This is a genomic window from Listeria sp. LM90SB2, assembly GCF_028867355.1.
GTDB lineage: Bacteria > Bacillota > Bacilli > Lactobacillales > Listeriaceae > Listeria > Listeria monocytogenes_B.
The window spans coordinates 173,014-288,356 of record NZ_CP046449.1 but is presented as its reverse complement, the minus strand read 5'-3'; the positions used below and the strand labels follow the sequence as shown (position 1 = coordinate 288,356).

92 protein-coding genes, 9 tRNA genes, 6 rRNA genes and 2 other annotated features (2 of these 109 only partly in view) are annotated in these 115,343 nt (G+C 39.6%); of the genes, 6 read left to right on the top strand and 101 right to left on the bottom strand.

Annotation, left to right across the window (positions count from 1 at the left end):
• From GL301_RS01415 to GL301_RS01075, 69 genes are all read right to left on the bottom strand, one after another.
• Window positions 1-1,112: the 5' portion of a glycoside hydrolase family 1 protein gene (locus tag GL301_RS01415; protein WP_003728068.1), read on the bottom strand. 349 nt of this gene lie to the left of the window's left edge; only the first 1,112 of its 1,461 coding nucleotides appear in the window; its start codon is at window positions 1,110-1,112; its stop codon lies beyond the left edge, outside the window.
• Between the two features lie 65 nt (window positions 1,113-1,177).
• Window positions 1,178-1,723, bottom strand: a complete 546-nt coding sequence (locus GL301_RS01410; protein WP_003728069.1) for an HAD family hydrolase — start codon at window positions 1,721-1,723, stop codon at window positions 1,178-1,180.
• Window positions 1,724-1,798: 75 nt separating this feature from the next.
• The gene (rpoC, locus tag GL301_RS01405; protein WP_003728070.1) at window positions 1,799-5,404 is read right to left on the bottom strand and encodes a DNA-directed RNA polymerase subunit beta'; all 3,606 of its coding nucleotides are present in this window, start codon (window positions 5,402-5,404) and stop codon (window positions 1,799-1,801) included.
• 170 nt (window positions 5,405-5,574) lie between these two features.
• Window positions 5,575-9,129, bottom strand: coding sequence for a DNA-directed RNA polymerase subunit beta (gene rpoB / locus GL301_RS01400; protein WP_003723045.1), 3,555 nt, complete (start codon window positions 9,127-9,129; stop codon window positions 5,575-5,577).
• 245 nt (window positions 9,130-9,374) lie between these two features.
• Window positions 9,375-9,620 (bottom strand): hypothetical protein, encoded by a 246-nt coding sequence (locus GL301_RS01395; RefSeq protein WP_003728071.1) that lies wholly within the window; start codon window positions 9,618-9,620, stop codon window positions 9,375-9,377.
• 65 nt (window positions 9,621-9,685) lie between these two features.
• On the bottom strand, window positions 9,686-11,128 hold the full coding sequence (gene gtfA, locus GL301_RS01390) for a sucrose phosphorylase (RefSeq protein ID WP_021496064.1): 1,443 nt from the start codon (window positions 11,126-11,128) through the stop codon (window positions 9,686-9,688).
• A complete protein-coding gene (locus GL301_RS01385) occupies window positions 11,129-12,826 on the bottom strand; it encodes an alpha-glucosidase (RefSeq protein WP_003724189.1) in 1,698 nt (565 codons plus the stop codon). It abuts the gene before it with no gap.
• 14 nt (window positions 12,827-12,840) lie between these two features.
• Complete coding sequence (locus GL301_RS01380; protein WP_003723041.1) at window positions 12,841-13,671, bottom strand: sugar ABC transporter permease; 831 nt, start codon at window positions 13,669-13,671, stop codon at window positions 12,841-12,843.
• Between the two features lies 1 nt (window position 13,672).
• Window positions 13,673-15,010: a carbohydrate ABC transporter permease gene (locus tag GL301_RS01375; RefSeq protein ID WP_003724188.1), complete on the bottom strand. Its 1,338-nt coding sequence runs from the start codon at window positions 15,008-15,010 to the stop codon at window positions 13,673-13,675.
• 17 nt (window positions 15,011-15,027) lie between these two features.
• Complete coding sequence (locus GL301_RS01370; protein WP_003724187.1) at window positions 15,028-16,254, bottom strand: extracellular solute-binding protein; 1,227 nt, start codon at window positions 16,252-16,254, stop codon at window positions 15,028-15,030.
• Between the two features lie 137 nt (window positions 16,255-16,391).
• Window positions 16,392-17,387 carry a LacI family DNA-binding transcriptional regulator gene (locus GL301_RS01365; RefSeq protein ID WP_003731081.1) on the bottom strand — a complete coding sequence of 332 codons (996 nt, stop codon included), beginning with the start codon at window positions 17,385-17,387 and terminating at the stop codon, window positions 16,392-16,394.
• 144 nt (window positions 17,388-17,531) lie between these two features.
• Complete coding sequence (locus tag GL301_RS01360; RefSeq protein WP_003724185.1) at window positions 17,532-18,710, bottom strand: RtcB family protein; 1,179 nt, start codon at window positions 18,708-18,710, stop codon at window positions 17,532-17,534.
• A gap of 346 nt (window positions 18,711-19,056) precedes the next feature.
• Window positions 19,057-19,662 carry a class I SAM-dependent methyltransferase gene (locus GL301_RS01355; RefSeq protein WP_003728076.1) on the bottom strand — a complete coding sequence of 202 codons (606 nt, stop codon included), beginning with the start codon at window positions 19,660-19,662 and terminating at the stop codon, window positions 19,057-19,059.
• A 142-nt stretch (window positions 19,663-19,804) separates the two neighbouring features.
• Complete coding sequence (gene rplL / locus GL301_RS01350; protein WP_003726839.1) at window positions 19,805-20,167, bottom strand: 50S ribosomal protein L7/L12; 363 nt, start codon at window positions 20,165-20,167, stop codon at window positions 19,805-19,807.
• A 78-nt stretch (window positions 20,168-20,245) separates the two neighbouring features.
• Window positions 20,246-20,746, bottom strand: a complete 501-nt coding sequence (rplJ, locus tag GL301_RS01345; protein WP_003723030.1) for a 50S ribosomal protein L10 — start codon at window positions 20,744-20,746, stop codon at window positions 20,246-20,248.
• 55 nt (window positions 20,747-20,801) lie between these two features.
• Window positions 20,802-20,945 (bottom strand) — a sequence feature (ribosomal protein L10 leader region).
• A 48-nt stretch (window positions 20,946-20,993) separates the two neighbouring features.
• Window positions 20,994-21,683 carry a 50S ribosomal protein L1 gene (rplA, locus tag GL301_RS01340; RefSeq protein ID WP_003726838.1) on the bottom strand — a complete coding sequence of 230 codons (690 nt, stop codon included), beginning with the start codon at window positions 21,681-21,683 and terminating at the stop codon, window positions 20,994-20,996.
• Between the two features lie 39 nt (window positions 21,684-21,722).
• The gene (gene rplK, locus GL301_RS01335; RefSeq protein ID WP_003718336.1) at window positions 21,723-22,148 is read right to left on the bottom strand and encodes a 50S ribosomal protein L11; all 426 of its coding nucleotides are present in this window, start codon (window positions 22,146-22,148) and stop codon (window positions 21,723-21,725) included.
• Between the two features lie 126 nt (window positions 22,149-22,274).
• Entirely contained in the window at window positions 22,275-22,745 is a 471-nt protein-coding gene (locus GL301_RS01330; protein ID WP_010958698.1) for an Imm63 family immunity protein, read from the bottom strand.
• Window positions 22,746-22,799: 54 nt separating this feature from the next.
• A complete protein-coding gene (gene nusG / locus GL301_RS01325; protein ID WP_003726896.1) occupies window positions 22,800-23,333 on the bottom strand; it encodes a transcription termination/antitermination protein NusG in 534 nt (177 codons plus the stop codon).
• Between the two features lie 129 nt (window positions 23,334-23,462).
• On the bottom strand, window positions 23,463-23,642 hold the full coding sequence (gene secE / locus GL301_RS01320; protein WP_003726895.1) for a preprotein translocase subunit SecE: 180 nt from the start codon (window positions 23,640-23,642) through the stop codon (window positions 23,463-23,465).
• Window positions 23,643-23,661: 19 nt separating this feature from the next.
• Window positions 23,662-23,811, bottom strand: coding sequence for a 50S ribosomal protein L33 (gene rpmG / locus GL301_RS01315; RefSeq protein ID WP_003728079.1), 150 nt, complete (start codon window positions 23,809-23,811; stop codon window positions 23,662-23,664).
• Window positions 23,812-23,914: 103 nt separating this feature from the next.
• Window positions 23,915-24,520, bottom strand: a complete 606-nt coding sequence (locus GL301_RS01310) for an RNA polymerase factor sigma-70 (protein WP_003728080.1) — start codon at window positions 24,518-24,520, stop codon at window positions 23,915-23,917.
• Window positions 24,521-24,600: 80 nt separating this feature from the next.
• Window positions 24,601-25,113: an NYN domain-containing protein gene (locus GL301_RS01305; protein ID WP_003726877.1), complete on the bottom strand. Its 513-nt coding sequence runs from the start codon at window positions 25,111-25,113 to the stop codon at window positions 24,601-24,603.
• A 2-nt stretch (window positions 25,114-25,115) separates the two neighbouring features.
• On the bottom strand, window positions 25,116-25,871 hold the full coding sequence (gene rlmB, locus GL301_RS01300) for a 23S rRNA (guanosine(2251)-2'-O)-methyltransferase RlmB (protein WP_003724085.1): 756 nt from the start codon (window positions 25,869-25,871) through the stop codon (window positions 25,116-25,118).
• Complete coding sequence (locus tag GL301_RS01295) at window positions 25,871-26,281, bottom strand: Mini-ribonuclease 3 (protein ID WP_003731085.1); 411 nt, start codon at window positions 26,279-26,281, stop codon at window positions 25,871-25,873. Before GL301_RS01295 ends, rlmB begins: the two co-directional genes overlap by 1 nt.
• A gap of 3 nt (window positions 26,282-26,284) precedes the next feature.
• The gene (gene cysS / locus GL301_RS01290) at window positions 26,285-27,700 is read right to left on the bottom strand and encodes a cysteine--tRNA ligase (RefSeq protein WP_003724083.1); all 1,416 of its coding nucleotides are present in this window, start codon (window positions 27,698-27,700) and stop codon (window positions 26,285-26,287) included.
• 6 nt (window positions 27,701-27,706) lie between these two features.
• The gene (epsC, locus tag GL301_RS01285) at window positions 27,707-28,321 is read right to left on the bottom strand and encodes a serine O-acetyltransferase EpsC (protein WP_003726845.1); all 615 of its coding nucleotides are present in this window, start codon (window positions 28,319-28,321) and stop codon (window positions 27,707-27,709) included.
• Window positions 28,322-28,391: 70 nt separating this feature from the next.
• Window positions 28,392-28,617 (bottom strand) — a binding site (T-box leader).
• Between the two features lie 102 nt (window positions 28,618-28,719).
• Entirely contained in the window at window positions 28,720-30,195 is a 1,476-nt protein-coding gene (gene gltX / locus GL301_RS01280; protein WP_003728082.1) for a glutamate--tRNA ligase, read from the bottom strand.
• A gap of 18 nt (window positions 30,196-30,213) precedes the next feature.
• Entirely contained in the window at window positions 30,214-30,687 is a 474-nt protein-coding gene (gene ispF / locus GL301_RS01275) for a 2-C-methyl-D-erythritol 2,4-cyclodiphosphate synthase (protein WP_003728083.1), read from the bottom strand.
• Entirely contained in the window at window positions 30,680-31,378 is a 699-nt protein-coding gene (gene ispD / locus GL301_RS01270) for a 2-C-methyl-D-erythritol 4-phosphate cytidylyltransferase (protein WP_003728084.1), read from the bottom strand. The genes ispF and ispD overlap by 8 nt, the downstream gene beginning before the upstream one ends.
• Window positions 31,379-31,397: 19 nt before the next feature.
• Window positions 31,398-32,471: a PIN/TRAM domain-containing protein gene (locus GL301_RS01265; RefSeq protein WP_003723899.1), complete on the bottom strand. Its 1,074-nt coding sequence runs from the start codon at window positions 32,469-32,471 to the stop codon at window positions 31,398-31,400.
• 132 nt (window positions 32,472-32,603) lie between these two features.
• On the bottom strand, window positions 32,604-33,977 hold the full coding sequence (gene radA, locus GL301_RS01260; protein ID WP_003723898.1) for a DNA repair protein RadA: 1,374 nt from the start codon (window positions 33,975-33,977) through the stop codon (window positions 32,604-32,606).
• A 146-nt stretch (window positions 33,978-34,123) separates the two neighbouring features.
• Window positions 34,124-36,586 (bottom strand): ATP-dependent Clp protease ATP-binding subunit, encoded by a 2,463-nt coding sequence (locus GL301_RS01255; RefSeq protein WP_003726424.1) that lies wholly within the window; start codon window positions 36,584-36,586, stop codon window positions 34,124-34,126.
• A 28-nt stretch (window positions 36,587-36,614) separates the two neighbouring features.
• The gene (locus tag GL301_RS01250) at window positions 36,615-37,637 is read right to left on the bottom strand and encodes a protein arginine kinase (RefSeq protein WP_010958695.1); all 1,023 of its coding nucleotides are present in this window, start codon (window positions 37,635-37,637) and stop codon (window positions 36,615-36,617) included.
• On the bottom strand, window positions 37,634-38,152 hold the full coding sequence (locus GL301_RS01245; protein WP_010958694.1) for a UvrB/UvrC motif-containing protein: 519 nt from the start codon (window positions 38,150-38,152) through the stop codon (window positions 37,634-37,636). Before GL301_RS01245 ends, GL301_RS01250 begins: the two co-directional genes overlap by 4 nt.
• Window positions 38,153-38,164: 12 nt before the next feature.
• Window positions 38,165-38,623 (bottom strand): CtsR family transcriptional regulator, encoded by a 459-nt coding sequence (locus GL301_RS01240; protein WP_003726421.1) that lies wholly within the window; start codon window positions 38,621-38,623, stop codon window positions 38,165-38,167.
• Between the two features lie 144 nt (window positions 38,624-38,767).
• Window positions 38,768-38,883 (bottom strand): 5S ribosomal RNA (gene rrf / locus GL301_RS01235).
• A gap of 77 nt (window positions 38,884-38,960) precedes the next feature.
• A 23S ribosomal RNA gene (locus tag GL301_RS01230) occupies window positions 38,961-41,892 on the bottom strand.
• A 246-nt stretch (window positions 41,893-42,138) separates the two neighbouring features.
• Window positions 42,139-43,688, bottom strand: a 16S ribosomal RNA gene (locus GL301_RS01225).
• A 275-nt stretch (window positions 43,689-43,963) separates the two neighbouring features.
• Window positions 43,964-44,039, bottom strand: a tRNA-Ala gene (locus GL301_RS01220).
• A gap of 18 nt (window positions 44,040-44,057) precedes the next feature.
• Window positions 44,058-44,131, bottom strand: a tRNA-Pro gene (locus GL301_RS01215).
• 10 nt (window positions 44,132-44,141) lie between these two features.
• Window positions 44,142-44,215: transfer RNA gene (locus tag GL301_RS01210), tRNA-Arg, on the bottom strand.
• 12 nt (window positions 44,216-44,227) lie between these two features.
• Window positions 44,228-44,313 (bottom strand) — tRNA-Leu (locus GL301_RS01205).
• A gap of 21 nt (window positions 44,314-44,334) precedes the next feature.
• Window positions 44,335-44,406, bottom strand: a tRNA-Gly gene (locus tag GL301_RS01200).
• Between the two features lie 14 nt (window positions 44,407-44,420).
• Window positions 44,421-44,502: transfer RNA gene (locus GL301_RS01195), tRNA-Leu, on the bottom strand.
• A gap of 5 nt (window positions 44,503-44,507) precedes the next feature.
• A tRNA-Lys gene (locus tag GL301_RS01190) sits at window positions 44,508-44,580 on the bottom strand.
• A 40-nt stretch (window positions 44,581-44,620) separates the two neighbouring features.
• A tRNA-Thr gene (locus GL301_RS01185) sits at window positions 44,621-44,696 on the bottom strand.
• A gap of 8 nt (window positions 44,697-44,704) precedes the next feature.
• Window positions 44,705-44,777, bottom strand: a tRNA-Val gene (locus tag GL301_RS01180).
• 9 nt (window positions 44,778-44,786) lie between these two features.
• A 5S ribosomal RNA gene (gene rrf / locus GL301_RS01175) occupies window positions 44,787-44,902 on the bottom strand.
• Between the two features lie 77 nt (window positions 44,903-44,979).
• Window positions 44,980-47,911, bottom strand: a 23S ribosomal RNA gene (locus tag GL301_RS01170).
• Window positions 47,912-48,157: 246 nt separating this feature from the next.
• Window positions 48,158-49,707 (bottom strand): 16S ribosomal RNA (locus GL301_RS01165).
• The 16S, 23S and 5S rRNA genes sit together here with 9 tRNA genes alongside, the layout of an rRNA operon.
• A 448-nt stretch (window positions 49,708-50,155) precedes the next feature.
• Window positions 50,156-51,652 carry a lysine--tRNA ligase gene (lysS, locus tag GL301_RS01160; RefSeq protein WP_003728446.1) on the bottom strand — a complete coding sequence of 499 codons (1,497 nt, stop codon included), beginning with the start codon at window positions 51,650-51,652 and terminating at the stop codon, window positions 50,156-50,158.
• 114 nt (window positions 51,653-51,766) lie between these two features.
• Window positions 51,767-52,762 carry a tRNA dihydrouridine synthase DusB gene (gene dusB, locus GL301_RS01155; RefSeq protein ID WP_003723750.1) on the bottom strand — a complete coding sequence of 332 codons (996 nt, stop codon included), beginning with the start codon at window positions 52,760-52,762 and terminating at the stop codon, window positions 51,767-51,769.
• Window positions 52,763-52,837: 75 nt separating this feature from the next.
• On the bottom strand, window positions 52,838-53,317 hold the full coding sequence (gene folK, locus GL301_RS01150) for a 2-amino-4-hydroxy-6-hydroxymethyldihydropteridine diphosphokinase (RefSeq protein WP_003725754.1): 480 nt from the start codon (window positions 53,315-53,317) through the stop codon (window positions 52,838-52,840).
• A complete protein-coding gene (gene folB, locus GL301_RS01145; protein WP_003728448.1) occupies window positions 53,310-53,684 on the bottom strand; it encodes a dihydroneopterin aldolase in 375 nt (124 codons plus the stop codon). Before folB ends, folK begins: the two co-directional genes overlap by 8 nt.
• Window positions 53,685-53,697: 13 nt before the next feature.
• Window positions 53,698-54,513 (bottom strand): dihydropteroate synthase, encoded by an 816-nt coding sequence (gene folP / locus GL301_RS01140; RefSeq protein ID WP_003728449.1) that lies wholly within the window; start codon window positions 54,511-54,513, stop codon window positions 53,698-53,700.
• A gap of 902 nt (window positions 54,514-55,415) precedes the next feature.
• Window positions 55,416-56,342, bottom strand: coding sequence for a cysteine synthase A (gene cysK, locus GL301_RS01135; protein WP_003725748.1), 927 nt, complete (start codon window positions 56,340-56,342; stop codon window positions 55,416-55,418).
• Window positions 56,343-56,457: 115 nt separating this feature from the next.
• Complete coding sequence (gene hslO, locus GL301_RS01130; protein WP_003725747.1) at window positions 56,458-57,342, bottom strand: Hsp33 family molecular chaperone HslO; 885 nt, start codon at window positions 57,340-57,342, stop codon at window positions 56,458-56,460.
• Between the two features lie 15 nt (window positions 57,343-57,357).
• Window positions 57,358-58,137 carry a type III pantothenate kinase gene (locus tag GL301_RS01125; RefSeq protein ID WP_003725746.1) on the bottom strand — a complete coding sequence of 260 codons (780 nt, stop codon included), beginning with the start codon at window positions 58,135-58,137 and terminating at the stop codon, window positions 57,358-57,360.
• 115 nt (window positions 58,138-58,252) lie between these two features.
• Window positions 58,253-60,328, bottom strand: coding sequence for an ATP-dependent zinc metalloprotease FtsH (gene ftsH / locus GL301_RS01120; protein WP_003725744.1), 2,076 nt, complete (start codon window positions 60,326-60,328; stop codon window positions 58,253-58,255).
• Window positions 60,329-60,674: 346 nt separating this feature from the next.
• Window positions 60,675-62,621, bottom strand: a complete 1,947-nt coding sequence (locus GL301_RS01115) for a bifunctional tRNA lysidine(34) synthetase TilS/hypoxanthine phosphoribosyltransferase HprT (RefSeq protein ID WP_010958692.1) — start codon at window positions 62,619-62,621, stop codon at window positions 60,675-60,677.
• A gap of 106 nt (window positions 62,622-62,727) precedes the next feature.
• Window positions 62,728-63,156 (bottom strand): S1 domain-containing RNA-binding protein, encoded by a 429-nt coding sequence (locus GL301_RS01110; RefSeq protein ID WP_003718298.1) that lies wholly within the window; start codon window positions 63,154-63,156, stop codon window positions 62,728-62,730.
• A gap of 150 nt (window positions 63,157-63,306) precedes the next feature.
• A complete protein-coding gene (locus GL301_RS01105; protein WP_003722746.1) occupies window positions 63,307-63,693 on the bottom strand; it encodes an FtsB family cell division protein in 387 nt (128 codons plus the stop codon).
• 228 nt (window positions 63,694-63,921) lie between these two features.
• The gene (locus tag GL301_RS01100; protein WP_003740380.1) at window positions 63,922-64,188 is read right to left on the bottom strand and encodes an RNA-binding S4 domain-containing protein; all 267 of its coding nucleotides are present in this window, start codon (window positions 64,186-64,188) and stop codon (window positions 63,922-63,924) included.
• Between the two features lie 35 nt (window positions 64,189-64,223).
• The gene (locus tag GL301_RS01095) at window positions 64,224-65,813 is read right to left on the bottom strand and encodes a putative polysaccharide biosynthesis protein (RefSeq protein ID WP_003740379.1); all 1,590 of its coding nucleotides are present in this window, start codon (window positions 65,811-65,813) and stop codon (window positions 64,224-64,226) included.
• 30 nt (window positions 65,814-65,843) lie between these two features.
• Window positions 65,844-69,383, bottom strand: coding sequence for a transcription-repair coupling factor (gene mfd, locus GL301_RS01090; RefSeq protein ID WP_003728167.1), 3,540 nt, complete (start codon window positions 69,381-69,383; stop codon window positions 65,844-65,846).
• A gap of 113 nt (window positions 69,384-69,496) precedes the next feature.
• Window positions 69,497-70,057: an aminoacyl-tRNA hydrolase gene (pth, locus tag GL301_RS01085; protein WP_003725738.1), complete on the bottom strand. Its 561-nt coding sequence runs from the start codon at window positions 70,055-70,057 to the stop codon at window positions 69,497-69,499.
• A gap of 106 nt (window positions 70,058-70,163) precedes the next feature.
• Window positions 70,164-70,748: a GNAT family N-acetyltransferase gene (locus tag GL301_RS01080; protein WP_003725737.1), complete on the bottom strand. Its 585-nt coding sequence runs from the start codon at window positions 70,746-70,748 to the stop codon at window positions 70,164-70,166.
• A gap of 89 nt (window positions 70,749-70,837) precedes the next feature.
• On the bottom strand, window positions 70,838-71,461 hold the full coding sequence (locus GL301_RS01075) for a 50S ribosomal protein L25/general stress protein Ctc (protein WP_003722740.1): 624 nt from the start codon (window positions 71,459-71,461) through the stop codon (window positions 70,838-70,840).
• 293 nt (window positions 71,462-71,754) lie between these two features.
• On the opposite strand from GL301_RS01075, the gene GL301_RS01070 reads away from it, so the two are divergent.
• The 3 genes from GL301_RS01070 to GL301_RS01060 all read left to right on the top strand — a co-directional run bounded on the left by GL301_RS01070 (window position 71,755) and on the right by GL301_RS01060 (window position 73,847).
• Window positions 71,755-72,696 carry an L-lactate dehydrogenase gene (locus GL301_RS01070; RefSeq protein ID WP_003722739.1) on the top strand — a complete coding sequence of 314 codons (942 nt, stop codon included), beginning with the start codon at window positions 71,755-71,757 and terminating at the stop codon, window positions 72,694-72,696.
• Window positions 72,697-72,728: 32 nt separating this feature from the next.
• Window positions 72,729-73,448 (top strand): DNA alkylation repair protein, encoded by a 720-nt coding sequence (locus GL301_RS01065; protein WP_003740377.1) that lies wholly within the window; start codon window positions 72,729-72,731, stop codon window positions 73,446-73,448.
• Window positions 73,449-73,514: 66 nt separating this feature from the next.
• Window positions 73,515-73,847, top strand: a complete 333-nt coding sequence (locus GL301_RS01060; RefSeq protein WP_003725735.1) for a putative heavy metal-binding protein — start codon at window positions 73,515-73,517, stop codon at window positions 73,845-73,847.
• Between the two features lie 52 nt (window positions 73,848-73,899).
• On the opposite strand, the gene GL301_RS01055 is transcribed toward GL301_RS01060, so the two are convergent.
• The 6 genes from GL301_RS01055 to hly all read right to left on the bottom strand — a co-directional run bounded on the left by GL301_RS01055 (window position 73,900) and on the right by hly (window position 81,260).
• Window positions 73,900-74,361, bottom strand: a complete 462-nt coding sequence (locus GL301_RS01055) for a YehR family lipoprotein (protein ID WP_003725734.1) — start codon at window positions 74,359-74,361, stop codon at window positions 73,900-73,902.
• A gap of 132 nt (window positions 74,362-74,493) precedes the next feature.
• Complete coding sequence (locus GL301_RS01050; protein WP_003725733.1) at window positions 74,494-74,817, bottom strand: DUF5502 family protein; 324 nt, start codon at window positions 74,815-74,817, stop codon at window positions 74,494-74,496.
• 71 nt (window positions 74,818-74,888) lie between these two features.
• Entirely contained in the window at window positions 74,889-75,758 is an 870-nt protein-coding gene (gene plcB / locus GL301_RS01045) for a phosphatidylcholine phospholipase C (RefSeq protein WP_014929158.1), read from the bottom strand.
• Window positions 75,759-75,793: 35 nt separating this feature from the next.
• Window positions 75,794-77,608 (bottom strand): actin assembly-inducing protein ActA, encoded by a 1,815-nt coding sequence (gene actA / locus GL301_RS01040; protein WP_117383235.1) that lies wholly within the window; start codon window positions 77,606-77,608, stop codon window positions 75,794-75,796.
• Between the two features lie 199 nt (window positions 77,609-77,807).
• Window positions 77,808-79,340 carry a zinc metalloproteinase Mpl gene (gene mpl / locus GL301_RS01035; protein WP_010958689.1) on the bottom strand — a complete coding sequence of 511 codons (1,533 nt, stop codon included), beginning with the start codon at window positions 79,338-79,340 and terminating at the stop codon, window positions 77,808-77,810.
• Window positions 79,341-79,670: 330 nt separating this feature from the next.
• Entirely contained in the window at window positions 79,671-81,260 is a 1,590-nt protein-coding gene (gene hly, locus GL301_RS01030) for a cholesterol-dependent cytolysin listeriolysin O (protein WP_003728174.1), read from the bottom strand.
• A gap of 242 nt (window positions 81,261-81,502) precedes the next feature.
• On the opposite strand from hly, the gene plcA reads away from it, so the two are divergent.
• Together plcA and prfA are read left to right on the top strand one after the other, a co-directional pair.
• A complete protein-coding gene (gene plcA, locus GL301_RS01025) occupies window positions 81,503-82,456 on the top strand; it encodes a phosphatidylinositol-specific phospholipase C (protein WP_003726703.1) in 954 nt (317 codons plus the stop codon).
• A 272-nt stretch (window positions 82,457-82,728) separates the two neighbouring features.
• Window positions 82,729-83,442 (top strand): listeriolysin O transcriptional regulator PrfA, encoded by a 714-nt coding sequence (gene prfA / locus GL301_RS01020; protein ID WP_003722729.1) that lies wholly within the window; start codon window positions 82,729-82,731, stop codon window positions 83,440-83,442.
• A gap of 43 nt (window positions 83,443-83,485) precedes the next feature.
• Here the strand turns inward: prfA and GL301_RS01015 are convergent, their stop codons facing one another.
• The 24 genes from GL301_RS01015 to GL301_RS00900 all read right to left on the bottom strand — a co-directional run bounded on the left by GL301_RS01015 (window position 83,486) and on the right by GL301_RS00900 (window position 112,248).
• A complete protein-coding gene (locus GL301_RS01015; protein ID WP_003722728.1) occupies window positions 83,486-84,442 on the bottom strand; it encodes a ribose-phosphate diphosphokinase in 957 nt (318 codons plus the stop codon).
• A 50-nt stretch (window positions 84,443-84,492) separates the two neighbouring features.
• Window positions 84,493-85,866 (bottom strand): bifunctional UDP-N-acetylglucosamine diphosphorylase/glucosamine-1-phosphate N-acetyltransferase GlmU, encoded by a 1,374-nt coding sequence (gene glmU / locus GL301_RS01010; protein WP_003728175.1) that lies wholly within the window; start codon window positions 85,864-85,866, stop codon window positions 84,493-84,495.
• Window positions 85,867-86,252: 386 nt separating this feature from the next.
• Window positions 86,253-86,561, bottom strand: a complete 309-nt coding sequence (gene spoVG / locus GL301_RS01005; protein ID WP_003722726.1) for a septation regulator SpoVG — start codon at window positions 86,559-86,561, stop codon at window positions 86,253-86,255.
• Between the two features lie 118 nt (window positions 86,562-86,679).
• Window positions 86,680-86,988 (bottom strand): septation regulator SpoVG, encoded by a 309-nt coding sequence (gene spoVG / locus GL301_RS01000; RefSeq protein ID WP_003722725.1) that lies wholly within the window; start codon window positions 86,986-86,988, stop codon window positions 86,680-86,682.
• A 683-nt stretch (window positions 86,989-87,671) separates the two neighbouring features.
• Complete coding sequence (locus GL301_RS00995; RefSeq protein ID WP_003725507.1) at window positions 87,672-88,880, bottom strand: ABC transporter permease; 1,209 nt, start codon at window positions 88,878-88,880, stop codon at window positions 87,672-87,674.
• Window positions 88,877-89,569 carry an ABC transporter ATP-binding protein gene (locus tag GL301_RS00990; protein WP_003722723.1) on the bottom strand — a complete coding sequence of 231 codons (693 nt, stop codon included), beginning with the start codon at window positions 89,567-89,569 and terminating at the stop codon, window positions 88,877-88,879. The genes GL301_RS00995 and GL301_RS00990 overlap by 4 nt, the downstream gene beginning before the upstream one ends.
• A 48-nt stretch (window positions 89,570-89,617) precedes the next feature.
• Window positions 89,618-90,295, bottom strand: a complete 678-nt coding sequence (locus GL301_RS00985) for an efflux RND transporter periplasmic adaptor subunit (protein WP_003722722.1) — start codon at window positions 90,293-90,295, stop codon at window positions 89,618-89,620.
• Between the two features lie 175 nt (window positions 90,296-90,470).
• The gene (purR, locus tag GL301_RS00980) at window positions 90,471-91,289 is read right to left on the bottom strand and encodes a pur operon repressor (RefSeq protein ID WP_003722721.1); all 819 of its coding nucleotides are present in this window, start codon (window positions 91,287-91,289) and stop codon (window positions 90,471-90,473) included.
• Between the two features lie 163 nt (window positions 91,290-91,452).
• The gene (chbG, locus tag GL301_RS00975; protein WP_003722720.1) at window positions 91,453-92,190 is read right to left on the bottom strand and encodes a chitin disaccharide deacetylase; all 738 of its coding nucleotides are present in this window, start codon (window positions 92,188-92,190) and stop codon (window positions 91,453-91,455) included.
• A gap of 21 nt (window positions 92,191-92,211) precedes the next feature.
• Window positions 92,212-93,093: a 4-(cytidine 5'-diphospho)-2-C-methyl-D-erythritol kinase gene (ispE, locus tag GL301_RS00970; RefSeq protein ID WP_003725506.1), complete on the bottom strand. Its 882-nt coding sequence runs from the start codon at window positions 93,091-93,093 to the stop codon at window positions 92,212-92,214.
• Window positions 93,094-93,231: 138 nt separating this feature from the next.
• Entirely contained in the window at window positions 93,232-93,489 is a 258-nt protein-coding gene (veg, locus tag GL301_RS00965) for a biofilm formation stimulator Veg (RefSeq protein WP_003718261.1), read from the bottom strand.
• Window positions 93,490-93,608: 119 nt separating this feature from the next.
• Window positions 93,609-94,496: a 16S rRNA (adenine(1518)-N(6)/adenine(1519)-N(6))-dimethyltransferase RsmA gene (gene rsmA / locus GL301_RS00960; protein WP_003731190.1), complete on the bottom strand. Its 888-nt coding sequence runs from the start codon at window positions 94,494-94,496 to the stop codon at window positions 93,609-93,611.
• Entirely contained in the window at window positions 94,489-95,064 is a 576-nt protein-coding gene (gene rnmV / locus GL301_RS00955; protein WP_003725504.1) for a ribonuclease M5, read from the bottom strand. Before rnmV ends, rsmA begins: the two co-directional genes overlap by 8 nt.
• A 101-nt stretch (window positions 95,065-95,165) precedes the next feature.
• Window positions 95,166-96,392: a resuscitation-promoting factor gene (locus tag GL301_RS00950; protein WP_003743473.1), complete on the bottom strand. Its 1,227-nt coding sequence runs from the start codon at window positions 96,390-96,392 to the stop codon at window positions 95,166-95,168.
• Window positions 96,393-96,683: 291 nt separating this feature from the next.
• Entirely contained in the window at window positions 96,684-97,457 is a 774-nt protein-coding gene (locus GL301_RS00945) for a TatD family hydrolase (RefSeq protein WP_014929155.1), read from the bottom strand.
• A 96-nt stretch (window positions 97,458-97,553) separates the two neighbouring features.
• A complete protein-coding gene (locus tag GL301_RS00940; protein ID WP_003725501.1) occupies window positions 97,554-99,215 on the bottom strand; it encodes a glycoside hydrolase family 13 protein in 1,662 nt (553 codons plus the stop codon).
• A gap of 3 nt (window positions 99,216-99,218) precedes the next feature.
• The gene (locus tag GL301_RS00935) at window positions 99,219-101,510 is read right to left on the bottom strand and encodes a glycoside hydrolase family 31 protein (RefSeq protein ID WP_070298331.1); all 2,292 of its coding nucleotides are present in this window, start codon (window positions 101,508-101,510) and stop codon (window positions 99,219-99,221) included.
• Between the two features lie 2 nt (window positions 101,511-101,512).
• A complete protein-coding gene (locus tag GL301_RS00930) occupies window positions 101,513-104,815 on the bottom strand; it encodes a glycoside hydrolase family 31 protein (protein ID WP_010958685.1) in 3,303 nt (1,100 codons plus the stop codon).
• An 82-nt stretch (window positions 104,816-104,897) separates the two neighbouring features.
• The gene (locus tag GL301_RS00925) at window positions 104,898-106,154 is read right to left on the bottom strand and encodes an ABC transporter substrate-binding protein (protein WP_003725498.1); all 1,257 of its coding nucleotides are present in this window, start codon (window positions 106,152-106,154) and stop codon (window positions 104,898-104,900) included.
• A gap of 27 nt (window positions 106,155-106,181) precedes the next feature.
• Window positions 106,182-107,030, bottom strand: a complete 849-nt coding sequence (locus GL301_RS00920) for a carbohydrate ABC transporter permease (RefSeq protein WP_003728178.1) — start codon at window positions 107,028-107,030, stop codon at window positions 106,182-106,184.
• Complete coding sequence (locus GL301_RS00915; protein WP_003722709.1) at window positions 107,030-107,908, bottom strand: carbohydrate ABC transporter permease; 879 nt, start codon at window positions 107,906-107,908, stop codon at window positions 107,030-107,032. The genes GL301_RS00920 and GL301_RS00915 overlap by 1 nt, the downstream gene beginning before the upstream one ends.
• Window positions 107,909-107,943: 35 nt before the next feature.
• Window positions 107,944-109,158: an ROK family transcriptional regulator gene (locus GL301_RS00910; protein WP_003725496.1), complete on the bottom strand. Its 1,215-nt coding sequence runs from the start codon at window positions 109,156-109,158 to the stop codon at window positions 107,944-107,946.
• Window positions 109,159-109,321: 163 nt separating this feature from the next.
• Window positions 109,322-111,322, bottom strand: a complete 2,001-nt coding sequence (metG, locus tag GL301_RS00905; protein ID WP_255306832.1) for a methionine--tRNA ligase — start codon at window positions 111,320-111,322, stop codon at window positions 109,322-109,324.
• A gap of 65 nt (window positions 111,323-111,387) precedes the next feature.
• Complete coding sequence (locus tag GL301_RS00900; RefSeq protein ID WP_010958683.1) at window positions 111,388-112,248, bottom strand: GRP family sugar transporter; 861 nt, start codon at window positions 112,246-112,248, stop codon at window positions 111,388-111,390.
• Window positions 112,249-112,525: 277 nt separating this feature from the next.
• Here GL301_RS00900 and GL301_RS00895 point away from each other — a divergent pair, with 277 nt between their 5' ends.
• Window positions 112,526-113,791, top strand: coding sequence for a MucBP domain-containing protein (locus tag GL301_RS00895; RefSeq protein WP_010958682.1), 1,266 nt, complete (start codon window positions 112,526-112,528; stop codon window positions 113,789-113,791).
• A 147-nt stretch (window positions 113,792-113,938) separates the two neighbouring features.
• Here the strand turns inward: GL301_RS00895 and GL301_RS00890 are convergent, their stop codons facing one another.
• A complete protein-coding gene (locus GL301_RS00890; protein WP_074384928.1) occupies window positions 113,939-115,207 on the bottom strand; it encodes a DUF1214 domain-containing protein in 1,269 nt (422 codons plus the stop codon).
• Window positions 115,208-115,268: 61 nt separating this feature from the next.
• Window positions 115,269-115,343: the end of a GRP family sugar transporter gene (locus GL301_RS00885; RefSeq protein ID WP_010958680.1), read on the bottom strand. Its footprint extends 783 nt past the window's final position; the window shows 75 of its 858 coding nt (coding positions 784-858); the start codon falls outside the window, past its right edge — the gene reads right to left on this strand; its stop codon occupies window positions 115,269-115,271.

Sequence of the window (115,343 nt, the reverse complement as noted above, 5' to 3'; positions counted from 1 at the left end):
TCATTTAGTGTCCAGCGTAAGCCTTTAGGGTCAATTTGCCAACCCCAATCGGACGACTCCAAGTATTCATTTTTCACGCCACCCATTAAGTTCCCGGCAGAGCGGTCGCCTTCTGGGCTAGCTGTTGCGGATAGGGACATGTAATAGCTGAATGAAATGAAATCAACTGTATGTGCTTTCAAGATTTCGTCGTCGCCAACTTCTTTTACGATGTGAATGTCGTTCTCTTGGAAGAAACGATTCATGAAGCTTGGATATTCACCGCGAGCATGAACGTCTGTGAAAAATAGATTTTGTTGGTTTTCGTATTGTGCTTTTAGGATATCATCTGGGTTGTTAGTCGCAGGATAAGTCGCCATGCGCGCTAACATACACCCAACTTGTGATCCAGGAATAATTTCATGCGCCAATTTTGTTGCAAGAGCACTGGCTACGAATTGGTGATGTCCTGCTTGATAAGAAAGTTCAAGTGGATTCTTCGCGTCTTCTAAAAGCACGCCACCACCAGTGTATGCGCTAAGTGAAATAACATTGATTTCGTTAAAAGTTAGCCAATATTTTACTTTGTTTTTATAACGTTTGAAAACTGTTTCCGCATAGTTCGTGAAAAATCCGATAACGCGACGATCAGCCCAGCCGTTATATTTTAAAGTAAGATTTAGTGGTGTTTCATAGTGAGAAAGTGTCACAAGTGGCTCAATGTCATATTTTAATAATTCATCAAACACTTTATCATAAAATTCAAGGCCTTTTTCATTCGGCTCTTTGTCATCACCGTTCGGAAAAATACGCGCCCAGTTTAGTGATAGTCGGAATGTTTTAAAGCCCATTTCGGCAAATAATGCGATGTCTTCTTTATAGTGATGATAAAAATCAACGCCATCACGTTTAGGGAATCTACCTTCTACTTTCCCTGCAATAATTGCTTCGATTTCTGCTTTAGATACATCTAATGCATGATCTTGTGTGCGTTCTTCTTTTGGAATGAATTTGACCATATCTGCTGTGGAAAGGCCTTTACCATCTACATCGTAAGCGCCTTCAACTTGGTTCGCAGCAGTTGCTCCACCCCATAAAAATCCTTTTGGAAATTGTTTTTTCACTTCAGTCATTTCGTTCGCCCCTTCCGGCTAATTTCTTCTACTTTTTTAGTTTACTCTGTGTAATGCATTACAGGTCAAGCAGAAATTTTCTTTAATAGTAAAAGGGCTTCGGGAACATCAGCTAAGTCCCAAACTGGGATAACAAATGGCGGCGCGACAAGAGGTAGGCGCTCATCTTGCAAACAAACTTCTGGGTTTTGCAGCCAAATCGCATGGATTCCTGCACGATTTGCACCAATAATATCACTTTCGAATGTATTTCCGACCATGACTGCTTCCGTTTTATCAATTTGAAGGGCATTTAGTGTGAAATCAAAAATAGTTTTGTCTGGCTTTTCCATTTTCCCTGGTTGTAATTCGGAATTGGAGGCGTAAATGAAGTCAAAATAATCGATGATACCAAAATTAGTTAATACGCGCTTAATTACTTCTGTGTCACTTGTTGCGGTATTGCTGAGGATTGCTTGTTTGAATCCGAGTTGTTTTACTTTTTCAAGCGTTTCTTTGGCATTTTTCCGTAGCACTACTTCTGGATAAGTATCGAGAGGGTGATGGTCGTATCTTGTGTTTGGTACGGTGTTTAATGTTTCGCCCATATCCCAAATAACATGTGTAATCAAATCACTTCACTCCTTTTTCTAGAGTATAACAAAAAAAGCCAAGTGTACGCGAACGGCACACTTGGCTTTGTAAGATTAAATATTTGTGATTTCGTCAGTTACTTCAGCTGTTTCCTTGATAACTTCGGATTTCAGTTTGCGGTAACGACCAATACCTGTACCAGCTGGAACAAGTTTACCTAGGATAACATTTTCTTTAAGTCCTAGAAGCTCGTCACGTTTTCCTTTGATTGCAGCATCTGTCAAGACACGAGTTGTTTCTTGGAATGATGCAGCAGACAAGAAGGAGTCAGTTTCAAGGGAAGCTTTTGTGATCCCTAGAAGAACTGGACGACCTGTTGCTGGTTGGCTACCACTTAAGATAGCGTCGCGGTTGGCTTCTGTAAACGTATGAATATCCATTAATGTACCTGGTAAGATGTTTGTATCACCAGTATCCATTACGCGGATTTTACGTAACATTTGACGAACCATTACTTCAACGTGTTTATCGCCAATTTCTACCCCTTGCATACGGTAAACTTTTTGTACTTCTGCAAGTAGATATTCTTGAACGGATAATACGTCACGAACACGAATCAAGGCTTTAGGATCCACAGAACCTTCAGTTAGAGCTTCCCCACGTTCTACGATAGTTCCTTCTTCTACACGCAGGCGAGCAGTGTAAGGAATGTTGTAAGAACGGCGGTCATCTGTACCTTGGATAGTGATTTCTTGTTGACGATCACGACCTTCTTCGATAGAAACAACTTCACCGCCAACTTCAGTGATGATAGCTTGCCCTTTCGGATTACGTGCTTCAAAAATTTCTTGAATACGTGGAAGACCTTGCGTGATATCGTCTCCGGCAACCCCACCTGTATGGAAAGTACGCATAGTAAGCTGAGTTCCTGGTTCCCCGATAGATTGGGCAGCGATGATACCAACTGCTTCTCCAACTTCGACTTCTGTACCAGTTGCCAAGTTTTTACCATAACATTTTTTACATACGCCGTGTTTTGTATTACATGTGAATGCAGAACGGATAGTTACTTCTTCAATACCAGCGTCAACGATTTGAGTGGCAATTGCTTCTGTAATTAAGTCATTTTCACGTGCAATAACTTCTTTTGTTTCTGGGTGACGAATTGTTTTACGAGAATAACGACCTTCCAGACGTTCTTCAAGTGGTTCGATGATTTCAGTACCTTCACGAATAGCCTTAATTGTAAGACCGCGGTCAGTGCCACAATCGTCTTCACGAATGATAACATCTTGAGCCACGTCAACAAGACGACGAGTAAGGTAACCGGAATCGGCTGTTTTAAGGGCTGTATCGGTAAGACCTTTACGCGCACCATGGGTAGAAATGAAGTACTCTAAGACCGTTAAACCTTCACGGAAGTTAGATGTAATCGGCAATTCTACGATACGTCCGGATGGGTCAGCCATCAGTCCACGCATACCAGCTAGCTGTGTAAAGTTGGAAATGTTACCACGAGCTCCGGAATCTTGCATCATGAAGATTGGGTTTAAGCGGTCCAAACTCAAGATCAGTTTTCCTTGGATTTCGTCTTTGGCAGCATTCCATACACCAATAACGCGTTCGTATCTTTCATCATCTGTAATCAGACCACGACGGAATGATTTAGTGATTTTTTCAACAGTATCATGTGCTTTTTCAAGAATTTCATGTTTTTCTTCAAGTGTTAAGATATCCGCAATACCTACTGTCATACCGGCCTTAGTCGAGATTTTGAAACCAAGATCTTTCATACGGTCAAGCATTTTTGAAGTTTCGGTAATATGGAATTTCTTGAAGACTTCCGCGATAATGTTACCGAGGATTTTCTTCTTGAATGGATCGATTAGTTCTTGTGCAGCAATGTGAGCACGCACATCTGTTGTAGTATCAACGAAATATTTAGCTGGTGTTTCGATTTCTAAGTTGAATTTCGTTGGTTCATTAATATAAGGGAACGATTTTGGTAAGATTGTGTTGAAAATCAATTTACCAACAGTCGTAATTAATAATTGGTTGCGTTGTTCATCAGTGAAACGTTCATTTGGAATCGAGCCAGCAAATACAGCAATACGTGAATGTAAGTGTACATAGCCGTTTTGATACGCAAGTTGCGCTTCATTAATATCTTTGAAGATAGTACCTTCGCCGACAGCATTTTCACGTTCTAAAGTAAGGTAGTAGTTACCTAGCACCATATCTTGGGAAGGTGTTACAACTGGTTTACCATCTTTAGGGTTCAAAATGTTTTGCGCTGCAAGCATTAAAATACGTGCTTCTGCTTGTGCTTCTGCGGATAAAGGAACGTGAACCGCCATTTGGTCACCATCAAAGTCAGCGTTGTAAGCTGTACATACAAGAGGGTGAAGACGGATTGCGCGACCTTCAACTAGAGTTGGTTCAAATGCTTGGATACCAAGTCTGTGAAGCGTAGGCGCCCGGTTAAGTAATACCGGATGTTCACGGATAACTTCTTCTAATACGTCCCAGATTTCTGGAGCCATACGTTCGATTTTACGTTTAGCGCTCTTAATGTTATGTGCTAAACCGCGTCCAACTAATTCTTTCATAACAAATGGTTTGAATAATTCAAGTGCCATTTCTTTTGGAAGACCACATTGGTACATTTTTAAGTTAGGTCCAACGACGATAACGGAACGACCAGAATAATCGACACGTTTACCTAGTAAGTTTTGACGGAAACGACCTTGTTTCCCTTTAAGCATATGAGAAAGGGATTTAAGCGGACGGTTACCTGGACCTGTTACTGGACGACCACGACGACCGTTGTCAATTAGAGCATCGACAGCTTCTTGTAGCATCCGTTTTTCATTTTGCACGATAATGTTTGGTGCACCTAGATCAAGTAGGCGTTTCAAACGGTTGTTCCGGTTGATTACCCGACGATATAAGTCATTCAAATCACTTGTTGCAAAACGGCCACCTTCAAGTTGTACCATTGGACGAATTTCTGGTGGGATAACTGGTAGCACGTCAAGTACCATCCAGCTTGGGTTGTTGCCGGAATTACGGAAAGCTTCCATAACTTCCAAACGACGAATTGCACGAGTACGACGTTGACCTTGTGCAGATTTTAGTTCTTCTTTTAAATCATTTGTTTCTTTTTCTAAGTCGATATCGGCTAAGATTTTTTTGATTGCTTCTGCGCCCATACCAGCTGAGAAACCTTTACCATATTTTTCGCGGTAAACGCGGTATTCACGTTCAGATAAAAGTTGTTTCTTTTCAAGTGGAGTATCGCCTGGTTCTGTAACCACGTAAGATGCAAAGTAGATAATTTCTTCTAATGCACGTGGGGACATATCCATAACAAGACCCATACGGCTTGGAATTCCTTTGAAGTACCAGATGTGAGAAACAGGAGCTGCGAGTTCAATATGGCCCATACGTTCACGACGGACTTTTGATTTCGTTACTTCTACTCCACAACGGTCACAAACTACGCCTTTATAGCGAACACGTTTGTATTTACCACAAGAACATTCCCAGTCTTTCATTGGTCCAAAAATTCTTTCACAGAATAAGCCATCACGTTCAGGTTTAAGCGTTCTGTAGTTGATGGTTTCAGGTTTTTTTACTTCACCATGAGACCATGAACGAATTTTATCTGGAGATGCCAGACCGATTTTCATATACTCAAAATTATTAACATCTAACAAGTGCCCAACCTCCTAAATTAGTTTGGAGCATTCGCTTTAGGAAGCGCTTGGGGATTCCCGCACACTTCCCAGACTTTTCAGGTAAAGCCTTAGCGATCGCTTAATTTTATATTTTGCAAAAAACAAATCATTGTTTCTTATTGTTTTGGAGTCTCAATTATCGAACCGAATTACTCAGTCTTTTCAGCGGCTGCATTTTCCGGTTGTACGATATTGAAGGCATCATTTTGATTAGTAAAGTCGTCATCATCCATGTCACGCATCTCGATTTCTTCTTCGTCTGCGGAAAGCATTTTAACATCCATTCCAAGACTTTGAAGCTCTTTGATGAGTACTTTGAAGGATTCTGGCACACCAGGTTCTGGAACGCTTTCGCCTTTAACAATCGCTTCGTAAGTTTTCACACGACCAACCACGTCATCGGATTTAATCGTTAGGATTTCTTGAAGTGTATAAGCAGCACCATAAGCTTCCAGTGCCCATACTTCCATCTCACCAAAACGTTGTCCACCAAATTGTGCTTTACCACCAAGCGGTTGTTGCGTTACTAGAGAGTAAGGTCCAGTTGAACGCGCATGAAGTTTATCATCAACCATGTGGGCAAGTTTGATCATGTACATTACACCTACAGAGATACGGTTATCAAATGCTTCACCAGAACGTCCGTCATAAAGAATTGTTTTCGCATCGCGGGCCATACCAGCTTCTTCCACTGTGCTCCAAACATCTTCTTCATTCGCACCATCAAATACTGGTGTTGCAACGTGAATTCCTAAAGCACGAGCAGCCATACCTAAGTGTAGCTCTAGTACTTGTCCGATATTCATACGAGATGGTACCCCTAGTGGGTTAAGCATGATGTCAACAGGTGTTCCGTCTGGCATAAATGGCATATCTTCTTCAGGTAAAATACGGGAGATAACCCCTTTGTTACCGTGACGTCCGGCCATTTTATCGCCTTCGTGGATTTTACGTTTTTGTACAATATAAACACGTACTAATTGGTTTACACCCGGTGGTAGTTCGTCGCCTGCTTCACGTGTAAAGATCTTCACGTCAAGCACGATTCCGCCGCCGCCATGAGGTACACGTAATGAAGTATCGCGAACTTCACGTGCTTTTTCACCAAAGATAGCGTGTAATAAACGTTCTTCTGCAGTTAATTCGGTAACTCCTTTTGGTGTTACTTTACCAACTAGAAGGTCGTTGTCTTTTACTTCAGCACCAACACGGATAATTCCACGTTCGTCAAGGTCGCGTAAAGCGTCTTCCCCAACATTTGGAATATCACGAGTCATTTCTTCAGGTCCGAGTTTTGTATCACGAGCTTCTGATTCGAATTCTTCAATATGAATCGAAGTATAAACGTCATCTTTTACAAGACGTTCACTCATGATGATCGCATCCTCGTAGTTATAACCATCCCAAGTCATGAATGCAACTAGTACGTTACGACCAAGAGCTAGTTCACCGGAATCCATTGATGGACCGTTACCAAGGATTTCTCCTTTAACAACGCGGTCACCTTCCGCTACGTTTGGACGTTGGTTATAACAAGTACCTTGGTTAGAACGAACAAATTTACGTAAAGTATATTTATCAATTCCGCCAGTTACTTCTTTGCCATCCACTAGAGATACACGACGAACCCAGATTTCGCGAGCTTCAACGTGTTCTACAATACCGTCATGTTTGGCAGTTACAGCAGCACCAGAGTCTTTTGCAGATACGTGTTCCATACCTGTTCCAACAAATGGAGCTTCAGGGTGCATAAGAGGAACTGCTTGACGTTGCATGTTCGCCCCCATTAGCGCACGGTTACTATCATCGTTTTCAAGGAACGGAATACATGCTGTCGCAACAGATACAACCTGTTTAGGCGATACATCCATGTAGTCAATACGTTCTTTTTCTACCGCTAAGTTTTCTGAACGGAAACGAGCCATAACTTCTTCTTCTGTGAAAGTACCTTGTTCGTCTAATTTCGAGTTAGCTTGCGCTACTACGTAATTATCCTCTTCATCCGCAGTTAGATAATCAATCTTATCAGTAACACGGTTTGTTTCAGGATCTACGCGGCGGTAAGGCGTTTCGATAAAGCCGAATTTATTTACCTTCGCAAAGGAAGAAAGGGAGTTGATCAAACCAATGTTTGGTCCCTCTGGCGTTTCAATCGGACACATACGACCATAGTGAGAGTAATGCACGTCACGTACTTCATAACCAGCACGTTCACGCGTCAAACCACCAGGTCCAAGCGCTGAAAGACGACGTTTATGCGTAAGTTCGCCAAGTGGATTTGTTTGATCCATGAACTGAGATAACTGCGAGCTACCAAAGAATTCTTTGATAGAAGCAACTACTGGGCGAATATTAATCAATTGTTGCGGTGTAATTGTAGTCATATCTTGAATAGACATACGCTCACGAACTACACGTTCCATACGGGATAAACCGATACGGAATTGGTTTTGTAAAAGTTCACCAACAGAACGAAGACGACGATTACCTAGGTGATCGATGTCATCTGTATCGCCAACACCATGTAGCAAGTTAAAGAAGTAGCTAATGGATGAAATAATATCAGAAGGCGTGATGTGTTTTACGTTTTCTTCAATATACGCATTACCAATGATGTTGATTTCTTTTTCTTCATCATTTGGTGCGTAGATTTTAATAGATTGAACGAGTACGCTATCTTCCATAACTCCATCAGTTGGACGAAGTGTACGGAAACCTACACCGTTTTCTAAATTAGGAATAATTTGATCTAAATTACGACGATCCAAAATGTCACCTTTAGAAGCGATAATTTCACCAGTTTCTGGATCCACTAAAGTTTCTGCTAATGTTTGGTTGAATAGACGGTTTTTCAGATGTAATTTTTTGTTGATTTTATAACGTCCAACGCTTGCAAGATCGTAGCGTTTTGGATCAAAGAAACGAGAAACTAGTAAGCTTCTAGCGTTATCAACTGTTGGGGGTTCACCCGGACGTAATCTTTCGTAAATTTCTAGAAGTGCTTTTTCAGCATTGTCAGTGTTGTCTTTTTCAAGCGTGTTGCGCAAGTAGTCATTGTCCCCGATTAAATCAATAATTTCTTGATCGGAACCAAAGCCTAGTGCACGAAGTAAAACAGTTACTGGTAATTTACGTGTACGGTCAATACGAACGTGTACAACGTCTTTAGCATCTGTTTCGTACTCAAGCCAAGCCCCACGGTTAGGGATGACAGTAGAACCAAAGCCTTTTTTACCATTTTTGTCTAGTTTTCCATTGAAGTAAACACCTGGAGAACGAACTAATTGGGAAACGATAACACGTTCTGCCCCATTAATAATGAACGTACCCATTTCAGTCATTAGCGGGAAATCACCCATAAATACTTCTTGGTCTTTCACTTCGCCGGTTTCTTTGTTGATTAGGCGCAACTTCACGCGTAGTGGAGCCGCATAGTTTGCATCACGGTTCTTAGATTCTTCTACCGAGTATTTCGGTTCTCCAAGATCGTAATCAATGAATTCTAAAGATAAATTACCCGCAAAATCCTCAATTGGCGAAATATCGCGGAACATCTCACGTAGCCCTTCATCTAAGAACCATTGGTAAGAAGCTGTTTGAATCTCAATTAAGTTTGGTAATTCAAGTACTTCACTGATTCGCGCAAAACTTCTACGCGTACGATGCCGTCCATATTTTACATCATGTCCTGAATGTCCTGACAAACTATTCACCCCTCAAATTAATTAAAAAATTTATAAGCACACTTGTTAATTATGGTTGCGAAAACAATGGAACCTTCCGTATCCGAGGTTTAAGACGCTAGCAGTTTTTTGCTACGTGCAAAATATACTGGCTTAAACACCGTGCATCAAAATTTTCCTTTTTGTTTCTAATCTTGGCTTGCAAACACGCATCCAAGAAGCATTTCCAGAGTTAACATAAGTGGAACTTTCGTACAAAAAATATTCTATTTAGACAAAAAGAAAGCGGATTTCATATTGCTGAAACTCCCTAGAAAATAATTTTCCTTAAAAGTGTCAGTACAAGACGGAAAAAGTTTATACCGTTTTGTATTTTTGAAAGCCACATCTATGTCTTCTATTTTGCCAAAATCGATTGCAAATGCTTGATTTCCGACAGCATTTTCGCTTAATAATAAACACAAAAAAACAGTTTCGATTCTTTTGGCATTATATAATAATACAATAACCATTAGCCAATGTCAATAGAAAATAGAAATAAACACGAACGAAGAGGCTCATTCGTGTTTATAAAATGTTAAATTAAAATATTTCTTTCATTTTCGCTGATTTGGAATGTTTTAGTACTTAAATTTGCTTTTAATGTCGCTGTAATTTTATTTGTTTTGTTTTTGCGAATAATAACGATTTCATTTGAGCTAGGTGTCTCAATTTCTATACTTCCTTCCAAATCAAACGCTTCAGAAGTATTTCTAAACCTCAGTAAATTGCACAACGCTTTAACAACTGGTCTTTTTACTTCATTTTTAATTTCATCTATTGTGTAGTAATGACGATTAATATTACGCCCTTCTTTTGTTTCCTCTAAAAGGTCAATATCATTTTTGCCAGCAAGTAAACCAACATAATAAATTTGCGGAATCCCCGGCGCAAAACATTGAATTACTCTCGCTAACAAGTAACTTTTATCATCGTCACCCAAAGCACTATAATAGGTACTATTAATTTGATAAATATCCAGGTTATTATATTTTTCAGAGGAATATATCTTTTTAACATTAGCTCCTATTTTGTATAATTCTGCTGAAGTATAATCGAGTTCCTCATCTGTTAATAAATCGCGTGCATCCACAACGCCAATGCCATCATGCGTATCTAGAGTAGTAAATTGCTTCATCGGACTCATTTCTAACCAGTTAGCTAAACGTTCCACTCGGCCACTATATAACGAGTACAGCATCACCATGGGTAACGCAAAATCATAGATATAATAATCATGGTTCGCGATTTTCATTTGGATGGAATAATGTTCATGAATTTCTGGTAATAATTCCATGTCATATTTGGCCGCTTCTGCTTTCACTTCATCCAGTAAATCCCAAATTTCCGGTTCTACAAAAAAATCATTTGTATCTAATTTTTTAATTGCATAAGCAAAGGCATCAAGACGCAAAATAGAACAACCATGTGCAGCCATATTTTTTATCGTTTGACGAATAAATTCTTTTGTAACTTCGGCTGTCACATCTAAATCAATTTGTTCTTCCCCAAAAGTATTCCAAACTAATTCCGTTCCCCCATCAGCAAATTCAACTTCTTGAAAAGGCGCCTTATCTTTTCTCTTATAAATTAAATCTAAGTCTTTTTCATTTGGTCTACCCGGAGGAAAGAAATCATTGATACGAATAAACATATCTTTATACTTTGAGTTTAAATGCTCTTTTTTAAAATCTTGAAAGAAGAGTGATTCGCGAGAAATGTGATTAATCATAAAATCAAACATTAAATAATACTTTTCGCCTAATTTCTCGATTATTTCCCAAGAACCTAGGTCGCTATCTACTGTTGTGTAATCACTTGGCGCAAACCCTCGATCTCCAGTGGATGGAAAGAACGGCAATAAGTGAATCCCGCCAACAGCATCTTCAAAATAAGTTTCCATCACCTTGGATAATTCTTCCATATTTTTCCCTAAACTATCAGAATAAGTAATTAACATAGCTTTATTTTTAATTTGCAATCAGTCTACCTCCAAAACCCTTGAGAAGACGGCACCTGTATATGCAGGTATTTCAAGGACATTTTCTACCATTTCTGGCAACGCTACATTAGCAAGTACCTGTTCATAAGTACCTTCAATGCATAATTGATTTTCAGAATCAGAAAAATTCACGATGATTAAGAGCTCAGCGTCATCTGTTTTACGTTTGTAAGCAATAACTTCATCACTTGATTCTACTGGCAGTAATTCTCCATAAACAGCCACTTCTTTATATTTACTAGAATCACTTCTTAAATGGATTAATTTCTTATAAAAATTCAATACGGAATTATCATCGATTTGTTCCTGCTCTACGTTAATATCAAGGTAATTAGGGTTTGCTTTCAACCAAATTTCATCTGAGTCGGAAAAACCAGCGTTCTTTTGATTATTCCATTGCATCGGTGTTCTTGAATTATCCCTACTACGCCGATACATTCCTTCAAGCGCTTCTTCCGGACTCATTCCAGAGAGAATTGCGCGATGGTATTGATCGTGCGTCGCGATATCGTTATAATCATCTATACTTTCCATCCGAGTATTACTCATGCCAATCTCTTGTCCTTGATAAATGAACGGCGTACCGTGCAACATCATAAATAACGTGCCTAGCATTTTTTTGCTACGATCATCTTGGTATTCTTGAGGTAAATACTTATTTATCGAACGCGGTTGATCATGATTTTCTAAGTATTTTGCCCCCCAACCATTTCGCTGTGTCACCAGTTCATTGGTAATTATTTTCTCTTTTAATTCTTTTACTGTCCATTCTGAATTCTTGAACCATTCGCCTGTTTCAGGAGTATCAATATCTGTATAGCTAAAATCAAACACCATACGGAAATGACCATTTTCACCTATAAATTCAGAAAGTCTTTCTTCAGGCACATCCGCCTCAGCCACAGTAAATGCATTATGTTTTTTAAATGTCCGTTCGTCAATCTCCTTGAGCCACTCTTCAATTCCCGGCTGATTTAAAATCCAATGACCGATGAAAACCAAGCCATCTTCCCCGTCCGCTGGGAAAGTACCGTACTCAATTCTTTTCTTCAAATTTAAAATGGCATCAATTCTAAAGCCACCTAAACCTTTTTCAAGCCACCAGTTAATCATTTGGATACATTCATTACGCACTACAATGTTTTCCCAGTTTAAATCTGGCTGTTTTTTAGAAAAAGCATGTAGGTAAAACATGTTTTCCTCACCTGGTACGGCTTCCCACGCAGATCCTCCAAAATAAGAACGCCAATTATTAGGCGGGTTTCCATTTACACCCTCTCGGAAAATATAATAATCTCGATATTTACTTTTTGGGTCAGCTATTGCTTTTTCAAACCATTCATGTTCATCAGATGTATGGTTTACCACCAAATCCATCAATATTTTTATTCCTAATTTTTCTGCCTTCTCAATTAATTCATCCATATCACTCATCGTTCCAAACATTGGATCAATCTCATAGTAATCAGAAATGTCATAACCACCATCATCCATAGGTGATTTATAGACAGGACAAAGCCAAATCACATTAATACCTAAATCTTTCAAATAAGGAAGTCGTTCTATAATTCCTCTAATATCTCCAATGCCATCCCCATTTGAATCTTGAAAACTACGCGGATAGATTTGGTACACTACCGATTCTTTCCACCATTCTTTCGTTTCTGTTATTTCCACTATTAATCTATCTCCTATCCTTTAACAGCACCACTCGTAATGCCTTCAACATAATATTTTTGCAAATAAATAAACAGTATTGTAATTGGTACCGCAATCAATATACAGCCAGCCGCAAACGTTGTATACATTGTATTTGCCGTTGTTTGATTCAACATGGAATATAAACCTATCGACACTGTATATTTAGGCACATTGTCTCCCATAATCACTTTAGCAAAAATAAAATCCATCCAAGGCAACATAAATGCCATTAAAGCTGTGTATACAATAATAGGCTTAGACATTGGTAAAGTTATTTTTGTAAAGATACTTAATTTCGTCGCCCCGTCCATCATTGCCGATTCGTCCAAAGATTTTGGTATTGTATCAAAAAATCCTTTTGCAATATAAAAAGTTAATGCAGCTGTAGATGAATAAATTAACACAAGCGCCGTTAGAGATTGCGTTAATCCAAATGCTTTTAAAATATAGTAAACTGCTATCATACTCATAAAAGCAGGAAACATATTTAAAACTAGCGCTGTTTTTAACATCGTCTTTTTAAATCTAAAGCGAAGTCTAGATAACACATAAGCCATCGAAACGGTTATAAAAGTGCTCAATAAACAGGAACACACCGCAACAATCATTGTATTTTTAACCCATAACATAAAAGGAAAATTTTCATGATTTTCAAATAGGTACGCAAAATGATCTAGCGTATATTCTTTCGGAAAGATATACGAAACAAATTGTCCACTTTCCGCTCTAAAAGCTGTCAAAACAATCCAGATAATCGGGAATATCCAGATACACCCGAGCACTATCAACAATAGGTTAGGCCATACTGTAGCTCTTTTCATTTCAGTTGCTCCCTTCTTTATAAGAATTTGTACGTGTGTAGGCAAATAAAGAGAATGCAGCGCTAAGAATGAATGTTACAATCCCAATAACCGAAGCTAAATTATAATCCGCAGCTTCTACTGTTAATTTATAAAGCCATGTCACGAGCAAATCCGTATCCCCAGCACCATAGAAGTTACTATTCGAAGGTCCTCCACCAGTCAAGAGATAGATCACATTAAAGTTATTTATATTTCCAATAAATTGTTGAATCAGACTTGGCAACATCACCGTTAAGATTTGAGGGAAAGTTATGTATCTAAATAAATGAAAACTGTTACCTCCATCCATTCGCGCCGCTTCCAATTGATCTTTCGGTAGATTCATTAAAATCCCCGTGGCGATTAACATAGTTACCGGAATCCCAATCCACATATTGACAAATATGACGGATACCTTTGCTAGCAAAGCATCTGTCAAAAATGGTATCGGCTCAGCTATAATTCCCCAATTAAGTAACATCGTATTAAGCGGTCCTGCTGCATGCAACAAGTTCTGCATTACGAGAAGTGACACAAACGGAGGTACCGCCATAGTTATAACAAAGATAGTGCGCCAAAACTTTTTGAATTTAACACCCTTATGATTAATAAGAAGTGCAAGCAATACGCCAAAAAAGAAACAAGTAGCAGTAGCTAAAAGCGCCCAAATAAGTGTCCATCCAAGCACCGGAAAGAACGTACTGGAAATATCACCATTTAGCACATTTTTAAAGTTAACAAATCCTACCCATCCAAATAAATTCCTTGGCGGTAAATGTTCATGATCATAATTGGTAAAAGCCAAAGAAATCATATAAACAAGTGGCATTATCGTAAACACCACAACCCCAATCATCGGGATCGTCAGTAAAGTTACATGAAATTTATTGTCTAGCAAACTCTTTAAGTCTTCCTTAAATGTTGGGATTTTTTTATTTTCCCGCTGGAAGCCCTCCACCTGGCAAGCGCTTCTAATATTAGCAAGGTACAAGAAGAGAAATAGTACACAAATAACAACTGTCATAATCCCATATATTAGCATCAGCATGGAATTATCGCCCGGTGTTCGAACCATAATACCTAAACTCTTATCAAAATTCCACGATTGGTTAACTGTCCCTAATGTCGCCATACCTTGAATTAAGGTAATGCCATAAAACACAAGGAAAAACAAGAAAGCAAGTTCACTAAAAAGAAATAGAAGTCCCTTCGCAATTTGCTTATGGGCCAAATTACCAGCCCCCATAATTACATAAGATAATCTCGTAGAAACAGAACCATTCTTAAAAATATTAAAATAATTCTTCTTAACCATCATATACTTAACCTACTTTCCTATTTCGCTGGTGTAATATCTTTGACTAATTTATCGAGCGCCTCTGGATAATCTTCTTTCTTAATCTTGCCTTTATAAGTATCTACTAATAGCGGGTTCATATGTTGCCAAAAAACGTTCATTTCAGGTATTTTCGGCATTAAAACGGAGTGCTTTCCGGATGTCATATCAATAACTGCTTTCGCCACATCGTCCTTTTCTACTGTAGAACTAGTTCGTGCCTCTAAATTGCTCGGAATTTTCCCTAACTCTTTAAAAGCTTTTTCCTGCACATCCGCATTAGTAATATAATCAGCTAGTTCCATCGCATCTAATGGCGATTTAGTAAATGCGTTCACACAGTATATCCCGCTTCCTTGGAAAGCCATCATATCTACCTGACCACTTCCAAAATCGGCCTTCGGATATACTGCCACTCCCATATTTTCACCTAAAACTTCTCGTATCGCATCTTTATTCCAAACCCCACTAAAAACGGCATTTATTTTACCGGATCTAAGCGCACTAATCTCATCTGCATTTACAGCGACAACATTAGGATTATTTTTCAGCTCACCAATCCAGTTCAATACTTGGACGCCTTCTGGAGTGTTAAAGGTTGTCCCATAAGGATCTTCGCCGTTCTCACCGTAAAGATATGTACCATTTGCAATAAACCAAGGTGTTTCACGATAATCCGCGCCAGCTTCCGCAAGATTTATTCCGAGCTTCCCTTTAGACGTTATTCCAGAAAAAGTTTTAATATCATCCTCTGAAAAAACGCGCTTATCATAATACATAAACATCGCTTCCGCCGTCACAGGGAAACCATACATTTTATCTTGATATGTAGCAGCTTGAATGGAGGTTGGTGTATTATTTTTCTTAATATCATCTGTATACTTTGTCAATTGGTAAACCGCACCAGACTCTACCAGTTGTCCTAGACGGTCATTCGGAGTTATAAATACATCCGCCGCAGCTTCTGGATCTTTCTGAACATATTCTTGTGCTCGCCCAGATTCAGATTCAATAACCGTAATATCATAATTTTTATCAGGATGTTCTTTTTTAAAATCATCTACCACTTTCCTATAAAAATCACCCTGATTTAAATCCACCCAAACTTTTAAAGAAACATTTTTCTCGTTTACTTTTATATCTGGCTTGTATTCCTTTTCTACACCACAACTAGCCAACAAACTTAAACCGACAATAATACTGATGGACAAAAGTAACTTTTTCATACTTGAACATTCTCCTTATCTTCACTTAAAATGACAACCGGTTGTCATTTTAGCTTAAGCGGTTTCATATATCGTAAAAATAATATCAATTATCTTACAAAATGTCAACCGTTTTCATAAAAATAATAAGAGAGAATTTACTTGGTAGTCTCTCTTATTATTAGTTTTGTTTCAAGCTCTGGCGCTACCGGCACACTCGTTCCTTGTAAATTAGCCAATAGAACTTGCGCCGAATATTCACCAAGTTCTTTAATTGGTTGTTCAATAGTTGTCAACGCCGGATTCAGAACTTCCGCTATAGGTTGATTATCAAAACCTATGATTCCTAGCTCCTCTGGCACTGCTATCCCGTATTTTTTTGCAGCATATAATATCCCAGCAGCAACCGTATCACCATTTGAAAAAATTGCGTCCGGCAGAGTAGATTTCTCTTCTAAAATATTAACTAGAAGCTCTTCGCCATCTTTAATGGTTAATAACTTCTCAAAATACAATGATTCATCAAAAGAAAGTCCATTTTCTGTTACAGCTTGCATGAATCCTTTAAAACGGTAATCATTTTTATTTTTAATACCACCAGTACAGTAGGCAAGGCGTTTATAACCGCACTTTATTAAATAATTCGTTGCTTGATAAGCCGCTTTCGTTTCATCAATGTTAATAATCGTCAAATTTTCATTTCCCAGATAACGATTACAAAGAACAATTTTGCCACTTTCAACGAGTGATTTAATTTCTTCTGTATCATTTTCTAAGTTAGCCATAATCAATCCATCTAGCTGTTTCTTTTGTAACATCTCGATAAATTGTAATTCTTTTGCAGGATTTTCTAAAGTTTGCAACATGACAACCTGATACCCTCTGTGAGATAGATAGCGTTCAATCGCATCAACAAGGTACGCAAAAAAAGGATTGGTTATAAAGGAAATCACAACACCAATCATCTTAGTCCCCTGCCCTCGAAATTGTTGAGCAATATTATTAGGATAATAATTCAGTTCTTTCATCGCAGCAAAAATTTTCTTTTTTGTTTTATCTGAAACATTTGGATTACCATTAATTGCTCGAGAAATAGTAGTTATAGAATAGCCCGTTTTCTCTGCTACATCTCCAATTTTCGTCACTTTATTCATATCTATCTCCCTAAAATTTCAAATTCATCTATTTTAATTTATTATATCAGATTACAGAAAAAGTGAGAACTTATTTCCTTATAACGCTACTCTAACAACAAAAAGAAGAAGCAGCAAATAGTAATATATGCTGCTTCTTTTCCATCATGCTTTGAAATTGTATAACGGTTTAATTATTTCTTGAATCTCCATCGTATCTTCTACATCAACAAGCAATTGTTTAGCTGATTTATAGGCTTTTGGAGCTTCATCAATTGTTTTTTTAGAAACAGAAGTAGTCCAAACGTCTTTCATTGCTGCCTGATAGCTTTCTAAACTGATTTGCGCTTTTGCTTTAGAACGACTTAGCATCCTTCCCGCCCCGTGCGGCGCCGAGTAATTCCAATCTGCATTTCCTTTACCCGTTGCAAGAATGCTGCCATCGCGCATATTAAGCGGAACGATAATTTGCTCTCCAAGCTGAGCAGATGTCGCACCTTTTCTAAGCATGTGGTTATCAATATCAATGTAATTATGCACACAATCAAACGCTGAAACAACTATTTTATCCCACTTCATCGCTTTTAAAATAGTTTCTGCCATGACGTAACGATTACGCGCTGCAAATTTTTGTGCAATTTCCATGTCATTTAAATAATTGTTTAAATCAGAGCCCGTCACATAGGATAAGTCATAATCCAATTTCACTTGCTCACGCTCACCGTTCAAGTTGTTGGCCATTTCTAAATTGCCGCGTTTTTTCGCAGCAGTTGCGTCTAATTTCAATTCTTTACGCAATATGTCTAATCTTTTATAAGCTACTTCTTGGTGGTATTCTGCAATTTCTTTACCAAGCACCCGACTTCCACTATGGATTACAAGGTAAATACCATCAGAACCTTGATTCACTTCAATAAAATGGTTCCCGCCACCAAGCGTCCCTATACTTCTAGCTACCCAGCCGCGATGAATTGGCGCAACTATACCTTCCAAATCAAATTCATCTACAGGCTTATCGTGTGTTTTGCTTCCAGATGGCACCCGTTCGCGAATAACTTTATCTAGCTTATCAAAATCCATTTTTAACTTGCCAGGTTTTAGTTTTACTACGTACAGTCCGCAACCGATGTCCACTCCAACCAAATTCGGTACAATTTTATCTTGAATTGTCATTGTCGTTCCAATCACACAGCCTTTACCACCGTGCGTGTCGGGCATGATCCGAATCTTACTACCCTTCGCAAACGGTTGATTACACAGCGTAATAATTTGCCCGATGGTATTGTCGTCCACATTATCTGTAAAAACTTTCGCTTCGTTATATTTTCCTTTTAATGTTAGCATTTCTATTCCTCATTTTCTGTTTAATAGAGAAATGAAAGTCTCCACTTCTCTTCCTAGCTGTTAAAATTCTCCAGTTCTCCTATTGTCATTCGACTCACTTCTTTCAAATTTATTTTTAGGTAAAAAAAAAGTCCCTCAATCAAGAAAGATTGAAGGACGTAACTTTTAACGGACGCTACCTTGAAAAGACACCGGTTGGCTATGCAGGAACGTTAAAGAAATACCTATTATCTTCTGTCTTGATTGGTTGTTTTTTTCTAGTATATTTTTCATTCTAAGCATATCCCTCAGTCCTTTCTTGGTAAAATGTATTTCTATATTAGCACGTTTCCGCACTTGATACAACTTAATTTTTAACGCTTTTGAAAATAAAATAGCCCTTATCTTTTGCCACTGTTTCAACGTTGCCGAAAACTTCTTCCATTTTCTTTTCAGCAGATGGGCCGCCTTGTTTCTTTTGAATAACAATCCAAAGTTCTCCGGTTTCTTGCAAGTGATCGTAAGCACCTTCTAAAATCGCATGAACTATTCTTTTCCCTGCACGAATTGGCGGATTACTAATAATCGCTTGGTAATCGTTCGCAGTTACGCTATCATAAACCGAACTTTCATAGATATGCGTATTCGTAATTTTATTGATTTCCGCATTTTCTTTCGCAAGTTCCAGTGCGCGCAAATTAACGTCCACCATTTCAATTTGGCTATCAGGGAACGCTTTCGCTACCGTTAACCCCATCGGACCATAGCCACAACCAACATCCAAGATTTTTCCTATTTTCGTTTCTAACTCAAAAGACTCAATCAATAATCTCGAACCAAAATCGACCGTATTTTTGGAAAACACGCCATTGTCACTTGTAAAACTCATATTAAAACCTTTTAACATCACTTGCCATGTTTTTCGGTTGTGTTTAATTGTTTCGTCGTTTGTGTAGTAATGATTGTTAGTCAAGAACCGCACCTTCCTTTCGTATCTCTAGCTATTTTAGCATAAAATCTTACTCGGATGTAGCATTTTTGGTAACTCATCTTAAACTTGATTAATTGCAATAAAAAAGACCTTAGATAACAAGTATCTAAGGTCTTTAAGTTAATTACTTAACTTCTACGTTAGCGCCAACTTCTTCAAGTTTAGCTTTGATTTCTTCAGCTTCTTCTTTAGCAACGCCTTCTTTAAGAGCTTTAGGAGCGTTATCAACTAATTCTTTAGCTTCTTTTAAGCCAAGACCAGTGATTTCACGAACCACTTTGATTACTTTGATTTTAGAATCTCCAGCAGAAGCTAGTTCTACAGTGAATTCAGTTTGCTCAGCAGCAGCGCCACCAGCAGCAGCTACAGCTACAGGTGCTGCAGCAGTTACGCCAAATTCTTCTTCGATTGCTTTTACTAAATCGTTAAGTTCTAATACAGATGCTTCTTTTACGGAAGCAATGATTTCTTCAATGTTTAAAGCCATTTTGAAATTCCTCCAATAATATAATTTTTTCGGATTTAACCGAGATTTGTTTGTAGGGTTTCCCCTGGGTAGAACAGATTATGCTTCTTGTCCTTCTTTTTGGTCAGCAACAGCTTTAGTAGCGATAGCAAGACCGCGAACTGGAGCTTGAAGTACGTTGCAAAGCATAGATAGCAATCCTTCGCGTGATGGAAGTGTTGCAAGTGCTTTAATTTCTTCAAGAGAAGCAACTTTACCTTCAATAACACCGGCTTTGATTTCTAGTGCTTCATGATCTTTAGCGAAATCGTTAAGAATTTTCGCAGGCGCAACTACGTCTTCATTACTGAATGCGATTGCGTTAGGACCAGTTAGTGCTCCTTCTAAACCTTCATAACCGTTAGCTTCAACAGCACGGCGAGTTAGTGAGTTTTTGTAAACTTTAAACTCAATACCAGCATCACGCAATTGTTTACGTAATTCAGTGATTTCGCCAACGTTTAAGCCGCGGTAATCAACAATTACTGTAGACGCACTAGCTGATAATTTTGTTTTAATTTCTTCTACTGCACTTTGTTTAGCTTCAAGAACTTTACTCATTTTTCCACCTCCGTCCAACAATTAAATCTAATTAAACAGACACAAGTTCCGTTTGATCAGCAACAAAAAACCTCTGACACCGTAGACATCAGAGGTTTTTGTAAAATGCACGCGGACGCACACTTCAAAAGAAATCCCTCGGGTGGCAAATTTAAGCGATAAACGCGCCAACTGTCTACGGTAAGGATATTTGATTGTTTCAACTAGCCTATCTTATCAAAAGACAAGGGGCTGGTCAAGTTAAATTTTATAAGCTAGCTGGGTCGACTTTGATTCCAGGTCCGAAAGTAGTTGTTACGGAAAGATTTTTCACGTAAGTACCTTTCGCAGCAGCAGGTTTTGCTTTTTGTAGAACGTCATTCACAGTACGGAAGTTTTCTACTAGTTTAGCAGCATCAAAAGATACTTTACCGATTGCAGCGTGGACGTTACCAGCTTTATCAACACGGTATTCTACTTTACCAGCTTTAATTTCGTTAACTGCTTTAGTTACGTCCATAGTTACTGTACCAGTTTTAGGGTTTGGCATTAAACCTTTTGGTCCAAGGACACGGCCTAATTTACCAACTTCACCCATCATGTCAGGTGTAGCAACGATAACGTCAAATTCAAACCAACCTTGGTTGATTTTTTCAACGAATTCAGATTCACCAACGTAATCAGCTCCAGCAGCCTCAGCTTCTTTAGCTTTTTCACCTTTTGCGAATACTAATACGCGTTGAGTTTTACCAGTACCGTTTGGTAATACAACAGCACCGCGGATTTGTTGGTCCGCTTTTTTAGGGTCAACGCCAAGACGGAATGCTACTTCAACAGTTGCATCGAATTTAGCGAAGTCAATTTTTTTAGCAAGTTCAACTGCTTCTTCTGCAGTGTAAACTTTGTTTGCATCAATTTGTTTTAAAGCATCTTGATACTTTTTGCCTTTCTTAGCCATTTCTTTTCCTCCTTAATTGTCAAATTGTGAAACACACGATTAGTCTTGGATAGTGATACCCATAGAACGTGCAGTACCTTCAACCATTAGCATTGCAGATTCAACATTTGCAGCGTTAAGGTCTGGCATTTTTGTTTCAGCAATTTCCTGTACTTGAGCGCGAGTTACAGATGCAACTTTTGTTTTGTTTGGTTCACCGGATCCTTTTTCCACTTTAGCTGCTTTTTTAAGTAATACAGCTGCTGGTGGAGTTTTAGTGATGAACGTAAACGAACGGTCTTCAAATACAGTGATCACAACAGGAATAATAAGACCAGCTTGATCGGCTGTGCGAGCATTAAACTCTTTACAGAATCCCATGATGTTTACGCCAGCTTGACCTAATGCAGGTCCAACTGGAGGTGCAGGATTTGCTTTACCTGCTGGAATTTGAAGTTTAACTTCTTTAATCACTTTTTTTGCCACGAGACATACCTCCTTAAGTCCGTGATGTGGTTGACTGGGGCTGATATTTCCCCTCCCACGTTAAAACATACGTCAAAAACGTACTTATATATGATACCATTTTAAATGTGTAGTTGCAAGATTATTTTATAAATTTACTTTAAATTCCATTGCTTCTTTATCGAAATAAACATTTTTATTTTCACGCCATAAATTCAAATACGCCGTGTAACCTTGTGCTGCTTTATCTATCCATGCCGGATTCACCATTTTTAGTAGTTGTAATGTTTTTTCAAAAGCGATTTTTCTGGTGTCTGTTTCTAAAATATTATCGTCGTGCCGCATGTCTTCTTTCCGGTGGCGCAGTTCAAACTCCATTCCCATGTACCAACAAATATGCAAGAAAACCTCGTATTTAAATTCTTCAAAGTCTGTTGTTTTAAATTCACTATTTCGTTTGCCACGTTCGTAACCATAAAGCATGTAACCATCTTGTTCACTATAATCCATACAAAGCTCGCCAAAACCTGGCCCATCACCTAAGAACAATGGGAAATCGAGTTCTAAAAAATCGGCTTCTCGTTTAAATTCCAGATAAATCTGCTTTGCTTTGTCCATTTTGTCGCCTCCCTAATAAAACAACCTCCACAAATAATGTAGAGGTTGCACATTTTAAAGTTTTTCGATTTGGTTGAAATCCACTTCGACTGGCGTTTCACGTCCGAACATGTTAACCATGACTTTCGCTTTACCTTTGTCGTTGTCCATTTCGTCCACTTTACCGGAAAAGTCAGCGAATGGTCCTTCTTTGACCATAACTGTTTCGCCGATTTCAAAATCAGCTTCCGCACGTTTTTCCACCATGCCCATGCTTTTAAGAATACGATCTGCTTCTTCTGGAAGTAATGGTGTTGGCTTTGATCCAGAACCTGCTGAACCAACGAAGCCTGTAACACCAGGAGTATTACGAACAACATACCAAGAATCATCTGTCATAACGATTTCTACTAATACATAACCAGGGAAAACTTTACGTTTAATTGTTTTTGTTTTACCATTTTTCACTTCTGTTTCTTCTTCTTCCGGTACGATAACGCGGAAGATTTTATCTGACATGCCCATTGATTCTACACGTTTTTCTAAGTTTGCTTTGACTTTATTTTCATAACCGGAGTAAGTATGAACTACATACCAATTTTTTTCCATTATTTAGTTGGCAGCAATCCTATTTTGCCGCCATCCTCCTTTTAGTATAATCCAAAATAAAAAACCCGAAAGTTGTACGGGTTTTGTCTCAAGTAATAGTATATCATTATCTTTGTAAAATTCCTAGCACTACACGATAAGTTTAATAATTTGTTCGATACCGAAATCAATTAACATAAAGAATAAAGCAAATAAAACTACTGTAATAACTACTGTTACTGTGTAGGTTAAAAGTTCTTTTCTAGTTGGCCACGTAACTTTGTGCATTTCGGATGAAACATTCCGAAAGAATCTTGCTATTGCAGACATACCAAAACCTCCATATCGTCTATTTTGTTTCTCGATGTAATGTATGTTTATTGCAGTGTCGGCAGAATTTCTTCACTTCTAAACGCGTTTCTTTCTGCGTCCCGCTAACATTGACTGTATAGTTTCTTGAACCACACTCAGAACAAGCGAGGGATGTTTTCTTCTTCATAAATTATCTCAACTCCGCAATCATTAAATATGCCATGCCAAAAAATAGGCACATTTCATCCATATAAATATAACATCTGGCTCTTAGCTAGTCAATTGTTTTTTCATTCTAGCTGTTTCATCATTTTCTTTTTTACACGTTGTAAGGCATTATCGATTGCTTTCTCTTTTTTGTTGAAGAAAAGCGCCATTTCTTGATAGCTCTTACCTTCTAAATATTGTTTTAATACTTCTTTTTCAAATTCGCTTGTGACTTGTTCTAGTTGACGCGCTACATGCGTTAAATCTTCGTTTTTGATTAAAAAGTCTTCTGGGGTTTCGGCTGCTTTTTCGGAAATCACGTCTAATAAAGTCCAGTCCATATCATCCTCAGCTATTGGTGTATCTAATGAAACAGAATTATTAAGCGGAATATTCTTCTGTCTAGACGCCCGCTTCACCGCCGAAAGAAGCTGTCTGTTAATACACATTTCTGCAAAAGATCGAAAAGAAGCTTCTTTTGTTTTATCGTAATCCCGAATTGCTTTGAAAAGGCCAATCATCGCTTCTTGAATTAAATCGTCCCGCTCCGCACCTTGCAGAAAATATTGGGTTGATTTCCAGTAAATAACAGACTGATACTTACTGAAAAAATATTCTAACGCTTCTGTATCACCGCTTCTCGCTAGTTCAAGCATCGCAAGTTCTTCTTGGTTCACTGAATTATCCACTAGGCTAATCGGCTCCTTTACGACAGGATTTCTTCTATGGTTGCTCCATTATACATAGTCAAAAACATACCGTCAATCCCTTACTCCTCGCCTCTTCTCCACTTTTCGAGCTGTGAAATGACATCAGAATCCAGATTAAGGTTTGATTTCGGCATTTCTTCCTGAATTCGCTTGATTTTCTGTCCGATTTGTTTACTCATTTCTTGAATTTCAAAAAGTAACTCTCGGGATGAAATTCGTAGTGCTCCTTGTCCAAAAATAGCCCACTGTTCTGTATAATCAGATGTTGCTACCATAATTTGCGTCCGCACGTTTTTCCATTCAATCGCTTTTTGTTCGATGTACTCATCTGCCGTTTCATCCTCATGCGTAAAAACGACTTCGACTTGATATTTCTTGCTTTTCCTCTTCACGCCCCGGACAAACTGTGCATCAAAAACGACCACAACCCGATATCCTGTATAACTTTGATATTCCGCCATCCATTCAACAAGCTTATCTCTTGCCGCTTCCAAATCACGATCTTTTAAGAAACTAAGTTCTGGCCATGCCCCAATCACATTATATCCGTCAACAAGCAGAATTTGTTCCATCTTTATTTCTCCAGAGGGAAACGTTTCCGATAAACTTCATAAAGTAACAAACTAGCTGCAACAGATGCATTAAGTGATGTAACTTTTCCACGCATTGGTAAATGAACGAGGAAATCACATTTTTCACGTACTAAGCGGCTCATTCCAAAACCTTCACTACCAATAACAATAGCAAGCGGCATATCCACATCCATCGTCCGGTAATCGCTACTACCTTTCGCATCTGTTCCAAAAATCCAAAGCCCGCGTTTTTGTAGTTCTTCCATTGTCCGTACCATATTCGTCACGCGAACCACTGGTACATATTCCATCGCCCCAGTACTTGCTTTGGCTACAGTTTGCGTCAAACCTACAGAGCGACGTTTCGGAATAATAATCCCATGTGCTCCAACAGAATCTGCTGTACGCATAATTGATCCTAAGTTGTGTGGATCTTCTAATTCATCCAAAATAATGAAAAATGGCATTTCATCTTTCGCTTCAGCAGCAGCGAATAAATCGTCTAACTCCGCATATTGATAAGCCGCCACTTGAGCTGCAACACCCTGATGCGCTCCACTCACTACTTTTTCAATCTTTTGTTTGGGTACAAATTGAACTTGGATTTTCCGTTCTTTCGCTAATGTTAAGACTTGTTTTAATACGCCTTTTTGTGAACCTTCTTGCACGTATATTTTATGGATATCTCTATCAGATCGTAATACTTCAAGAACAGGATTTCTCCCGCCAATCCACTCTTGCTCATTTTCTTGTTCCATTAGTTGGTTTCCACTCCTTTTTCTACTATTTCAAGCGCCTTTTCCATCCATTCTTGTAAACGATCCAACTCACCAGCTAAGTAAAGATAACCTAGCACTGCTTCAAAAGATGTGGACATACTGTAAGTTCCAGGGTCAGTATTTTTAGGCACTGTATACGACTTGGCATTACGCCCACGCTTTGCAATTCTATCTTCTTCTTCCGTCAAAAAGCCTTCCGCAATCATAGCTTTTAGCGCCACAGCTTGCCCTTTTGCAGAAACGAATTTTGTCGCCGTTTTGTGCAACTGATTCGGCTTTGTTTTTCCAGCAGCAAGTAAATATTCGCGAATAAATTTTTCATAAACTGCGTCACCCATGTAAGCAAGCGCGAGGCCATTAAGTTGTTTGTATTCTTTCACTTCTGCCATGATTTACCCCCGTCTAAACCGCGTGCCTTGCGCAGTGTCTTCCAAAATAATATTTTTTTCTTTTAAAATGTCTCGAATTTCATCAGCGCGTGCAAAATTACGTTCGTTTCGCGCTTGCAGACGTTCTTCAATTAACGCTTCTACTTCGCTATCATCCAGCGAATCAGTTTGCGTATTTTCTAATTTCAAGCCTAATACTTCCGCAAACAAACGCATCATGCTTAAGAATTCGCGCAGAACATTGATAGAAACAGTTTCTTTAGCCAAATAAATATTGGCACGCTTTGCAAGTTCGTGAAAAGTAGTAATCGCATTTGCTGTATTGAAATCATCATCCATATCATCTTCAAAAGCTTGTTTTAATTCCGTTAGTTGTTCTAGCCATTCATCCTCATGCGCTTCTTCCACATATTCACCGTCATCCGTTTGAATACGGTGATCAATATTTTGGTATGCAATCATTAACCGTTCCAACCCATTTTTCGCATCTTCTAAAATTGCATCATTCAGTGTAATTGGCTTCCGGTAATGTACAGATAGCATGAAGAAACGAATCACATTTGGATCATTGTCTTTTAGCACATCATGCAGCGTAATAAAATTCCCAAGTGATTTGGACATTTTTTCCCCATCAATATTTAAAAAGGCATTATGCATCCAGTAGTTCGCGAACGTTTTCCCAGTTGCCGCTTCGGATTGAGCAATCTCATCCTCATGGTGAGGGAATACTAAATCTTGCCCACCCGCATGAATATCAATCGTGTCACCAAGATATTTTTTCGCAAGCGCCGAGCATTCAATATGCCAACCCGGGCGCCCATTACCAAACGGACTTTCCCAGAAAATTTCACCCGGTTTAGCCGCTTTCCAAAGGGTGAAATCAAGTTCATCTTGCTTACGCTCATTATATTCAACCCGAGCCCCGTGCTGCAATTCCGATAATTCTTGGCCAGATAGTTTCCCGTAATCTTTGAATTTTTTCGTCCGGAAATACACATCACCAGCCGACTCATACGCATAGCCTTTTTCAATTAGCGTACTGATCAATTGAATAATTTCATCCATATTCTCCGTTACACGTGGATTCACAGTCGCTTTCGCCACATTCAGTTGATCTACATCATCAAAGTAAGCCCCAATAAAACGATCCGCCACTTCGGGAACCGTCAACTTTAGCTCATTTGCCGCACGAATTAATTTATCATCCACATCCGTAAAATTAGACACGAATTTCACATCATAACCACGATACGTAAAATAACGTCGAACTGTATCGAAAACAATAATTGGCCGCGCATTCCCGATATGAATGTAGTTATACACAGTCGGTCCGCAAACGTACATTTTCACTTCGCCATCTTTGAGTGGTTTAAAAGGCTCTTTCTCTCGTTTTAACGTATTAAAAATTTGTATCGACAATCAGATCTACTCCTTTTCCTTCAAAAGTTTTTCTACTATATTTTCTAATTCCGCAATTCGTAATGTCAGTTCATCCATTTTAGGAACCGCATGTCCTACCGTACGACCATTCAAACGAACAACCTTAGCAGGAATCCCAACAACCGTCGCGCCTGGAGGTACATCTTTTAAAACGACAGCTCCTGCTCCAATACGCGCTCCTGCTCCAATTTCCACCGGCCCAAGTACTTTCGCTCCTGCCGAAACAAGCGCCCCGTCACCGACAGTTGGATGGCGTTTCCCGCAATCTTTTCCAGTTCCACCTAGCGTAACTCCGTGGAATATCGTTACATCATCCCCAATTTCTGCTGTTTCACCAATAACAATTCCTGCACCATGATCAATAAAAAGCCTTCTACCAATAGTTGCGCCTGGATGAATCTCTATATTAGTCCAGAAACGAGCGTTCTGCGATAATACTTTTCCAAACAAAACCATTTTATGACGATAAAAAAAGTTCGCCACACGATGCCACCAAAGTGCGTGCAATCCCGGATTCGTTAAAAAAGCATCAAAAAAGCTTTTCGTCGCAGGGTCATTCTTTATAATTGTTGCAATATCTTCTTTTAAGCGAGTTGGCATTTTGTTGCCTCCTTATTCAAGTTCGTACATTTTTTATTGGAACCTACGCCAACAAAAAAAGCCCCTCCGATACAGAGACGCTTTGCGCGGTTCCACTCTGACTTGAGTATTGCCAATTTTAGCAAATACTCCAACTCTAGGGGTGGGGGTAACGACCCACATTTCGTCTGACGATACTAAATTTCCCATCAGAATTCAGGGAGGCATTTCAGGAGTGTTCAGCTAAGTCGCTTCCAGCCATGGCGACTCTCTCTATAAACTTAGAATTCCGTACTTCTTCCCATCAGCACTTTTTCCGTATATTTAGTTCTATTATAACAGCAATAAAATTCCTTGCAACTGAAATATATCAAAATAAAAAAGCACCCCGCAAATAGCCGAGATGCTTTCATTCAAAATTAATTATTTTTCAACCATGTATCCAAACGATTAAGCACTTTTTCACGACCAAGAACTTCGATTGCAAGTGGCAATTCAGGACCATGCATTTCACCCGTTGTCACAATACGAATTGGCATAAATAAACCTTTACCTTTTACGCCCGTTTCTTTTTGAACCCGCTTGATTGCCGCTTTTACTTCCGCAGCTTCTAGAACTTCTAGTGCTTCTAATTCTTTTTTGAATGCTGAAATAACAGTTGGAACTGTCTCTTCCGCAAGCACTGCTGTTTCTTCTTCATCAAACGTAATGGACTCTGCGTCAGCAAAAAACATTTCAGAAAGTGGCACAATTTCCGCACCATAGCTCATTTGCTCATGATAAAGTGACACTAATTTGTGCACCCAATCAAGTTCCGCTTGATCTAACTCAGCAGATACAACACCTGCTTTTTGTAAATGCGGTAGCGATAGTTCTACTACATCGTTTAGTGGTAATTTTTTCACATATTGGTTATTCACCCAAGTCAATTTAACATTATCAAATAATGCTGGTGATTTAGATAAACGCTTCGGATCAAACATTTTAATGAATTCTTCTTTAGAGAAAATTTCTTCTTCCCCTTCTGGAGACCAACCAAGCATAGCAATAAAGTTAAATAATGCTTCTGGTAAATATCCTAAATCGCGATATTGTTCGATAAATTGAATAATCGAACCGTCACGTTTACTTAATTTACGTCTGCTCTCATTCACAATAAGTGTCATATGACCAAAAATTGGCGGCTCCCAGCCAAATGCATTATAAATCAAAATTTGCTTAGGCGTATTCGAAATATGGTCATCCCCACGAAGAACATGAGAGATTTCCATTAAATGGTCATCCACTGCTACAGCAAAGTTATAAGTCGGAATTCCATCTTTTTTCGCAATAACAAAATCGCCTATTCCATTTGATTCAAAAGAAACATCGTCTTTCACCATATCGTTAAAAGTGATTGTTTCATTTGCTGGCACTTTGAAACGAATACTTGGTTTAAAACCTTGCGCTTCTTTCTCCGCTTGTTGTTCTTTTGTTAAATGACGACATTTCCCGCTATAACGAGGCATTTCACCGTTTGCTTTTTGTTTTTCACGTTCAGCATCCAGCTCTTCTTCCGTACAATAACATTTATAAGCCAAACCTTCATCCAGAAGTTGTTGAATTAACGGTTCATAAATGGATTGACGTTCCGATTGACGGTAAGGTCCGTATTTTCCAGGAACATCCACACCTTCATCCCAGTCCATACCTAGCCATTTCAAATTTGTCATCTGACTTTCTTCACCGTCAGCTATGTTACGTTTCGCATCCGTGTCTTCAATTCGAATGATAAAATCTCCATCATTATGTCTTGCAAATAAATAGTTAAATAGGGCAGTACGCGCATTCCCAATATGCAAAAATCCAGTTGGACTTGGTGCATAACGTACACGTACTCGTTTTGTTTCACTCACAATTATTCACTCCTTCAATTATTTTTCAAGTAAGACAACGGCTAGACTTGCGATGCCTTCTTCCCGACCAGTAAACCCTAATTTCTCTGTCGTAGTCGCCTTTACATTAACTTGGGCTGAATCCGCATGTAGCAACTCCGCAATTCGAAGCTTCATTTGCTCCACATATGGCGCCATTTTTGGCTTTTCAGCAATAATAGTAGCATCTAGATTTCCAAGACGAAAACCATCCGCCTCTACCTTCTGCCAAATTTCCTCAAGTAGCTCAGCTGAATCCGCATCTTTAAAAGCCATATCTGTGTCCGGAAAAAAATGACCAATATCACCAGCGCCAATTGCGCCTATGATAGCATCAGTAATAGCATGAAGAAGTACATCCGCATCACTGTGACCTAGTAACCCTTTCTCATAAGGAATTTTAATCCCGCCAACAATCAGTTCTCGGTCATAAGCAAGTTTATGTACATCATAACCTTGGCCAATTCTAATCATTTGCTATCCCTCCAAGTTCCCCTAAAATCGCCTTAGCGAGCGGCATATCTTCAGGAGTTGTCAGCTTAATATTATAATAGCTTCCTTGGACAATAGCAACAGGACAAGGAAGTCGCTCAACCAGACTAGCTTCATCCGTTCCTAAAAACTGTTCTTTTCGAGCAAGCTGATGCGCTTTTCGTAAAATAGGCAGTTCAAAAGCTTGCGGCGTTTGAACTTGCCAAAGATTTTCACGGTCAACAGTTTCTTGAACGACACCTTTCACCACTCGTTTCACCGTATCTTTTACTTTTACTGCACAAATCGCGGCTTTACTTTGCTCTACACCAATTAATAATCGATCAATAATATCTAACGTGATAAACGGTCTTGCGCCATCATGTACTAAGACAACCCGCTCCGTCCCACAACGTTCAAGACCTGCTGCCACACTATATTGGCGTTCACTTCCGCCCTTCACAATCTCAATTCGGCTTTCAGCAACGTTAAGCTGACTCATTAATTCTTTCACATGCTTTCTTTCCTCTTCTTGACTCACAACAATCACTTTGGAACAACGATTATCTGCTAAAAAAGGACGCAAGGCATGAATGAAAATTGGTTCACCAACTAACTCTAGCCACATTTTATTTTTCTGGGCATTCATACGTTTCCCTTGACCTGCCGCTAAAAAAACCAACTCATAATTCATGCTTATTTCCTCCTTCTAATCAGGATGGTTTAGCAAAAATCATTCTTCCTGCTGATGTTTGAAGTACACTCGTTACTTCCACTTGAATTGTTTCATTAATAAATTTACGACCATCTTCTACAACAATCATTGTTCCATCATCTAAATATGCAACGCCTTGATTGTGTTCTTTACCATCTTTCACCATAAGAACAGTCATTTTCTCACCTGGCAAAACAACAGGTTTTACAGCATTCGCTAAATCATTAATATTTAAAACAGGTACATTTTGGAACTCACATACTTTGTTTAAATTATAATCATTTGTAACAACAATACCGCCCATTACTTTAGCAAGTTTCACAAGTTTACTATCCACTTCTGGCGTATCTTCAAAATCACCTTCATACATTTCCACTTGAATAGCATCTTCTTTTTGGATTCGATTTAAAATATCTAATCCCCGGCGCCCTCTTGTACGTTTAAGCGTATCGGATGAATCCGCAATATGCTGAAGTTCGGCTAACACAAATAGTGGAATAACCACCGTTCCATCTAAAAATCCAGTAGTCAAAATGTCTGCAATACGACCATCAATAATTACACTCGTATCCAAAATTTTATATGTTTTCTTAGATTTCTCTTCTGTTTTCTCTTCTTCTGGTGTTCTTTTCTTTGCATTTCTGTTATTGACAAAATTTCCAAATTCGTTGCGACGACTAATTCCGATACGGAACCCTAAATAACCTAGAACTAATGTTAAAATAACTGGTACTACTGAATTTAAAAGCGGAATATTTGTTTGACTTAATGCATTGCTCGCGAAAAACGCAATGACCAAACCTACAAATAAACCAAGTCCCCCATAAACAAGGGTTGCAATAGCAATTTTAGCTAACTTTTCCTCTAACCAATTAAGTGCGGCTTCTACATATTTCACCGCCCAGAAAGTAATAAGATAAAATATAAGTGCACCAATCAGAGCATCAGTATAAGGATTATTAATTAGCAGAATGTGACCTATTCCAAGTTTCACCCATAGAGCAGGTAGTGAAAAGACTCCCGTTGTCCCACCTAGAATTAAAAAACACACTCGAATTACCCATGTAAGCATTTAGTTTCCTCCTTTCCATTTTTAATTTATATGTATAATTGGGCTATTACCAAATATACATATAGCACTATTTTACACTATTAAAAGACTATACCGCAAATAGTACTCACGGAATCAACGAAGTATTTAGTTTTAATCTGGTAAAGCTTTCTTCAAAGCTTCTCCAATCGTTTCCACCCCAACCACTTGCACGTCTTTCGGTATTTTCCAATTACCTTCGTTATTTTTAGGAATAAAAATTCGCTTAAAGCCAAGTTTTGCGGCTTCTTGTACGCGTTGTTCAATTCTTGCAACACGACGAATCTCACCTGTAAGTCCAAGTTCTCCAATAAAGCAATCCGTACTTCTTGTTGGTTTATCACGATAGCTAGATGCAACACTGACTGCAACCGCCAAATCCACTGCAGGTTCATCCAATTTAACCCCACCAGCTGCTTTCAAATAAGCATCTTGGTTTTGCAACATTAAACCTACTCGCTTTTCTAAAACAGCCATAATTAGCGAAACTTTATTATAGTCTATTCCTGTCGCCATTCGCTTAGCATTACCAAACATCGTAGGCGAAACAAGCGCTTGTATTTCCACAAGGACGGGGCGAGTTCCTTCCATAGAAGCTACAACCGTTGAACCTGAAGCGCCTTCAAGACGTTCTTCCAAGAACACTTCGGAAGGATTAGCAACTTCTACAAGTCCAACATCTCGCATTTCAAATATACCCATTTCATTAGTGGAACCAAAACGGTTTTTCACTGCACGCAAAATCCGGTAAGCATGATGACGCTCCCCTTCAAAATAAAGCACAGTATCAACCATATGTTCAAGTAGGCGCGGCCCCGCAATAGCACCTTCCTTTGTTACATGTCCAACAATAAAGATTGCAATGTTTTGCATTTTAGCAATTCGCATCAATGTCGCTGTACATTCCCTAACTTGCGAAACACTCCCCGCTGCACTTGTAACATCGGGATGATAAACAGTCTGAATGGAGTCAATGACTACAAAATCAGGCTTCACAAAATCAATCGTTTCTTGAACTGCTTCTAAATTTGTTTCTGCATACACATATAAATTATCTCCCGAAACTTGCAAGCGTTCCGCCCGCAGCTTCGTTTGTTTGATAGATTCTTCTCCTGATATATACAATACTTTTTTATTTGTGAGCGTCAGTTGAGCTGAAACTTGCAGTAATAAAGTCGACTTCCCGATACCAGGATCCCCACCGACAAGTACCATAGATCCTGGAACCACACCTCCGCCAAGAACTCTATTTAACTCCGGCATATTGGTTTCGACACGTTTTTCTGTTTCACTTGCTATTTGAGTAATTGGAGTCGCTTTCGAAGGTTCTCCCGTATGATTAAAAGCTGAGCGTGATTTTTTTGACGGCTCCAAAGCTTCTACCATCTGATTCCACTCGTTGCAATTCGGACATTTTCCCATCCATTTTGCCGATTCATATCCACATGCCTGACACACAAATTTGGTTGTCCTTTTTGCTTTAGCCATTTCTACATCCCTCCATACATATGCTCCATTTTACCACAGATCATCTGTTCGCGTTAATCCTTTTCATCAAATTCGTTTTTTTGACACGAATCCTGATTTTTCCATAAAAAACCTCCCTTCAAAATTGATTAAGGGAGGCGTGTTTGTTATTTAGTTTTTACCTTTTTTGCAGTTGTTTTCTTTTTTGGTGCGTCTTTTTTTCTAACCTCTAACTTGCCATCTTTTACACCAATTTCCACGTAATCGCCTACTTTAATGTTACCACGAAGTAATTCTTCAGAAAGCATATCTTCCACTTCTTTTTGAATAGCTCGTTTCAAAGGACGGGCTCCGTATTCTGGATCGTATCCGTCTTTAGCAATTTTGGATTTCGCACCTTCAGTTAATTTCACATGAATATCGCGTTCGGCTAATCGTTTTGTTAATTGAGCAGTCAGCAAAGTAACAATTTGTTTCAATTCTTTTTCTTGTAGCGAATGGAATACAATTGTTTCATCAATTCGGTTGATAAACTCTGGCCGGAACGCCTGTTTTAAATCTTGTAAAACACGGTGCTCCATAGCTTTATGGTCTTTAAGCGGATCAATAACATTAAAGCCCATTGATTTATCTTGTTTCATTTCTTGAGCCCCAATATTGGAAGTCATAATGATGACCGTATTTCTAAAATCAACCACCCGTCCTTTAGAATCAGTCAAACGACCATCGTCAAGCACTTGTAGCAACATATTAAATACATCCGGATGCGCTTTTTCAATTTCATCTAAAAGAACTACTGAATAAGGTTTTTGACGAACTTTTTCTGTCAGTTGCCCACCTTCTTCATAGCCTACATAACCTGGAGGAGCCCCAACTAAACGAGCAGTCGAGAATTTCTCCATGTACTCAGACATGTCAATTCGAATCATCGAATCCTCATCGCCAAACATAGACTCAGCAAGCGCGCGAGCAAGTTCTGTTTTCCCAACACCAGTAGGTCCAAGGAAAATAAAGGAACCAATTGGACGCTTAGGATCTTTAAGTCCAGCACGAGCTCTACGTACAGCTAGCGAAACAGCTTTCACCGCAGCATCTTGCCCAATCACGCGTTCATGTAAAAGTTTCTCCATATTTAAAAGTTTATTTGTCTCTGTTTCCGCAAGTTTTGCAACTGGAATCCCAGTCCAACTTGCAACAACTTCAGCAACAATCTCTTCTGTTACTTCACTATGGTCAAGCCCTTGCTTTTCTTGCCAATTCGCTTTTGTTTCTTCTAATGATTTTTTAAGTTTTTGTTCTTTATCGCGTAATGACGCTGCTTTTTCAAATTCTTGCCCTTGAACAGCCGCATCTTTTTCTTTTTTCAAATCGGATAAATTGTTTTCCATTTCTTTTACATTTTTTGGCGTTGTAAAAGATTTCAAACGTACTTTAGAACCAGATTCATCAATAACATCAATCGCTTTATCCGGTAAGAAACGGTCTGAAATGTACCGATCAGATAGACGAACAGCAGCCTCAAGCGCTTCATCAGTAATCGCAACACGGTGATGCGCCTCATAACGATCACGCAACCCATGTAAAATTTGAATGGATTCTTCTACAGTTGGCTCATCTACTTTAATCGGTTGGAAACGTCTCTCAAGTGCAGCATCTTTTTCAATATATTTACGGTACTCATCCAGTGTTGTTGCACCAATACATTGCAACTCACCACGAGCTAGAGGCGGCTTCAAGATATTCGAGGCATCAATCGCACCTTCCGCTCCACCAGCACCAATTAAGGTATGCAATTCATCAATAAATAGAATAACATTGCCGGCTTGACGAATCTCATCCATTACTTTTTTCAAACGGTCTTCAAATTCACCACGATATTTTGTCCCTGCCACAACAGTCCCCATATCCAGTGTCATTACACGTTTTCCACGTAAAGTCTCAGGCACTTCATTACGAACAATTTGTTGCGCTAGTCCTTCTGCAATCGCTGTTTTACCAACACCAGGTTCTCCAATAAGTACTGGGTTATTCTTCGTACGACGACTAAGCACTTCAATCACACGTTGGATTTCTTTAGAACGGCCAATAACCGGATCCAAATTATCTTCCCGAGCAATAACTGTTAAATCACGTGCCAAACTATCTAAAGTCGGTGTAGCCTGTGTATTTGTTTGTCTTCCTGCCCCAGTAGCATCCCCGCCGCCTAAGAGCTGTAAAACTTGCTGACGAGCTTTATTCAAACTAATACCAAGATTACTTAAAACTCGAGCCGCAACTCCTTCGCCTTCACGAATAAGCCCCAGTAAGATATGTTCTGTTCCAACATAAGTATGCCCTAATTTACGAGCCTCATCCATGGACAGTTCAATTACTTTTTTCGCACGAGGTGTATATTGGATCGTCGTCACAGCTTTTTCCCCATGACCAATTAATCCTTCTACCTCTTGCTGCACTTTTTCAGAACTAATTCCCAGTTCATAGAGAGCTTTTGCCGCAATTCCTTCGCCTTCTCTTACAAGCCCTAATAAAATATGTTCTGTTCCTAAATTACTATGATTCAAACGCATCGCCTCTTCTTGTGACAACGCGAGTACTTTCTGAGCTCTTTGCGTAAATCGTCCAAACATCATTGTTGTTTCCTCCTTATCGTAAGCCTCATCATTTATCGCCCAAAATCTCGCGAATCACTTTGGCCCGTATTACTTTCTCTTCTAATTCATCCATATCTCGTCCTGCTTCTCTTCTCAAAAAAGCTGGTTGCGAGAATAGTACCAATTCATTCATTTTTTGGCGAGAAATATGCTCGAAAAATCCTAATTCTACACCAAGCCGTATATCCGATATAGCATCTGAAGCTTCTTTCATAGAAATAATTCGACAATTCATCAATAAACCATATGATCTAAAAACTCTATCCTCAAGTGCAATATGAAATTTTTGCTTTATTGTAGTTCTAGCAACACGCTCTTGCATGATAATTTGTTCCATAACTTGCGTTAAATCTTCCACAATTTCTGTTTCCGTTTTACCGAGAGTTACTTGATTTGAGACCTGGAAAATATTACTTGCAGGCATGCTACCTTCTCCGTATATACCTCTTACCACAAAACCTAGGCTCCTAATCGCTTCAATCACACTTTTAATCCTTTTTGTTGTCACGAGTCCCGGTAAATGCACCATTACTGAAGCGCGCATACCAGTCCCGATATTAGTCACACAACTCGTCAAATATCCAAACTCTTTATCAAAAGCATAACTAAGCTTCTCTTCCACATAACCATCAATTTGCAACGCTGCCTCTAACGCATCAAATAATCTCAAACCCGGCGTCATGCACTGTATCCGCAAATGATCTTCCTCATTCAACATAATACTCACATTTTCTTCCTCATTTAAAAGAACCGCACCATATTCACTTTTATTCATCATATAAGGACTAATTAAATGTTTTTCCACCAAAAGCGCCTTTTGTAACAAAGAAATTTGATTCATTTTAATCAAAGTAAAATTATCATCAAAAACTTCGGCAATATTATCAACAATCTCTTCCTTCTGCTCATAAACTGGAAACTGTTCATCCTTCAAATTCCTAGCAAGCCTAATACGTGAGCTTAAAACAACATCATCGTCATCACCAGCATTTTCTAACCAAGAACTCAGCCGCGGTTCAAATACATTCATTTATCCTCACCTCCAGCTTTCAAAGCCTTGATTTCATCACGGACAACAGCAGCTTCCTCAAACTCCTCATTTTCAACTAGCTGTGCTAGCTTTTCTTGTAAGCGACTAATTTCATTTTGAACACCTTCCGCACGTTCAACTTCTGCAGGAACCTTACCAACATGTTTTTTATATCCATTTTGCACTCGACCAATAATCGGTACTAACTGTGCCTCAAAAGCCGAATAACACTCCGGGCACCCAACTCGATTAGTCTTTAAAAACTCTTCAAAACTAAGCTGGCAATTCTCACAAACAATCTCTTTCTGCGCATTTTCTTCTTTTTGCAAAAGCGTTAAGAAGTCAAGAGCAACCTCACTAAAAGTATCCATCGCTTTAACCAAATCTTTTTCCGAAGAGAGAGCTTCGTCCGTAGCACAATTCTCACATAGGTACAATGACTTCACTTTCCCAAGCTCATTTAATTGTTGCAAGGCAATAACTGCTTTATTTTCTCCACATCTTTGACAAATCATCGTCATCACACCTTAATCATATTTCAAAGCAACTAACATCGCCTCTAAAATCCTACTTCTCAAAATATCTCTATCGGGTAAAGGTAAAATTAAAACTTCCCTGTCCAATGCCGCCACCATTAATCTTGCTTCTTTCTTCGTTATTACTTCTTCTTCAAGCAATCTCAAAATAACATCTTCAGAAAATGATTGAGAGACCTTTTTATCATGAACCATTGAAATGATTGCTTCTAACAATTGAAGTTTATCATTCATTTTCACTTTAATAATCCTAATATAGCCACCACCACCACGTTTACTTTCAACGATATACCCTCGTTCCATTGTAAATCTAGTGTTTATTACATAATTAATTTGTGAAGGTACACATTCAAACTTATCTGCAATTTCACTTCTTTTAATTTCCACTGCTTCACTTGATTCCAATACTTGTTTCAAATAAGCTTCTATAACATCAGAAATGTTTTTCATTATAAGGAATCTCCTTTCTGTTTTTTGCAAATCATTGACTTTGACTATTTTTGACTTTAATTATACTAGATATCCCTACCTATTAGCAATTTATTTATCTTTTACAAACAAAAAAAGCCCTAAATAATTAGGACTTTTCAAATTGCCCGGCAGCGACCTACTCTCGCAGGGGGAAGCCCCCAACTACCATTGGCGCAGAGAAGCTTAACTACCGTGTTCGGGATGGGAACGGGTGTGACCTTCTCGCCATAACTACCAGACAATATAAAGTTGTTGAAAGATTGCTCTCTCAAAACTAGAGAAGAAAGGGTTCAGTTAGGTAACTTCGTTTCATTTTTTGGTTAAGTCCTCGATCGATTAGTATTTGTCCGCTCCATGTATCGCTACACTTCCACTCCAAACCTATCTACCTGATCATCTTTCAGGGATCTTACTTTCCGAAGAAATGGGAAATCTCATCTTGAGGGGGGCTTCACGCTTAGATGCTTTCAGCGTTTATCCCTGCCACACATAGCTACCCAGCGATGCTCCTGGCGGAACAACTGGTACACCAGCGGTGTGTCCATCCCGGTCCTCTCGTACTAAGGACAGCTCCTCTCAAATTTCCTGCGCCCGCGACGGATAGGGACCGAACTGTCTCACGACGTTCTGAACCCAGCTCGCGTGCCGCTTTAATGGGCGAACAGCCCAACCCTTGGGACCGACTACAGCCCCAGGATGCGACGAGCCGACATCGAGGTGCCAAACCTCCCCGTCGATGTGGACTCTTGGGGGAGATAAGCCTGTTATCCCCGGGGTAGCTTTTATCCGTTGAGCGATGGCCCTTCCATGCGGAACCACCGGATCACTAAGCCCGACTTTCGTCCCTGCTCGACTTGTCAGTCTCGCAGTCAAGCTCCCTTGTGCCTTTACACTCTGCGAATGATTTCCATCCATTCTGAGGGAACCTTTGGGCGCCTCCGTTACTCTTTAGGAGGCGACCGCCCCAGTCAAACTGCCCACCTGACACTGTCTCCCCACGCGCTAAGCGTGGCGGGTTAGAATGGTCATACAGCCAGGGTAGTATCCCACCATTGCCTCCTCGTATGCTAGCGCACACGTCTCTTCGGCTCCTACCTATCCTGTACAAGCGGTACAAACATTCCATATCAGGTTGCAGTAAAGCTCCACGGGGTCTTTCCGTCCTGTCGCGGGTAACCTGCATCTTCACAGGTACTATAATTTCACCGAGTCTCTCGTTGAGACAGTGCCCAGATCGTTGCGCCTTTCGTGCGGGTCGGAACTTACCCGACAAGGAATTTCGCTACCTTAGGACCGTTATAGTTACGGCCGCCGTTTACTGGGGCTTCAATTCGTACCTTCGCCGAAGCTAAGCACTCCTCTTAACCTTCCAGCACCGGGCAGGCGTCAGCCCCTATACGTCACCTTACGGTTTTGCAGAGACCTGTGTTTTTGCTAAACAGTCGCCTGGGCCTATTCACTGCGGCTCTCTCGGGCTTGCACCCTAATAGAGCACCCCTTCTCCCGAAGTTACGGGGTCATTTTGCCGAGTTCCTTAACGAGAGTTCTCTCGCTCACCTTAGGATTCTCTCCTCATCTACCTGTGTCGGTTTGCGGTACGGGCAGTACTACTCTTCCTAGAGGCTTTTCTTGACAGCGTGAAATCAGGAACTTCCGTACTTAATTTCCTTCCCCATCACAGCTCATGCTTCGCGAGAAGCGGATTTGCCTACTTCTCACACTCACTGCTTGGACGCACATTTCCATTCGTGCGATTCCCTATCCTTCTGTGTCACCCCATCGGTTAAACAATTAGCACTGGTACAGGAATCTCTACCTGTTGTCCATCGCCTACGCCTATCGGCCTCGGCTTAGGTCCCGACTAACCCTGAGCGGACGAGCCTTCCTCAGGAAACCTTAGATATTCGGTGGAAGGGATTCTCACCCTTCTTTCGCTACTCATACCGGCATTCTCACTTCTAAGCGCTCCACCAGTCCTTCCGGTCTGACTTCACCGCCCTTAGAACGCTCTCCTACCACGAACCTCTAAAGAGGTTCATCCACAGTTTCGGTAATATGTTTAGCCCCGGTACATTTTCGGCGCGGGGTCACTCGACCAGTGAGCTATTACGCACTCTTTCAATGGTGGCTGCTTCTAAGCCAACATCCTGGTTGTCTAAGCAACCCCACATCCTTTTCCACTTAACATATATTTGGGGACCTTAACTGGTGGTCTGGGCTGTTTCCCTTTCGACTACGGATCTTATCACTCGCAGTCTGACTCCCGAGTATAAGTACATGGCATTCGGAGTTTATCTGAATTCGGTAACCCGAGAAGGGCCCCTAGTCCAAACAGTGCTCTACCTCCATGACTCTTTACCTCGAGGCTAGCCCTAAAGCTATTTCGGAGAGAACCAGCTATCTCCAAGTTCGATTGGAATTTCTCCGCTACCCACACCTCATCCCCGCACTTTTCAACGTGCGTGGGTTCGGACCTCCAGTAAGTATTACCTTACCTTCATCCTGGACATGGGTAGATCACCTGGTTTCGGGTCTACGACCTGTTACTTATGCGCCCTATTCAGACTCGCTTTCGCTACGGCTCCGCTTTTTCCGCTTAACCTTGCAACAAATCGTAACTCGCCGGTTCATTCTACAAAAGGCACGCTATCACCCATTAACGGGCTCTAACTACTTGTAGGCACACGGTTTCAGGAACTGTTTCACTCCCCTTCCGGGGTGCTTTTCACCTTTCCCTCACGGTACTGGTTCACTATCGGTCACTAGGGAGTATTTAGCCTTGGGAGATGGTCCTCCCGGATTCCGACGGAATTTCACGTGTTCCGCCGTACTCAGGATCCACTCTGGAGGGAAAGCCATTTCAACTACCGGGCTGTTACCGTCTTTGGCGGGCCTTTCCAGACCGCTTCATTTATAACTTTCTTTTGTAACTCCGTATAGAGTGTCCTACAACCCCAAGAAGCAAGCTTCTTGGTTTGGGCTCTTTCCGTTTCGCTCGCCGCTACTCAGGAAATCGATTTTTCTTTCTCTTCCTCCAGGTACTTAGATGTTTCAGTTCCCTGGGTCTGCCTTCCTCACGCTATGTATTCACGTAAGGATACTATCCGACTAAAGATAGTGGGTTCCCCCATTCGGAAATCTCTGGATCAACGCTTACGTACAGCTCCCCAAAGCATATCGGTGTTAGTCCCGTCCTTCTTCGGCTCCTAGTGCCAAGGCATCCACCGTGCGCCCTTTCTAACTTAACCAATTTACTTCTACGAAGTAAAGGTTGTTTTTCTGATTTTCCGTATCAGCGATGATACTTCCAATCAGATGAAAGATTCACTTTCAGATGATTCTCGGTTACTTGTGTCATAAATAATAAATTATCTATGCTAACTTTACTAACTTTCTTATCTAGTTTTCAAAGAACAAACATACTGAGAAGTACTAACCTCTCAAAACTGAACAAATAGAGAAGAACGAAAACTCACAGGTTTCCTTTTCCTTAGAAAGGAGGTGATCCAGCCGCACCTTCCGATACGGCTACCTTGTTACGACTTCACCCCAATTATCTGTCCCACCTTCGGCGGCTGGCTCCATAAAGGTTACCCTACCGACTTCGGGTGTTACAAACTCTCGTGGTGTGACGGGCGGTGTGTACAAGGCCCGGGAACGTATTCACCGTGGCATGCTGATCCACGATTACTAGCGATTCCGGCTTCATGTAGGCGAGTTGCAGCCTACAATCCGAACTGAGAATAGTTTTATGGGATTAGCTCCACCTCGCGGCTTCGCGACCCTTTGTACTATCCATTGTAGCACGTGTGTAGCCCAGGTCATAAGGGGCATGATGATTTGACGTCATCCCCACCTTCCTCCGGCTTGCACCGGCAGTCACTTTAGAGTGCCCAACTAAATGCTGGCAACTAAAATCAAGGGTTGCGCTCGTTGCGGGACTTAACCCAACATCTCACGACACGAGCTGACGACAACCATGCACCACCTGTCACTTTGTCCCCGAAGGGAAAGCTCTGTCTCCAGAGTGGTCAAAGGATGTCAAGACCTGGTAAGGTTCTTCGCGTTGCTTCGAATTAAACCACATGCTCCACCGCTTGTGCGGGCCCCCGTCAATTCCTTTGAGTTTCAACCTTGCGGTCGTACTCCCCAGGCGGAGTGCTTAATGCGTTAGCTGCAGCACTAAGGGGCGGAAACCCCCTAACACTTAGCACTCATCGTTTACGGCGTGGACTACCAGGGTATCTAATCCTGTTTGCTCCCCACGCTTTCGCGCCTCAGCGTCAGTTACAGACCAGAGAGTCGCCTTCGCCACTGGTGTTCCTCCACATATCTACGCATTTCACCGCTACACGTGGAATTCCACTCTCCTCTTCTGCACTCCAGTCTTCCAGTTTCCAATGACCCTCCCCGGTTAAGCCGGGGGCTTTCACATCAGACTTAAAAGACCGCCTGCGCGCGCTTTACGCCCAATAAATCCGGACAACGCTTGCCACCTACGTATTACCGCGGCTGCTGGCACGTAGTTAGCCGTGGCTTTCTGGTTAGATACCGTCAAGGGACAAGCAGTTACTCTTATCCTTGTTCTTCTCTAACAACAGTACTTTACGATCCGAAAACCTTCTTCATACACGCGGCGTTGCTCCGTCAGACTTTCGTCCATTGCGGAAGATTCCCTACTGCTGCCTCCCGTAGGAGTCTGGGCCGTGTCTCAGTCCCAGTGTGGCCGATCACCCTCTCAGGTCGGCTATGCATCGTTGCCTTGGTAGGCCATTACCCTACCAACTAGCTAATGCACCGCGGGCCCATCTGTAAGCGATAGCCGAAACCATCTTTCAAAAGCGTGGCATGCGCCACACTTTATCATTCGGTATTAGCCCCGGTTTCCCGGAGTTATCCCCAACTTACAGGCAGGTTGCCCACGTGTTACTCACCCGTCCGCCACTAACTTTGGAAGAGCAAGCTCTTCCTCCGTTCGTTCGACTTGCATGTATTAGGCACGCCGCCAGCGTTCGTCCTGAGCCAGGATCAAACTCTCTTTAAAATATAAATTGAATTTGAATGCTTATTCAACACCGTGAATAAGATTCCTTGCGTCAAATTGACTTCGCTAGCAATTAAATTACTAGTTTGTTTTGTTGAAAACAGCTTTCTGTTTTCTGCCCTGCGATTACCAGTAAGACTTTACGTCTCATTGCTTTTCGTCTTCTTCTTTGTTCAGTTTTCAAAGGTCACTTTTTCTTCTTCGTTGCCTTTAGCAGCAACTCTTATATCTTACTCTATTCTCTAAACAATGTCAACACATTTTTAGAAATAATTTGGTGGAGCCTAGCGGGATCGAACCGCTGACCTCCTGCGTGCAAAGCAGGCGCTCTCCCAGCTGAGCTAAGGCCCCATAATAAAAATCAAACAATCGGGAAGACAGGATTCGAACCTGCGACCCCTTGGTCCCAAACCAAGTGCTCTACCAAGCTGAGCTACTTCCCGTTTAATAAAGTGCGCCCAAGAGGAGTCGAACCTCTAACCGCTTGATTCGTAGTCAAGTACTCTATCCAGTTGAGCTATGGGCGCATATAAAAATAATGCCGAGGACCGGAATCGAACCGGTACGGATATCACTATCCGCAGGATTTTAAGTCCTGTGCGTCTGCCAGTTCCGCCACCCCGGCATATTGGAACTTTTGTAAACAAGCGGAAGACGGGGTTCGAACCCGCGACCCCCACCTTGGCAAGGTGATGTTCTACCACTGAACTACTTCCGCATATTTAAAATAAGTGCGGGTGAAGGGACTTGAACCCCCACGCCTCGCGGCGCCAGATCCTAAATCTGGTGCGTCTGCCAATTCCGCCACACCCGCAAAAGTGAGCCGTGCTGGGTTCGAACCAGCGACCCTCTGATTAAAAGTCAGATGCTCTACCAACTGAGCTAACGGCTCTCTACAATAAAAATATGTATTATCATAAAGTTAATATTAATGGTGCCGGCTGCAAGAGTCGAACTCGCGACCTACTGATTACAAATCAGTTGCTCTACCAACTGAGCTAAGCCGGCATAAAAAATGGAGGTTAACGGGATCGAACCGCTGACCCTCTGCTTGTAAGGCAGATGCTCTCCCAGCTGAGCTAAACCTCCAGAAATACTGCCCGGCAGCGACCTACTCTCGCAGGGGGAAGCCCCCAACTACCATTGGCGCAGAGAAGCTTAACTACCGTGTTCGGGATGGGAACGGGTGTGACCTTCTCGCCATAACTACCAGACAATATAAAGTTGTTGAAAGATTGCTCTCTCAAAACTAGAGAAGAAAGGGTTCAGTTAGGTAACTTCGTTTCATTTTTTGGTTAAGTCCTCGATCGATTAGTATTTGTCCGCTCCATGTATCGCTACACTTCCACTCCAAACCTATCTACCTGATCATCTTTCAGGGATCTTACTTTCCGAAGAAATGGGAAATCTCATCTTGAGGGGGGCTTCACGCTTAGATGCTTTCAGCGTTTATCCCTGCCACACATAGCTACCCAGCGATGCTCCTGGCGGAACAACTGGTACACCAGCGGTGTGTCCATCCCGGTCCTCTCGTACTAAGGACAGCTCCTCTCAAATTTCCTGCGCCCGCGACGGATAGGGACCGAACTGTCTCACGACGTTCTGAACCCAGCTCGCGTGCCGCTTTAATGGGCGAACAGCCCAACCCTTGGGACCGACTACAGCCCCAGGATGCGACGAGCCGACATCGAGGTGCCAAACCTCCCCGTCGATGTGGACTCTTGGGGGAGATAAGCCTGTTATCCCCGGGGTAGCTTTTATCCGTTGAGCGATGGCCCTTCCATGCGGAACCACCGGATCACTAAGCCCGACTTTCGTCCCTGCTCGACTTGTCAGTCTCGCAGTCAAGCTCCCTTGTGCCTTTACACTCTGCGAATGATTTCCATCCATTCTGAGGGAACCTTTGGGCGCCTCCGTTACTCTTTAGGAGGCGACCGCCCCAGTCAAACTGCCCACCTGACACTGTCTCCCCACGCGCTAAGCGTGGCGGGTTAGAATGGTCATACAGCCAGGGTAGTATCCCACCATTGCCTCCTCGTATGCTAGCGCACACGTCTCTTCGGCTCCTACCTATCCTGTACAAGCGGTACAAACATTCCATATCAGGTTGCAGTAAAGCTCCACGGGGTCTTTCCGTCCTGTCGCGGGTAACCTGCATCTTCACAGGTACTATAATTTCACCGAGTCTCTCGTTGAGACAGTGCCCAGATCGTTGCGCCTTTCGTGCGGGTCGGAACTTACCCGACAAGGAATTTCGCTACCTTAGGACCGTTATAGTTACGGCCGCCGTTTACTGGGGCTTCAATTCGTACCTTCGCCGAAGCTAAGCACTCCTCTTAACCTTCCAGCACCGGGCAGGCGTCAGCCCCTATACGTCACCTTACGGTTTTGCAGAGACCTGTGTTTTTGCTAAACAGTCGCCTGGGCCTATTCACTGCGGCTCTCTCGGGCTTGCACCCTAATAGAGCACCCCTTCTCCCGAAGTTACGGGGTCATTTTGCCGAGTTCCTTAACGAGAGTTCTCTCGCTCACCTTAGGATTCTCTCCTCATCTACCTGTGTCGGTTTGCGGTACGGGCAGTACTACTCTTCCTAGAGGCTTTTCTTGACAGCGTGAAATCAGGAACTTCCGTACTTAATTTCCTTCCCCATCACAGCTCATGCTTCGCGAGAAGCGGATTTGCCTACTTCTCACACTCACTGCTTGGACGCACATTTCCATTCGTGCGATTCCCTATCCTTCTGTGTCACCCCATCGGTTAAACAATTAGCACTGGTACAGGAATCTCTACCTGTTGTCCATCGCCTACGCCTATCGGCCTCGGCTTAGGTCCCGACTAACCCTGAGCGGACGAGCCTTCCTCAGGAAACCTTAGATATTCGGTGGAAGGGATTCTCACCCTTCTTTCGCTACTCATACCGGCATTCTCACTTCTAAGCGCTCCACCAGTCCTTCCGGTCTGACTTCACCGCCCTTAGAACGCTCTCCTACCACGAACCTCTAAAGAGGTTCATCCACAGTTTCGGTAATATGTTTAGCCCCGGTACATTTTCGGCGCGGGGTCACTCGACCAGTGAGCTATTACGCACTCTTTCAATGGTGGCTGCTTCTAAGCCAACATCCTGGTTGTCTAAGCAACCCCACATCCTTTTCCACTTAACATATATTTGGGGACCTTAACTGGTGGTCTGGGCTGTTTCCCTTTCGACTACGGATCTTATCACTCGCAGTCTGACTCCCGAGTATAAGTACATGGCATTCGGAGTTTATCTGAATTCGGTAACCCGAGAAGGGCCCCTAGTCCAAACAGTGCTCTACCTCCATGACTCTTTACCTCGAGGCTAGCCCTAAAGCTATTTCGGAGAGAACCAGCTATCTCCAAGTTCGATTGGAATTTCTCCGCTACCCACACCTCATCCCCGCACTTTTCAACGTGCGTGGGTTCGGACCTCCAGTAAGTATTACCTTACCTTCATCCTGGACATGGGTAGATCACCTGGTTTCGGGTCTACGACCTGTTACTTATGCGCCCTATTCAGACTCGCTTTCGCTACGGCTCCGCTTTTTCCGCTTAACCTTGCAACAAATCGTAACTCGCCGGTTCATTCTACAAAAGGCACGCTATCACCCATTAACGGGCTCTAACTACTTGTAGGCACACGGTTTCAGGAACTGTTTCACTCCCCTTCCGGGGTGCTTTTCACCTTTCCCTCACGGTACTGGTTCACTATCGGTCACTAGGGAGTATTTAGCCTTGGGAGATGGTCCTCCCGGATTCCGACGGAATTTCACGTGTTCCGCCGTACTCAGGATCCACTCTGGAGGGAAAGCCATTTCAACTACCGGGCTGTTACCGTCTTTGGCGGGCCTTTCCAGACCGCTTCATTTATAACTTTCTTTTGTAACTCCGTATAGAGTGTCCTACAACCCCAAGAAGCAAGCTTCTTGGTTTGGGCTCTTTCCGTTTCGCTCGCCGCTACTCAGGAAATCGATTTTTCTTTCTCTTCCTCCAGGTACTTAGATGTTTCAGTTCCCTGGGTCTGCCTTCCTCACGCTATGTATTCACGTAAGGATACTATCCGACTAAAGATAGTGGGTTCCCCCATTCGGAAATCTCTGGATCAACGCTTACGTACAGCTCCCCAAAGCATATCGGTGTTAGTCCCGTCCTTCTTCGGCTCCTAGTGCCAAGGCATCCACCGTGCGCCCTTTCTAACTTAACCAATTTACTTCTACGAAGTAAAGGTTGTTTTTCTGATTTTCCGTATCAGCGATGATACTTCCAATCAGATGAAAGATTCACTTTCAGATGATTCTCGGTTACTTGTGTCATAAATAATAAATTATCTATGCTAACTTTACTAACTTTCTTATCTAGTTTTCAAAGAACAAACATACTGAGAAGTACTAACCTCTCAAAACTGAACAAATAGAGAAGAACGAAAACTCACAGGTTTCCTTTTCCTTAGAAAGGAGGTGATCCAGCCGCACCTTCCGATACGGCTACCTTGTTACGACTTCACCCCAATTATCTGTCCCACCTTCGGCGGCTGGCTCCATAAAGGTTACCCTACCGACTTCGGGTGTTACAAACTCTCGTGGTGTGACGGGCGGTGTGTACAAGGCCCGGGAACGTATTCACCGTGGCATGCTGATCCACGATTACTAGCGATTCCGGCTTCATGTAGGCGAGTTGCAGCCTACAATCCGAACTGAGAATAGTTTTATGGGATTAGCTCCACCTCGCGGCTTCGCGACCCTTTGTACTATCCATTGTAGCACGTGTGTAGCCCAGGTCATAAGGGGCATGATGATTTGACGTCATCCCCACCTTCCTCCGGCTTGCACCGGCAGTCACTTTAGAGTGCCCAACTAAATGCTGGCAACTAAAATCAAGGGTTGCGCTCGTTGCGGGACTTAACCCAACATCTCACGACACGAGCTGACGACAACCATGCACCACCTGTCACTTTGTCCCCGAAGGGAAAGCTCTGTCTCCAGAGTGGTCAAAGGATGTCAAGACCTGGTAAGGTTCTTCGCGTTGCTTCGAATTAAACCACATGCTCCACCGCTTGTGCGGGCCCCCGTCAATTCCTTTGAGTTTCAACCTTGCGGTCGTACTCCCCAGGCGGAGTGCTTAATGCGTTAGCTGCAGCACTAAGGGGCGGAAACCCCCTAACACTTAGCACTCATCGTTTACGGCGTGGACTACCAGGGTATCTAATCCTGTTTGCTCCCCACGCTTTCGCGCCTCAGCGTCAGTTACAGACCAGAGAGTCGCCTTCGCCACTGGTGTTCCTCCACATATCTACGCATTTCACCGCTACACGTGGAATTCCACTCTCCTCTTCTGCACTCCAGTCTTCCAGTTTCCAATGACCCTCCCCGGTTAAGCCGGGGGCTTTCACATCAGACTTAAAAGACCGCCTGCGCGCGCTTTACGCCCAATAAATCCGGACAACGCTTGCCACCTACGTATTACCGCGGCTGCTGGCACGTAGTTAGCCGTGGCTTTCTGGTTAGATACCGTCAAGGGACAAGCAGTTACTCTTATCCTTGTTCTTCTCTAACAACAGTACTTTACGATCCGAAAACCTTCTTCATACACGCGGCGTTGCTCCGTCAGACTTTCGTCCATTGCGGAAGATTCCCTACTGCTGCCTCCCGTAGGAGTCTGGGCCGTGTCTCAGTCCCAGTGTGGCCGATCACCCTCTCAGGTCGGCTATGCATCGTTGCCTTGGTAGGCCATTACCCTACCAACTAGCTAATGCACCGCGGGCCCATCTGTAAGCGATAGCCGAAACCATCTTTCAAAAGCGTGGCATGCGCCACACTTTATCATTCGGTATTAGCCCCGGTTTCCCGGAGTTATCCCCAACTTACAGGCAGGTTGCCCACGTGTTACTCACCCGTCCGCCACTAACTTTGGAAGAGCAAGCTCTTCCTCCGTTCGTTCGACTTGCATGTATTAGGCACGCCGCCAGCGTTCGTCCTGAGCCAGGATCAAACTCTCTTTAAAATATAAATTGAATTTGAATGCTTATTCAACACCGTGAATAAGATTCCTTGCGTCAAATTGACTTCGCTAGCAATTAAATTACTAGTTTGTTTTGTTGAAAACAGCTTTCTGTTTTCTGCCCTGCGATTACCAGTAAGACTTTACGTCTCATTGCTTTTCGTCTTCTTCTTTGTTCAGTTTTCAAAGGTCACTTTTTCTTCTTCGTTGCCTTTAGCAGCAACTCTTATATCTTACTCTATCTAGTCAACAAAGTCAAGATGTTTTTTCAAAAAAATTTAATTTCTTGATGAGCATTTTGCGTTTGTTTAACTGGAACGTTTATAAATATATCATGTTTTTATAGGGATTGCAAGCATATTTTGAGAAAAAGTTTCTCTTTGGCAAATTTGTTTTTTTCTGAGAAAAAAAACAAAATCCAGAACCGATATAATCAGCTCTGGATTTTTAATTAGTCGCGGTGTTTCATAGTTGGGAATAATAGGATATCACGAATAGACGGGGCATCTGTTAATAGCATTACTAGACGATCGATACCTATTCCAAGTCCACCAGTCGGCGGTAGACCGTATTCTAAAGCTTCAAGGAAATCTGCATCCATTCCGTGCGCTTCATCATTACCTTGCTCACGTTCTTTCATTTGCGCTTCAAAACGCTCTCTTTGATCAATTGGATCGTTTAATTCCGAGAATGCATTTGCATGTTCACGACCAACGATAAATAATTCAAAACGGTCAGTAAAACGGTCATCTTCTTTGTTTTTCTTCGCTAATGGTGAAATTTCCACCGGATGTCCGTAAACAAAGGTTGGTTGAATAAGCTTTTCTTCTACGTATGTTTCAAAAAACTCATTAAGAATGTGCCCGTATGTCATGTGCTCCGTTACTGGCACATTATGTTTTTTAGCTAGTTCGCGTGCTTCTTCATCGGAAGTTACGTTCCAGAAATCCACTCCGACATATTCTTTTACAGCATCTGCCATGTGGATACGGCGCCAGTTTGGAGTTAGATCTACATTGTATTCACCGTATGTTATTTCTGTTGTTCCATTTACTTGTTTGCATACTGTAGATACTAAACCTTCTACCAAATCCATAACATCTTCGTAATCTTCGTATGCTGCATAGGATTCTAACATTGTAAATTCTGGGTTATGACGCGTGGAGGTTCCTTCATTACGGAAAACGCGGCCGATTTCGTATACTTTATCCATCCCACCAACGATTAGGCGTTTTAAGTGTAGTTCTAAAGCAATTCGTAAATATAATTCCATATCAAGTGCATTATGGTGCGTAATAAATGGTTTTGCAGCAGCACCACCAGCAATTGTATGAAGCACTGGAGTTTCTACTTCTAGGAATCCTTGATTATCCATGTAATCACGAGTGTATTTCAAGATTTTACTGCGCATCACAAAACGATTTTGGCTTTCTTCGTTTGTAATTAAGTCTAAATAGCGTTGACGATAGCGTTGTTCTACGTCTTTTAAGCCATGATATTTATCAGGAAGTGGACGTAATGATTTGGAAAGCAAAGTGAATTCCGTTGCTTTAACAGAAAGTTCACCTGTATTAGTACGGAAAATAGTCCCTTTTATACCAATAATGTCACCTAGATCCGCTAATTTGAAGACTGCATAAGCATCTTCGCCAATTGCATCTTTACGGATATAGATTTGTAATTGATGGAAACGGTCTTGAATATGTGTGAAACCTACTTTACCTTTCACACGTTTCGTCATAATACGACCTGCTACAGAAACTTCAATAGCAGCTTCTTCAAGTTCTTCTTTTGATTTATCAGCGAATTTTGTTTCAATTTCTTCCGGGCTGATGGAACGGATGAATTTTTCGCCAAAAGGATCTATGCCTTCTTCGCGTAATGTGTCCACTTTTTCGCGACGGACGATGAGTTGGTCATTTAGTTCTTCATGATTCTCGTTACTCATATAGGTACACTCCTATTCTATTCATTTCTACAGATGTTTCCATTATACGCTTTTTTGGTCTGGTTTTTCTAGTATAAATTTAAAAATTGCCCCGAAATCTCGAGGCAATCCTAATTAGTCTTGTTTCGCTAATGCTTTTTCTTCATATTGAAGAACAAATTCATTTAAAATTGCTTCCATCTCTGATTGTTTTGTCGCTTGGTTAGCAGCCACTTTCGCGCGAGTGCTTCCGCGAGCTCCTTTTAGATAATAAGCTGCGTGTTGTCTAAACTCGCGAACTGCAATGTTTTCTCCTTTTAGCTCGACTAGGCGATTAAGGTGAAGCATGGCAGTTTGCATTTTTTCGCGTGGTTCTGGTTCTGGAAGAAGTTCGCCTGTTTCTAGGAATTTCACCGTGCGATAAATCATCCATGGGTTTCCAAGTGCAGCTCGACCAATCATTACTCCATCTGCTCCAGTATGTTCTAAAATTCGTTTGGCATCTTCTGGTGTTCTCACGTCCCCATTTGCCATGAACGGGATTTTCAGTTCGCGTTTTACGTCTCTAAGCACATCCCAGTTCGCGCTACCTTCGTACATTTGCACACGAGTACGGCCGTGCATTGCAACAGCTGCAGCTCCGGCACGTTCAGCAGCAAGTGCATTTTCGATAGCAAAAACATGTTCTTCGTCCCAACCAATACGCATTTTTACTGTTACCGGTTTATCAACAGCGTCCACTACAGCAGCTACCATGTCATACACTTTATTTGGATCAAGTAGCCATTTCGCTCCAGCTTCACATTTGATAATTTTGTTTACCGGACAGCCCATATTAATATCAATAATATCTGCCGTTGTATTTTCAGCTACGAATTTCGCAGCTTCTACAAGCGTTTCTTTCTCACCACCAAAAATTTGTAAGCTCAATGGTTTTTCTTTTTCATCAATATATAGCATATCAAGCGTTTTAGCATTGCGGTATGCGATTCCTTTGTCGCTAATCATTTCACAGCAAACGAGACCTGCTCCGAATTCTTTGACCGTTAAACGGAATGCGGAATTGGATATACCGGCCATTGGCGCCACAACTACTTGGTTTTTAATTTCTACGTTACCTATTTTAAACATTAATGGTAAACCCCTTCCTCTTAAATTGCGCTAGTGATATGTTATCATAATCAGTTTTTTCTGCAAGTGCCAATTTTACCAGTTGACTTGATTTTTTATTTTCCGAACACCTTGTTCTTCCAAAATGGCTGGATTATCTACAAGATTGCTTTTTTCTGGTGAAATCTCTATTAATGGAATCAGCACAAAAGCGCGTTCTTTCATATAAGGATGTGGGATTTTCAGCTTTTCTGTATCGATTTTAACATCATCATATAATAAAACATCGATATCAATGAGTCGCGGACCCCACTTAAATAATCGAACTCGCCCCAATTCAAGTTCGAGCGCAAGGCAAAAATCTAGTAAATCAACTGGCGGAAAGTCCGTTTCAATTTCTACAGCGATATTTAAAAATGCCGCTTGATCTTCGTAACCTACTGCGTCTGTTTCGTATACACTAGATACGTTGGTAATTTTAATTTTATCTGAAGCAGCTAAACCACTTAGTGCGTCATTTAAATTTTCTAAACGTTCGCCAAGGTTTGTACCAATTGATAGAAACGCCTTAGCCATTCAAATCACTTCTTTTACGTTCAATTTCCACTGCAACAGAATCATAATGTCCCGGAATCGGAGGATTTGGTTTAATAAGTTTTACAGTCACTTCTTCTAATAGAGGATAACCAGTTAAAACTTCCGTTGCAATTTTTTCGGCAAGCGCCTCGATTAATTTGAATGGCGTTCCTTCTACTATTTCTTTTACTGTTTCATAAACCTCTGCATAGCTGACTGTGTCGTCTACACTATCCGATATTCCTGCTTTTTTAGTAGAAAGGCCGAGAATAAGCGATACTCTAAACGTTTGTCCTAGTTTTGTTTCTTCCGCCAAAACTCCATGGTATCCGTAAAACACTAATTCATTTAAATAAATTTTATCCAACTAAAGCACCTCTTTATAATTTTGTAATATCTAATTTGCCAGTAATCGCATCTGTCATTCGTACCATGCGCGCAATGGGAAGTACATCGTGTACACGAGTAATTGTGCAACCTTTCGAAAATCCGTAAACTGTAGTTGCTCCAGTTCCTTCCATTCTATCCTCTGGAGTAGTTCCTAAGACGAGACCAATTGTCGACTTTCTACTCGTACCAAGTAAAACCTCGTAACCAAGCGCCACTATCTCATCAATGCGTCGTAACACTTCTAAATTCTGCGCAGGTGTCTTAACAAAACCGAAACCCGGATCAAGAATAATATGTTCATCTGGCACGGATGCCGCTTTAGCAATTGCAACACTTTCTAATAAGTCTTTCTTCACATCTTCCAGAAAATTATCGTATTGCGTGTTTTCTCGGTTGTGCATCAAACAAATTGGCACGTTATATTTCGCAGCTACTTCCGCAATTTTCGGTTCTTTTTTGGCACCCCATTGATCATTTATCATATTAGCTCCTGCTAAAATAGCTTTTTCAGCCACTTCGGCACGCCAAGTATCAACAGAAATCCATATATCCGGAAGTTTTGTCCTAACAGCTTTAATGACAGGAATAATTCGATTAAGTTCTTCCTCAGGCGTTACCTCTGAAAAACCAGGCCGAGTAGATATTCCACCAACGTCAATAATTGCTGCTCCATCTTCTGCCATTTGTAACGCTCGAGCCACAGCTTCTTCCACTTGCATATATTTCCCGCCATCCGAAAAAGAGTCTGGCGTAACATTCAGTATCCCCATGACCATACCTAAGTGATCCCTTTTCCACTTCTTCAAGCCCAAACACCTCTTTCCGAGATTTATTATAGCAGAATTCAGTGATTTTAGCGCACAAAAAAACCGATGCGGAAAAGGGAGTAAACCGCATCGGTCAAAAAGGGAGTTTGGGATCTTCATTCTAAAAAGGGGGGAGAAGAATGAAAATGTTTTGCTTGTTGTTAGCTTATGACTATATATTAACCAAGTTTTTGGTGGATATGCTGTGATTTTTGTTAAAGTTTCATGAGATTTTTCGGTTTTTCTTTTCATTTTTTGGTATTAAAAAACCAGTGTGGAAAAAGGGAGTAAACCACACTGGTCAAAAAGGGAGTTTGGGATCTTCATTCTAAAAGGGGGGAGAAGAATGAAAATGTTTTGCTTGTTGTTAGCTTATGACTATATATTAACCAAGTTTTTGGTGGATGCGCTGTGATTTTTGTTAAAGTTTCATGAGATTTTTCGGTTTTTTTCTTCATTTTTTTCCATGAAAAAACCAGTGTGGAAAAAGGGAGTAAACCACACTGGTCAAAAAGGGAGTTTGGGATTTTCATTCTAAAAGGGGAAAGAATGAAAATGTTTTGCTTGTTGTTAGCTTATGACTATATATTAACCAAGTTTTTGGTGGATACGCTGTGACTTTTGTTAAAGTTTCATGAGATTTTTCGGTTTTTCTTTTCATTTTTTGGCATGAAAAAAACCAGTGTGGAAAAAGGGAGTAAACCACACTGGTCAAAAAGGGAGTTTGGGATTTTCATTCTAAAAAGGGGAAAGAATGAAAATGTTTTGCTTGTTGTTAGCTTATGACTATATATTAACCAAGAAAAGAAAGTTTCCGCTGTGCGTTTGATTAGAAAATAGTAAGAAATGCATTTATTTCTTTTCATAAAAAAAGAACCTAGAAAATCTAGGCTCTCTGATTATTAATCTTCAAAATTATAAAGAGGTGTGCTTAGGTAGCGTTCGCCGTTACTTGCAACGATTGCTAGTACTTTTTTGCCAGCACCAAGTTCTTTTGCAAGGTCTAGAGCTGCTTTAACAGTTGCTCCGGAAGAAATACCTACTAAGATACCTTCTTTTTTCGCTACTTCACGTGCTGTTTCTAGAGCATCTTCACTTGAAACTTTTAGAATGCCGTCATACACTTTTGTATCTAATGTATCCGGAACGAAGCCTGCACCGATACCTTGGATTTTATGAGGTGATGGAGAACCACCGCTAAGTACTGGGGATTCTTCTGGTTCAAGAGCATAGATTTTAACATCTGGGTAGTTCTTTTTAAGTACGTGTCCTACACCAGTTACTGTTCCACCTGTTCCAACTCCCGCGATGAAAGCATCTAAGCCATCTTTACCGAAAGCTTCAACGATTTCTGGTCCAGTTGTTTCTTCATGGACAGCTGGATTTGCTGGGTTGTGGAATTGTTGTGGAACAAAATAGTTATTTTCTTTTGCAAGCTCTTCCGCTTTAGCAATTGCGCCTTTCATGCCGTCTGGACCTGGTGTTAAAACTAATTTTGCACCGTAAGCTTGAAGTAATTTGCGACGTTCTAAGCTCATTGTTTCTGGCATTACGAAAATCGCTTGGTAGCCTTTTGCTGCTGCTACCATTGCTAGGCCGATACCAGTATTCCCACTAGTTGGCTCAATGATTGTATCGCCTGGTTTTAATGCACCAGATTTTTCAGCGCTTTCGATCATCGCGTTAGCAATACGGTCTTTTACGCTGCCACCTGGATTTTGGAATTCTAATTTTACGTATACATCCGCGCTTCCTGCTTCTGGTAAACGATTAAGTTTCACAATAGGTGTCTTTCCAATTAAATCAGTGATTGAATTTGCAATTGTCATTATTAAAGCACTCCTATCTATTTTAGGTCTTTCATCTAGTTTAATTAATTCCGACCTGTTTTGTCAAGTTTAACCTCTTTTAAAAAGGAGCAACCAATTAGGTGCTCCTTTTTCTTTATTTAGCTTCTTCGTATAGTTTTTCTAATTCTTCTTCTGAAAAATCGTAAGTGTTACGACAAAAATGACATTCTGCTTCTGCGCCGTGATCCTCTTCTATCATGGAACGAATTTCTTCTTTTCCAAGTGAAATTATTGCACTGCCAAAGCGTTCTTTGGAGCAGTTACATTCAAAGGAAACGGGGATTTTTTCTAAGATTTGTAGTTTATCTTCGCCGCCTGCAAGTTTAGCTAAAATCGATTCAGGAGTTTCGCCCGCTTCAATCATTCTAGAAACTGTTGGTAGAGCCGTCAGATTTTTTTCGATTTCATCAATGATTTCATCTGTCGCACCAGGGAGTAATTGCAACATGAAACCGCCAGCTGCTTCGATTGTATCATCTGGGTTAACAAGTACTCCTACACCAACGGAGGAATTGATTTGTTCAGATGTTGCTAGGTAATACGTAAAATCTTCACCAATTTCACCTGAAACAATTGGCGTTTGTCCGGTGAAATTTTCTCCAAAGCCTAAATCTTTTACAACTGAAAGCATTCCGGATGTTCCAACGCCGCGGCGGACGTCAAGTTTTCCAGCTTCATTTAGTTCGCTGAAGTGAACGTGTGGATTTGTTACGTATCCTCTGATTTGACCTTGCGCGTTACTATCAGCTACGATTGGACCGATTGGGCCGTCGCCTTCTATTTTTACAGTTATTTTTTGGTCTTCTTTTTGCATTGCTCCAAGGAAAAGTGTTCCTGTCATCGTTCTACCAAGTGCGGCGGATGAGACGGACCATGTATCATGTCTTCTTTGTGCTTCTTTGATTGTTTCGGTTGTTACTGCTGCATATACACGCGCCATGCCATCGTAGGCTAACGCTTTAACTAAATAATCACTCATTATATAAAACTCCTTTTATTTTTCTGTAGTTGGTTTGTTTCTTCTATATAGAAGTTCTAGACCTTTTAATGTTAAAAATGGATCTAAAATATCTACTGCAGAAGATTTTTCTGTTATCATCCGAGCGAGCCCGCCTGTTGCAACTACTACTGGGCTTGCGTTGGATTGTTTTTTGATTTCTGCGATAATCCCTTCGCATTGGCCGACGAAACCATAAAAGATGCCCGCTTGCATGGATGCCACGGTGGATTTGCCAATGATTTGGTTTGATTCAGCAATATCTACGCGTGGTAGTTTAGCAGCGCGGTTGTATAGAGCTTCGGTCGAAATCATAATCCCTGGAGCGATGGCGCCACCTTGGTATACGCCTGATTCATCGATATAGCAAAATGTGGTCGCAGTGCCAAAATCGACTACGATAACCGGTGTCCCGTATTCTTCTGATGCTGCTACGGCGTTTACGATTCGGTCAGATCCGATTTCGCGAGGATTATCGACTTTGAGGTTTAAGCCGGTTTTTATTCCTGGACCAACGATTAATGGTCGGATATTAAAATAGCGTACGCACATTGTTTCCATTGCGTGCATAATCGGTGGAACGACGGACGAAATAATAATTCCTTGAATATCAGAAGGAGTTAAATTCGCATAAGAAAAAAAGTTCAAGACTGTCATTCCTAATTCATCGGATGTGCGGTGACGATCTGTTGTCATGCGCCAATGTTTCAGAAGTTTTTGTTTTTCATAAACTCCGACAGTACAGTTAGTATTTCCAACGTCTATTACAAGTATCATAAGTTTAAATACCGTCCTTTAGAAGATTTTTCTAACGTATCATAACATGTTTTATAGGAAAATCCGAATAATATAGCTTCAAAAAAGAGACTGGGAAAGCCCAGCCTCTTTGATTTTATTCGTCTTTTTTATCGTTTGGTGTTTGCTCAATGTTTGGAGCATCTTCCGAAGTTACTTCTTTTGGTTCTTCTTTTGGTTCTTCGATTTTTTCTTCTTCTTTTAACTCTTCTTTTTCTTCTTCAAAAGATTTACCTGCTACTTCTTCGTCTTTTTCGGAAGGATATTCTGCTTCTACGTCAATCGTATCGATATCTGGAGGCATTACACCGTCATCAAATAGGGAACGAATTTGGCGAGCATCTAAAGTTTCTACTTTTAGTAATGTTTCCGCGATAAGTTTGTGTTGTTCTTGGTGTTCTGTAATGATTGTTTTAGCGCGGTCATAACAGTAGCGGATTAAGCTCTGAACTTCTGTATCAATTTCGTAGGCGATTTTATCGGAATATCCTTTGTCGCTACCGAAATCGCGGCCCATAAATACTTGACCGTTACCAGAAGTGAATTGAAGTGGTCCAATCTTGTCACTCATACCCCATTCAGTTACCATGCGGCGAGCAAGTTCGGTTGCACGTTCAAAGTCATTACTTGCACCAGTTGTTACTTCACCAAAAGTAACTTCTTCGGCTACGCGTCCACCGAGTAAACCAGTGATACGGTCCATTAACTCAGCTTTCGTCATTAGGAAGCGATCTTCTTTTGGTAACATTACGGCATAACCACCAGCTTGTCCACGAGGAACAATGGTAACTTTATGCACAACTTCCGCTTCATCAAGTACCATTCCGACGATAACGTGACCACCTTCATGATATGCGACTGTGCGGCGTTCTTTTTCAGAGATAACTCGATTTTTCTTAGCTGGTCCGGCAATTACGCGGTCACTAGCTTCATCGAGGTCACTCATATCTATTTCTTTCTTATCGGAACGTGCGGCAACGAGTGCTGCTTCATTCAGTAAGTTTTCTAAATCGGCACCAGAGAATCCCGGTGTACGTTGAGCGATTGCTTTTAAATCAACACTTTTAGCAAGTGGTTTGTTACGAGCATGAACGCGAAGTACTGCTTCACGGCCTTTTACGTCTGGACGATCAACCATGATTTGGCGGTCAAAACGGCCTGGACGAAGAAGTGCTGGGTCAAGTACGTCTGCACGGTTAGTTGCTGCAATAATGATGATACCTTCATTGCCACCGAAACCATCCATTTCAACTAGTAATTGGTTTAGGGTTTGTTCACGTTCATCGTGACCGCCGCCCATTCCTGCTCCACGTTGACGACCTACTGCATCAATTTCATCAATGAAAATGATACATGGTGCATTTTTCTTCGCATTTTCGAATAAATCACGGACACGGCTTGCACCGACACCGACAAACATTTCTACAAAGTCTGAACCTGAGATAGAGAAGAATGGCACGCCTGCTTCACCGGCAACCGCACGAGCTAGCAAGGTTTTACCAGTACCCGGAGGACCTACTAAAAGGACACCTTTTGGAATACGAGCGCCGAGGTCCGCAAATTTACGCGGATCTTTTAGGAATTCTACTACTTCAACAAGTTCTTGTTTTTCCTCGTCTGCTCCAGCTACATCTGTGAAGCGAACTTTCTTCTTGTCGTCGTTGTAAAGTTTGGCTTTACTTTTACCAAAGCTCATTACTTTACCACCGCCGCCACCTTGAGACTGGCTCATTAGGAAGAAGAAGAGGATGAAGATAATTACAAAAGGTACAATAGAAGTTAGGAATGTAACCCAACCGCTGTTTTGTTTGGCAGGTACTATTGTTGTTTTCACGTCTTCTTTATCAAGCGTTTTTTGCAAATCGCCTAGTGAAGTATCGCTGTTTAAAGCGTATGTTGTGAAAGCAGTGCTGCTTGTTTTGCTTTGTCCAAGACCCGTTTTTTTATCGTCGGAACTTTTATCGCTAGATTTAAATTCCCCATTGATTGTATAAACACTACGGTCTGGCTGTATTTCTACGGATTTAACTTTACCATCTTCTAACTTACTCACAAATTCTGAATAGCTAATATCTTTGGCTGCCTCTTTGTTTGAGTTAAATGAAGCAACAATCCCGATAATAACAAGGAATATTATGACATAAAATATCGCATTTCTAAAAAACCTGTTCATTCCTTACCTCCTCCCACGCAAGAGCTTGGATTCTTACTTTTTCTGGACTTTTACCCCTTTAAAAGTTGTTTTTGGCTAATAGCAGATTTAGAAACAATTTTTTCTTCCCCTGATTATTAAAAAACACATCCGTTTCGCTTTTCTCTTACGAAGTTATTCTATTATTAATATAGATTTTTTAATATTTATTGATACTATTTTCACCTTCGAAAACTAAGACTAATGATAGCATACCGAATCTCGATTGCCCACTATTTTGCATGTTTGACATCAATTTTTTGTTTTCGTTTTCTGAAAAGCTATCTATTACATTTTAACAAAATATTGTTCTGTTTGTTAATTAATTTCACTCGCTGTATATTTCTGGTTTTAAAATACCAATATATGGTAAATTGCGGTAACGTTCTGCATAATCCAAACCATATCCAACGACGAATTCATTTGGTACGACAAAGCCTACATAATCCGCTTCAATTTCTACATTTCGTCCAGCTGGTTTATCAAGTAAAGTAACCAACTTAACTGATTTTGCTTTACGGTATTTGATTAGGTCTACTAGATAACTAAGTGTACGTCCGCTATCAATGATATCTTCAATTACAAGTACATCGCGACCTTCTACTGACGCATTAAGGTCTTTAATGATTTTCACTTCACCCGATGATACAGTACCATTTCCATAACTGGATACGTCCATGAAGTCCATTTCTAAGTATGTGTCTACTCTTTTAAGTAAATCAGTCATAAAAGGAGTTGCTCCTTTTAACACCCCAACTACTAATGGGTTTCGTCCTTCATATTCTGTTGTTAACTCACGACCTAGTTCACGAATTTTCTCTTGTAATTCGTCCTCCGATATCAGCACTTTCTGAATATCATTATGCATGCTCTCGTTTCCTCCTATATTTCGAGTGTACCTAATAATGTATTGCTTTTTGCTACGACTAAATTCTCGGTCATATGCAGACTTCTTCACACCGGGAACCCAAAGGATTTTCCCAGTATAGTCTGTTATCACAGGGAGCTTGTCGCGTTCTTGCCTTGGTATTTTGGCATCGATGAAAATATCTTTAAGTTTCTTACTTCCTGCTTGCCCTTTCATCGTCATCCTGTCGCCGTTCACACGGTTTCGAACAATCAAAGGAAGTGTTATCTCTTCAGCATCCAGTAGCATTCCATTTAGCCCATTTGTTTGAACAACGGAACTTTTTAACTTTAAACGGATACTTGCTTTATTATCTAATTCAATGCGGTCATTCAGTTCTAGTTGATGATAAAACTCGGAAGGAGCTTCTCTTTCTCCAAATTGAAAATGAAGTTTATCGTATGCTCTGTTTGCAACGAGTTTATTTGGTAAGTCAATCGAACTAGATGGATTGTCGCTTTGAATCATTTGGATAATCTGATATATGTGATTTACCGTTATAAAACTGGCATCTTCATTGTACAGATATCTCAATAGTAAATGAATTGCGCGGCGTTGTAAAGGATTCGCTTCATTTTTAAAGTTAGTAAGTAAAAGTGTTGTCCGTTTGCCGTTTTTGATGAGGTTTTTCTTCAATAAATCACTCGCAAGTGCCTCCAAAAATTGGAAGTCTTCGCTTGTTTCTTCTGAAAATCTTTCGAAGTGCGAATAGACAGCTGGATTTTCTTGCTTTAAAAACGGTAAAAGTTGCGCTCTGTAACGATTTCTTGTGTATTCTTGACTAGTATTTGATTCATCGATTTCGTATGCCAATTCGTGTTTCTGGGCGTAATCAATAATTTCTGCTTTTGTAATTGGTAAAAAAGGACGGATTGCTTGTCCTCCTTTTAACTCGCGTTTTGGTTGGATGCCTGACCAGCCGATACTAGCACTTCCGCGAACTAGTCGCATTAAGATTGTCTCGATTTGGTCATCTGCATGGTGTGCGAGCGCTAGTTTGTTGATCTTTTTCTCAGCCATTACTTTCTCAAAGAAATCATACCTGACAATGCGCGCTGTTTCCTCGATACCTTTTTGCAAACTCTCAGCTCGACTTTTTACGTCTACTTCTTCTATGTAAAAAGGAATGCCCTGGCTCTCGCAAAAAGTTTCGACGACGTTTTGTTCATTCGCCGCATTTTCCCTTAAGTGGTGATTTAAATGCGCGACGGAAATTGCTTCTTTTGGGACTAAATTTGAATTCCATAAAAAATGCAGTAACGCCAAAGAATCCGGACCGCCAGAAACTGCCACAAGCAATTTATCATCGGATCGGATTAAATCATGTTTCTCGATATACTTATGTACTCGTTTATCGGTGTCATCCATTCAAGAAAACCTTCCTTCGAAATTCGGCTCTCACATTTTTTATTAAAAAGTGCACCGTATTAATGATCCAATACGGTGCATCTACTTTACAATTAATTTTAGCGTATTAGCCGCGTTTTGCTCCTCGGCCGCCACGTTTAGATTCTGTTTGGCGTTTGATAGTAGTGAGTCTTTCATCACTATCTTTCAAGAATTTAGACATTATATCTTCAAAGCTCTCGGCTGGTTTCACATAGTTCCCAGCAGGTTTTTTGCTGTATTTCGGCTTACGATCGTAACTTTTCTCTGGGCGGTCCGGACGATCTACTGCTTTACGAATGGACAGACCAATCTTACCATCATCACCAATATTCATTACTTTAACAGTAACTTCATCCCCTACAGTTAAGATGTCATTAATGTCTTTAACATAGTTATCTGCTACCTCACTAATATGGACTAAACCTGTTTTGCCACCTTCCAGCTCCACAAATGCTCCAAAATTAGTAATCCCAGTAACTTTCCCTTGTAACTTGTTGCCTACTTCGATCGACATAAAAAAATGCGTCCTCCTTAAAATATCACTCTATTGCTTAATTATAGCTATAATAAAAAGAGTGTCAAACAGTCAAACTTACAAACCCCAAAAATACTCAACTATATTTTCCCTTTGATTTACCATGGAGAATGACGGCTCGGCTCTGACTTACTCTTTTTGTTTCGAATTCTCTTCAGGAATATTAAAAATAATTTCTCCGTCTTTGGACAAGTAATATTCACTTCTTGCTAATTTAGCTATGTAATCATCATTGTGAAGTTTCTTGATTTGCTCATTTAGCGAGTCTTGTTCGTCCTTCATTGCAACCATTTTCTTATCCACTTGCACTTGCTTTTCTTTTTTCTCTTTGAGTGTCAACACTTGTTTAGTGTATGTGATGGTTAATAACCCACCCACCACAGCAAAGATAATAGCCATAAAAGCAAGTCTACGGAACAGGGCAATGCGGCGACGACTACGAGTTTTTTTCATTGTTGCAGTATCTTTTATGTAGCGATTTTCTATTCTCGCCACTTTTGATTTGGCTTTTTTCATACATCGTCCCTCCCATGTTCTTATTTGCTAATTGTCTATGATTTTCGGTAGAGAAAAAAACGTTTCTTGCTTAAAATGATATCAATAAATCCGGCATTTGTCTATTGGAATCCGCTAATTTTATGATATTTTTCTTGACTTTTTGACAAAAAATTGTTTACCGATTTTTATGACCAATAAAAAATCGTTTGAAATCGGCTAAACAGTGCCATTTCAAACGATTTTTCTTTATCTACTTTCGTCTGTGCGCTCTTCTTTAATAATCGTATACATTTCAGTTGCTTGTTCTTTTTTCGCATTTTCTTCTAGGCGTTCGATTTTTGCTGTAACGATTTTAGGACCAAAGCGAATAACTAGTTCATCTCCAGATTTCACATTGGTTCCTGGTTTCGCCGTCACTCCGTTTACCGCAATGCGACCTTTTTCTGCGACTTCTTTTGCTACTGTACGTCTTTTAATTAGTCGAGATACTTTTAAATATTTATCTAATCGCATGGTTGTAGCCATTTTATTCACCTACTTTATATTAATTATTTCCGTGCAACCAGCTTACTAAGCGCTAGTAATTTGGAGCCAAACGGAAGGAAAACAAAATCTTTTGGACCGAGTAATTTATATCTTAGTGAAAAAACAAGGAAAATCCCGCCGCCAACTAACGCACTAACAATTGCTTGGAACGCACTACCGAGTCTTGTATTGAGTGGAGCTAACCATTCAAATAGGCACGGGAATACAGCCATTAACGCTAAAGCGGCAATTAGCCGGAACAACATTGTTTTTTCAACGAAAGGCACGCGGATTGTTTGTTTTAGTGATACGTAACAAATGAGTAGAATCACAAGTAAGCCAACACATGTTGAAACGGATGCACCAACTGTTGCCAGTCTCGGAATAAGAATGCCTCCTGTTACCCATTTTACAATAAGTCCAATTCCAACGCCAACTGCAGGTACAGTAATTTTCCCGAAACCTTGTAAAATACTGCTTAACATGATGATTAGTGAGCTTAGGAAAACAGCTGGCATAAATAATTGTAAAACGAATGTGCCGTCTGGTGTTTGGAAAAGCATTTGGTTTAGCGGACGCATAATAACTATGAGTCCAATTGTTTCTGCACCTGCCAAAATTAATGTAATCTTAATCGCTAATAAGACGGAGCGTTTTAGTTCTTTTTGTTGATCTTGAACTCTTGCGGCAGTAATCATTGGGACAAGCGCGAGCGCAAGTCCAGTTGAGATGACTAAACCTAATTGCAAGATTGGCTGTCCGCGGTCGTATACCCCTTTTAGCGACTTAGCGATGAAATCCGGAATCCCTGAGTCACTCATTAAACGATATACTTGGAAAGAATCAACTAATTGGAATAAAATCAGCATGGAGCTAACTACACAAATTGCAACACTTTGTCGCAAGAACGTGCGGCCAATACCTACTTTTTCTTCTTTATTTGTAAATACTGCTGGTTGAATCCCTTCCCCGAGCCTTACCTTTTTATTATAAAAATGACGCAAAATGAAAATCCCGGAAACCCCACCGAAAAAGGCACCACTCATCGCCATTGAACCTGCATCATATAAATCAAAATTAAAATGAAGTGCAAGGCCGGCACCTATCAAAATAATAGCTACTCGAATAATTTGCTCAACTGTTTGCGAGATTGCGGTCGGAATCATGTCACCTTCTCCTTGGAAAAAGCCACGCATAAACGCAAGCTGTGGCATAAGTAAAAACACGAAACTGATGACCCGAATTAATTCAGATAATGCCGGGTCTCCCATCATGATAGCAATCGGGTTGGCAAATAGGAATAAAAAGGCGAAAATCACAATACTTACAATTCGGAGCATCCGTGAGACTGCGCGCATAATTATTTGTTGTCGTCTTACATCTCCTTCTGCCTCCGCTAACATTTTAGAAATAACAACTGGGAATCCACCGAGTGCGAGGGTCATTGCAATTCCGTATATCGGATATACTTGTTGGAAAATATAAAACCCTACATCCCCCACCATATTTTGAAAGGGTACTCGGTAAACTGCGCTAAGTATTTTAGAAATAAGAGAGGCCGCGGTTAGCCAAGCCGCTCCTTTCATTAGTCGCTTCATGGAACGTTCTGGCACTCCGCCACCTCCTTCCTTCTTAATAACTTATCAATTTTCTGCAGATGCTCTTTCTTTCATGGCTCCGCGAAGTTTTTCAGCCAAACTTTTGACTTGGTATAACCATTCTTTTAAAGGTTTATTTTGGACGTTTATCGTGATTTTTAGTTGTGTACCTTCCATACCCACACCGACCATTCGGCCAAATTCGCCAATGATTTGCATGACGATATCTCCGCGAATGCCTGCTGTTCCGCTTTCTGAAAATAGCATGGTAATTTTATTTTGTTCTTGTTTGACGGACTCAATGCCAACTTCGAGTGCATGGACTTTGAGTTCTGTCATTGTGAATAGATATTCTACTTCTTCTGGATATTCACCAAAACGGTCAATCATATCGCTTTGTAAATCTTCGAGTTCGCTTAACGTTTCAATATTGCGGAAGCGTTTGTACATCTCGATTTTCTGGCGGCCGTCTGTAATGTAATATTCCGGAATATAGGCGTCTGCTTGGATATCAATTTCAACAGGGACAATTTGTTTTTGTTCTTCTTTTGGCTTTTTCGCCTCAATTGCTTCCTTAAGCATTTGCGAGTAGAGATCAAACCCGACTGAATCGATAAAGCCATGTTGTTGCGCTCCGAGGATATTACCGGCACCACGAATAGATAAGTCACGCATCGCTATTTTGAAACCTGAACCTAATTCAGTGAATTCTTTAATAGCCGATAAGCGTTTCTCCGCTTCCTCACGCAATATTTTATCTTTTTGATACATGAAGTAAGCGTAGGCGATTCTGTTCCAACGCCCTACTCGTCCGCGCAACTGATAAAGTTGTGAAAGACCCATCCGATCAGCATCTTGAACAAAGAGTGTATTAACGTTTGGAATGTCTACGCCGGTTTCAATGATGGTCGTCGTTACAAGTACATCGAATTCCCCTTCAAGGAAACTTAAAATAACAGACTCTAATTCCGATTCACCCATCTGTCCGTGCGCAGTGGCAACCCTAGCATCAGGAACCATCGCAGAAATTTCATCTGCTTTTTGCGTAATGGATTCCACTCGATTATATAGATAATAAACTTGTCCGTCGCGCGCTAGTTCACGTTCAATTGCTTCCCGAACTAAAACGTTATTCTGCTCCGCCACATATGTTTGCACTGGAAAACGGTTCGCTGGCGGAGTTTCGATAACAGAGAGGTCACGAACGCCGAGCATGGACATGTGTAAAGTTCTTGGAATTGGTGTTGCAGTAAGTGTTAGTACGTCTATTTTGGAACGCATTTGTTTGATTTTTTCTTTATGAGTTACGCCGAATCGTTGTTCTTCATCGACAATTAATAAGCCTAAATCTTGATACTCCACATCTTTTGATAATAAACGATGGGTACCAACAACAACGTCGACTGTGCCGTTTTTCATACCCTTTAATGTTTCTGTTTGTTGTTTCTTTGTTCGGAAACGGCTTAAAAGTCCGATTTCTATTGGGAAACCTTGGAACCGTTCTTTCATTGTTTCAAAATGTTGTTGCGCTAAAATGGTGGTCGGAACTAAGAAGGCGACTTGCTTGCCATCCATAATTGCTTTGAAAGCAGCTCGTAAGGCCACTTCGGTCTTTCCGTAACCAACATCTCCAACCAACAGACGGTCCATCGGGCGCGGTCGTTCCATATCTTTTTTGATTTCTGAAATCGAGCGCAGTTGGTCTTCGGTTTCTTGATACGGGAAAGCCTCTTCAAATTCGCGCTGCATTTCATCATCCGCACTAAACGCATAGCCTTTTTCAGCTTCACGTTCGGCGTATAGTTTGATTAAATCGTCTGCGATATCTTGGACGGAAGCTTGTACTTTCTTCTTCACTCGCTTCCATTCAGCGCCACCAAGTTTGTTTAATCTTGGTGATTTACCTTCTGCACCAACATATTTTTGAACTAAATCAAGTTGATCGACGGGGATAAATAGTTTATCCTCTCCTTGGTAAACAAGTAGCAAGTAATCTTTATGCACACCGTTGATATCTAGCGTTTCCATGCCAACATAACGAGCGATACCATGGTTCACATGAACCACGTAGTCACCTACTTTTAATTCAGAGTAACTTTGGATTCGTTCTGCATTCGAGAGCTTTTGGCGCTTCTTCACTTTTTTGATTTTTTTATTGAACAGTTCGGTTTCACTTATAATCGCTACTTTAGCTAATGGAAGTTCAAAACCATTCTGGAACGTTCCGATGACAAACTGAACCATTCCATATTTCGGCACATCCGATTCTTTTTTCAAAATCGTACTTTCCATATCGTAGTCAGTTAAAGTTTGTTGCATTTTTTCGGCGCGCTCAAGGTTTGGGGCTAAAATAACAACGGCATAATTATTCTTATGCCAACTTTCTAGCTCGGTTTTCAACACATTCATTTGGCCATGAAATTGCTGCATTTGTTTATAGACGATGTTAGTTGTTTTCGAGACGCGCATGCTCGCCATTTGTTTTTGGAAAAGGGATAAGTATATTTTCGGCGAGTGATTTGCTTCTAATAGCTTTTTGAAAGAATGACTTACTTGCACGTCGCGAACCGTTTCCATTCGACTTAATGTTTCTGTTTGCCACTCCGCTTCTTCCCGCTCCAAGCTTTCTTCCGTTTCTAAAATCCGCCCAAATTCATCAAGCAAAATTGCCGTGTTTTTTGGAAAATAATCAAAAAGCGAGGCTGGGTCAGGATAAGCCAGACCGATATATTTAAAGAACATGTCTGGTTTCACGCCAGAACGAAGCATTTCAAGATCTTCTTCTAAATTTTCAACGAGCGCTTGTTTATCCTCGTTTTCTTTCAATTCATTTAAAGTATGTGTCATTTTCTTTTCTAAGCGTTTGACGATATCCGGATAATAGCTTTGATCTAAAATGATTTCAGTTGCAGGCAGTAGGCGGAATTCTTCCACGCGGGTTGTCGAGCGCTGCGTTTCCACATCAAAGAAACGAAGAGAATCTACTTCGGTGTCAAAAAGTTCTATTCTAATTGGAAATTCTTCTGTAATTGGATAAATATCAATAATCCCGCCGCGAACACTGAATTCTCCCGGCGTATTTACCATTCCGCTCATTGTGTAGCCCATTGTCACTAGTTTTTGGCGTAGTACATCTGGATCAATTTCTTCGCCCTCTACAATGGATATGTTGAAATGTTTCCAAAGCGATACTGGTGGAAGCATTTTTCTGAGACCAGCAACTGGCACAATGACTATCCCCGGTTTTCCGGATAGTAAGAAGTCGAGCGCTTCCACGCGTTGACCGCGAAGTTCCGGGCTAGAGATACTCAACTCAGAAGAAATCAGTTCATCTGCTGGATATAAAAATAGTCGATCGACATCCATTAAAGAAAGTAAATCATCATATAATTTTTGCGCATGGTATAAATTGTGCGTAACAAATACAACCGGACGCTTTGACGCACCTTCTACCACGCTTGCAAATAACGCACGTGAAGAACCTGTGAGCCCTGTGACAAGTTGTGCTTTTTCTTTTTCATCCAGCGCATTTAAGACCGCTCGAATATCTTTTTGTTCATATATTAATTGTTGTAATCCTTTCAAGGGAAAACAGCTCCTTTTTGTCAGAAAATTCATTCTATGCAACGCAAGAGTAAATCACGCGTCCGAAGAAAGACCGAAATACGTGGCAAAAGATTGCCACGCCTCGTCATCGTCTATTTTTGATTGTATTTATTCATAACTTCTATAAATGGTGTCTGTGCAAAGTCTTCGATGGCGTCAGCGCTTTTTTGAATCGCTGCGATAATATCAGGTTGTTCTGCTTTAGGAAAATCTCCCAAGACATAATGAATAACTTCTCCTTTTAAAGGACGACTAACGCCAACACGAATGCGATTAAACTCTTGTGTTTTAACGTGTTGAATAATTGATTTCATTCCATTATGTCCGCCAGCACTACCTTTTTGGCGTAATCTAATCTTCCCAACTGGTAAATCGAGATCATCATACACAATCACGACATCTTCAATTGGTATGTTGTAGTAATCCATTAGCGGACGAATGCATTCACCTGAAGCGTTCATAAAAGTGAGTGGTTTCACTAAAATCATTTTTTCACCGCCGACGATAATTTCGCTAGTCATACCATTAAATTTTGATTTCTTCCAAGGGGTTTGATGACGAAAACTTAGTTCGTCAACTACCATAAAACCGACATTATGCCGGGTACGTTCGTATTTTTTGCCCGGGTTTCCGAGTCCTGCGATTAGTTTCATAAAAGCTTCTCCTTACATGAACGAAACCACTTCACGAATGAACTGGTTTTTGTTTCGATGTTTTTTTGATTATAACATGGATTTCACTTGGTTGAAAGTTTTCCAACTAGGCTTGGTGTTCGGCAATTTTATTTTCGATAATTTGCCAGGCCGCTTCCTTTTCCTCTTGAAAATTGACTGTTTTCCAATTTTCCGGCGTTTTTCCGACGTATTTTTCAAAACCGAATTTCTGATATAAATAGATAGCTTGATAACTTCCGGTTTGCGTAGTTAAATAGACAAAACTACTTTTATTCAAGCCGAGAATTTTGGATAACAAGGCTTTCGCGATACCTTTTCCACCGTGCGAATCAAGCACTGCAACCCAGTGAATCCGACTCGCCATCTCGCCGAATGTATTTCCATCCCAAAGCATAGCCGTTCCAATAATTTCACCATTTGGCGCCTCTACAAAGACGCAGCGCTTGGCTAATTTTTCTTTTTCATTTCCGAATTCCGTTTCAAAACGAGCGCGAATACTGTCCATTGAAAGCACTTGACCCGTTTCTAATTGCAATCTACACCAGTCTTCTTCCAAACCATCTTTATAAAAGCAAAAAGAATATCCCTCAGGTAAATGAAACTCCGGATAATTTGTAGCATCGTGATTGACCATAATAGCAGAAATGTGCGGTACTGACTTATCAAGCATATAAACGCCTCCTTCTCGAAACCATTATAACAAAAAAAATGGAAGATATCGCAAACAAAAGCGAATCTTCCATCCTTATTTATTCAAAATTATTCAACAGGTTCTTCATCTTTACCATGTACAGCTTCTGGTTCAGGTGCTTCCGTAGTCGTTGGTTCTTCTTCCGCACGTGGAGCAGATACAGTTACTACTGTTTCTTCTTCCTCCGCTTGCACGACATAGTCTTTGTTTTCCGGAAGGTCGTTCGTTGTTAAAACATCACCGATTTCTAATGAAGAAATGTCTAATTCAATTGTTTCTGGTAATTTTTCTGGTGTTGCTGAAACTTTTACATCATGGATAATTTGTTGTAGTACGCCGCCAGCTTTAACTCCCGGTGCATCCCCAACTAATACCACACGAACATCTGTCTCAACTTCTTCATTCATATCAACCGCTAGTAAATCAACGTGTACTAATACGTCTTTTAACGGATCTACTTGATATTCATGTAATAAAACGTTTAATTTCTTGCCGTCCACAGTAACTGAAAATACGGCGTTACGACCATTGTCACGAACTGCTTTGATTAATTCCAAAGAATCAACGGAAACTGGAACATTTTCCGATTTGTAGCCATAAATAATTCCAGGTACTTTTCCTTCACTACGCAATCTCGTTACTTCTGAATGTTGCGTTGTTTCTCTTTTCTGGACCTCTAATGTTGTTGCCATAAAAAATCACTCCACTCATTCAATTTTGGTACATCTACATTATATCTACCCTTTAGAAAAATAGCAAAACAAAGAAATAGCCTAATTTTGATTTGTAAGGTTTATAATTCTCAATAAAAGGTAAACAGAAAATAGCGGCTATTCGCTAATGTGGACGCTTCCAAACTGTACTATAGCGTTTTCACAAATTTATTATAACAACTTTTTTAAATTCAGGACGTTCAACGCTTCACAAATGAAAAATTCATGTTATACTGTACTAGTAAATAGATTTTTTATAGGAGGAATTCGAAATGAAAGATCATCAAAAAATTATTTTAGTTGGCGACGGAGCAGTTGGTTCTAGTTACGCATTTGCTTGTGTAAACTTAAGCATTGGACAAGAATTTGGTATCATTGACATAGATAAAGACAGAACTATTGGGGATGCAATGGATTTAAGTCATGCCGTTCCATTTTCTACACCGAAGAAAATCTACTCAGCAAATTATAGCGACTGCCACGATGCGGACTTAGTTGTTGTAACTGCCGGGACTGCACAAAAACCTGGTGAAACTCGTTTAGATTTAGTAAATCGTAATATTAAAATCATGAAAGGCATCGTGGATGAAGTAATGGCTAGCGGATTTGACGGTATCTTCTTAATCGCTTCTAACCCAGTAGATATCTTAACTTACGCTACATGGAAATTCTCAGGTCTTCCAAAAGAACGTGTTATCGGTTCTGGAACAAGCCTTGATACAGCACGTTTCCGTATGTCAATTGCCGACTATCTAAAAGTAGATGCTCGTAACGTCCATGGTTACATCCTTGGCGAACACGGCGATACAGAATTCCCAGCATGGAGCCACACAACTGTCGGCGGTCTTCCAATCACTGAATGGATTAGCGAAGATGAACAAGGTGCAATGGATACTATTTTCGTAAGTGTTCGTGATGCAGCTTATGAAATTATTAATAAAAAAGGCGCTACATTCTACGGTGTTGCTGCAGCTCTAGCTCGTATTACAAAGGCAATTCTAAATAACGAAAATGCGATCTTACCACTTTCTGTTTATCTAGATGGTCATTATGGTATGAACGACATTTATATCGGCGCTCCCGCAGTCGTTAACCGTCAAGGCGTTCGCCATATTGTTGAAATGAATTTAAACGACAAAGAAAAAGAACAAATGAAAAACTCTGCAGATACACTTAAAAAAGTTCTAGACGACGCAATGAAACAAATCGACTAATATTCTCAAATCCTAAAAGCATGCGCCTTCGCATGCTTTTTTTGTTATACTTAATTTATTCGAGAGGAGTGACGCGTACGATTACTTTTGACCAACTTAATACCGAGCTACAAGCCTTAGAAAACCCCAATACGATTAAAATTTTTCGTAATCACGGCTGTCCGGATTCATTAGATCTTTACGGACTAAAAATTGGTGATTTAAAGAAAATTATTCGCCGAGAAAAACTGACAAAAAATCACGAACTCGCCGTAGAGCTGATTGAATCAAATAATAGTGACTTGATTTATCTCGGTTTGCTAGCGATTAATCCCGACAAAATAACCACGGAACAAATCGAAAAATGGAATATCATTTTTCGCGAAACATGGTCACAACTAACTTTTGGACTAGCATCGATTGTAAGCAAACGTGATGATGCACTCCTTTTCGCCAAAACGTGGATTGAAAGTGATTATGATTTAACTAAATCCATGGGCTGGCAGATTTATAGCGAACATATTAACAATTTGCCTGAAGCAGAGGCATTACTTCAACGCGCGAAAGAAACGCTGCAAACAGAAACCAATAGAACCCGCTATTCAATGAACGGTTTTATTATCACTTGTGGAATTTACAAAGACGATTTGCACGAAAAAGCAATGGAAGCTGCGAAATCAGTCGGGAAAGTTCATGTAAACCTTGGAAATACAGCGTGTAAAGTTCCGGATGCTATTTCTTATATAGAAAAAGCGCGAAATCGTACGAAATAACCGGATATCCTTTGACTAGAAAAAGTAGTAAGAGGTATGATAAAAGAAAAACTGGAGGGATAACTCATGATTGTAACAACCTCACCAAATATTGAAGGTAAACAAATTATCGAATATAAAAAAATCGTTTTCGGCGAAGTCATCACCGGCGTTAACTTCATGAAAGATATTGGAGCTGGACTTCGAAATTTCTTCGGGGGCCGTTCGCAAGGCTATGAAGATGAACTTATTAATGCTCGCGAGGAAGCAATTCGCGAAATGGAACAACGTGCGAAAGATATTGGCGCAAATGCCGTTATCGGTGTTGACATTGATTATGAAGTGCTTGGAGCTGATAACGGAATGCTTATGGTCACTGCATCTGGTACAGCTGTTGTCATCGAAGCGCAAGATTATTGAATAAAACAAGAAGTATCCAAATGAATCGGATACTTCTTGTTTTATTGCAAATTTATTTTGAAACTTCTTTATAGCCTTGGGATTCTAGCATTTTTGCAGATTCCTCCATGCTAATCCCTTTAGAAGTATCACCGTTTGAAGACATACCAGGGATTTTGTTCATATCTTCCGAAGAGATTTTAGTGTAATCTACTTCTAGTGTTTCAATAGCTTTATCATCTTTATATTCAATCTTTTCTTTTAAACCATCAATACCTTGGAATTTATCGCTTGTTGCTTTAAGCATTTTTTCAGCGTCTTCTTTTGAAGCAACACCTAGCGAAGCATATGACATTGTGTTCTCAGCTGTTTGTTTAGTAACTTTGTCTCCCTTATATGTGTATGTTAATTTAGAATCAACACCATTTTGGGAAAGTGAGTAAGTTTTCGTTTCTTCTTTGTCCCCACACGCGACTAACATAACCGCCATAATCATTACAAATAAAACCGTTGTACCCTTTTTAAGCATTTTCATAGATGTTCCTCCTACATTGTTTTTTCTATTCAAGGGTACCTAACAAACTGCACTATTACAATAGATATTTTGTGAACATTTGCTCACAACACTTTTTTGATTGACACGAAAAAGTCACAACTAATCATAACTTTACTCTTCGTTTGCAATCCCTTTTTCATCATCTAAAATTACAATGAAAATGGACTTATCAGCTCCTTTTCGCTCGTGTTCATTCAAAATTCCAGCCATATTGCCCTTTTCCTCAAACAAATTCTTTTTTATGGAGAAGAAATGGATTTTTTGATTAGTATTTTTTATTTTGCAACTTCCAAGACACTCAATCTCCTTTGCATCACTTAAATTAAATGGTTCCTCTTTCCATACGCTCATTTTTATTATCAGCAATATTAATACGGAACATAACGCGATTACAAACATTACAAAGAAAAAGATTAACCTCCCTTTTATATACATTCGGCTTACTTCCTCCCCATAAAATATATCCACCCGCTAACGAGTGGATAAGAATATATTCCTAAATATTGTTATTCATTTGTTTTTTTAGACCAAAATTCTAAAAAGCCTGCCAAAGTTTGCTGTGAATCTCTTAGTCTAGCTCCAGTAGGTTCCACTGTATCCTTTTTCCATTCGGAATTTCCTACTAAGTATGATTTTTTAGTTTTCGCATTGACTATTTTCGGATAGTCCGCTTTCGCCCTTTTCGCATTTTCATAGAGCCATTCTTTCACGTCATTTGAGCAAAATCTTTTCACTACCATGTCTTCTGTTGCTTGATAATTGTGTTTAATGGTATCTACGTAATTTTCATATGCACAGTGGTAGCCTGGTGGATAGGATATTGCGGTAAAATTATTGGCGTGCATAGGTTGACTAATATCCGTATAATAATGGATTGCTAGGCCCAATTTATAAAATGCTGTGTCAAATTTCCCTTCTCGGTAATCAGCCACCGATTGATTAAAATACTTGGCTCCTGTTATTTTCGCATTAGCAAAACCTGGCAAATAAGTATTATCTTTATCAGGATTATAAAAATGAGATAAAAACGTACTAGTATCATAATATGGATTTTTATGATCCGCGTCATATATTCCTTGAGCAATTTGTTTGTCGAAATTTTTAAGTTCATTCATTAAATTAGCTCGCATATGATCTACATCTTTAGCTAGTATTTTTTCCGCTTGTTTAAAAAGCCAATAGTGCGTATTTACCTCAGTATTTGTCGGATTATCCGCGGACCAACTAAGTTTATGCGGTAATTTGCTGTCAATATCATGCGGAGCTGCGGGGGGCTTTAGATATTCATCACAACAGGCACTTGCTTTTATCGTTACAGGAAAGACTAGAACACTTGCGGTCAAGCACATACCTAGAACCACTTTTTTGAACTTCACATCACTCACCTCACTTTTTCTTTCATTCTGCGTCTTCAACTATTTTTTCTTAATTGAATGATTTTGATAACCGCTCCTAAAGAGAACACGCCAATAGCTAACATGGCAAGAATTAACGTCGTATGGTTCACTGGTTCTTCTTTTGCTTTTTCGTCTTCTGCACTTTTAGCAATTAATTTTCCTTCTTCAATGCCAGCAGAACGTTTTTTTCCGTTCACATTATTAGCTGGTTCGCTTTCTCCTACCACTTTTTCCTCGGTTTGCGGTTTCATTTCCTCTTTATTTCTTTCTGTAACTTCTTTTTGGATTACTGGTAGGCTCGGCATATCAATTGGCCGATTGTTTGTCTCTGCTTGTTTTTCTATAAATGGTGCTTTATTTTCCCCAAGCGCAGTTTCTTGCGCTTTCGTGATAGGAAGTGCTGCTAGCTTTGGCGCGGTATTCACAGGGGTTATTTTTTTTGGTGCTGTTTTCGTTGTAGTTTTTTTGTTAAACACATTTAATGGCTGTGGCGGATTTTTAAATGGTGCTTTTTTAGTTATGTCAGTTATCAGAGCCGGCGCGCTTATTTTCGATACCTTTGGACTTAACGAAGGAACCGGGCTGCTAGTAAACGGATTTAATGGTAAAAAACCCGCATTTCTTGAGTGTTTTCCTGTTCCTCTATCTCTTAAATCAGCTAGGCGATCAATTTCTTCTTCTGTTGTCTCGCTGTTTTCGTCATCTGTAAAATCGCCACTATTCAGCGAACTAAATTCTTCAGATGTTGGTATACCACCTCTCCCGTTCAACTCTTCTTCTGTTGGCATTAGTGGAAAATCAGAGAAATTTTGGCTATGGCCATTAATAGCACTTCTCAAACTAGCTAAATCCCCGCTTGTAAAACTAGAATCTAGCGAAGGTGCTGTTTCCCGCATAATTTCTAGTTCATCTTCTGTTGGAGGTGGTGGAAATTCGAATGAGCTCGGTTCCGATGTAGCAGGAGCATTAAAACCAAGAAGCATCGGTGTCTCTGGCAAAGCAAGTCTTAACTCTTCATCCGTAGGTGGTGGTGGAAAGTCCGAAGCATTTACCTCTTCATTTTTCTTCTTAGTTAATAATTGGTCAATTAACCCTGCACTTTTATCAACAATTGCTTTCTTCACTTCGGGATTTTCGTCGATTTTATCACGTACCCATTTACCCGCATCTTTTATTTTTTTAAATACTTTAGGGAAAAATGGTTGTTGATTTGCTTTTAAAGGTTGTGGTGTAGACTCATCTGCTGACTGCATGCTAGAATCTAAGTCACTTTCAGAAGTATCCGTAACTGACGCTTTCGCCACTTTTTTCTTAGTTGCTTTTGTTGGTTTATCCGGATAAGTAAGGCTTTCAAGCTCACTATCCGATGATGCTATAGCTTTCCTTCTTTTTTTAATTTCCGCGGCGCTATCCGATGGCAACCCTGGATGACGACGCTCCACTTGTATAGCTGGTCGGTCGGATCCTGAAGCTTCTTCATTTATAGCCACATTATCGCTTTGTTCACTGTTGTTATTATTAATATTTGGACCTTTTTCTGCTTTTGCTTTCAACATTGCTATTAGGTCTGCTTTGTTCGTATTTTTCACTTTATTCGATTTTTCTAGTTCCTCAATATCACGTGAACTTACTTCACGTGCAGTTTCGTATCTTGGTCCCGTATTTACCTCGCTTGGCTGCTCTTCTGTTTTTTCTTCTTCCCATTCATCTGTGTTCAGACTGGAATCTTCGCTATCTGTCGCTGCAAATATTATGTCGGGGTTAATCGTAATGCAGTTGGCGGTAATGAAAACTACCATCATCGCACGCATAAATCTATTTAATCCCACTTATACTCCCTCCTCGTGATACGCTAATACAACCTTTTTAGAACAAGGAAAATCTGGCCTTCATTTTCACTAATTTATTCCGTTAAAAATTGGATTAGCAGTTGGTTATCTTCTTAATTAGCTAATTTAAGAAAAAAATATTCATGAATTATTTTAAGAATATCACTTGAAGAATTAAGTTTTCTCTAACATTTGTTAATCAGTTAACTCCGACCGCTTCCCAAGCTTCCGCAACTTTTTTAGAAGCATCTTCACCATATAAATCTTTCGCCGCTTGTTGGAGTGCTTTTTTCGCATCGGTAAACTGGGCTTTTTTTGTTAAATAGTACTTTAAGGCGCGGAAGTAAAGCTGTTCTGTTTTTTCTTTTCCAAGTTTAGTGATCGTATTGTAGGCTGCTTTATTCGGTATACCACTATTAAAATGAACTCCGCCCCAGTCGCCTTCCTCTGTGATTGGAAGCGATTCATAATCCTTCATATGAGCCGCTTGATTATATTTGTCAGGATCTTTGATGCTTCTTATTCGCCCATCTCGTAACCCACGCACACAGACATCCTCACCAATCAACCAATGATTTGGCGCAATAAAATAACCAAAGACATCGGCGAACGATTCGTTTAGCGCACCTGATTGCCCTTCGTATTCTAATCCTGCCGAATACTGGATAACCGCATGCGTTAGTTCATGACCAACAATCGTTTTGGCGCATGAAAATGGTTTGAAATTCTTTTTGTCCCCATCTCCATAAAGAATTTCTCGGCCATCCCAAAAAGCATTATTGCAATTCAAGCCATAATGAACAAACGAATCAATTTCTCCACCTTTACCATCTAGACTCTCTAGTTGATGGACATTTTTATAGTAATCGTACACTTCACTTGCGTAAAAATGAGCATCCACCGCGGAACTAAATTCCGGATCCGTAAACATATTCGTTTTATTCGACACCACTTTTCCAAAAGATGCGTCCGTTTTATGGTTTAAATCAAAAGTTCTTATGAGTCCTTTATGAGTTCTATCCACTAAGTAAAACAGGTCATTTATTTTCATGACATGTAATGGCCTCTGGAGTAATCGGTTAGCTCCTTTACCAAGCGCTTGAAAATCTTTGTGGGTATCAGCCCGCTCTACCTCGGAAAGCATATTTTGTTTTTTTAAAATTGCGCCGGTTTCTGCATCCACTTGAATAATCCAACTCGCAACTTCCGGCTCAGCAAAAATCAATTTTATATTATATACTAAGCGTTTTGTTCTGGAATTGATGATGATTTCTTTTTCTTTCACTGGATTTCCAATATAACTTTTCACATGAGCTTCACTCTGACCAATGGCTTCAAATGCTTTTTCAATAGCATTTTTTTCTGTGATTTTTATTTGATTAGTAATCCTAAGCTGCCCTTGTTGCAAATCTCCATTTATAAAAGTGATTTTATTATCCGGTGTGACGTGGACCTTTATTTCATCATTATCAGTCAAGTAACCATCAGAACTTAGCGCGAGCGTATAATGCGTAACGCCTAGCTTATCTTTTGTCATATCAAGAATTTTAAAATTTTTATAAAAATCTTTTGCTTCGCAGGAATCTGGCAAAGTTTTTAAATCAGCAGGGTTCCTTTTGGCTTGTATATTATTTCGGAGCCTTTCTTCCCCGACAGAATCCGCTTTTACCGCCATATTGAAATGAGCCTGAAAAGCTATTACCATGATGATACAAATAAGTTTACTCTTCATTTCACCGCTCCTTTTCAATTCGTAAAAGTAAGTTTAAGCCACCTACAACTAATCTGACAGAGAGAGTTAAGGACACGTTTTTTAGCATATGTGGGAACTAAATTATACGTTTTGCAGTAGAAACTATAGGTGGCTTAAACTATGGGATATGCTTATATTATATGGAAAAACAATCAGACATTCTTTTACATTTGTTAATTCTTCTAGAAAAATTAAAAAAATAAGCCTGTTTCTACATTCTTCATAAAATAATTTATGAAAAGTGCAAAACAAGCTTATTTTTCGTGTGTGTTAAGCGGTTTTATTCTTAATTTTTTATTACTTTTAAAATTATTCGATTGGATTATCTACACTATTACTATATTTCGGATAAAGTGTAGTGCCCCAGATGGAGATATTTCTATTTTTCACAAGCGGTAGGTTCCGGTCATCAATTACCGTTCTCCACCATTCCCAAGCTAAACCAGTGCATTCTTTAGCGTAAACATTAATATTTCTTGCGTTACCTGGCAAATAGATGGACGATGTGAAATGAGCTAGCTTACTTTTATTGTTTTCGCTCCAGTTTTTATGTTGAACAATTTCGTTACCTTCAGGATCATAATTTATTTCATCCCAAGAGATGTTGAATTGAGCAACGTATCCTCCAGAGTGATCGATGTTGATTTTTCCATCTGTATAAGCTTTTGAAGTTGTTTCAATATATTCTGAGTTGTTTTTAATAACAGCTAATTCATTGTCTTTTAAGAAGTTTGTTGTATAGGCAATGGGAACTCCTGGTGTTTCCCGGTTAAAAGTAGCACCTTTTTTCAAAATATCTCGTAAGTCTCCGAGGTTACCGTCGATGATTTGAACTTCATCTTTTGCGGAGCCACCGTAAATTACGGCTTTGAAGGAAGAATTTTTGATGATATTTGTCAGTTCTACATCACCTGAGACAGATTTCCCACTTACGGCAGCGTCAAAAGCAGCTTTTACTTTGGTACTATGGGAATTAGTTGATAATTTCAAATAAACTTGACGGCCATATGCCACACTTGAGATATATGCAGGAGGATTTTCTGCATTCACTCCAAGCGCTTGCAACTGCTCTTTAGTAACAGCTTTGCCGAAAAATCTGGAAGGTCTTGTAGGTTCATTAACATTCACGTTATAGTAAATTTGTTTAAAACTAATGACTTCTTCTTGCATTTTCCCTTCACTGATTGCGCCGAAGTTTACATTCAAGCTATTATTTACAGCTTTAAATGCCGTACCAAATTTTGCAATTAATTGTGATTCACTGTAAGCCATTTCGTCATCATAATCAATTTTTGCACTTACATTTGGATAAGCTTGAGCATATTTTTCATTCCATCTTTCCACTAATGTATTTACTGCGTTGTTAACGTTCGATTTAGTAGCATTTTTTACAACAATTTTATTGTCTTGATTAGTCATTCCTGGCAAATCAATGCTAAGTGTTAATGAATCACGTTTGACAGGAAGAACATCGGGTTGATTTTCTACTAATTCCGAATTCGCTTTCACGAGAGCACCTGGATATGTTAGGCTCGAAATTGCATTCACAACTTGGATATCTGCATTATTTTGATTGATGGATTTCTTCTTTTTCTCCACAACGATATATTCATTTCCATCTTTATAACCTTTTCTTGGCGGCACATTTGTCACTGCATCTCCGTGGTATACTAATACATTGTTTTTATTGTAATCCAATCCTTGTATATACTTATCGATTTCATCCGCGTGTTTCTTTTCGATTGGCGTCTTAGGACTTGCAGGCGGAGATGCTGGTGGTGCCATGGATGAAATTAAATTTTCTTTATTGAATGCAGATGCATCCTTTGCTTCAGTTTGTTGCGCAATTGGTAGACTAACTAATATAAGTGTAATAAAAACTAGCATTATTTTTTTCATGGGTTTCACTCTCCTTCTACATTTTTTAACCTAATAATGCCAAATACTGTTTAGCCCCTCCTCTCTTTTGATAATTATAATATTGGCGAAATTCGCTTCTAAAGATGAAACGCAATATTATATGCTTGCTTTATAGCTTTATTCTAGTCCCGCTGTCCCTTTATCGTCGTTAACAAATGTTAATGCCTCGACATAAAAGTAACTTTAAGATAGGAATATACTAATCAAAGGAGGGGGCCATTTTGTATAAGAATTATTTGCAACGCACATTAGTTTTAGTACTCTGTTTTATTTTATGCTTTTTTACTTTCCCATTAGGTGGAAAAGCATATTCGCTTAATAACTGGAATAAGCCAATAAAGAACTCTGTAACTACAAAGCAATGGATGTCCGCTCTACCTGACACAACGAGCCTAGCAGCACTCTCTATACCAGGTACACATGATACGATGAGCTATAACGGAGACATGACGTGGACATTAACCAAACCACTGGCTCAAACACAAACGATGTCATTGTACCAACAACTAGAAGCAGGAATACGGTACATCGATATTAGAGCAAAAGACAATCTCAAAATTTACCATGGGCCAATTTTTTTAAATGCATCACTTTCAGGCGTATTAGAAACGATTACTCAATTTTTAAAGAAAAATCCAAAAGAAACCATTATTATGCGTTTAAAAGACGAGCAAAACAGCAACGATAGTTTTGATTATCGGATCCAACCACTAATCAACATTTACAAAGATTATTTTTACACTACTCCCAGAACTGACACGAGCAATAAAATCCCTACATTAAAAGATGTCCGCGGAAAAATATTATTACTTTCAGAGAACCACACAAAAAAGCCATTAGTCATTAATTCACACAAATTCGGCATGCAGTTCGGCGCATCCAACCAAGTAATTCAAGATGACTACAATGGTCCGAGTGTGAAAACAAAATTCAAAGAGATTGTCCAGACTGCTTATCAAGCTTCTAAAGCGGACAACAAACTGTTTCTTAACCATATTAGTGCCACTTCATTAACATTCACACCTCGTCAGTATGCTGCAGCATTAAACAACAAAGTAGAGCAGTTCGTACTCAACTTAACATCGGAAAAAGTTCGAGGATTAGGCATTCTAATCATGGACTTCCCCGAAAAACAAACTATCAAAAACATCATAAAAAACAATAAATTCAACTAACATATATTATTCCTACAAAAAAAGGGTTAGTATATCTCCGAGCAACCATCGGAACCATATACTAACCCTATTTCAATTTTAACATCTAAATAAATCCGTTTTTAAATATGTATGCATTTCTTTTGCGAAATCAAAATTTGTATAATAAAATCCTATATGTAAAAAATATTATTTAGCGTGACTTTCTTTCAACAGCTAACAATTGTTGTTACTGCCTAATGTTTTTAGGGTATTTTAAAAAAGGGCGATAAAAAACGATTGGGGGATGAGACATGAACGCTCAAGCAGAAGAATTCAAAAAATATTTAGAAACTAACGGGATAAAACCAAAACAATTTCATAAAAAAGAACTTATTTTTAACCAATGGGATCCACAAGAATATTGTATTTTCCTATATGATGGTATTACAAAGCTTACAAGTATTAGCGAGAACGGGACCATCATGAATTTACAATACTATAAAGGTGCTTTCGTTATAATGTCTGGCTTTATCGATACAGAAACATCGGTTGGCTATTATAATTTAGAAGTCATTAGCGAACAGGCTACCGCATACGTTATCAAAATAAACGAACTAAAAGAACTACTGAGCAAGAATCTTACGCACTTTTTCTATGTTTTCCAAACCCTACAAAAACAAGTTTCATACAGCCTAGCCAAATTTAATGATTTTTCGATTAACGGGAAGCTCGGCTCTATTTGCGGTCAACTTTTAATCCTGACCTATGTGTATGGTAAAGAAACTCCTGATGGCATCAAGATTACACTGGATAATTTAACAATGCAGGAGTTAGGCTATTCAAGCGGTATCGCACATAGCTCAGCTGTTAGCAGAATTATTTCTAAATTAAAGCAAGAGAAAGTTATCGTGTATAAAAATTCATGCTTTTATGTACAAAATCTTGATTATCTCAAAAGATATGCTCCTAAATTAGATGAATGGTTTTATTTAGCATGTCCTGCTACTTGGGGAAAATTAAATTAAATCAAAAAACAGGATGTCTCAATGAGGCATCCTGTTTTATATTTTATTCGAATAAAGAACTTACAGAAGCATTTTCATGAACGCGAACGATTGCTTCGCCAAGAAGAGCTGCAACAGATAATTGTTCCATTTTGTCAATCCATTTTTCTTCTGGAAGAGCGATGGAGTTTGTAACAACTAATTTTTCGATTGGCGATTCTTCAATACGTTTCATAGCAGGACCTGAAAGAACTGGGTGCGAACAACATGCGTAAACTTTTGTTGCGCCTGCTTCACGCAATGCTTTAGCAGCAAGTGTGATTGTTCCAGCTGTATCAATAATATCATCAATAATGATACAAACTTTCCCTTCTACATTACCAACGATGTTCATTACTTCAGCTACGTTTGGACGCGGACGACGCTTATCAATAATAGCAATCGGCGCTTTCAAACGGTCAGCCATTTTACGAGCTCGAGTAACTCCACCATGGTCAGGGGAAACTACTACTAGATCATCACCTAAATGACGTTCACTGAAATAGTCACTTAGAAGGCGAACTGCATTCAAGTGATCGATTGGAATATCAAAGAAACCTTGAATTTGCGGTGCATGCATATCAAGTGTAATCATTCTAGTTGCACCAGCAGTTTCGATTAAGTTTGCTACTAATTTCGCTGTGATTGGTTCACGACTTCTTGCTTTACGGTCTTGACGTGCGTAACCATAGTAAGGCATAACAATATTAATTGTTGCTGCGGAAGCGCGTTTCAACGCATCAATCATGATCAAAAGTTCCATTAAATTCTGGTTTACAGGATTACTCGTTGATTGAATAACATATACATGACAACCACGGATACTTTCTTCAATGTTAATTTGGATTTCTCCATCACTAAAATGAGTAACGCTTGATTTCCCTAACTCAATACCAACTTCTTTCGCAATCTCTTCAGCTAGTTCACGATTAGAATTTAGCGAGAAAATCTTCAACTTTGGATCAAAATACTCGTTTGACATAATCAGCCTCCACTATTTTTTATTAAAATTTTAAAATTCCCAAATGGAAATTATTTACCGTGATTCAAATGTTTTGCATAACCAAGTTTGTTGTCTTGTTTCGCACGAGCAATGCCTAGCGCGTCGTCAGGAACATCTTTTGTAATCGTGGAACCAGCAGCTATGAAAGCTCGATCTCCCACTTTGACAGGTGCAATCAGGTTTGAATTACAGCCAACAAAGACATTATCCCCAATGATGGTTTTCGCTTTGTTTTTGCCGTCGTAATTAACAGCAATACTTCCGCAACCAACATTGACGTTTTTACCAATTTCCGCATCTCCCATGTAAATGAAATGTGGTAATTTAGTTCCTTCACCAACCACTGCTTTTTTCGTTTCGACGTAGTTCCCGATTTTCACATGATCGTGAATGTCAGATTCTGGTCTTAGGTGCGCATATGGGCCAATTTGAACGTCATCGCCAACTTTACTTTCGAAAATAGAAGAAGTTCTGACGTGTACTCGTTCACCGATAACACTGTTTACGATTTCCGAGCCGCTTGTAACCACGCAATCATCACCGATTACAGTTTCCCCACGAAGCATAACTCCTGGTTCAATTACTGTATCTTGACCAATTTTTACATCTATATCAATATACGTGTTTTCAGGATTAACAAGCGTTACTCCATTACGCATATGATTTTCGTTAATTCGACGTTGCATTAATCTGGATGCTTCAGCTAGGGCAATTCGGTCGTTCACTCCAAGTGACTCTTCAAAAGACTCCATTCTGTAAGCCGCAACGACTTCATCCGAATCTTTTAAAATCTTAATAACATCTGGTAAGTAATATTCTCCTTGCACATTATCGTTAGAAACATTCTCTAACGCTTCAAAAAGAGCTTTATTATCAAAGCAATATGTCCCAGTGTTAATTTCCGAAATACGTTGTTCTTTTTCTGTTGCATCTTTATGTTCTACGATTTTTTCTACAATGCCTAGGTCATCACGAATAATACGACCATAACCTGTAGGATCTTCAATAACCGTTGTAAGAATAGTTGCTTTTGCACGTTTTTCATGGTGATATTTCAGTAAAGCTTCCATCGTACTAGCTTCGATTAAAGGCGTGTCCCCACAAACAACGAGCGTCACACCATCTTTACCTGCAAGTTCCGCTTTCGCTTGCAGTACTGCATGCGCCGTTCCGAGTTGCTCTTCTTGCTTTACAAACTCGCTTTTACCAGCTAAATGCTCTTGTACTTTCTCAGCTCCGTGACCTACAATTGTAACCACTTTATCAACATTAAGCGTCGAAATTTGATCTACTACATGTTCGACCATTGGTTTTCCACAAACAGGATGCAATACTTTGTAAAGTTTTGATTTCATCCGTGTGCCTTGGCCAGCAGCAAGCACTACAGCATATCGTTTTGACATTATATAGAACCTCCAATATTCACTATTCATCCACTATGAATGATAACGTAAAATTTACATTTTTTCAAGAATGCGCCCAAATAAAAAACCTTACCTACTTTTTTTAGGTAAAGATTCAATTTAAAGTTTTATTTGTTTGAAAATTCCGAAAGATATAGTATGATTATTTATTTGCTTACTAAAAGAAGAATTTACACTTATGCCACAAAAAAGTTTTCTAAAATGGACCTGTTTTTGCAACATCATTTAAAATTCTCCTCCCTGTTTTATAATCTGCTATTAATTATACCATAGCAAAAATAGAAGACCAAGGCTATTTATGATTTTTTTCATGCTTCATGTACACAAAAAGGGCTAGCACGCAGCTAGCCCTTGAAAATTTTAAATTATTCAGCAGAAACGGATTCAGATTCTTCTTCTGTTACTGCAGTTGCTTCTTCTTCACCAACGCGCTCATATTCAGCTAAAACTACTTCTTGAATTTTTGCACGAGTGTCAGAATTGATTGGGTGAGCGATATCACGGAATTCACCGTCAACACCACGTTTACTTGGCATAGCTACGAATAAACCGTTATTCCCATCAATAACGCGAATATCATGAACTACAAATTCCTCATCTAAAGTGATTGAAGCAATCGCTCTCATTCTTCCATCAGTTTCTACACGTCGTAATCTCACATCTGTTACTTGCATTATTAGTCACTCCTTATCCCATTTGCCTCTTTCAAAAAGAATCTGCTTATCCCAGCTAAAATCTTAGGTATTTATCCCCCAACTGTTCCCAACAACGTTCTCCCTAACCGAGGATTTTTTAGTTTTCTTCTACAATACTTTCGTCTGCAGAACTTTCTTCGTTTACTGCTGGTTCGTCCGCTACTTCATAAGCAGCTAAAACGGCTTCTTGAATTTTTGCACGGGTGCCTGAGTTAATTGGATGAGCGATATCTCTAAACTCACCATCCGGCGTACGTTTACTAGGCATAGCTACGAACAAACCCTCGTTGCCATCGATGACACGAATGTCGTGAATAACAAACTCACCGTCAATCGTTATTGAAGAAATAGCTTTCATTCTCCCATCTGTCTCAACACGTCGTAATCTCACATCTGTAATCTCCATTATCTTCACCACCTTAATCTAGTTGCGCTGCTAGTAAACAATGCTCACATGCAACTTAAGTACACACTCGAGAAAAATTCCCCCATAGAAAAAATTACTTTTATAAAGCAAGCAATATTCACGTAAAATTCTTCCCTATGAACATAATAATAAAAAAAACTAAATTTGACAACTTTGTGAATTGTAATCTAAAAAAAAGTTTTTTTTTTTGAAAATCGTTGACTTTTACAGATTGTTCCTACTAGTTTTTGTTTTGTATACAATAATTATCATCATACGTATAAAAACTTCAAAACCATTGCCATTACAGTATCAATCTGTAATCATCATACTATTTTGCAGACAATAACACCAGTAAAACGGTATTTGATTTATCATTTTTCGAAAATAATTGTATACAATATATATAGGGTTTATGAGTTTACAGAGCTCATATATTTACATTTTTATACTTCTCTATCCCATTTACTCTAATTAACCAACAGAGACTATATTCCCCCAAAACCCCATTCTAATGCATGTTGCGAGAATTAATTTTATTTTTATTCTAAATTTTTTACCAAAACCGGCTATTGAAAGCGTTTAATTGTGACAAAAAGATTAAATATAGATGACAAGACAACTTAGTAGCTAATTTTAGTAAAAAAAGAAGCCCGAAACAGCTTATTTCAGGCTTCTTTTATTTATTCGGATCTTAATGCGTCAATTGGTCTTAATTTCGAAGCTTTATTAGCAGGTGCGATACCAAATATCACTCCGATACATAGTGAGAATACGAAGGAGAAGATAATGGTTCCTGCAGTTATTCCTGACGATATACCTGCGACTGAGCCAAATATGAGCGCTCCTGAGACCCCGATAATAATACCGATAATCCCACCACAGACACTAATAACAATGGATTCAATTAGGAATTGTAACAGGATGGCTCGTTTTTTAGCTCCGAGCGCTTTTCTTATACCAATCTCTCTCGTTCGCTCACTAACAGAAACTAGCATAATATTCATAATTCCAATACCACCAACAACAAGTGAAATAGCAGCAATCGCACCAAGCGCAGTAGTTAGCGTTGTACTAATCGTGTTGAAAGCATTGAGAATCTCTTGTTGATTAATGACTTGATAAGATGGTCCCATTTGTGCGGATGACGCATTTTTTTCTTGTTCTTTTTCGTCACCAAATTTAATCGCAAGACGTGATTCTAGTGTGTTTACTACAAAATCAACATCTTCGGCAGATTTTGTTTCTACATAGATTGTACGGACATTTGTATCTTTTAGGAGCCTTTGAGCGGAAGAAATCGGAATAAAGATTTGGTCATCGCTCGATCCCATCATAGACGCGCCTTTTTCTTTCAAGACACCAACAACTTTGTAAGGCATTCCGTTTAATCTAATGGTTTCGCCAATCGGATCCCCAAAACCAAATAGATCACTTGCTACCGTAGAGCCTATTACAGCTACTTTCTGGCCATATTCGGTATCAATCGGTAGTAGGAAACGCCCTTCTTTCATTTCTAGGCTACGCGCGGCCTTATATTGGTCATTCGTGCCTATCACCTTATTACTTGAATTCTTATAATCAAAAGTTGCATTGACTTGTCCAGATAATTCTGGAGAAACGCTTTTGACTCCATCAATGTTTTGATATTTCATTACTTCATCATACGTATATTTGTCGTTTGGATTAACAGAGCTATTAACTACTGTAATTAAATTCGAACCCAAATCGCCCATTTGGTCATCAACTTCTTGCGTTACACCATTCCCTAGAGATACTAAAAGAATAACGGATGCGACACCAATAATAATACCTAGCATGGTTAGAAAAGACCTTAATTTACTTGCCTTTAATTGTTTCCATGCCATTTTCATGCTTTGGAGAACATTCATGCTTGCGTCGCCTCCTCATGGAATAATTTACCATCTTGAATACGGATACTTCTTGTACCGTATGAGGCGATTGTTGGATCATGCGTAATCATAACGATGGTGTTTCCAGCACGATTCAATTCTTGTAGGATTCCCATTACTTCTTTACCTGTTTTCGAATCGAGCGCACCAGTTGGCTCATCTGCTAGCAAAATTTGCGGTTTGCCGGCGAGTGCTCTTGCGATAGCCACACGTTGCTGTTGGCCACCAGAAAGTTGCGTTGGTAAGTTTCTACGTTTTTCAAGTAAGCCTACTTTTTCTAAACATTCGATTGCGGCTTTTTCTCGTGCAGAAACACTTAGTCCTGCATAAATTAGTGGTAGTTCCACATTTTCAAAGGCAGATAATTTTGGAAGCAAATTAAACTGCTGAAAAATAAAGCCAATTTTTTTATTTCTGATTTCGGATAGTTTATTATCGCTCAGTTTAAAAACATCTACATCATCAAGGTGATAGCTGCCTTCATCCGGAACATCCAAACAACCAATCATATTCATTAAAGTGGATTTACCGGAACCGGACGGACCAACGATGGATAAAAACTCGCCTTGCTCAACGGTAAAAGTAACATCGTCTAATGCTTTAAAAGTTTCTCCGCCTAGCGTATACGTTTTTGTTAAATTTTTCATGTCAATTAGCGGTTTTGGCATGTTTATCCCTCCTTCATACAATTTGTCTGATTTGTACTTACAAAAAACTTAGCTAGGAGCACCAGGAACCGTAGAAGTTTCTTGTGTAGGAAGAATTACTTTTTCGCCTTTTTTAACACCTTTAGTGATTTCGATATTATCTTCATTATGAAGACCAGTTTCTACAAATTTCTTCACTTTTTTCGTTTTCCCATTGTCTTTTTCTTCTGGAACTAATACGTAATATTTGTCGTCACTGTCTTTTTGAACAGCTTCAATTGGAACGTATAGTGCATCTTTTTTCTCATTTACTAAAATGGAAGCATCAGCAGTCATACCCGCTTTTAAATCGTCTGTTTTATCAAGAGAAATGATTACAGAGAAGCTAGACACACCATTTTGTACTTGACCTTGTTCTGCGATTTCTTTCACTTTTCCTGTATAAGTTTTGTCAGGTAGTGCTGTTACTGTGACTTTTACTTCTTGGTCTTTCTTGATGTTAGGAATATCAAGTTCGTCCATTTGCGCTACTAATTGAAGTTCATCGTAATCTGGAACTTGTGTGTTTACCGGAGAAATCGCGCCTGTTCCTGTAGCATTGATTTTCATATCTCCTTGTTTTACTTTGGCTGTAACTAATTTTTCTTGTGTTACGGAGCCACTATTTTTCGACAGCAAGAAAACCGCACCAACGGCTACTACTGCGATAATTACGATAACAATTAACCATTTAACCCACTTTTTCATGAATGTTCTCCTTCTGCTCCTAAAGTCTAGAAGCCTTGAATTTTATGTAGTAACGATAGAATTCATTCTACCATAAAAGTTAACTGAGTGAAGTACATCGGAAGACTGATTTGTTTTTAGTAGCAATTCGCCCCCCAAAAAAGAAAAACCCCAGAATATTTTCCAGGGTTTAGAATCAACTATTAAAGTAATTCCCATCAACAACTTCGATTTGTTTTTCTTTCATGTTCACATTTTTTATTTTTACAAGAGATACGTAATCATCCACTAAGCGCTCTTCCGCATATTCGGATTCAACTAACACGCCAATTCCAACTAAATGCGCGTTGAATTCTTCTAGCAGATTTTTCATACCATTAATTGTTCCTCCAGCTTTCATAAAGTCATCCACAATTACTACATTAGAGCCTTCAGCTAAGCTTCGTTTGGATAATTCCATTTTTTCGATTCGTTTGGATGAACCTGAAACATAGTTAATGCTTACAGTTGAGCCTTCTGTCACTTTGCTATCACGACGTACGATAACAAAGGGGACACTTAAATGTTCAGCAACCGCTTGTGCAATCGGAATCCCTTTTGTCGCAACAGTCATAATCGCATCTATTTTTTGGTTATTGAATTTCGTTGCTAAAATTTTACCAATTGCTTTGAGCGTTACTGGTTCTCCAAGTAAATCAGATAAGTACAAATAGCCCCCTGGAAGCAAACGGTTTGGTTCCGCAATTCTATTACATAGCGTATGCACAAAATCCAGCACATCGTCATTTCCCGCTATCGAAATATATTGCACACCACCAGCAGCACCCGGAACAGTTTCGAGCGTACCAATCCCTCTGTCTTCAAATGTTTTCTTTATGATAACCAAATCTTCACTAATAGAAGACTTAGCTGAGCCATAACGTTCAGCAAACATCGTAAGCGGCACTAACTTTCGCGGATGCGATAATAGAAACTGCGTCATATCAATTAATCGTTCACTGCGACGAATCTTCATAATCTCTCTCCCTTTGATAAAATTCCGTATATTAAAAAGCTATTTCACGTATTTTGTCCGTATTTTCTCTATTATAAAACGTTTTCTATAAAATTGACAACATTTATTATTTTAACCTAACGAAAAGCCTGCCAAATAAACATCCTTTGACAGGCCCATGCTCTTATAAATCGCGGAAACTAATAATCTCTACTTCTTGTTGGCCTAAATATGCTTGTAGTTCTCTTGAAGTTAGAATTGAAACTTCTTTGATGCGCGGCTCTACGTAACTAGATATTTCGCGCAACGTTTCATCAATAAATGCCGGATGAGTCATCACTTCGACTACATCATTCGTTCCGATATGCTTTTGTACTAATTTTTTAATCGTTTCAAAAGATACACCGTCTGCATAAAACTCCGTAGCGAATAAGTCAGGAGTTTTTATAGCACCGAAGTCCGAAACATCAGAATGACGTCGAATGCTCACACCGTATTTTTCCGCAAGTTTATGTTGTACGGGATAAATTAGCGGCTCAATTGAATGATGTGTATCAAAATGAGAAATAGTGATTCCTGCATCTAAAATTTTCTCGATTTGTGCAGTTAACTCGCGCTCCACCTCATTCATATCTACATCAGCTAAGCCGTTTTCAAGTGAGGTATAATTTCTGCGGAAACGCCCATCATCATCCGTTAGCGTTTCTAAACCTTGAAGGACTGGAGAACCGAACGTCAGGGTCAAATGCGCACCAATATCGAGACCTGGGTTTTCTTTCGCAACTTCAACTGCCAAATCAAATGCCGGGCTATTAGCAAGAAGCGTGGTAGATTTCACAACGCCTCGCTTATAAGACTCTAAAATACCATAAACTGCTCCCGGGCTAATTCCAAAATCATCTGCATTAAAAATAATTTTCATTTCTTTGACCCCTCTCATTCATTAATTATTTATATTTGTATCGTTCTCGCCTTCACTCCATGGTCTAACCATATAAACTTCCTCACAAAAGCCACGCAAGCCGTTATAGACACGTTTTGCTCTGGAGTACTGTTTGATAAGCGCAAACACTGTCGGACCGCTACCACTCATTAGGGCCGCCTCAGCACCAAACGCTAACATCCGATCTTTTATTCGTTTAACTTGCGGATTTTTTTCTAATGTCACAGACTCTAATACATTTCCTGTAGACGCAAATATCCCGTCTAAATCGCCATTTTTAATGGATTCAATCATTTTTTGTGTGTCTGGGTGTTCTACGTTATCTACTTGAAGTTCTTTATAGATAGTCGGGGTAGACACGCTAATGCTCGGTTTAGCAAGCACAATCCAACAACCAGGAATATTAGGTAACGCAGAAATCTTTTCCCCGCGCCCAGTTGCTAGCGCTGTTCCGCCGTATACGCAAAAAGCGATATCAGAACCAATTTCCGAACTAATTTCGGCTAATTCTTCTATTGAAAGACCAAGTTCCCAAATGACATTTAATCCTTTGAGCGCTGCAGCTGCATCTGAACTACCACCAGCAAGACCCGCAGAAACAGGAATGTGCTTATCAATTGTAATGCGCACACCCATCTTTACGTCAAAACGCTTCTTTAAAAGGAGGGCTGCTTGATAAATTAAATTGCGACGATCTTCTGGAATAAAGTGTGCCTTTACATCCAGCACAATTTTGTCTTCGTCTAAGCGTTCTAAGTATAATCTATCAGCAAGGTCGATTGTTGTCATCACCATTTCCACTTCATGATAGCCGTCCTCACGTTTGTACAGCGCATCAAGTGAAAGATTAATTTTAGCTGGTGCTGTAATGCTTATTTTCATTTTTCTTGGCCTCCGCGTTCAAAATCTCTTTTTCTATTCTATCATATGAAAGAAAAAATATGTAGCTAGCGGCCCAAAACAACTTCTATGTATAGCAAAAACCGAACCACGCTATATGGTTCGGCTACTTCAGCTTTATTATAAAGCTAATTCTTTATTATCATCTGTAAATACAAGTTCTACTGCGTCTGTTAAGATATCCGTGTAACTATAGGATACTCTTTCAAAGTTGTTTTCATCTTGATCAAGCTCCACAATGAAAACGGATGGATATGTTTCAGCTAGGATACCGCAACGTTCAATCGTTTTCTTACGACCACCGTTTGCTTTCAATGTCAATGCTTTACCTAATCTAGAATCTAAATTCGTCTTAATGCTTGCAATGGTTTTTGGCATTTATTTTCCACCTCACTAATATCCATTATAGCATAGTTCGGCTCCGAAATCAATAACCAAATATTTTAACAGTTGGAAGGGCTAACTGTCAACTAAGAAAGCGCTTTTTTTGAAAAAAATTATTTTTCCTTTAAAAAATCACCTAAAAAGTTGCTTAATTTAGCAAATTCCGGAATATCCAACGTTTCTCCGCGACGGATTAAGTCTATCCCAATAGCATTTAGACCTTCTACCAACTCGTCTTTGCGTGGTTTTAAAGCCGGGAATTTTGAAGCTAAATTATTCCAAAGCGTTTTTCTTCTCTGAGCAAACGAAGCTCTTGTTACTTCAAAGAAAAATTCTTCGTCGTTTACTTCAGCTAATGGTTCTTTGCGACGCTTCAGATGAATTACTGCGGAATCAACATTCGGTTGCGGCATGAAGACAGTTTTTGGCACGATAAAGGCTAGTTCTGCTTCCATGTAAAATTGGATAGCGATTGTTAGGCTTCCGTAGCTTTTCGTGCTTGGAACTGCGCTTATCCGGTCCGCAACTTCCTTTTGGAGCATAAACGTCATCGAATCTGCCGGAATATTGTCATGGAGTAATTTTAAAATAATCGGTGTAGTTACGTAATACGGAAGGTTGGCTACGATTTTCAGTGGTAGATCTGGCTTCGCGAATTGCTCTGCGATAACTTCCTCCACATCTGCTTTTAGCACGTCTCCGTGGACCACTTGGATATTATTGTATGCACTTAGCGTATCGTCAAGAATTGGCAGTAAACGTTGATCAATTTCAAAAGCAACTACTTCGTTCGCCGTTTTTGCTAATTGTTCTGTTAGCGCGCCGATACCTGGTCCGATTTCGATGACATTTGTTTCTTTTGTTATTTCGGCTGTATCTGTAATCCGTGTCAAAATGTTACTGTCGATTAAAAAGTTTTGACCCAGACTTTTTTTAAATAAGAAACCATACTTCTTTAGGATTTCTGTCGTTCTTCCGGGAGTTGCAATATCTTTACTCATTTTCTTCCTCCTGCATAATCTTTTGGCACGCGGCTACTAACTGGTCTTCACTGATTGCAAATGATTCTAGTCTGGTTTGCAGTTGTTTTCCGTTTGTATAGCCAATTTTTAGTATATTACCGATTTTTTCTCGGCGTTCTTTCGCTCCCGCTCCTCCAAGAAGACCGAGATGAATAAGAATATCTTTGGAGATAAATTGTTTTTCTGCAGGCGTCCCACTTGTATGGAAGTTTTCGAGTGCTTCCCGAATATTAGCGCTACTGGCATGTTCCACTCCAAGGCCACGACCTGCTTTTGGCAAAGCGTCTTGGCGATTGATAAAAGCGTGTTTACAGCCAGGTACCGCTGAGTCAATTTGTTTTCGGATTTTTTCACCGGGAAAATCTGGATCTGTAAAAATAATAACGCCGCGAAGTTCTTGTGCATGTCTAATCTTTTCTATTGTTTCTTGTGAAAGGGCAGATCCATTAGTCTCAATGGTATCAGCAATAACTGAACGATTAATTGCCGTTGTATCGTCCCGTCCTTCTACGACTATAAATTCATGTATTACAGGCTTCCCGTTCATAATTACTACATCCTTTTTTATAAAATAAGTAAATATATCATACCACATTTTGGACAAAGAAAAAACGAGGCCCTATGAGTCAGCCTCGTTTTTATACGAATTTAGTTTAACACTTTGACAGTCACCATTCTTCTACCCCATGAATAGCACTGACTTTCATTTGGGAAATACACGTCAACGATATTTCCTTTGATAGCGCCGCCAGTATCTCCAGCGATTGCTTCTCCGTATCCCTCAACCCAAACTTTAGAGCCAAGTGGAATAATTCGTGGATCAACCGCAATTACTTTTAGTCCAGGGTTGGCACTTAGGTTGATACCATAAGCTGTAGTACCGCCACCTGAATATGCAGTAGATTCCATTCTGTATGTTTTACCACCTGATGGAGTTGATGATGATGATGACGATGATGATGACGTTGTACTTGGAGTAGATACGTTAGAAACTGGTGTTGCTACCACTTTTTCTTTCGTGCCACGTACAACTACTTTATCAGTTTTTTTAGAAGTGACATTTTCTTTAATGACATCACGTTTTTTCTCTTTGCCATTTTCAAATGTTACTTTATACTCAACAACTTTTTCGCCGTTTTTACCTTCTTGAACGACTTTTTCAACGCCTTTGTTTAGGCTATCGTCTTCTTTATATACTGTTTCGAATTTAACTTGTTCATTTTTCTTTTCTGCTTTTGAATTGACATATGTAACTTCTACAGTCATTTTTTCTTTTAAGTTACTGTCTTTTGCAGGTGACACACGGTCATCTTGATCAAGTTTAATATTTTTCTCAGCTAGTAAATCACTAACTTTTGTTTTTGTTGTCCATACTGTATCTTTTTTTGCTCCGTTTTGTAAGGAAAGTTGAATGGCACGATTAATGTTAACTTCAAGGCCATTTTTCAATTTAGTATCTAATGCTACGTTTAATACATCTTGCGGACGAGTTGTAATATTTTCATCTTTAAGCAAGTCTGCTACGTTTGCTTTTGTGCTCCAAACGTCTTTTTTAGTACCATTATCATTTATTGTAATTTGACGAGCTGGCAAATATTTAATTTCCATGCCGTCTTTGATTTCTGCATTTTTGCCTGGCGCAATTTCATCGCGTTCACTTACTTTAATACCTGCTTCGTCTAATGCTTCTGAAACAGTTTTCGCATGTGTTCTTGATTCAATTTTTTCACCAGCGTTTACTATAGTGATATCGTTTTTAGTTCCTTCGAAAACGAAATAAAAAACCAATGCTACTACAATAACAAATCCTGCAATCATGATTGGTAATTTCCATTTTGATGATTGGGCTACGTTACTGCTGTTTTCCATGGTCATGTATTTCTCCCCTTTCTACTTCGCTAGTGATTATATACAGGGGAGGGAAGAACTGTCAATTTTTTATACAGATTGTTCACACCTTCGCAAACTTTAACAAAAAACGTTGATATAGAGCCGTTTTTAAAAATATTATTCTTTTAAAGTGTCAAATGTAACAGAAATGTGTCATTTTTCTACATCTCTGGTCGTAGGCATAAAATAAGGGTTTTTGTCCCAGTCATCATTTTTATCTCCGTGAAGCTTAAGATTGGGTTACAGACTGGCCCTTATATTACAATTGTGTTACAATCAATCTTTTATTTTAAATAGTTTTTTTGCGTTTTCTGTTGAGTGCGTAGCGATTTCACTATATTTCATTTCTTTCAGTTCTGCAATTTTTTCGGCAACTAACTTGACGTATCCGGGTTCATTTCTTTTTCCGCGATTTGGGGTTGGAGCGAGATACGGCGCGTCAGTTTCAATTAATAAACGGTCAATTGGTATAGCTTGAGCTGCAATTTTTGGTAATTTTGCGTTTTTAAAAGTGACTGTTCCTCCGAATGAAATGTAAAAATTCATCGCTAGACATGCTTCCATTACTTCGACAGTTTCACCAAAGCAATGCATAATTCCACCTACTTCTTCAGCGTGCTCTTCTTGCAAAATACGAACAACATCTTCTGTTGCTTCGCGGTTGTGAATAACTATCGGTAAATTCACTTCTTTCGCTAAACGGATTTGTTTTCTAAAAACCTCAAATTGCGTTTCTTTTGGCGAAGTATCCCAGTGATAATCTAAGCCCATTTCGCCTAAAGCAACTACTTTCGGGTGTGTAAGTGCTAAATCGCGGAGCCATTCTAAATCTTCATCTGTGAAGGTAATAGCGTCTGTGGGATGCCAGCCGACGATTAATGAGATAAAATCATATTTCTCGGCTAATTCAAGCGCTCGGTCAATTGTTTCTTTATTAAAGCCCACCACGGCCATGCGAGTCACATCATTTTCCTTCGCGCGTTTTATTACTTCTTCTATATCATCATCAAAAGCCTCGTCATTGAGGTGTACATGCGTATCAAATAGCAAGAGAATTCCTCCTAATAAAATCATTTCCTTCTATTATACTATAATTTTTGATGCATACAAAAAAAGCCACCTAGCAATTGGTGGCTTTCCTGAGATTTACTTGATTTGATAAACGATTGCTTCGTAAGGTCGTAAAGTTCCTTCTATAATATTAGGAACATTGTTTACAAGCACGGAACCTTTTTGGATTTCGTTCAAAATGTTTTCATCAGAAATAACTTGTTCTTCTTCTGTGAAATTACATAAAACCACTAATTTTTCATTTTCTGTGTAGCGTTCATATGCGAAAATCGCTTCATCTTTAGGTAATAACAAACGATAATTACCAGTTGTGATGATTTCAGTCGTTTTTCGTAACTTAATAAGATTTTGGTAGTAGTAGAAAATGGAATCTGGGTTTTTCAGCGCTTCTTCGTTGTTGATTTCTGTATAGCGCGGGTTGACTTTAAGCCAAGGCGTTCCGGTTGTGAAGCCAGCATTCTCGCTATTATCCCACTGGTACGGCGTTCTCGCATTGTCACGGCCTTTTGTGTAAATCGACTGCATGATGCTTTCGTGGCTGTGCCCTTGCTCTTTGCGTTCTTTGTACATGTTTAGCGTTTCGATATCACGGTAATCATCTAGCGTTTCAAAATGAACATTCGTCATCCCAATTTCTTCACCTTGATAAATATATGGCGTTCCTTTCATCATATGCAAACAAGTTGCAAGCATTTTCGCTGAACGAACACGGAAACGATTGTCATTCCCAAAACGAGAAACGATACGCGGTTGGTCATGATTATTCCAATATAAGCTATTCCAACCGTTTTCTTGAAGCGCCACTTGCCATTCAGACATATTTTCTTTTAAATCTGGTAAGTAGATTGGTTTTAGATCCCATTTATTGTCGCCATCGGAATCTAAGTTCATATGTTCAAATGTAAAAATCATATCGACTTCATTATTTGCTGGATTCGTGTAAATTTGCGCGTCGGTTGTACTAGCACCAGGCATTTCGCCAACAGTCATCACATCGTATTTAGAAGTAACTTCTTGGTTCATTTCTTGCAAGAACTCATGAATCCGCGGTCCATTACAAAAATCATTGCCAGCATCGCCATAAATTTGACCATCTGGTACTGGACCATCTGGGAAATCAGTATTTTTGGAAATAAAATTAATTACATCCATGCGGAAGCCATCAATGCCTTTATCTAGCCAGAATTTCATCATATTATATACATCTTGGCGTAATTTAGGGTTTTCCCAGTTTAAATCAGGTTGTTTTTTGGAGAATAGGTGTAAATAGTACTCACCTGTTTTTTCGTCCAATTCCCATGCTGGACCGCTGAAAATCGAGCCCCAGTTATTGATTTCGTTTTCCTCGCGCCAGAAATAGTAATCTCTGTACGGGTTGTCTTTGGATTTTCTGGATTCCTCAAACCACTTGTGTTCATCAGAAGTATGGTTAACAACAAGATCCATTACAAGTTTCATTTCGCGGTCGTGTAAACCTTGAAGTAATTGATCAAAAGTCGCCATATCTCCATACTCTTCGTAAATTTTTTGATAATCGCGAATATCGTAACCATTGTCATCTTGAGGCGAATCGTATACTGGGGACAACCAGATAACGTCCACACCTAGCTCTTTTAAATAATCTAATTTCTCGATAATTCCTTGAATATCACCAACTCCATCACCATTTGAATCATTAAAACTCTTTGGATAGATTTGGTAAACTACGCTTTTTTTCCACCAATCTTTTTCTTTCATTGATTAAATTCCCGCCCTTGTAATTTTGTCTGTTTTTTCTCCAAAAACTTGTATAGTAGTTACTTTATGTTGCAAGTTTGCTTCACCTTGATGGGTAGCATTTATTAGTACTTCGCCATTTGTGAAAGTAGCTGTGAGTGTTGTTTTGGATGCTGCGCCGCTTTCATAATGGTAACTTTTACCATCATCATTATACACATAACCGCTTGCTACGTCGCCATCTAAGTAAACTTCTAATGTCAAATCTTGCGTCTCTTTTGTATTTTGAACGCTGCTACCAACTGGCAGAATTGTCCCCGCTTTAATGTAAATTGGCATGGTATCAATCGGCGCGTCTGCGATAATATAGTCGCCGCCCACGAACTGCTCTTTTGTCCAATAATTAAACCAAAGCCCTCTTGGCAAACGAACTAGACGCTTCACTTGGCCTTCACGAACGATTGGCGCAACGAGGATATTTTCACCTAGCATAAATTGATCATTCACTTGAATTAAATCGCGTTCATCTTTAAACTCCATATAAAGCGGCCGAACGAGCGGTAAACCACTCTCTGCCGTTTTTTGGAATTCTGTATAAATATACGGTAAAAAGGCATAGCGCAATTCAATATATTGTTTCACAATTTTCTCTGCATCCGCGCCAAACGCCCATGGCTCTTGGTAAATACTATCTTGTACACAGTGATTTCTGAAATATGGTAAAAAAGCCCCAGCTTGCGTCCAACGAATCAACATTTCTTTCGTACAATCTGAAGAAAACCCACCAACATCAGCACCGGTAAACGCAACGCCCGATAATCCTAAATTCATAATCATCGGCAGCGACATCTCCAAATGCTCCCAGTGACTACGATTATCTCCTGTCCAAACCGCCGAATAACGCTGAACACCCGCATAACCAGCACGAGTGAGTGAAAATGGACGTTCATTTGGCACAAGCCGTTTTAACCCTTCAAAAGTAGCTTTACTCATATACAATCCATATAAATTATGCGCTTCTTTATGGGTTACATTTTTCCCGTCCAGATTATGCACAACATCTAAATCCATCGTTTTACTTTCATTGAATACAGACGGCTCATTCATATCATTCCAAATCCCGCGTATACCTAAATCTGTGTAAAATTTGTGTAAACCGCCCCACCAATGTTGAACAGTTGTACTTAGAAAATCAGGGAAAGCACTGACACCCGGCCAAACATCCCCATAATAAATCGAACCTTCTAATTTAGTGCAGAAATAATTATGTTTGATCCCCTCTTGATAAACAGAATAATCAACATCTTTTTTAATTCCCGGATCGACAATTGGTACAACGTCAATATTTTGTTCCCGAAGACGCGCAATCAATTCTGGTCCATTTGGAAAAGTATCCGGGTTAAAAGTGAATACGCGGAAATCATCCATGTAATGTATATCCATGAATACACAGTCAAGCGGAATCTCTTTTTCTTTAAAAGTATTCGCAATCCGTTCCACTTCTTCTTCCGAGGTGTAGCTATACCTTGATTGATGATAACCTAATGACCATTTTGGTGGAAGTGGTGTTTTACCAGTTAAATCAGTGTAATTCGCGACAACTTCTTTCGTGTCCTCACCAAAAATAACATATAAATTCGCTTGTCCACCTTCTGCTAAAATCGTATACATTTCTTCAAAACTTTGGAAATCAAATTCTGTACGATGCGAATTATCATAAAATAAGCCATAGGTTGTTTCCGCAGTATCCGCAATCATGAAAGGAATGGACTGGTATAACTCCACTGTATCTTTATTATGTGGACTGTATACATCCGTGTTCCACATACTAATAATCGAGCCAGCTTTATTCAAGGCACCCGTTTTTTCACCTAAACCAAAAATCGCGGTTCCTGGTTCGCTTTGAATCGAAATTTGGTGTTCTTTATCGCGATTAATTGCCAATCCTTCTGTTTGGAAAATACGCTTCCCAGCTTGTTTCATAATAATTTGGAAAGGATTTTTACAAATAATAATCTCTTTATCCTCAAAATGAAGCTCATAGCCGTCCGTTGTTTCTGTAAATTTAGCCGCTTGTTTTTCCGTATCGTGAATCGCAGCAATCGAAGGCGTTAAATCCACTTCTCCAAATGGGTTCACCGTCACGCGAGCAATTTTTTCATTAACAAAATAGCAACTGAACTGACCGATATCAAGTGTGCCAGTCAGGCAATTATTCGCCCAACTAGCCATTTTCACTTGATTTACTTTTCTTTCGAAAGCTGTTTTTTGTTTTACATTAGATGGTAGAATCGCAAAACTTGTGGAAGCATCCATCATTATCTCCCTTTCTTTATTTGTACTTTTTTGGTCGTGCCGATTACTTCAACTTCATATGCCGGTGTGTTTGTTTGAACAGAAACAACTACTTCGTCCGCATTTTCCGTTACTTTTACTAGCCATTTTTCGGATAAGTGATCCGTCATTTCTTCTGTGAAATCACCGTCCACATAAATTTTAAGTAGTGGTGTATCGTATTCTTCCACTGTGTTGCCAACCCATGAGCCGAGTTTCAATGTAGCGTCCACATTACATAGCACTGCTTTTCCACCACGAATGAAAACTGGAATTTCTTCTTTATCCGCTTTGCATTTTCGTAAAGTTGGTCCGTTCACTTTTGTTCCATTCCAGAAATCATACCAAGTTCCTTCTGGCAGATAAACTTCTCTGGAGCGCACGCCGTCTTCAATTACTGGTGCGATCAGCATTGCTTCTCCGAATAAGTATTGGTCATACATATCAGAAACACGCGGATCTTCTTTATAGTCCAGCAGAAGCGCACGCATCATCGGCAAACCAGTTTCAACACATTTTAATGATTCATTATAAATATAAGGTAAAATATTCATTCTAACATTCGCAAAATGGCGGTAAATAGGGATGACCGAGTCGTCACCAGTCCGTGAAGCAATATTCCACGGTGTCCGGTCTTGATTAAATTCCGCTTTACTTTCAGCATGATACTGCATAATCGGGCAGAAAGTAGCCATTTCAGCAGAACGAATGAATAGCTCAGCCGTCGGAATATCGCCGTTAAAACCTGCAAAGTCAAAACTCCAAAACGGAATTCCCGAAAATCCAGCGGAAAGTCCAGCAATGAGCGATCTTCTAAATGCATCAAAAGTGGAACGTTCGTCTCCAGCCCAGTGCGCCGGGAAGTTTTGCGCGCCAGTGTAGCCAGCACGACTAAATGTCATGCCATCATTTTGTTGCGCAAATTGGTAGTAAGCTTCCACATAGTCATTTGGATAAAGATTACGCATTTCATCACCACGTCTACCATCAGCAAATTGCAAACCTTCACCAAAGACGAATTCGCCGCCGTCTGTTTTAAAGCCATCGACCCCAATATCAATTAAGTATTGTCGTTTGTCAAACCACCATTTTTTTCCTTCTTCATTGGAGAAATCCATAATCAAGCTTTCTGTGAACCAATTTTCTGGAATACGGTATGGCGAGCCATCCGGATTTTTCACTACATAGCCTTTTTCAATCATATAGGCTTCTTCGCGGTCTTTTAGTGGGTGTTGTTGGCGATTTAAGTATTTTTGAATCGGAATTTGCCAAAGAATTAACTTCATTTTGTTGTCATGGATATAGTCAACCATCCCTTTTGGATCTGGCCATCTACCCCATGAAGGGAATCTAATTTCATCGTAATTATATGCTTCAGATGGGGCTTTTTCGTCATATTCGGCGTCATTGAACATATAATAAGTCGCTTCATCGCTCCATTGTTCTAACACGACAACGGTTGATGGGATTTGCAATTCTTGCGTTGTTTCCACTTCTGTTCGAACGACAGATTCACGGTCCCAGTTGTTACTAGACATCCACGGCCCAAGCGCCCAAACTGGCACCATCGCCGGTTTCCCAGTTTTCTTCATATAATTTGCTACTGCACTACGAATATCTCCCATTAAAAGACAAATATCTGTGTCACAGCCATTTATTTCTACTGTAATTGTATGCTTGTCCGCTAGTTGGTTACCTAAATCAAAACTTGTGTAACGAGCGGTATCAACGAACACACTATAATCACGATTCGTATGATAAAACGGCATCGGGATGTAGGTTCTTGTTCCTTGATCACGGTATTGATTATAAACAAAACAATCAAGCACATTCCCGCGCTGACCTAATGCATTGTATCGTTCACCGAAGCCGTAATACTCTTCTTCTTTCGGAGCATCTAAATGCAGTTTCACTTTGTTGATTGCGCCAGTCTTATCTGTATACCACTGTAACGCTGGGTAAATTTTATGCGATTCTAGAATTAAGTTGCCTTTAAAATGTACTTCGAGACGCACTGGATTGTTTGAAACGATAATCTCTAAATCATCTTTTTTCAATTGGCCGGATGATTTTGTTTTAACATTGCTCGCTTCAAATGAAGGTTTTAATCCGATTACAAGTTCATCTGATTTCGCGGTGAACTCGACCGGGATGATACTTGATGGATTTTCTTTAAATAAAACCATTAAGCCTTGCTCTGTTTCACAAACTGCCGCTTCCTCTGACCAGTGTTTCCAAATTGGTTCGACTGTATAATCATCTGATGTCAAAGTGGTTTGGTCTTTCATTGTTGCCCGGAAATAATACGTATACTCGCCAACTTCTTCTAACGGTGGAACGAGCGCTTCCCAGATTTGGACATCATTTTTTTCTTTCTTCTCACATAGAATGGTCCAGTCTTTCTCTTTTAAGACGAGTTCGACTTGGATTGGTTCGACTTCAGAAATAACTTCACACGCAGCCGAAAAATGCATTTCTGTTTCGGGATAATGTGGCGTGCGTTCAGTTAACTGTTGCTCATAGCGATTTTCATGCCCAAAAGGATCGTGTGAAATATGCGCTGTCACTTCACTTTCCATCGCCCGGAATGCTTGGTTAATTTCAATAAAAATCGCGCCAAGTTCGTCATTATCTTCCATCTTCATTGCCATATTCAAATAGTGTAAAGCTTTATCTTGGTCACTTTTTTCTAAGAAATATAGCGCCATTAGAGCCGTTGCAAAGGAATTAACTCTTGGTGCTCCTGAATAAGGCAATACCCCATCATCTTGCACTAATTGTTGTTCCATTTTGCCAACAGCCGCCACCATTACAAGATCTTCAGGCGAAAATAGACCAAACGGAAGCACGGATAAAAGCTGGTCGGTTGACACTTTCCGCGTGTTAAAACCAGTAAGAATGCTATCGCCTTTTAATAAATTATCAAAACAATAGTCGCGGATAATTGTAATCGTTTGTTGTAACTCCGGTTTTGGAAAAGTGTTTTTCACATCTAATAATGCAGAGTATACACTTGAAATAGTTGCTAAATAAATATCATTTTCAGCTGAACCCCAAATAGACTTTTCAGGACGATTCCAGTTTTCAACTAAAAATGCAATTACTGGCTCTACTTCTTCTCTATCATAATGATTGATTTTACTGCTAAGCCATAGCCAAGAAGCGGTTTCAAGGACTGAATCAGTTGTAAAGTTAGGTTTTGTTTCCAGCAGGATTGGTTTGATTTTTTCGTTTTTTCCTTCTATTAAATGCAAGTAACCCTGCATTAATTTTGTGAATTTAGACATGTTCTATTTCCTTTCTTGGATATACTAAAGTGGCAGTCTAATTTGTAAAGATACTTACAAACGTCCCTGCCACTCGTTTTACTTATTTAAATCCCATTGTTTTGTTGATGTTGTCTTCGCTGTTTTTCAGTGCTTTTTCTGGAGTAGAATCGCCATTTAATACTTTTTCGAATTCAGAGTTTGTATAATCACTGATTTTGTTCCAATCTTTTACAACTGGAGGTAATACCATATATTGTAGAGATTCGAATACTGCTTCTCTGTTATCTGGAGGAGTTGCATCTAAATATGGTTGTAAAATCTCTTTGTTTTCAGTCGCTGGAAGTTCCCAGTTATTATCAATTCTGATTTTCGCTGCTTCTTCGTTCGCGCTCATGAAGGAAGCGAATTTGAAAGCTGCTTCTTTTTTATCGGAGTCTTTAGAAACACCAATGCCGTTTGCGAAGAAGTGAGTTGCTTTTTGCGTGTTTCCTGCTTCTACTTGTACATCCCATTTGAACGGAGCATCTTGGAACATATCGAACAACCAAATACCGGTGTGAAGCATTGCGATTTGACCATTCATAAATAAATCTTCTGGTAATTGGCCAGATAAATCAGCTGGTGAAGGCGCCACTTTTGAATCTGTTACTTCATTTGTTAAGTGAGTTAATGCTGCCACATTTTCAGGACTGTTGATAGTTGTTTTCGTTAAGTCTTCGTTGAAAATCGAACCACCATTTTGCGCTGCTACTTTGTAGAATTCGTTCATTGTTACTGGTTGGGAAGTTCCCCAAACTTTATTTTTAGCATCTGTTAATTTTTTTGCTGCCGCTTCTTCGTCTTTCCAAGTCCAGTCAGCTGTCGGATATTCAACGCCGGCTTTATCAAAAAGGTCTTTATTGTAAATTGTTACAACGTTGGAGAAACTTTCTACCATACCGTATTGTTTGCCATCATATTTGAAAGCATCGTAGGCTTGTTTGTTAAGTGTAGATGGATCAAAATCTTTATCTTTTTCGATATAGCTTGTTAAATCTGCAAGTACACCTTTTTCAGCATATTGCATGAATGTTTCGTAGTTAAGTTCAAAGGCATCCGGAGCATCTCCACCTGCGATTTGTGTTTGTAGTTTAGTGAAATAGTCGTTAAATGCGATTGTTTGAACGTTCACTTTAATATCCGGGTTTTGCTTTTCAAATTCTTTTACCATTTCATCAAGTGCTTTTCCATCAGCTGGTGCAGAGAATTGATAATACGTTATTTCTGTTTTATCGCCACTACTACTGCCACCGCCGCAAGCCGAAAGACCAAATACAGACAGTACAACTACCATTAACAATAATAAACCTTTTTTCATTTGTAACACTCCTTTTTTGTTGGTTTTTTATTCTTTCATTCCGCTCATTGCCATTCCTTGGATGAAATATTTTTGAGCAAAAAGGTACACTGCTAGAATCGGGATAACACTAATTAGTACACCCGCCATCATTAAGCCATAATTCGTTCCATATCTACCTTGTAAAAGAGATAATCCTAAAGGTAAAGTTGCCATTTCTTGTGAACTTGTCACGATTAATGGCCATAAATAACTGTTCCAAGATTGCATAAAAGTTAAAATTCCGAGTGTCGCAAAAGTAGGTTTTGCAAGTGGTAAGATAACTTTTCGGAAAATAGTAAAATGATTGGCACCGTCCATGAATGCAGCTTCTTCTAGCTCTTTCGGAATTCCCATGAATGCTTGACGTAATAAGAATGTCCCAAAAACGCTGAATAGTGCGGGTACAATCAAACCAGCATACGAATCCAACCAGCCAAATTGTTTCATCAAGATAAACTGCGGAATCATTGTAACTTGAGCTGGCACCATCATTGTTGCTAAGTAAAGTAAAAATAATTTATCGCGACCCCAGAAAGGAATTCTGGCAAAAGCATACGCTGCCATTGAACAAAACAGCATTTGACCAAGTGTCGTTACAACTGCAACGACCACGGAGTTAACTAAAAATCGCAACATTGGGAACATTTCAAATACTTGAGTGAAGTTCGCAGTTGTCGGTTCTTTAGGAATAAATTGCGGCGGTAATACCATGTTCGCTGCGCCTGTTTTGAATGCAGTTGATACCATCCAAACAAACGGCATAAGCATGATAATTCCACCAAGACAGATGATTGTATAGGTAAGAATATTTTTAAATAGTTGCCATTTTGGTGAACCACTTTTTTCTGTTTTCATTAGTAATTGGACCACCTTTTTTGAAGTTTATTTTGAATAATTGTAATGATGAAAATAACAATAAACAATATCCAACTCATCGCGGAAGCATAGCCCATTTCGAAGTATCTAAATGCATGGTTGTAAATATTTTGGACTAGGGTCATTGTCGCTCCACTTGGACCACCTTCTGTCATAATCATCACTTGGTCAAACACCTGGAATGAGTTGATAAGCGAAATTATCGTCACAAAGAATGTAGTAGGAGTAAGAAGCGGGATAGTAATAGAGAATAATTGGCGAAGTTTTGATGCTCCGTCCATATTGGCAGCTTCGTAATACGATGGTGAAATATTTTGCAATCCACCAAGGAATAGTACCATAACGAAACCAATATCTTTCCACGCACTAGTAATAATAACTGCAATCATCGCCGTTTGTGGATCTGTTAACCAGTTGGGCCCTGCAATACCAATTAAAGATAAGAAGTAATTGATCAAACCGTATGAAGGATTGAACAGCCATTTCCAAACGAGTGAAACAGCTACCCATGAAGTGATTACGGGTAAGAAGTACACTGCTCGGAAAAATGGTCTTAGTTTGATTTTTTGGTTCAACATCAAGGCACACGCTAGGCCAAGAATCATTACACTAGGCAAATAACCGATGATGAACGTGATTGTATTTCTAAACGATTTCCAAAACTCTGGGTCATTAAATAGCCTTTTGTAATTTTCAAATCCAGTAAAGTGAATAGTACTCACTAAGTCCCAATCGGTAAAACTAATACCAAGCGAGCCAAGGATTGGGATTGCAATAAAAATGAGAAAACCTAGTAAATTGGGTAGCAAGAATATGCATAGCCAAAAGAGTGTTTTCTTTCTAGTCATACCAACCATGTAAAAATAACCTCCTGAAATAGTTTATGTTCTTTTTAACGTAGTAACGTTTGTTCTTCTTCATAGATTGGCACTTGGAATAATTGGTGAATGACTAGTAAAGCCGCACCTTGTAACCATGCAGGATCCTCTAAAGAAGTTGTAGTAATTTCCGTTTCAAAGCCAGCCCCTGAAAAAAAGTTTTGTGAAGCAATTTCATCAATTTTAGTTAAGAATAAGTCTCTATGGTGCAAGCCTTCACCGACAATGATAACTTTTTCCGGATTGAAGGTATTAATAATATTTCGAATCCCGTATCCTAAATATTCACCCATTTTACCCATAAGTTCCGTCGCCATTTCGTCTCCAGCTCGAGCACTTTTTGCTACTTTATCAAAATGAAAATCCTTTAATTCTGATGTTGGATAAGCTTCTTTTAATTCTTCGCCACGATTTCGGAAATAAAATTCGGATGCGTACATTTCTAAGCATCCTTTTTGACCACAGTGACATTTGTATCCGCCCGGTTGAATCGTTGTATGTCCAAATTCACCGGCTCCACCCTGTGCACCATAATAAATTTGACGATTAATAACAACGGATAAACCAAGTCCAGCTCCAACGGAAACTGTTGCAAAATTATTTGATTGTTTTCCTTCACCTAACCATAGTTCCGCGAGTGTGTAGCAGTTTATATTTTTATCTACGTACACTGGAATATCTGGGAAGTAAGCATGTAGCATTGCTTCTAAAGCGACATTTTCCCACCCTAACATAGTAGAGCGGATAACTGTTCCTTTTCTACGATTAACTAGGCCGGAAATCGCAATTCCAACTCCTAGCAAATGGTTCATATCTCTGTTTTCACACATCTTTTTCACATTTTTAGCAATTAACTCAATCGCTTCTTCTGGTTTTTTCTCTGAGGAAAATGGTATAGAAGTATTTTCCATGATTTCTGCATTTAAATCGGTCAACGCAAAAAGAAGTTGTTCCTCTTCAACTTTGACACTAACAACAAATCCATAATCTTTATTAAATCTAACTAACTTGGCACGTCTGCCTCCAGTAGATGATGTTTCGGCACCTTCCAAAATAATGCCTTCTTGCTGTAAATCATCTAAAATATACGTTAATGTAGACATCCCAAAATCGCATTTTTTGGCTATCTCAGTCCGCGTGATTTCTCCTTTTTCACGGATTAAATTCAGCACGGTGTAGCGGTTTATGTCTTTAATTAAGTCTTTATTCCCTTTTCTTAAGATATCCATTTTCAAGCTCCTTTACTTCTGTCCGACCACTTACTTCGTTCAATGAATTAAGTAAGTATAGTTACATTATATTGTAATCGTTTGCAATATGCAATCTTTTTTTTAAAGTTTTTTTAGGCGAAAAAAAGGAGCCCTAACTCAAATGAATTAGGACTCGTTTTTACTATTTTACTTTTGCACCATTTGGAAGTGCGCTACTTGCTTCGATTACACTTAGCTTACCATCTTTTTCGCCTGAGAGTATCATTCCTTCACTCATTAGTCCGCGAAGTTTTACAGGTTTTAAGTTAGAAACGACGATAACTTTTTTGCCGATTAGTTCTTCTGGTTGATAGAATTCTGCAATGCCTGAAAGCACTTGGCGCAGTTTTCCTTCCCCTAAGTCTAATTGGAAACAAAGAAGTTTATCTGCTTTTTTCACTTTATCTACTTGTTTTACTTCTGCAACACGAAGATCGATTTTATCGAAATCTTCAATGCCGATTTGCGGTGTTTCAAGTGCTTCAACTTCCGCCGCTTCTTTGGCAGGAGCTGGCGCAGAGCCTTTCATTTCATCTTGGATATAAGTAACTTCTACTTCTGCCTCAAGTCTTGGGAAAATTGGCGTACCTTTTTTCACCACTGTTGTGCCAGCTGGAATTTCACCGTATCCATAGATGCTATCCCATTTTTTCAAGTTTTCTTCTTGTAAACCTAGTTGTAAGAAGATTTCGCCTGGAGTTCTTGTTAAGAATGGTTGCAAAAGTACTGCGATAATACGTAAGTTTTCTGCTAAATGAGTCATTACGCTCGCAAGTTCTGTGCGTTTATCTTCGTCTTTGGCAAGTGTCCATGGAGCGGTTTCATCGATATATTTATTTGTACGAGAAATTAGTGACCACAGTTGGTTTAAAGCTACAGAGAATTGCATGTGATCCATGCTACCTTCATATTCCTTCACCACATTGTTTTTGAAATCCACTAAGGTTTGATCGAATTCTGTTACATTGCCTTGATAAGCCGGAATTTCGCCATCAAAGTACTTATTAATCATTGCTACTGTACGATTAAGTAAGTTTCCTAAATCGTTGGCAAGATCAAAGTTCACACGATCAACAAAGTCTTCCGGTGTAAATAAACCATCTGAACCAAATGGAACTTCGCGTAATAAGTAATAACGAAGCGCATCTAGGCCGTAGCGGTCAATCAGCATATAAGGATCTACTACATTCCCTTTGGATTTAGACATTTTACCATCTTTCATTAGAATCCAGCCGTGGCCGAACACCATTTTTGGAAGTGGTAAGTCTAGTGCCATCAGCATAATTGGCCAATAAATCGTGTGGAAACGAACGATTTCTTTCCCAACGATTTGTACATCAGCAGGCCAGTATTTTTGGAATTTCGTGTCATTGTCCGTATTATACCCAAGCGCAGTAATATAGTTAGAAAGCGCGTCAATCCATACATAAACAACGTGTTTTGGATTGCCAGGAACTTTAATACCCCAATCAAAAGTTGTTCTAGATACAGCTAAATCTTCCAAACCAGGTTTGATGAAATTATTAATCATTTCATTTTTTCTAGATTCAGGAAGGATAAATTCTGGATGGGAATTATAATATTCTACTAAACGGTCCGCATATTTGCTCATACGGAAGAAGTAGGATTCTTCTTTCACTAGTTCGACTTCATTGCCACTTGGGGCTTTTCCGCCGATTACTTTACCATTTTCATCTTTATATACTTCTTCTAACTGTGTTTCTGTAAAGTATTCTTCATCAGAAACAGAGTACCAACCTTCGTATTCACCTAAGTAAATGTCGCCTTGTTCTAAAAGTTGTTCAAAGATTTTTTCAACCGATGTTTTATGACGGTCTTGTGTTGTACGAATAAAATCCGTATTAGAAATTTCTAGTTTTTTCCAAAGTTCTTGGAAACCTTCTGCGATTTCATCCACGTATTCTTGTTCAGAAATTCCGCGTTCTTTCGCTTTTGCTTGGATTTTTTGACCGTGCTCATCTGTTCCAGTTAAGTAAAACACATCATATCCTTTTAAGCGTTTATAACGAGCCATCGCGTCCCCCGCAACAGTCGTATAAGCATGGCCGATATGCGCTTTTCCGCTTGGATAATAGATTGGTGTGGTAATATAAAACGTATTTTTCTCTTCAGGCAACACAATTCCCTCCTTAAAAATAAAACAATTAGTATCATTATATCATTTTTCGCGCTAAACGAAATAATTAATTAAGCACCTTTTGCAACGCCGATTAAAATCCCGCCGAGAACGACTAAAACTACGCCCACAATAACAAAAAACATTTCTTTTTGTGTTTTCTTTTCTTTTAAAAGTACGATTCCGCCAATAGTTGAGATAACAACTCCGAGTTGCGAAAGTGAAAAACCAGTCGCAACGCCAACAAGTTGGTTAGCGTGAACCATCGCAACGTTCCCAGCCGCCCAGATTATCCCTGGAATAGTAAGTAAGAGTGTTCGTTTATTGAAACGTTTTTCCGTACCACCGCTATGCGTCATAATTAGCGCACTTAAAACCATCCCAACCGCTTGCGGCAAGATCGCGTTAATTCCATCGATTTTGAAACCTTGAATTAGAACGACTAAGCCAACATAACCACAAGCAGATATGAATAATGTGATTAAACCTTGTTTTAATGCGTTAGTTCCATCTTCTTCTTTTTCAGCATAGGATGTTAAGAAAATCCCGCCAACAATTAGTGCAAGTGCAATAAAACCTAAAATAATCCGAAGTGTCGTATCCCATTCATGAAATAAGATTACCCCACAAAGTGTTGTTCCGACTAATTGCATCCCTGTAGAAATCGGCATTGCTTTTGAAACACCGATAATTTTGAATGCTTGCAGTTGGAACATTTGACCCACAGTCCATAAACACCCTGTTATAAAACTAATTCCTACTGTTTTAAGCGTATAAACTGGGTCAGTAAAGAAGAAAACGATTACCGCAAAAGTGAGTGCCCCTAGTGTCATTCCCATCGTTTGTTGTCTTGTTGAACCGCCAAATTTTGTAATAATTAGCGGTACTGTTCCCCAGAGTAATGCAGGAATCAGCGCAATCATAATGTTCAAATCGTTTTCCTCCTTGTTAATCCTTTAATTTAGTTTTCAATTACTTCATTATAGCTGAAATAACAAGAAGATGGTAGAGGTTTTCTGAGTAAAAGTACTTAATAGCGCTAACTGTTAAAGTTTAAATTAACGATTTACCTTTTTATGATTCTCATTAGTCATTATTTCGACAAAATATACCATATTAATGCTACTAGAATTAAACTAACGCCCCAAAATCGAGTGCTATACTTTAATTACATTAAATTCCAATTCAAGGAAAGAGGTTATTTAAATAATGTTTAATAAGAAAAAAACTATCGCTAGCCTTATAGTTTTAAGTTCTCTAGCTAGTCAAATAGCACTTACACCTATTGCTGCACTTGCGGATACTCACGATACAAATAATATTGCATTACTACAAAATACCAATGAGAATGTCCCATATAAATACACATCCACTCTTACATTTCCAACTTTAACGAATCAAACCCAGGAAGACTATAAACTGGAAATAAAATTAGCCCTACCAACTGGCATGAACTATACGGGCTTGCAGGTTTCTGTTGGTGGGGAAGACATTACAAACCAAGTTGGGACAACTAGCTTTGACAATTCCACTAACACTGTTACTTTTAAATTCGACAAAGTAACAAGTTGGGATAGTTTATCCAAAGCAAAAGTAAAGTTCGACTGGAAAACTTCTTATTCAGGTGAAGGCGGGGAAGCAAAAATCGATTCTTTAGTTGCGACCGCAACAGCTACAAGCGAAGACAAAGCTGGTAACAAATCTACCTCTACTGGCTCTTTAAAACCAAAAGATATTAGCGCACCAGTTGTCAAAGCAGATAAAACAGAGGTTACGTATAATCTTGGAAGCAACGTTACCGAAGAGCAATTTTTAACAGACATTAATGCTAGCGTTACTGATAATTATGACTCCACTATTAGTCTTACAAGCAATTTTACTTCCATAGTTAATCTAGCAGTGAGTGGTGATTACTCGGTCAATGTTCAAGCAACCGATAAAGCTGGCAACGTCTCAAATACTGTAAATGTCACCGTTCATGTAGCAACTCCGGCACCTGTAGCCGGAGCGAACATAACGGTCAACTATCTTGATAGCGATGGAAATAAACTCGCAGAATCAGACACATTGACGGGAACTATCGATAGTAATTACCAATCTACAAGTAAAAAAATTAGCGGGTACACTCTAGAAACCACACCAAAAAATGCAACTGGTACTTTCACTGATACCCCGCAAACCGTTGATTATATTTATAAAAAAGATACCGTTACCCCAACACCTATAGTTGATCCGGTCAATCCAGTTGACCCGGTTGACCCAGTAAATCCGGTTGATCCAGTTGACCCTGTAGTAAATAAACCAGTCATTGTGACACCAAATACGGATCAAGTTACTACTAGTAATTCAGTAGAAAAAACAACTTATAATTCTTTACCGAAAACGGGTGATACAGATCAAAGTACAGCAACAACTATTTTCGGAGCATTGCTTCTTTTAATCAGCGCCCCATTACTTTTATTTAAAAAGAAATAACTAAAATCACCTCGTAAAATTTTTACGAGGTGATTTAAAAATAGTCCTATTACAATACAAAAAGTGTAAGTGTTTTTATTTTTATATACAAGAAAGCTAAGTATGTTACCACCCAAAATTGGTAATTGCATACTTAGCTTTTTAGGTTTATTTTATAACTTCCAGCGGTGGTAAGAATACTTTCCCTTCCAACACTTCTTTTTTCGGAACATATAGTCGGAAATTTAGTGAAAACTCTTTTCCAGCCTTGCTTGGTAGCCAGTTTCCCGGATCTACATCAGCTGGTTTTTCTGACGCAATGTAGAGCGTCAAGCTGCCATCTTCACTTAGTTTTGGACCTGAGTAATTATTGATGCGGAATTTGTTTAATTTATTTGGGATAACGTGGTAATCTGGAACACTGTATAAGGTAACGGACCAAAAAGCATCTGCCAGTTCTGATGGAAGTTCATCTGCCGGAAAATGGATTTTATAAACTTTATCGCCAGTTAATAACTCATTATCCGTACCTTTTTGACCGATGAAGTATAGTGCTTCTTGAATAGAATTCGCCCAAATACCGCCGTAATTAATGATTGCTCGCGCTAAAATATCATTTTCGAACGCGCCAGCTACGTAAGTAACAGACCATCCGCCTTTTTGTGTACCAAATCCTTTTGCACCATTTGTAAAATATGGAATGGCTTCTTTCACAATTAAGTTTCTTACTTCAGCTTTTTGCTCATCACCAAGCTCGATATAGGCTGCCACTTGTCTTGCTTTATCTTGGAATTCAGTTGCTCTTGGCATTTTATCTGGATAAGTTGCTAGTAGTTCTTCCAAATTGGAATAAATTTCTTCTAATAAGAACTCTGCATTAGTGAAATGTGGAATCTCAAGTGGTTCTTTGATTTTTATATTATCTGGTGCATCGAATTTGAATGCTTTTTGAAGTTTTACTGCACCTTCAGGATCGTCTTTTTGTTCTACGCGAAGAAGTACTTTTACTTTCTCTGATGGTAATTCGATTTTTACAGCGTCACTTGGAACGGAAGGATTTGTTCCTTTTTTAACGAAAGCAAATTTTCCATGTGGATGCTCTGGATAGTTACGTTCATTGATATTTGTTACCACTTCGCCCCAGCCGTCTAAAAGTTGCACAGTATAGTAGCGATTTTTAATTTCTGGTACTTCTAAAATAACGGCATTTTCGTCATCTACAGCTATCCAAGCTTCTGAATAAACCACATCAAAGTTCGGATTTACAAAATTTGCATCTGCTGGTGAAATCGAATTGTGCTTAAGTGTGTTATATGGAATTTTATCTTCTTTTGTATCAAAATTTTCTTGGCGTAAAACGAGATATCGCGATAATAAATAAACATAGGATTCTTTTACAACCTCAGCATTTACTTCTAAATTCGCATTCATTATCAGTATAACCACCTTTAATTTAGATTAATTTAAGTATAGCATTGTATCCTCTCGAAAGCTGTTCTTAGCTTTTTGCAATTCCAATCATCGTACCACCGATAATTACTAAGACAACCCCGATAATGACCAGAATAAGTTC

Coding starts and splice junctions, on each gene's coding strand:
- GL301_RS01365 (WP_003731081.1), bottom strand. CDS start 17,387: ATGAATAAAGTGACGAAAATTGGAGATGTAGCAGAGAAAACGGGCTAT.
- ftsH (WP_003725744.1), bottom strand. CDS start 60,328: ATGAACAGGTTTTTTAGAAATGCGATATTTTATGTCATAATATTCCTT.
- GL301_RS00930 (WP_010958685.1), bottom strand. CDS start 104,815: ATGTCTAAATTCACAAAATTAATGCAGGGTTACTTGCATTTAATAGAA.
- lysS (WP_003728446.1), bottom strand. CDS start 51,652: ATGAGTAACGAGAATCATGAAGAACTAAATGACCAACTCATCGTCCGT.
- ispE (WP_003725506.1), bottom strand. CDS start 93,093: ATGAAAATAAGCATTACAGCACCAGCTAAAATTAATCTTTCACTTGAT.
- GL301_RS00950 (WP_003743473.1), bottom strand. CDS start 96,392: ATGACCATGGAAAACAGCAGTAACGTAGCCCAATCATCAAAATGGAAA.
- GL301_RS01080 (WP_003725737.1), bottom strand. CDS start 70,748: ATGCTTGATAAGTCAGTACCGCACATTTCTGCTATTATGGTCAATCAC.
- GL301_RS01065 (WP_003740377.1), top strand. CDS start 72,729: ATGCTTTTTTTGTTATACTTAATTTATTCGAGAGGAGTGACGCGTACG.
- GL301_RS01380 (WP_003723041.1), bottom strand. CDS start 13,671: ATGAAAAGAGCTACAGTATGGCCTAACCTATTGTTGATAGTGCTCGGG.
- GL301_RS00935 (WP_070298331.1), bottom strand. CDS start 101,510: ATGGATGCTTCCACAAGTTTTGCGATTCTACCATCTAATGTAAAACAA.
- chbG (WP_003722720.1), bottom strand. CDS start 92,190: ATGAAAATTATTTTTAATGCAGATGATTTTGGAATTAGCCCGGGAGCA.
- GL301_RS00910 (WP_003725496.1), bottom strand. CDS start 109,158: ATGGATATCTTAAGAAAAGGGAATAAAGACTTAATTAAAGACATAAAC.
- spoVG (WP_003722725.1), bottom strand. CDS start 86,988: ATGGAGATTACAGATGTGAGATTACGACGTGTTGAGACAGATGGGAGA.
- GL301_RS01125 (WP_003725746.1), bottom strand. CDS start 58,137: ATGATACTTGTAATAGACGTTGGAAATACTAACTGTACTGTCGGAGTT.
- GL301_RS00920 (WP_003728178.1), bottom strand. CDS start 107,030: ATGAAAACAGAAAAAAGTGGTTCACCAAAATGGCAACTATTTAAAAAT.
- GL301_RS00990 (WP_003722723.1), bottom strand. CDS start 89,569: ATGCCAAAACCGCTAATTGACATGAAAAATTTAACAAAAACGTATACG.
- GL301_RS01240 (WP_003726421.1), bottom strand. CDS start 38,623: ATGAAAAACATTTCTGATGTTATAGAAGCTTATTTGAAACAAGTATTG.
- GL301_RS01330 (WP_010958698.1), bottom strand. CDS start 22,745: ATGGACAAAGCAAAGCAGATTTATCTGGAATTTAAACGAGAAGCCGAT.
- GL301_RS01015 (WP_003722728.1), bottom strand. CDS start 84,442: ATGTCAAACGAGTATTTTGATCCAAAGTTGAAGATTTTCTCGCTAAAT.
- rsmA (WP_003731190.1), bottom strand. CDS start 94,496: ATGAGTAAAGATATTGCAACTCCCGGAAGAACGACAGAAATCCTAAAG.
- rplL (WP_003726839.1), bottom strand. CDS start 20,167: ATGGCTTTAAACATTGAAGAAATCATTGCTTCCGTAAAAGAAGCATCT.
- hslO (WP_003725747.1), bottom strand. CDS start 57,342: ATGAGTGATTATTTAGTTAAAGCGTTAGCCTACGATGGCATGGCGCGT.
- GL301_RS01050 (WP_003725733.1), bottom strand. CDS start 74,817: ATGTATATAAAAGGGAGGTTAATCTTTTTCTTTGTAATGTTTGTAATC.
- GL301_RS01110 (WP_003718298.1), bottom strand. CDS start 63,156: ATGTCGATCGAAGTAGGCAACAAGTTACAAGGGAAAGTTACTGGGATT.
- GL301_RS01305 (WP_003726877.1), bottom strand. CDS start 25,113: ATGGAACAAATTCTGCTTGTTGACGGATATAATGTGATTGGGGCATGG.
- rnmV (WP_003725504.1), bottom strand. CDS start 95,064: ATGAACGGGAAGCCTGTAATACATGAATTTATAGTCGTAGAAGGACGG.
- GL301_RS01115 (WP_010958692.1), bottom strand. CDS start 62,621: ATGGATGACACCGATAAACGAGTACATAAGTATATCGAGAAACATGAT.
- rplJ (WP_003723030.1), bottom strand. CDS start 20,746: ATGAGTAAAGTTCTTGAAGCTAAACAAAGTGCAGTAGAAGAAATTAAA.
- prfA (WP_003722729.1), top strand. CDS start 82,729: ATGAACGCTCAAGCAGAAGAATTCAAAAAATATTTAGAAACTAACGGG.
- dusB (WP_003723750.1), bottom strand. CDS start 52,762: ATGTTTAAAATAGGTAACGTAGAAATTAAAAACCAAGTAGTTGTGGCG.
- GL301_RS01250 (WP_010958695.1), bottom strand. CDS start 37,637: ATGAATGTATTTGAACCGCGGCTGAGTTCTTGGTTAGAAAATGCTGGT.
- veg (WP_003718261.1), bottom strand. CDS start 93,489: ATGCCAAAAACCATTGCAAGCATTAAGACGAATTTAGATTCTAGATTA.
- rpmG (WP_003728079.1), bottom strand. CDS start 23,811: ATGAAGAAGAAAACATCCCTCGCTTGTTCTGAGTGTGGTTCAAGAAAC.
- GL301_RS01055 (WP_003725734.1), bottom strand. CDS start 74,361: ATGAAAATGCTTAAAAAGGGTACAACGGTTTTATTTGTAATGATTATG.
- GL301_RS01255 (WP_003726424.1), bottom strand. CDS start 36,586: ATGATGTTTGGACGATTTACGCAAAGAGCTCAGAAAGTACTCGCGTTG.
- cysK (WP_003725748.1), bottom strand. CDS start 56,342: ATGACAATTGCAAATTCAATCACTGATTTAATTGGAAAGACACCTATT.
- GL301_RS00985 (WP_003722722.1), bottom strand. CDS start 90,295: ATGAAAAAGTGGGTTAAATGGTTAATTGTTATCGTAATTATCGCAGTA.
- folK (WP_003725754.1), bottom strand. CDS start 53,317: ATGGCTAAGGCGTTTCTATCAATTGGTACAAACCTTGGCGAACGTTTA.
- GL301_RS01265 (WP_003723899.1), bottom strand. CDS start 32,471: ATGCTTACATGGGTAATTCGAGTGTGTTTTTTAATTCTAGGTGGGACA.
- GL301_RS01375 (WP_003724188.1), bottom strand. CDS start 15,010: ATGATGGTTAAGAAGAATTATTTTAATATTTTTAAGAATGGTTCTGTT.
- GL301_RS00925 (WP_003725498.1), bottom strand. CDS start 106,154: ATGAAAAAAGGTTTATTATTGTTAATGGTAGTTGTACTGTCTGTATTT.
- GL301_RS01295 (WP_003731085.1), bottom strand. CDS start 26,281: ATGGCAGAAGTGAAAGAATACAAACAACTTAATGGCCTCGCGCTTGCT.
- rplA (WP_003726838.1), bottom strand. CDS start 21,683: ATGGCTAAGAAAGGCAAAAAGTATCAAGATGCTTTAAAACAAATTGAT.
- glmU (WP_003728175.1), bottom strand. CDS start 85,866: ATGTCAAAACGATATGCTGTAGTGCTTGCTGCTGGCCAAGGCACACGG.
- GL301_RS00915 (WP_003722709.1), bottom strand. CDS start 107,908: ATGGTTGGTATGACTAGAAAGAAAACACTCTTTTGGCTATGCATATTC.
- pth (WP_003725738.1), bottom strand. CDS start 70,057: ATGAAACTAATCGCAGGACTCGGAAACCCGGGCAAAAAATACGAACGT.
- hly (WP_003728174.1), bottom strand. CDS start 81,260: ATGAAAAAAATAATGCTAGTTTTTATTACACTTATATTAGTTAGTCTA.
- purR (WP_003722721.1), bottom strand. CDS start 91,289: ATGAAGATTCGTCGCAGTGAACGATTAATTGATATGACGCAGTTTCTA.
- GL301_RS00940 (WP_003725501.1), bottom strand. CDS start 99,215: ATGAAAGAAAAAGATTGGTGGAAAAAAAGCGTAGTTTACCAAATCTAT.
- GL301_RS01395 (WP_003728071.1), bottom strand. CDS start 9,620: ATGGTTATTGTATTATTATATAATGCCAAAAGAATCGAAACTGTTTTT.
- secE (WP_003726895.1), bottom strand. CDS start 23,642: ATGTCTGCAATAGCAAGATTCTTTCGGAATGTTTCATCCGAAATGCAC.
- GL301_RS01075 (WP_003722740.1), bottom strand. CDS start 71,461: ATGGCAACAACATTAGAGGTCCAGAAAAGAGAAACAACGCAACATTCA.
- GL301_RS01245 (WP_010958694.1), bottom strand. CDS start 38,152: ATGATTTGTCAAAGATGTGGAGAAAATAAAGCAGTTATTGCCTTGCAA.
- epsC (WP_003726845.1), bottom strand. CDS start 28,321: ATGCCAACTCGCTTAAAAGAAGATATTGCAACAATTATAAAGAATGAC.
- ispD (WP_003728084.1), bottom strand. CDS start 31,378: ATGAATTATGAGTTGGTTTTTTTAGCGGCAGGTCAAGGGAAACGTATG.
- GL301_RS01370 (WP_003724187.1), bottom strand. CDS start 16,254: ATGAAAAAGTTACTTTTGTCCATCAGTATTATTGTCGGTTTAAGTTTG.
- rlmB (WP_003724085.1), bottom strand. CDS start 25,871: ATGGAACAAGAAAATGAGCAAGAGTGGATTGGCGGGAGAAATCCTGTT.
- GL301_RS00895 (WP_010958682.1), top strand. CDS start 112,526: ATGTTTAATAAGAAAAAAACTATCGCTAGCCTTATAGTTTTAAGTTCT.
- GL301_RS01360 (WP_003724185.1), bottom strand. CDS start 18,710: ATGCTAACATTAAAAGGAAAATATAACGAAGCGAAAGTTTTTACAGAT.
- ispF (WP_003728083.1), bottom strand. CDS start 30,687: ATGATTAGAATTGGCCAAGGTTATGATGTACATAAACTTGCTTATGAC.
- mpl (WP_010958689.1), bottom strand. CDS start 79,340: ATGAAGAGTAAACTTATTTGTATCATCATGGTAATAGCTTTTCAGGCT.
- GL301_RS01105 (WP_003722746.1), bottom strand. CDS start 63,693: ATGAAAAAAGCCAAATCAAAAGTGGCGAGAATAGAAAATCGCTACATA.
- GL301_RS01060 (WP_003725735.1), top strand. CDS start 73,515: ATGATTGTAACAACCTCACCAAATATTGAAGGTAAACAAATTATCGAA.
- radA (WP_003723898.1), bottom strand. CDS start 33,977: ATGGCTAAAGCAAAAAGGACAACCAAATTTGTGTGTCAGGCATGTGGA.
- GL301_RS00995 (WP_003725507.1), bottom strand. CDS start 88,880: ATGAATGTTCTCCAAAGCATGAAAATGGCATGGAAACAATTAAAGGCA.
- spoVG (WP_003722726.1), bottom strand. CDS start 86,561: ATGCAAGTAACAGATGTGAGATTACGACGTGTAGAAACTGATGGAAGA.
- nusG (WP_003726896.1), bottom strand. CDS start 23,333: ATGGAAAAAAATTGGTATGTAGTTCATACTTACTCCGGTTATGAAAAT.
- GL301_RS01070 (WP_003722739.1), top strand. CDS start 71,755: ATGAAAGATCATCAAAAAATTATTTTAGTTGGCGACGGAGCAGTTGGT.
- GL301_RS01100 (WP_003740380.1), bottom strand. CDS start 64,188: ATGCGATTAGATAAATATTTAAAAGTATCTCGACTAATTAAAAGACGT.